Source organism: Rothia sp. QJM3NY_36 (genome assembly GCF_056173115.1).
The window spans coordinates 628,267-742,183 of the sequence record NZ_CM149658.1; the positions used below are offsets into that span (position 1 = coordinate 628,267).

Below are 113,917 nucleotides of genomic sequence, written 5' to 3' on the forward strand. Positions count from 1 at the left end.
CATCCTTCTGCCGGTTGAACCCCACCCGCTCGGCGGTCTGGTTCAGGTAGCGCAGCAGGATCCCGATCTCCTCGGGGTCCCGCGAGGCGCGGAAGCTCACGCCCTTCTTGTGGATGTTCCGGTGCAGGTTCCGGTTGGTCGCGTTCATGCCCTTCAGCAGCGCGTCCTCGTCCTGGGTCAGATCCACCATCCAGGTGTGGGACGGCTGGATCTGGCGGGGGGAGAAGCGCAGGCCGCGGGCTCGCAGGTCCGCCTCCGGGTCCGTGCCCTCGGCGAAGGAGCGGGGGTCGCTGGGCTCGACGCGCACAAACAGGCAGCGGTGGGCCCGGGCCAGCTCCTTCAGCTCGGTCAGGGCGCGGGCCAGCGCCTCGGGGGAGTCCGCCTCCGGGCCGTAGGGGCAGTACAGGTAGCGCCCCGCGCGCCCGCCCTCCACGGTGGCCAGGTAGGAGTATCCCTCCCCGGCCCCGCGCAGCACCTCGTGGCCGAGGTCGGACTGGAACCGGGCCCAGGCATCGGATTGCAGGAAATTCGTCATGGTCTCCACTGTAGGACGTGGCCGGCAGGGCACCGGCGGGGCGTGGTTGGGTGGGGTCGGGGCAGCTGGCGGACGGGTCGGGCTCAGGGCACCGAGCAGGTGCCGTTGGGGCCCAGCTCGGCGACGGTGCTCACCGCGGGGCCGTCCTGGGCCTGGACAGAGCCGGCGCCGGGCAGCAGGGACAGGGTGGCCAGCAGGGCGGCGGGGCGCACCGCGGAGACCACCCCGGCCGGGCCCGCGGCCTGGGCGTCGTCGGCGGCCGGGGTAGGGGTCTTCCCCTCCGCCGACCCCTCGATGACCTGGGCGACCCCGGCGCGGAAGGCGTCGTAGTCCGGGTAGGTGGGGAACATGTCATCCCAGTACGGCGGGCCGGCCCCATACTGGATCAGCTCGTGGTCCTTGGCCTTCAGCCCCAGGTCCGCGAACTCCCCGAGCTGGGCCTCCGGGATGTCCGTCTCCACGATCTGCTGGCCGGCGTCCGTGATCGAGCGGAACTTGGTCAGCACGTTCGCGGGATCCAGCTGCGCGAGCATCGCCGACTGCACGCAGCGCTGACGCGCCTCCCGCTCGAAGTCGCTGGCCCCCTCCCGGGAGCGGGCGTACCAGAGGGCGTGGAAGCCGTCCAGGTGCTGGCGGCCGGGCTCGATCCACCCGTCGATGGGGTTCTTCTCCCCGGTGGTCTCGTTCGTCCCGCCGCCGATCGGCACCCGGCCGCCGACGTCGAGCTCGATGCCGCCCAGCGCGTCCACCAGGTCCGCGAAGCCGTCCATGTCCACCAGAGCGTAGCCCTGGATCGAAAGACCCGTGATGCCCTCGGCGGCGTCCTTCATGGCCTCGGCCCCGGGATCCGCGGCGTCCGGGTAGAGGCCCGCGTGCTCCTGGGCGACCTGCGGGTACAGGGCGTTGAGGATGCACTCGTCCCCGCAGTCGAAGCCCTCGGGCCAGACCTGCCACAGCGGCGAGCCCTGCGCGAAGGGGGCGTTCTGCAGGTTGCGCGGCAGGGAGATGGTCACGGCCTGGCCGGTCTTCGCGTCGATGCTGAACACCGTCATGGAATCCGGGCGGCGCCCCACCCGGTCCGCCCCGGCGTCCCCGCCCATCAGCAGGATGTTGTACCGGCCGTCCGCGGCCTCGAAGCCGGAGCCGCCGGAGAACACATTGCCCAGGGCGCCGCGGCCCACTCCCACGAGATAGGCGGAGTAGCCGAGGGTGCCGGCGGTGACCAGCATCAGGCCCGCGCAGCCCAGGGCCACCATCGGCCGCATGCCCCGGGCCAGCAGAGCGGGCCGGATCAGGCGCAGCGCGTCGAGGAAGAGCAGGGCCCAGCCGAGAGCCAGCACCGCGAGCACGACGATCAGCACCAGGGACGTGAACCGGCCGGTGACCAGGGAGAACAGCCAGGACCGGTGCACCGCCAGCAGGATCAGGGCCGCGATGAGGCAGGCCCAGACGGTCAGGGTCACACCCAGGGCGCGCCGCCCCAGGCGGCGGTTGCCGATCAGCAGCTGGACGGAGCCGGGCAGGACGGCGGTGAGCAGCAGCAGCAGCCACGCCCGCTTGGTGCGGGTGAGAGCCCCGGACGCCTCCGGGTGGCGCAGAGGGTCCGTGCGGTGCGCCGGTCCCGGCCGGTGCCCCTCCGGGCGCGCGCCCGTGATCTCATCGGTCCCGCGGGGGCGTTCGGCTCCGGCGGCGGGGTCGCGGGGGTTCTCGGACGGGGTGGAGGGGGGCATCGGGGAGTACCTGCCGGTCGGGGAAGGGCGGGCGGTGGTCGGCGCCCGCCCCGGCGGATCGACGACGTCGCGGGGTCCGACCGAGGTGGGCGGGAACGGGGACCTACGGAGCGTAGGGGCCGGGCTGGGCGGGATCGTCGGCGTCGGGGGCCTGGGAGCGGGGTGCCGGGCGGTGGGCCTCGGTCTCCTCCTCCGGGCCGCGGCGGGACTCCAGCCGGCGGGTCAGGGCCGCGCCCTTGTCCTGGGCGGACTGGCGCAGATTCCGGGCGAACTCGCGCAGATCGCCGCGGATCTCCGCGGCGGCGGCCGGATCCTGGCCGGCCCCGAGGATGCGCGCGGCCAGCAGCCCGGCGTTGCGCGCCCCGTTGACCGAGACCGTGGCGACGGGCACCCCGGCCGGCATCTGCACGATGGACAGCAGGGAGTCCAGCCCCTCCAGCGTCTTCAGCTGCACGGGCACCCCGATGACGGGCAGGGCCGTGACCGAGGCGAGCATGCCGGGCAGGTGGGCGGCACCCCCGGCCCCGGCGATGATGACGCGCAGCCCGCGCTGCTCGGCCTCCTGGCCGTAGGCCAGCATGTCCTGGGGCATCCGGTGGGCGGAGACCACCCGGGCCTCGTAGGCGATGCCGAACTCCTCGAGGGCCTCGGCGGCGGCCTCCATGACCGGCCAGTCCGAGTCCGAACCCATGACGACGCCGACCAGCGGCGCGTTCTGCGAGGCGGGGGTGCTCATGATGTGCTCCTGGTGTGCTGTGGTGCTGGTGGGCTGGGGCTTATCGGCGGGCTGGGGCTCAGCGGTCGGTCGGGTCTGTCGCGGCCGGGTCGGCGGCGGGACCGTCCCGCAGGATCGCGGCCGCCTCCCGGGCCGCCCGGCGCACCTGCGCCAGCTCGGCGGCCGGGCCACTGAGGTTGACGTGCCCGACCTTCCGGCCCGGGCGCACCGCCTTGCCGTACAGGTGCACCTTGGCCTCGGGATGCGCGGCCATCGCCGCGGGGCACGCCCCGGCCAGGTCCTCGTTGGCCCCGCCGAGCACGTTCTTCATCACGGTGACCCCGGCCACCGGGGCGGTGGAGCCCAGCGGCAGATCCAGCACGGCGCGCAGGTGCTGCTCGAATTGGCTGGTCACCGCCCCGTCCTGGGTCCAGTGTCCGGAGTTGTGCGGGCGCATGGCCAGCTCGTTGACCAGCACCCCGCCCTCGCGCCCGGGCACCTCGAACAGCTCCGCGGCCATCACGCCGCTGACCCCGAGCTCCTCGGCCAGGCGCAGCGCGATCCGCTGGGCGGCCGCCGCGACCTGCGGGTCCAACCCCGGGGCGGGGGCGGTGACCTCGTCGCACACGGAGTCGGTCTGCACGGACTCGACGACGTCCCAGGCGCGCACCTCGCCGCTGGGGCGCCGGGCGACCAGGGCGGACAGCTCCCGGGTGAAGGGCACCTTCTCCTCGACCAGCAGCCCGCTCCAGCCCTTCTGCGGGATGGCCTCGAACCATGCGCGCACCGGGGCGGAGCCCACGGCGTCCTCGGCCACGAGCATCACGCCCTTGCCGTCGTATCCGCCGCGCGGGGTCTTCAGAACCACGGGCCAGCCGACCTCCCGCCCGAAGGCGAGCAGCTGATCGGCGTCGGCCACCGCCGCCCACCGGGGGTTGGGCAGGCCCAGGCGATCCACGGCCTCGCGCATGCGGATCTTGTCCTGGGCGTGCACCAGGGCCTGCGGGCCCGGCCGCACGGCGACCCCCTCCTCCTCGAGGACCCGCAGGTGCTCGGTGGGCACGTGCTCGTGGTCGAAGGTCACGACGTCCACCCGGCGGGCGAACTCCCGCAGGGTGGGCAGGTCGGTGTGGTCCCCGACGGGGGCGTGGGGGATGACGGCGGCGGCGCAGGATTCGGGGGATTCGGCCAGCACGCGCAGCTCGATGCCCAGCTCGGAGGCCTCCGGGGACATCATGCGGGCCAGCTGCCCTCCGCCGATCACGCCGATCACGGGTGCGGTCACAGGTAAGCTCACGCCTCCCAGGCTACCCGCTGGCCTGCCGCGCGCGAACCTCCCGAGTGGTGTGCGGGGTTGACCGATCTCACGGGGGCGGGGCGGCGTCGCGGCCCGGAGGCCCCGGGGCCTGCTTGTAGACTTTCAGCGCAGTCCGCACCCGCGACGCGGTACCCGCCCGGCCGCCGTGCGCACCGGGTCGGGCGCGAGGGACGAGGTGGTCCTCCCGCCCGCGTCCGCCGCGGACCCGCCCCGCCGACCCCGACCCTGTGGAGCCCCGCGTGTCAACCTTCTCCGAGAAAATCCACGGCCTGTGGGAGCTGTTCCTCAAAGAGGTCCTGAAGTTCGGGATCGTCGGCGGACTGGCCTTCATCGTCAACGCCTCCGTCACCTGGTTCCTGATGAGCACGTGGCTGGCGGACGGGCACTCCAAGGCCAAATTCGTCGCCGGCGTCGTCGCTACGATCTTCTCCTGGATCCTCAACCGCCTGTGGACGTTCCGGGACAAGCGCCAGGAGAACACCTGGCGGGAGGCCTGGCAGTTCGCGCTGGTCAACCTGATCGGGATCGGGGTGGAGACCGCCTGCGTGTTCGTCACCAACTACGGACTGGGGCTGACCTCCAAGACGGCCTCGTTCATCGGCGGCACGATCATCGGCACGGTGCTGGGCACGATCGTGCGCTACTTCGCCTACCGCTTCTGGGTCTACGGCGGGGTCACCCAGCGCGCGGACGAGCAGGAGTACACGCGCGAGGAGAAGGTCGCCCGCTTCGTCACCGAGGCCACCGACATCGTCACCGGGCGCCTGGATGTGGACGCGGTGCGCCGCGGGACCCGGGACCGCCGAGCCCTGGGCGGGGAGGACCCGGCTCAGCGCCCGGAGTGATCCGCGCCCTCCTGGGCCAGGGCGCGCTCGCGCTGCTGCTGCCCCAGCCGCGGGTCCAGCAGGACCAGCGTCCCGCCATCGGCCAGCAGCCCGGCCCAGTCGGCCAGCAGCCCGGGATCGGCCTCCCGGTCCGCCACGACCCCCAGGACGACGCCGCCTTGGCCGGCCTCCTGAGCCCGGTCCAGCCACGCCCCCAGGCTCAGCCCGGCCTCGCCCGGTTCCAGGGGAAGCTCCGGGTCCAGCGGATCGAAGGGGTCGTAGGAGTCCGCGAAGGAGCGCACCGCCGCGGCATAGTCCACGGCATCGGCATCCAGCGGGCTCGCCCCGTCGTAGGAGGCGGCCAGGGCGCCGCGCGCCAGCAGCAGCCGGGTCTGGGCGGTCCGTGCCTGGGCCCCCTCGGCCTCGAAGCCCACCCACACCTGCGCCGGAACGGCCTCGGCTTCCCGTGCGCCATCCGTGCGGGGCAGCTGGACCATCCCGGTGCGCACGGCCGCCAGTCCCATCGCGAGGCTGCGCCAGTGCGCGGGGGCGCGCAGGGCGATGGTCGAGCCCGGGGCGGCGTCGAGCTCCTCGACGAGCAGGTTGGCGGTCTTGGCCACCCAGTTCTCCAGGACCCGTCCGGACAGCTCGGTGCGCTCGCCGCCGGGGCCGTACCAGACGACGGCCGGGGTGGGGGAGGCGCCCAGGGTGGTGAACAGGGCTTCGACGTCGGCGAAGGTGCGGTGGGACATGCTCGCCATGGTAGCGGGCCGGACCGCGCGTCATCGGTTTGACGGGCACCGGATGACACGGCTGTAATTATCGTGAATCACGCCGAATTCGGCACCGGCCGGCACCTTCCGTCCGCGACCACCCCGCCCGGTCTTCCCGGGACGCGGCGGCGGCCGTGATCGGTGCAGGAAAGGACCAGCATGGGCCCTGCTCAGCCCTCTCACGAGACCACCCCGACCCTGCCCCGCTCCGTCTCTGAGGAGGGGGTGGACCTGTTCTCCTCGGACCCCGAGGTGCTGCGGCTGTGGCAGGCCGCCGCCGGAGCCTACGGCACCGACGAGGATGAGGGGGAGCTGGCCTGGCAGGCCGAGGCCCTGTGCGCCCAGACGGATCCGGAGGCGTTCTTCCCGGAGAAGGGCGGCTCCACCCGGGACGCCAAGCGCGTGTGCTCCGAATGCCCCGTGAGCACCGCCTGCCTGGACTACGCGCTGGCCAAGGACGAGCGCTTCGGTATCTGGGGCGGGATGTCCGAGCGGGAGCGGCGCCGGCTGCGCCGCCAGTCCCGCTGAGCCCCCTGTCCCCCGGCACGGGGAGCTCGCGGTCCGGTGGAGTAGCCTGTGGAGAATGGCAGAGAACAAGAGACTGTGCTCGCGCACCATGTGCCGGCGCGAGGCCGACTGGACCCTGACCTACGCGTACGCGGACTCCACGGCCGTCATCGGTCCGCTGGCGCCGCGGGTCGAGCCGCACGCCTACGATCTGTGCGCCTTCCACGCGGATCGGCTCACGGCCCCGCGCGGCTGGGAGGTCGTGCGGGTCGGCCAGGACGCCGCCGCGCCCGGTGACCCGGAGGCGGACACCGCCTCCGAGCCGTCACAGCCGTCCTCGGAAGCGCAGTCTCCCGAAGCCGGTGACGCGCGCACGCGCCTGCGCGGGCTGCCCACGCGCCGCTGACCGGGCCGCGGACGGGCCGGTCCTCTCCTCATCTCTCCTCGACGCTTCGACACCTCCCCCTTCCGTCCCGAAAGGAGACCCCTGGTCTTGACTCCCCGCTTCCCCTTCCGCGCCTCCCGTGATGACGCCTCCGCCGGGGACCCGGTGGGCCCCCTGACCCGCCGTCGGCTGGTGGGCGCCGGCGCCTTGGGGCTGTTCGGCGCCGTCGTACTGACCGCCTGCGGGCAGGACGGAGGCGAGGACTCGGCTTCCGGCGCCGCCTCCGCCTCGGCGACCCCCACCCCCACCTTCACCCCGAAGGTCACCGTGACCCCGCAGGATGGGGCCAGCGAGTACAACCCGACCGCCCCGGTCACCGTGGTCACCGATGCCGGGCGGGTCAAGGCGGTCGAGGTCACCGGCGGCAAGGCGGTGGAGGGCACGATCTCCGAGGATGGTCGGACCTGGACCGCCAAGGGTCCTCTGGAGTTCGCCAAGAACTACCGGGTGCAGTACACGATCGTCAACGATGACGACGTCGAGCACCGCGGCTCCGCCGGCTTCGCCACGACCTCCGCGGCCAACGAGGCGGATCTGAGCTTCGACTTCGAGGACGGCGGCACCTACGGCACCGGGCAGGTCATCCAGCTGAACTTCTCCGAGCCGGTGACCGACAAGGCCGCGGTGGAGAAGGCCGTGACCGTGACCGGGTCCGGGGACCAGGAGGGGAAGTTCCGCTGGTACAGCGACCAGATGGTCCGCTACCGCCCCAAGGACAAGTGGGCGCCGAACTCCCAGGTGAACGTCAGCATCAAGTTGCTCGGCACGGACATCGGCAACGGCATGATCATGAACCAGAACTACGAGCGCAGCTTCAAGACCGGGCCGAAGAACTACGCCTACGTGGACAACAACACCAAGACCATGAAGATCTACGAGTCGGACAAGCTCACCAAGGAGTTCCCCGTGACTCTGGGGGATCCGCAGTGGCCCTCGGTCACCGGGCAGCTGGTGGTCATGGAGAAGGCCAAGAGCTACTTCTTCGACTCCCGCACCCTGGGCCTGAAGCCGGGGGACTCCCACTGGTACGAGCCGTTCTACGCGAGCAACGCCTGCCGGCTGACCTCCTCCGGGGCCTTCGTGCACCAGGCCGAGCCCTCCGGGTACCCCTACGTGGGCAACACCAACATCTCCCACGGCTGCATCGGCCTGCTGCCCGACGGCGCCGAGTACTTCTTCAACACCTTCCGCGTGGGCGATGTGGTGGAGACCGTGAACACCGGCTACGGCGAGGCCGACCCGGACAACGGCTATGGGGACTGGAACATCCCCTTCGAGCACTACCAGGACGCCTCCTGGAAGGGGAACTGGTAGGAGACCCGCCAGGGCCCGCCCGTCTCCGGTGTGACGGCGGGGAGGGCGGGCCCCGAACAGGAACGCTTCCGTCGCACCCGAGGAGGCCGCCGAGTGAGCCCGCGCAGCAATCCCGAGGAACAGGGAGCTCCCTGGTCCTCCGCAACCCAGGAGTGGGACGCCCTGGCCCCGGCCGTCGACGCCGGGACCCGCGGCGGCTCCACCGCCGCGTCCGCGCCCCGGCAGGAGCCCGGACCTCGGCAGGAACCCGGGCCTCGGCGGGAATCTGCGGGCGGACGGGAGTCCACCACCCAACGGGAGCCCGCCGCCCGGCAGGAGCCTGCGGCTCGGCCGGTCCGCACCCGCCCCCGGGCCCTGCGCCTGCGTCAGGCCGTGATCGCGGTGGCCGTGCCGCTGGTGATCCTCATGGCCGCGATCCGGGCCGTGGCCACCCCGGCGTTCCTGTGGTTCGAGTACCACCGCCCCGGCTTCCCGGCGGATGCCTACGGCTTCTCCACCGAGGACCGCATGGTCTACGGCTCCCACGGCCTGGACTACATCCTCAACTTCGCCCCCGCTCGCTTCCTGGGGGACGTGATGCTGCCGGATGGCCGGCACGCCTTCACCGCCCCGGAGGTGGGGCACATGACGGACGTGAAGCACGTGATGCTGTGGTCCCTGCTGCTGGTGGGCTGCTGGCTGGTGCTGGCCGTGCTGTGCGCCCGACGCCTGGGCGACGGCGCCCCGGGGGCCCTGCGCCGCGCCCTGTTCGCCGGGGCCTGGCTGACGATCCTGCTGATCCTGGGGCTGCTGGGGCTGTCCCTGCTGGGGTGGGAGCGGTTCTTCACCGGCTTCCACGAGATCTTCTTCCCCGAGGGGAACTGGGCCTTCTACCCCTCGGACACCCTGATCCGGCTGTACCCGGATCAGTTCTGGGTGGACTCGGCCGTGCTCATCGCGCTGATCACCGTGCTGGCCGTCTCCGTGCTGCTGGTGGCCACCTGGCCCCTGGCCCACCGTCGGCAGCGGGACCTGGCCCGGGCCCACGCCCGCCAGGAGGCGAACCGCCAGGCAGGCACCCGCCGGCAGGCCGTCCGCGGCGGCTCGGACGGGACCACCCGGGACGACGCGGCGGGCGCTCAGCCCCGCTCGGATCGCGGCCGCGACACCAGCGCGGGAAGCACCAGCTCCAGGCACTGATCGATCCGCGCCACCGCCCGGCGGGCGGCCTCCCGGCCCCGGCGGTAAGGGTCCGCGATGCCGTCCTCGGGCAGCACGCGCACCCCGGGGGCGCGCAGCAGCGCCAGCGGATCCGCGGGGCTCGCAGGCTCCCCGGGCAGACCGGTCGTCGGGTCCCCGGCCCCGTGCGGCGGCAGCGTTCCGGCGTCGACCGGCGTCGCCGGTGACGAGCGCTGCGCTCCCAGCACGCGGGCGGCGGTGCCCAGCAGGAAGACGGAGCGCACCGCCCCCGGCCATTCCTCCAGGATCCAGCGTCGGTGCTCGGCCTCCATGACCAGCACCAGATCCGCCGCACGCAGCAGCCCGGCCCCCAGCTGCTGGGCGCGGTGCCCGGAGGCGTCCACCCCGCGCTCGGCCAGCTCGGTCCCGATCTCCGGGGCGATGCCCGCACCCACGAGGGCGCCGGTTCCGGCCGAGGCCGTCTCGATCCCGGCCCCCGCGGCCGACGCCGCGGCGAGGCGGCGGGCCGCCAGCAGCTGGGCGGCGGGGGAGCGGGCGACGTTGCCCTGGCAGACGAACAGCAACGCGAAGGGCGCGCTGCGAGCGTGCGCGGCGCGCCCGCTCCGCCGCGATCCGGCGGCGTCCTGGCCCGGGGCGGGGGCGGGACCGGGGGTGCTCGACGGGGTGCGCATCAGATCCAGCCCGTGAACCACATGTGCGCGTACCAGTCCTCGTAGGGGATGGACTGGCCGGTCCAGATGGGCCAGAAGTGGGCGCTGATCAGCAGGGCCGCGACCACGAACAGCCCGACCACCCCCAGGCCGTACCGGCGTCGGCGCACCGAGTCCCCGGGACGGCCCAGGGCCAGGCCCAGCACCGCGGTGAGTCCGAGGATCAGCCACGGCAGGAAGGACAGGGCGTAGAAGTAGAACATCGTGCGGTGGGGGTAGGCGAACCACGGCAGCCAGCCGACGGCCACCACCAGCAGGATGGCCCCGACACGCCAGTCTCGTCGCAGGATCCACCACAGGATCAACAGCACCAGGGCGGCCGCGCCCGTCCACCAGATCAGCGGGTTGCCGACGTTGAGGATCGCCTCGGAGCACTTCTGCGCCCCGCAGGCCGCGGCGTGCTCGGCCTCGTAGTAGTAGGAGGTGGGCCGCCCCAGGATCAGCCACTGCCAGGCGGGGGAGGCGTAGGTGTGCGGGGAATCCAGGCCGGTGTGGAAGGCGTAGGCGGAGCGGTGGTACTCCCAGAGGCTGCGCAGGCTCGCGGGCAGCCACCCGATGCCCTCGCCGGGGTGCTGCTCGGCCCAGTGCCGGTCGTACGCGCCGTCGGAGCGGAACCAGCCGATCCAGGTGGCCAGATACGTCACCAGGCCGATCCCGACGATCGAGACGAAGGCCGGACCGGCGTCCTTGAGCAGGGCGCCGGTGAACCAGCCGCGGATCCCGGCGGCCCGGCGGGCGCCGATGTCCCACAGGACCGTGAGGATCCCGAAGATCGCGATGAAGAACAGGGCGTTCCACTTGACCCCGAGGGCCGCGCCGCAGCACACCCCGGCCGCGATCCGCCACCACCGGATCCCCAGCCAGGGTCCGTAGCGCAACGCTGCGGCCGAGGGCGGGGCGCCCCCGGGCCCGGCCTGCGCGGCCAGCAGGACGGCCAGGCGGTGCCGAGCGGAGAAGCGGTCCGCGACGAGGCAGGCGAAGGCCAGCAGCAGCCAGAACATGAGGAAGATGTCCAGCAGGGCCAGGCGGGACTCCACCAGGTGCAGCCCATCGATGCCGATCAGCAGCCCGGCGATGCCGGTCAGCGTCAAGGAACGGAACATCATCCACGCCACCCACATCAGCACCGCCACGGACAGGGTGCCGAACAGCGCCGCGGAGAAGCGCCAGCCCAGGGGCGAGGAGTCCCCGAACAGCACGTAGCCCAGGGCGATCATCCACTTGCCCAGCGGCGGGTGCACCACGTAGGAGCCCTGATCCTCCGGGCTCACGGGATGCCCGGCGACGAAGCTCGCATCCGCCCCGTCCGGCCAGGACCGCTCGTAGCCGTAGTGCCACAGGGACCAGGCGTCCTTGGCGTAGTAGGTCTCGTCGAACACGACGGCGTTGGGGTGGGTGAGCCCCACGAAGCGCAGCGCGGCCGCCAGGACCAGCACGAGGGCGGGGAAGACCCAGCCCCAGCGGGGCAGCGGCACGGGCAGGGCCCGCAGGCGATCCAGCAGGGCGTCGCGGGTGAAGGCCCCGGTGGGGAAGCGCGGGCCTGGGGCCGCGGAGGGCACGGGGCGGGGGGAGTGGCTGCTCACCCGCCCCATGCTAGTTCAGCCCTGCCCGCCGTCGCCTGCGAACTGCGCCCGGTACAGCGCCCGGTAGGCCCCGTCCCGGTGGATCAGCTCGTCGTGGCTGCCCTGCTCCACGATGCTGCCGTGCTCCATGACCAGGATCGTGTCCGCATCGCGGATCGTGGACAGCCGGTGGGCGATGACGAAGGACGTGCGGGATGCCCGCAGCGCGGCCATCGCCTGCTGGACCAGCACCTCCGTGCGGGTGTCCACGGAGGAGGTGGCCTCGTCCAGGATCAGCACCGCCGGGTCCGCCAGGAAAGCCCGGGCGATCGTGATCAGCTGCCGCTCCCCGGCCGAGACCGAGCCGCCGTTCTGATCCACCACTGTGTCGTAGCCCTCCGGCAGGGAGCGCACGAAGCGGTCGACGTAGGTGGCCCGGGCCGCGGCCAGCACCTCCTCATCCGTGGCCTCCAGTCGGCCGTAGCGGATGTTCTCCCGGATGGTGCCGCGGAACAGCACCGCGTCCTGCAGCACCATGCCGGTGGCTCGGCGCAGCCGGTCCCGGGTCATCTCCCGGATGTCCTGCCCGTCCAGGGTGATCTCCCCGGCGTCGATCTCGTAGAAGCGCAGGATCAGGTTGACCAGGGTGGTCTTGCCCGCCCCGGTCGGCCCCACGATCGCGACCGTCTGACCCGGTTCGGCCACCAGGGACAGATCCCGGATCAGCGGGCGCTGGGCGGTGTAGGAGAAGTCCACGTGGGAGAACTCGATGCGCCCGCGGGCTCGCTGCCCTTCCCGGGCGGCGTCGGCGGCCACCGCGGCGGGGGAGTCCGGGGACTGCTCCGGCTCGTCCAGCAGGTCGTAGACCCGCTCCGCGCTGGCCACCCCGGACTGCAGCATGTTCGCCATGCCGGCGATCTGGCCCAGCGGCTGGGTGAACTCGCGAGAGTACTGGATGAACGCCGTCGCCCCGCCCAGGGACAGCTGGCCGCTGGCCACCTTCAGCCCGCCCAGGACCGCGATGCCCACGTAGCCCAGGTAGGAGACGAACTGCATGATCGGCATCATCGTCCCGGAGAGGAACTGGGCGCGGAAGCTGGCCTGGAACACGGCGTCGTTGCGCTCCCGGAAGGCTCGGCCCATGTCCTGCCCGCGGCCGTAGACGCGGATCAGCTCGTGGCCGGTGAAGGCCTCCTCGATGTGCCCGTTCAGCTCCCCGGTGGCCTTCCACTGCGCGGCGAACAGCTTCTGGGAGCGGCGCCCGACGAAGGCCACCACCACCCCGGAGATCGGCACCGCGATCAGCGCCACCAGGGCCAGCTGCCAGGACAGCACGAACATCATCACGGCCACGCCCAGCACCGTGAGGATCGCCTGCACCAGCTCCGCCAGCGCCTGCTGCAGGGCCTGCTGGATGTTGTCCAGGTCGTTGGTGGTGCGGGAGAGCAGGTCTCCGCGCTGGTGGGTGTCCGCGTAGCTCAGCGGCAGGGCGTGCAGCTTGGCCTCCACCCGGCGGCGCACGTCCCGCACCACGCGCATCACCAGGTCGTTGAGGATCCGCCCCTCCAGCCACAGGAACACCCCGGCCAGCACGTACATCCCCAGCACCAGCAGCAGGGTCGCGCCCAGGGCCGGGAAGTCGATGCCCTGCCCGGGGGTGAAGTCCACCGCGGTGAGCATGTCCGCCATCTGGTCCCGGCCCTGCTCCCGCAGCCCGGCGATCACCTGCTCGGCGTCGGCCCCTGCCGGGGACTGCAGGCCGACGACGCCGGCGTAGATCAGGTCCGTGGCATGTCCCAGCACCCGCGGGGCGAACACGGTCAGCAGCACCGAGGACACCAGCAGGGCCGTCATCAGGCTCAGGCGTCCGGGCCAGCGGGTCAGCTCGCGCAGAAGCCGGCCCGCGGTGGGCCAGAAGGCGCGGGCGGTGCGCGGGGCGGGGGGCATCTCGCTCATGCGGCCTCCTCGGCGGAGAGCTGGGACTGCACGATCTCCCGGTAGGTGGGGGAGGTCTCAAGCAGCTCGGTGTGGGTGCCGCGGGCCACGATGCGTCCGGCCTCCAGCACCAGGATCTGGTCCGCCTCGGTGATGGTCGAGACGCGCTGGGCCACCACGATCACGCTGGCGTCCCGGGTGCGCGGGGCCAGGGCCGCGCGCAGGCGCCGGTCCGTGGCCACATCCAGGGCGGAGAAGGAGTCGTCGAACAGGTACACCGCCGGGTCCGCGACCAGGGCCCGGGCGATGCTCAGCCGCTGGCGCTGCCCGCCGGAGACGTCCGTGCCGCCCTGCGCGATCGCCGAATCCAGCCCGGTGGCCGCCTCCGCGCCTGAGCCGGTGGAGCGCTCCCGCACGAAATCCGCGGCCTGCGCGGTCTCCAGGGCCTCCCACAGCCGCTGCTCGGAGGCCTGGGGGTCCCCGAAGCGCAGGGTCGAGGCCACCGTCCCGGAGAACAGGTACGGCTTCTGCGGGACCAGGCCCACCCGGGAGGTGATCTGCTGCGCCGGCAGCTCGCGCACGTCCACCCCGTCCAGCAGCACCTGGCCCTCGGTCGCGTCGTGCAGCCGCGGGATCAGGTGCAGCAGGGTGGTCTTGCCGGCCCCGGTGGCGCCGATGATCGCCGTCGTCGTGCCCGGCTGAGCGCGGAAGCTGATCCCCTCCAGCACGGGGGCCTCGGCCCCGGGGTAGGCGAAGGAGACGTCCCGGAACTCCACGACGCCGCGGCGCTGCTCCGGCACGCGGGTGGTCTCGGCGTCGCGCACCCGCGGCACGGTGTCCAGCACCTGCCCGATGCGCCGGGCGCAGATGATGGCCCGCGGGAACATCATCGCCATGAAGGAGGCCATCATCACGGCCATGAGGATCTGCATCAGGTACTGCAGGAACGCGGTCAGCGAACCGACCTCCACCTGCCCGGCCTCGGCCCGATGTCCGCCGAACCACAGCACCGCGGCCTCCGCGGCGTGCATCAGCACGATCAGGATCGGCCCCATGAGCACGAAGATCCGCCCGATGCGCACCGCGACGTCGGTCAGGGCGTCGTTGGCCGCGGCGAACCGGCGAGTCTCGTGCTCCTCCCGCACGAAGGCGCGGATGACCCGCAGGCCCATGATCTGCTCGCGCAGCACCGCGTTGACGTCGTCGGTGCGCTCCTGCATGACGGTGAACAGCGGGATCAGCTGCCGGATCAGCAGGGCCATGATGATGACCACCACCGGGGCGGAGGCCCACACCAGCCAGGACAGGCCCGCATCCTCGCGCACCGCCATGATGATGCCGCCCACCACCATCAGCGGGAGATTGACCATGAAGCTGAGCATCAGCAGGAACAGCATCTGGATCTGCTGGACGTCGTTGGTGCCGCGGGTGATCAGGGTGGGGGCGCCGAAGGAGGAGACCTCCTCAGCTCCGAAGCCGTCCACGGCCTCGTAGACCGCGGCGCGCAGGTCCCGGCCCAGGCCCATCGCGGTGCGCGCGGCGAAGTAGACGGCGGTGATCGCGGCGATGATCTGCGCGAAGGCCACCAGCAGCATCCACCCGCCGGTGCGCCAGATGTAGGCGGTGTCCCCGGTGGCGACGCCGCGGTCGATGATCTGGGCGTTGAGGCTGGGCAGGTACAGGGTGGCCAGCACCGCCACCAGCTGCAGCACGAGCACGGCCAGGATGACCCGCCAGTGCGGGGCGGCGTGGGTCCTCAGGAGGCGGAAGAGCACGGAGATCCTCACGGGAAGCGGAAGACGGGACGCGGGTATCCGGCCCGAGGTGGGGGCGGAGGCCGGCGCGATGCCAGAGGAGAAGACCGTCACGTACCCCGGGAGCCCGAAACCTGGAAGAATGCGGGGACGACCCCGCGGCGGTCCATCCACTCTAGCCGGTGCCGCCGCCCCGCCCGCACCGTCCGCTTCCCGTATCCGCGCGCCGCATGGCCCCGGGGTGCCGGACGGCGCCCGCACAGAAGGCCATGACGCACCCCGCCATGACTCATCGCTCCCAGACCCCCCGCCCCGCCGACTCCCCGCAGACCCGCCCCCAGACGCCGACGGTCGGAGCCCCGGCGACCCAGGCACAGACCCTCCAGCCCACCGGGCCCGAGGACCCCGAACGGCGGTCTCCCCGGTCCGCGGGTCGCCCGACGCCGGCTCGGCTGCTGCTGGATGTGGTGCGCGGCGGGCTGATCGGCGCCGTGGAGACCGTCCCCGGCGTCTCCGGGGGAACCGTGGCGCTGGTCGTCGGACTCTACGAGAGCCTCATCGGCTCCCTCGGGCACCTCGTCTCCGCCGCCCGCTGCGCGCTGCTCGGTCTGCTGTCCCGCGGGGCCGGCGCCGTCGAGCACCGCCGACAGGCGCGCGTTCACCTGCGTCAGGTGGCCTGGCCGATGCTGCTGGCCGTGGGCCTGGGGATGGCGCTGGCCGTCGTCGTGATGGCCGGGGTCATGGGCCGGCTGGTGGAGGACCACCCGGTGCTGACCTCCGCGGCGTTCTTCGGCATGGTCCTGGCCTGCACCGCGGTGCCCGCCGCCCGGGTGGGCCGCTGGCGGGCCCGAGACGTCCTGGCCGCGGCGGCCGGGGCCGTGGCCACCTGGGCCGTGGTGTCCCTGCCGCGCCAGGGCGAGGCCGATCCCGCCCCCTGGGTGATCGTGCTGGCCGCGGCCGTGGCGATCTGCGCCCTCGTGCTGCCCGGCCTGTCCGGGTCCTTCCTGCTGCTGACCTTCGGGATGTACCAGCCGACCCTGGCTGCGGTGAACCAGCGGGACCTGGGGTATCTGACGCTGTTCGCCCTCGGGGCCCTGCTGGGGCTGGCCACCGTGGTCAAGGGTCTGGAGTGGCTGCTGGCCCACCGGCATCGGGTCACGCTGGCCGTGCTGACCGGGGTCATGATCGGCGGGCTGCGCGGGCTGTGGCCCTGGCAGTCCGAGACCGGGGCGCTGCAGCCGGTCGGGGAGGCCGCCGGAGCCGCTCTGCTGGTGGGCGTGCTCGGGTTCCTCGTGGTCGCCGCCGCCGTCGTCCTGGAACGGCGCCTGGCCGCCACCCGCGCGGCCCGCGACGACGACGCCGCGACGCGCGGGGCCGCCGCGGATGGCTAGGCTGGGACGGTGACCCGTCCGCCCAGCACCCCCGCCCAGTCCCCGGAGACCCCGGATCCCACGGAACCGGTGAGCTCCCCGCACTCCGAGGGCCTGCTCATCCTGGCCGCCACGCCCATCGGCAACCTGGAGGACGCCTCCCCGCGCCTGCGGGCGCACCTGGAGAGCGCAGACGTGATCGCGGTGGAGGACACCCGGCGCCTGCGCACCCTCACCGCGGGGCTCGGGGTGAGCACCCGCGGGCGCATCGTGACCAACCACGACCACAACGAGGGCCAGCGCGCCGAGGAACTCCTCGAGGCCGTGCGCCGCGGATCCACCGTGCTGTTGATCTCCGATGCCGGGATGCCCACCGTCTCCGACCCCGGCTTCCGGGTGGTGGAGCGCGCCGCGGCGGAGGACCTGCCGGTGACCTGCCTGCCCGGACCCTCCGCGGTGCTGGCCGCGCTCGCGGTCTCCGGCCTGCCCACCGACCGCTTCGCCTTCGAGGGGTTCATCCCGCGGAAGGCCTCCGAGCGGCGCACCCGGTTGGCCGAGCTGGCCGGGGAGCGGCGCACCCTCGTCTTCTATGAGGCGCCGCACCGGCTGGCCGCGATGCTGGAGGCGCTGGCGGGAGCCTTCGGCCCCGAGCGCCGGGCCGTGGTGGCCCGGGAGCTGACCAAGGTCCACGAGGAGGTCCGGCGGGCGACGCTGGGCGAGCTGCTGGCCTGGGCCCAGGAGGGCCAGGTGCGCGGGGAGATCGCCGTCGTGGTGGCCGGGGCCCCGGAACCGGAGCCGGAGGAGGCCGCGGACCTCACCGGGGAGGTGGAGGCCCTGGTGGCCGAGGGCCTGCGGCTCAAGCAGGCTGCCGCCCAGGTGGCCGAGGCGCACCGGGTGGGCAAGAGGGAGCTGTACGAGGCCGTGCTGGCGCGGCGACGGGAGGACTGAGGAGCCGTGATGACGGACTGGACGACGCTCATGCCGGAGGCCGAGCGGCTCAGTGGCAGCCTGTGGGCCGGAGATGCCGCCCCGGAGGTGCTTCCCGGGGAGGTGCCCCCGGCCTACCGAGCGGAGAACTACGACGTCGCCGGGGAGCCCTCGGGAGAGGGCACCCGCCGCCGCGGCACCGAGGGAGACGGCGGGCGCAGGCGCAACCTGGAGTTCCCGCCGGCCCCCGAGCCGCTGCCCGTCCCCATCGTGGATGACCACACCCACATGGATCTGCTGGACGGGGACACCGCCGTCACCGCGAAGGACGCGCTGGACACGGGGGAGGCCGTGGGCATCGGGGGGATCGTGCAGGTCGGCTGCGACCTGCCCTCCTCCGCTTACGCCGTCGCCGCCGCCGAGGCCGATCCGAGAGTGCTGGCCGCGGTCGCGATCCACCCGAATGAGGCCCCGGGGCTGATCGCGGAGGGGACCTTCGAGGCGGCGATGGCGGCGCTGGACGAGATGGCGCAGCGCCCCCGCGTGCGCGCGATCGGGGAGACGGGGCTGGACTACTTCCGCACGGACGAGTCCGGGCGGGACGCGCAGCAGGAGAGCTTCCGCCGGCACATCCGCCTGGCCGAGGAGCACGGCTTAGCCCTGCAGATCCACGACCGGGACGCCCACGAGGACGTGGTGCGCATCCTCGAGGAGGAGGGGGCTCCGGAGCGGACCGTGTTCCACTGCTACTCCGGCGGTCCGGAGCTGGCGGCGATCTGCAATGAGCGCGGCTGGTACATGTCCTTCGCCGGGACCGTGACCTTCAAGAACTCCCATGCGGTGCAGGCCTCCCTGGACATGGCCCGCCCGGACCTGATCCTCGCCGAGACCGATGCGCCCTTCCTCACTCCGCACCCGTTCCGGGGGCGGCCCAACGCCTCCTACATGACCGTGTACACGGTGCGGTGGATGGCCGAACGGCTGGGGATGCACCTGGCGGAGCTGTGCACCCGGATCCGGGACAACGCCCAGGCCGTGTACGGCTCTTGGGAGTGAGAGCTTCGGGCCCACATCAGAAACGAGGCCGGACAGCAGCCTCCCGGAGGATGTCCGCGACGGCGGCCCACAGCTGTTGGAAGGTGAAGGAATCCAGAACCCGATGGCGTGCAGCTCGGCCGATGCGCCTGCGTTGAGCCTCGTCCCCTAGAGCACGTTCGATGACCTTGGCGACGCCGACGGGGTCACCCGCGGGCAGGGCCAGGTTGCTGTGTCCATCCTGGAGATACTCCTCCATAGCAGCGGTGGCGGTGGCCGCTACCGACGCTCCGCAGGCCATGGCCTCCAAGAGCACGCTCTGACCCGTCGGATATGCCAGAGCATGGGTGGGAACCACGACCAATCGGGCAGACCGCAGATTGTCTCGATGCTGCTCCATGGAGACCGGCCCATGAATCATCACATTCGGCGGCGGGTCCAACACACGGCCGGGTTGGGTGAAGATGTCGAAACGGGTATCCGGAAGTCGCCGAGCGGCGTCCAGCAGCGTCTCGTAGTCTCTGCCGCGGTCGATGCCCATGGCGACGACGTCGAAGTCTCTGGTCCCTTCTCCAGGGCAGTAGTAGTCCGGGTCGACGCCGAAGCGGACGGGATGGATTCGGTCCTCGGGCATCCCCGCGGCCGCGAAGATCGAGCGCTGGTTGCGGCTGAAGCAGATCGCGTCATCGATTCCACGCAGGGCGGTGCGGATCGCGCGGACCCGCTCGGGGGAGCCGTGGCGAAGCTCCTCCGCCCACCAGCAACTCACGGTTGTCAGAGGCACGCGGTGATAGGGAGGAATCCCGAGTCGTCTCAGTTTCCCTGGGAGGACGGCTTTGTCCTCCAAGAGCGCCAACACCCCTTCGGCTCCCAGAATCCTCGGTGCGGAGCGCACCGCGAGGTCCACGCGTGTGCCCGTCCGATGCTCGATCACATCACGCGCTTTGCAATGCCACGGGTGTTTGGCCGGAGGCACCGGTATCAGATCGATTCCGTGCTCCATCAGCAGGTCCACGCGGTATGGACCTGCGATCCGTCGGTCTGCAGCTACACGATTCTGCCGGCGTCGGACGCCTCCATGATCGAATAGTCCTACGATCTTCATGGGGTCAGTCTCTCACGCCGGTGGCATCCATGATCGGTTCTGCGCGTCCGCTCGGTAGAATCCCCCGGGTGAGCACCGCACCCCTCCTGGGCCCCGCCGAGATCCGCCAAATGGCCGCACGCGCAGGCATCCAGCCGACCAAGACGCTGGGCCAGAACTTCGTCATCGACGCCAACACCATCCGACGGATCGTCACCACAGCACGGGTGGACGCGGGAGAGGTCGTGCTGGAGGTCGGCCCGGGGCTCGGCTCGCTGACCCTGGGGCTGCTGGATGCCGCGGCGCGCGTGGTCGCCGTGGAGATCGACCCGCCGCTGGCCGCCCAGCTGCCGGAGACGGTGCGCCGCTTCCGCCCCGAGAGCGCGGATCGGCTCGACGTCGTGCTGCATGATGCCCTGACCGTCACCGAGCTGCCCGCACAACCCGATGCGCTGGTGGCCAATCTCCCGTACAACGTGGCCGTGCCGGTGCTGCTGCACCTGCTCGCCCAGTTCCCGAGCATCACCCACGGGCTGGTCATGGTCCAGGACGAGGTGGCCGACCGGCTGGCCGCCGCTCCCGGCTCCAAGGTCTACGGAGTGCCATCGGTCAAGGCCCGCTGGTTCGGGGAGGTTTCCAAGGCGGGGGTCATCGGCACCAATGTGTTCTGGCCGGCGCCCAAGATCCGCTCCGGCCTGGTGGCCTTCCGCCGCTACGAGCGGCCCCTGGCGGAGGACGTGACCCGCCGGGAGGTCTTCGCGGTGATCGACGCCGCCTTCGCCCAGCGTCGCAAGACCCTGCGCGCGGCCCTGGCCGGCTGGGCCGGTTCGGCGGGGCGGGCGGGGGAGATCCTGACCGCGGCCGGCATCGACCCGACCCTGCGGGGAGAGCGGCTGGGCATCGAGGGCTTCATCGGCATCGCCCGGGCGGGGCGCGCCGCGTCGGTCTGATGTGAAGCGGGCCGCATCGGGTCACTCCACGATCTCGGACAGCTCCACCCAGCGCTCCTCCAGCGCGTCGATCTCCTCCTGGGTGGCGGAGGCCTCCGCGCTGAGCTCGCCCAGGCCCTGGAAATCCGTCTGGTCGTGCTCGGCCATGCGCGCGTGCACCGCCTGCTTGGCCTCCTCCAGCTTCGCCAGCTTCCGCTCCACGGACTTCAGCTCCTTCTGCGCCTCCCGCACCTGCGCTCCCGAATACCGGGGCGTCTCGGTGTCCGGGGCGGCGTCGGAAGCGGGCGACGACGCCGCGCCCATCGGATTGGCCTGGTCCCGGCGGGAGGAGCCGGCGTCGTGGGCGGCCTCCAATCGCAGGTACTCGTCGATCCCGCCGGGCAGGTGGCGGAAGCGCCCGTCCAGCACCGCGTACTGCTGATCCGTGACCCGCTCCATGAGGTAGCGGTCGTGGGAGACCACCAGCAGGGTGCCCGGCCAGGTGTCCAGCAGGTCTTCCATGGCCGCGAGCATGTCGGTGTCCAGGTCGTTGGAGGGCTCATCCAGGATCAGCACGTTCGGCTCATCCAGCAGGATCATCAGCAGCTGCAGGCGCCGCTTCTGACCGCCGGAGAGGTCCTTGACCGGGGTGGACAGCTGCGCGTTGGTGAAGCCCAGACGCTCCAGCAGCTGCCCCGGGGTCATCTCCTTCCCGTCCGCCACGTAGCTGGTGCGCTTGCGTCCGATCACCTCGGAGACCCGGTCCTCGGCCACCTCCTCCAGCTCATCCAGCTGCTGGGTCAGGGTCGCGATGCGCACGGTCGTGCCGCGCTTGACCCTCCCCTCGGTGGGCTGCACGGCCCCGGTGACCAGGCCGAGGAGCGTGGACTTGCCCGCGCCGTTGACCCCGAGGATCCCGGTGCGCTCCCCGGGGGCGATCCGCCAGGTGACCTCGCGCAGCACCGGCCGGGTGCCGCCGTCGGGCAGGGGATAGGAGACCGAGGCGTCCTCGATGTCCACCACGTCCTTGCCCAGCCGGGATACGGCCATCTGCGCCAGACCCACCGTGTCCCGGACCGGGGGAACGTCCGCGATCAGCTCGTTGGCCGCCTCGATGCGGAACTTCGGCTTGGAGGTGCGCGCGGGGGCGCCACGGCGCAGCCACGCCAGCTCCTTGCGCATCAGGTTCTGCCGCTTGGCCTCGGCTGCGGCGGCCTGCCGGTCCCGCTCCACCCGCTGCAGCACGTAGGCGGCGTACCCGCCGTCGAAGGGCTCGACGACGCCGTCGTGCACCTCCCAGGTGCGGCTGGTGACCTCGTCCAGGAACCAGCGGTCGTGGGTGACCGTGAGCAGGCCGCCGGCGGTGCGGGACCAGCGGCGCTTCAGGTGCTCGGCCAGCCACGTGATCGCCCCGACGTCCAGGTGGTTGGTGGGCTCATCCAGCATCAGCACGTCCCAGTCCCCGGCCAGCAGCTTCGCCAGGGCCACGCGCCGCCGCTGCCCGCCGGACAGGGAGGCCACCGGTGCGGCCCAGTCCAGGTCCCCCACCAGACCGGAGACGACGTCGCGGATCTTCGGGTCCGAGGCCCACTCATGCTCCGCGGCGTCGCCGACGATCGCCCGGCCCACGGAGTCCTGCCCGTCCAGCACATCGGACTGATCCAGGTAGCCCACGGTGATCCCGGAGCGCTTGGTGACCCGCCCGGCATCCGGTTCCAGGCGCCCGCCCAGCAGGGACAGCAGCGTGGACTTGCCATCCCCGTTGCGCCCGACGATGCCGATGCGGTCGCCCTCGTTGACCCCCACGGTCACGCCCTCGAAGACCGTCCGCGTGGGGAAGCGGACGTGCAGGGACTCTCCACCCAGTAGATGTGCCACCCGCCCAGCGTACGTGCTGCCGGGCCGCAGCTGCCGCGAGGCGGGTCCGGGAGGCTCCTCGCCCCTTTGGTAGCATGGGCAACCGTCCGTCCCTGACGCTCCCAGACCGCCTCCGGGGCGCACTCCGCCTTGGTGTAATCGGCAACACAGCGGCCTTTGGAGCCGTTATTCTAGGTTCGAGTCCTAGAGGCGGAACGACCAGGACACGGTGCCGCGGCGCCGGCACAGCTACGTCGAGGAGCACTTCCGATTTGACCTCCGCACCCCAGTCCGAAGCCACCGGCGCACCGACCGCCGTCATCGTCCTCGCCGCCGGGGCGGGGACCCGCATGAAGTCGGCCCTGCCCAAGGTCATGCACCCCATCGGCGGCCGCTCCATGGTCGAGCACGCCGTGGCCACCGCCCGCGAGCTCGCCCCGCAGCACCTGGCGGTCGTCGTGCGCCACCAGCGCGAGCGCGTCGCCGAGCACGTCGCCGCCTTCGACGCCGAGGCCCTGCTCGTGGACCAGGACGAGATCCCGGGCACCGGGCGCGCCGTGGAGGTGGCCGTGGACGCCCTGGACGGGCTCGGTGCACCCCTGGAGGGCACCGTGGTGGTGACCTACGGGGACGTGCCCCTGCTGACCCCGGCCACCATCGGCGAGCTGACCCGCTTCCATCGCGAGGCGGGCAACGCCGTCACCGTGCTGACCACCCACCTGGCGGAGCCCGGCGGCTACGGGCGGATCATCCGCAACGAGGGCGGGGAGGTCACCGCGATCGTGGAGGCCAAGGACGCCACCGCGGAGCAGCTGGCCATCACCGAGGTCAACTCCGGGATCTACGCCTTCGACGCCGCCGTGCTGCGGGACTCCCTGCGCGAGGTCACCACCGAGAACGCCCAGGGGGAGAAGTACCTGACGGACGTGCTCTCGATCGCCCGCACCCACGGGCACCGCACCTCCGCGCTGAGCGTGGCCGACCGCTGGGAGGTGGAGGGCGCCAACGACCGCGTCCAGCTGTCCCGGCTGGGCCGGGTCCTCAACGACCGCATCACCGAGCGGCACATGCGCGCCGGGGTGAGCATCGTCGATCCGGCCACCACCTGGATCGATGCGACCGTGTCGATCGGCGAGGACGTCACGATCCTGCCCGGCACCCAGCTGCACGGGACCACGGTGATCCAGACCGGGGCCACCGTGGGCCCGGATACCACCCTGACCGATGTGCTGGTGGGGGAGGGCGCGGAGGTCGTGCGCACCCACGGCTCCGACGCCGAGATCGGCCCCGGGGCGAGCGTCGGGCCCTTCGCCTACCTGCGCCCGGGCACCTGGCTCGGGGAAGGCGGGAAGATCGGCACCTTCTGCGAGACCAAGAACGCCCAGATCGGGGCGGGCTCCAAGCTGCCGCACCTGTCCTACGCCGGAGACGTCACCATCGGCGAGCACTCGAACATCGGCGCGGCCAGCGTGTTCGTCAACTACGACGGGGTGAACAAGCACCGCTCCGTGATCGGCTCGCACGTGCGGATGGGCTCGGACAACATGTACGTGGCCCCCGTGACGGTGGGTGACGGGGCCTACTCCGGCGCCGGCACCGTGATCCGCCAGGACGTCCCCGCCGGGGCACTGGCCATCAACGACGCCCCCCAGCGCACCATCGAGGGCTGGGTGGAGAGGAAGCGACCCGGTACCGCGGCGGCCGATGCCGCCGCCCGGGCCCAGCGCGCAGCACACGCACAGCACGACGGCGAGGAAGGCTGATCCATGAGCAGCAAATTGACGAACCCGGGGGAGAAGAAGCTGGCGCTGGTCAGCGGCCGCGCCCACCCGGAGCTGGCCGAGCAGATCTCGAAGAACCTGGGATGCGATCTGCTGCCCGTGTCCGCCTACGACTTCGCCAACGGCGAGACGTACGTGCGCTACGAGGACTCCGTGCGCGGAGCGGACTGCTTCGTCCTGCAGTCCCACCCGGCGCCCATCAACGACTGGCTCATGGAGCAGATCATCATGATCGACGCGCTCAAGCGCGCCTCCGCCCGCCGGATCACCGTCATCGCGCCGTTCTACCCGTACGCCCGACAGGACAAGAAGCACAAGGGCCGCGAGCCCATCTCCGCCCGGCTCATCGCGGATCTGTACAAGACCGCCGGGGCGGATCGCATCATGAGCGTGGACCTGCACACCGCCCAGATCCAGGGGTTCTTCGACGGTCCGGTGGACCACCTCATGGCCATCCCGATCCTCGCGAACTACGTCCGCGACAAGGTCGGCACCGAGGGCGTCACGGTGGTCTCTCCGGATACCGGCCGGGTGCGGGTGGCCGAGCAGTGGGCCGAGCTGCTGGGTGGTGCCCCGCTGGGTTTCGTGCACAAGACCCGGGACATCTCCGTGCCCAACCAGGCCGTGGCCAAGACCGTGGTCGGGGACGTCAAGGGCCGCACCTGCGTGCTCATCGACGACATGATCGACACCGCCGGGACCATCTCCGGGGCGGTGTCCGTGCTGCGCGAGGCCGGGGCGAAGGACGTCATCATCGCCGCGACCCACCCCGTGTTCTCCGGGCCGGCCGTGGAGCGGCTGAAGGACTCCGGGGCCACCGAGGTCGTCGTGACCAACACCCTCCCGGTGCCGGAGGAGCGGCGCTTCGAGGGCCTCACGGTGCTGTCCATCGCCCCGCTGATCGCCCGCGCGATCAAGGAGGTCTTCGAGGACGGCTCCGTGACCAGCCTGTTCAACGGGGTCAGCTGAAGCCGCACGACGGCGGAGCGGCAGTCAGCGAGTTGAGGTGCGCCTCCCCCGTTGGGGAACGGACCCTCGGAGGGAAGTTAGCGTTGGAGATCCTGGTTGTCAGCCCGTGGGACCTCGAGGATCCGCGGGCCTGGTCGGGCGCCGTGGTCCCGATGCTGGAAGCCCTGCGACGGGAGGCTGAGGCCCGTGGGCACCGGCTCACCGCAACGAGCATCAGTGTCTCCCACCACCGGGTGGACCGGGTCCTGGCCAGAGCTTCAGGTGCCCTGCGCCGCGGCTATCTCCCCCAGCACTCGTGGGCGACCGCGGGCAGGTCCGGCCGCACAACCCGGAGCGAAGTCGAAAAGCGCCGCCCCGACGCTGTGGTCGGCATTGCGGCATCCGGGGTGCTCGCACGGGCTCGGCTGGATGTTCCCTGCGTCCAGATCACCGACGCGACGTTCCGGGCGATCCAGGGGCTGTATCCCCAGTTCACGGATCTCAGCGCGTTCGCACGGTGGCAGGGAGATGCCATCGAGCGGGCTGCGCTGCGCCGTTCTGACCAGATGGTCGTGGCCTCCGACTGGGCGCGACGTTCCCTGGTCGAGGACTACGGGGCGGAGCCGGAGCGGATCACCGTGGCGCCCTTCGGGCCAGCCGTGGGCAACCCCGACGGCATGCCCCGCAGAACCTCTGAGGATGGGGTGCTGCGTGTGCTCGCCGTGGCGACGGACTGGCACAGGAAAGGCGGGGACCGGGCCGTCGAGGTCGTCGGACGGCTCCGGGACTCCGGTGTGTCGGCGGTGCTCACCGTCCTCGGTGACACTCCCAGAACGCCGCTGCCCACGTGGGTGCGAGCTCCGGGGCGTGTGTCCCGGCCCCAGATGGCCGAGGAGTACGCGCGGCACGACGTCCTGCTGGAGCTGACTCGGGGGGCGGCTGGCGGAATCACGCTCGCTGATGCGGCGGGCTTCGGCCTGCCGTGCGTCGTGCAGAGCACCGGCGGCGTCGCGGATGTCGTGGTGGACGGCGTCACGGGGAGTCTGGTGGACGACGAGGATCAGGCGGTCAGGGCGCTGACCGAGCTGGTGGACCCAGAGCTGCGGGATCGACGGGGTGCGCAGGCCCGCGAAAGATTCGAGAGCGTCCTGTCCTGGGACTGCTGGGCGAGGAAGGTGCTTCCGGTGATCGAGCGGGCAGCGCTGATGCGATGATGAGGGCTTCGAGACGGCAGCGGGTCGTGATGATCACGCCTCTTGTGCCCGAGGAGAACCCGGAGCACGCCGGCGGCGTTCTCATCTCCCGCACGAGTCGGTGGCTTGCGGACAGGGCGGATGTCAGCGTCATCGTCCCCGACGGTCCTGCCGTGCGCCGGGCCCGCCCGGCGTCCTGGCTGCGTGACGTGGTGATCCTCGAGACCCCGGCCCAGCGGTCGGCTCTGCGCTCCCGGGTGTCCCGGTTTCTCGAGACCGGGCGAGCTTCCCGCTGGATGCACCATCGGCTGCGCGAGGATCCGGCGGCCACCCGGCTGCTGCACGAGGCGGACGTCGTCGATCTGCAGTGGCAGGAGCAGGCTGACCTGCTGCGCACGATCCGCCGGATCAACCCCTCGGCTCGCACGGTGGTGACCCTTCATGACGTGCTGAGCCAGCAGCTCTCCCGAGCCGCCCAGACCAGCCCGCGCACCGGCATCTCGCGACTTCTTCTGAATGTCTACAGCCGATGGGCGGTCGGGCGCGTCCGCCGCGATGAACGGCGTCTGGCCACCGGGTCCGGTGGGCCCGACGCCCTGGTGGTCCTGTCCGAGAAGGACGCGGCGCTGCTGCCGCGATCTCCCCGTGTGCGCACCCTGCCTCCGCCGGTTGATCTTCCCGCAGCGTCGACGCGATCGGTCGAGGAGTCGGCGCCGCCGACGATCCTGTTCGTCGCCTACCTGGCTCGCTGGTCCAACGAGCAGGGGCTGCGATGGTTCCTGCGCGAGGTGCTGCCCGGCATCCGGCAGCAGGTTCCCGATGTCCGGATGCGGATCGCTGGAGGAGGCATCCGCGACACCGTCCGGCGAGATGCCGACGGGACGGGGGCCGAGCTGCTCGGCTTCGTCCCGGACCTCGCCGAGGAATACGCTCGGGCCGACGTGGCCGTGGTCCCGCTTCTCCAGGGCGCCGGGGTCAAGTTCAAGACCCTCGATGCCCTGGCCTCTGAAGTCCCGGTGGTCACCACTCCCGTGGGAGCCGAAGGCATCGGGGACGACTCCTGGTTCGCGGGCGTGACCTCGGATCCGGAGGCCTTCGCCGATGCCGTGGTCTCCGTGCTCGGCGCTCCGGCGTCCTATCGAAGACGATCCGAGGCCGTTGCTGCTGAGCTTCGGCGTCGATTCGGCAGCGAAGCCGCCGAACGCGCACTCAGCACCATTCATCCGGACCTCTCCAGCCCGACAGGAAGCGCATCGTGAGCCATCCCGCAGACATCACCGTGGTCATCCCCGCCTTCAATGCCGCCGACAGCATCGGGGGGCAGCTGGAAGCGCTGTCGCAGCAGGTCGACTCGCCGGCATTCGACATCATCGTCGCGGACAACCTCTCCACGGATGGGACACGGGAAGCGGCGCTGGCTTGGTCCGATCGCGTCCCCGGGGACCTGCGGGTGGTCCGGGCTGACAAGACTCAAGGGCCCTCCCATGCCCGCAACGCGGGAATCGCGGTTGCGTCCGGATCGAAGATCCTGCTCTGCGACGCTGATGATCGCGTGAGTCGAAACTGGGTCGGTGTGGTGGCACGAGCCCTCGATGAGGCAGATCTGGTGGGCACCTGGGTGGAGACCGACACCGGCAGGAAGCTCGGCCCGGAATACCGGACGATGGGATACCTGCCCTATACGCATGGGTCCAGCAGGGGCATGAAGCGGACCGTCTGGGATGCCATCGGGGGTTTCGACGAATCGTTCCCGACCGGGCACGAGGAGGTCGACTTCGACTGGCGAGCGCAGGAAGCGGGATTCCAGCTCACGACGACGACGCTCGCCTCTTCCTGGTACGTGCAGCGGCGCACGATGCGTGCCGTGCGAAAGCAGCGTCGAGCCTACGCTCTGGGGTGGATGCTGCTTTGGGCTCGGTTCCGAGAGGGCAGGCCGCTGCCGCCGATATCCTTCGCAGGCTCCCTCCGCCGGTACCCCGAGGACCTGCTGAAGGCGGTGCTCACCCTTCGGCCGAACGTCGACCCAGCTGAGCGACGCGCGAGCTGGGAGCACCTCGGGTGGGCTGAGGGAATCCTCGAGGGGCACTGGCGCTATCGAATCGCCGGGCGGGTCCCTCCCCGTCAGCTGGACCATCCGGTCGCCGGCGCCACGTCCGGTGCAGGAGCGAACACATCTGTCAGTCCTGAGGAGAACCCTGTAACCGTGGTGATCCCCCACTACGGAACGCCCGATGACACTCGGTCGTTGATCAAGCAGCTCGCTGGGCAGCAGGGGATCGCCGACCTGCGGGTGATCGTCGTGGATGACTGTTCGCCCCGACCCTTCCTGGACCAGGACGCGGAGCTCTCCGAAGAAGAGAACCCCCACGGGCTGATCGTCAAGGTGGTGCGACGGGAGAGCAACGGCGGATTCGGCTCTGCCGTGAACACCGGATTGGCTGAGGCCACGACTCCCTGGGCACTCGTCCTCAACTCCGACCTGGATCTTGCTCAGGGCGTGGTCGCCCGCATCACTGAAAGAGTGCGTGGGGCTCGGCCCACCGTCTACTCGCCCCGCGTTCTGAATGAAGACGGCACCGCCCAATGGGTGGGTCGGCACTTTCCCACGGTCAGGCAACAGGTCGTGGAGTGGCTGACACCGCTGGCCAGGTACCGAGACCGTCGGGCCCTCCACGAGGCAGTCGGGCATGATACCCAGGCAGAGGCTCTCGGAGAACACCCCGTGGACTGGGTCATGGGGGCCGCGATGATTCTTCCGGTGGAGGCCGTGCGATCGGTCGGTGGATTCGACGAGAGATTCTTCATGAACGCCGAAGAGGTCGATCTGCAACGGCGTCTCCGGGAGATCGGAGTGCCTTCAGCGGTCCTCGGGGATATCACCGTCACCCACGCCAGCGGCGGCTCCTCCAACCCCGGGCTGCGTCGCCGGTGGCTGGTGGCCTCCCGCTTCCTGTACGCCCGCAAGTGGGGCGGGGAGCGTCGGCTGCGCGCCGCGCTGCGGGCCGCGACCCTGGTGAACCTCGGGCACCAGGTGCTGCGCCGGGCCGCCGGGCGCGACGTCGCCCCGCTGCGCACGTTCCGGGAGGAATGGGCCCTGACCGGCCTCAGCGAACGAGGGGCGAACCAGTGAGCGAGCCCCGCGGCCAGCGGCTGCTGATCATCAGCCCCGCCTTCCACGGGTACTGCCACTCCATCGCCCGCGGCTTCCGGGCCCTGGGCTACGAGACGGCGGTGCACCGCTACGACGCCTTCGACACCGTGGGGGCCAAGCTGCGCAACAAGCTGCGCTACGAGCTGCCCGAGCGCTTCGGCGCGGACTCCCGGGAGCGGGCCGAGGCGGACCTGACCCGGCGCGCCGTGGAGGTGCTGCGCGAGCACCGACCGGACCGGCTGCTGGTCATCAAGGCCGACGCCCTGGGGCAGGCGTTCTGGGAGGAGGTGCGCGCCCAGGGGGTCCCGCACCTGCTGTGGCTCTACGACGACCTCTCCCGCCACCGCTACGACTTCGACTTCCTGCGGCAGCTGCCGGGGGTCATCAGCTACGCCCGCTCCGAAGCGGACATGCTCGCCGAGGCGGGGGTGCCCGCGGCCTACGTGCCCAACGGCTTCGACCCCGAGCTGGCCCCGCCGCAGACCCGCACCCAGGAGGAGATCGTCTTCGTCGGCTCCCGCTACCCCAACCGGGTGCAGCTGCTGGAGCACCTGTCCGGGCACGGCGTGCCGGTGCGCGCCTACGGGCGCGGCTGGTCCCACCACCCGGTGGACCAGCTGCGCACCTGGGAATGGGCCCGCCCGGATCTGCCCTCCGAGCGGGACATCCCCCTGGCGCAGGCCTACGCGGTGCAGGCCCGCGCCGCCGCAGCCCTGAACGTGCACGGGCTGCAGGAGGGGCTGGCCATGCGCACCTTCGAAGTGCCCGGGATGAACGGCATCCAGCTGATCGACCGCCCCGACGTCGAGGAGTTCTACGACCCCGGCACGGAGGTGCTGATCTACCGCAGCCCCGAGCAGCTGCTGGAGCTGTCCCGCCGGGTCCTCGCCGATCGGCCCTGGTCCGAGCGCATCCGCGCCGCGGGGCGCGCTCGGACCCTCGCGCAGCACACCTTCGCCCACCGGGCCCGGGAGGTGCAGAAGCTGTGGGACTGACCCACCCCGCGGACCTGCGCGCCTGGCACCGCTGGCAGGCCCGGCGCAACCTGCCGCGCACCCTGAAGACCGCCGCGGCCCGCGGAGTCCGGCGGATCCGCCGCATCCCCGAGCCGCAGCCCCGATTCGCGCTGCACGTACGCGGCGAGGCGCCCGAGCTGCTCGTCGCCCTGGAGACCACCGGCCCCACCCAGCGGGCCGCCCTGCTGGAGCCCCTGACCCACCTGTCGGAACGCGACCTCGCCGTGCTCGCCCCCCACGAGGTCACCGAGCACCTGCCCGGCGGGCCCTGGCGCACCCGGGAGCTGACGGGGCAGCAGCTGGGGCAGGCCCCCGAGCTGCGCAGCGTGCGCCGGGTGCTCGGGGTCGGCTCCTACCTGCCGGTCGGCGCCGCGGCGGACGCCTGGCGCGAGCAGCGGGACCTGCCGTTCTGGGTGGTCCAGCACGGCCTGCTGGTGCCGATGGCACCCCCGCTGCCGCGGGCCGCGCACCTGCTGGCCTTCTCCGCCGCGGACGCCGCCTACTGGACCGCGGGCCGTCCGGACACCACGGCGGAGGTGGTGGGCTCCCAGCTGCTGTGGCGCGCCGGCGCCGCCCCGCGCGGTCCCGCAGAAGCCGTCGAGGCCGCCCCGGTGTTCCTGGGCCAGCTGCACGGGGCCGAGCTGCCCAGGATCGGGCTGATCCGCTCCTGCTACGCTTTCTGCAGGAGGCAGGGTGCGGTCTACCGCCCGCATCCCGGGGAACGGGACCTCCTCTCCCGGCTCGTGCACCGCTGGTGGCGCCGGCGCGGCATCGCCTTCGACGACGCCGGCCAGCCGCTGACGCGGCTGCGATCGCCCGTGGTCTCGGTGTTCTCCACCGGGGTCCTGGAGGCCGCGGCCCTCGGTCTGCCCGCCTGGGTGCACCACCGCCGACCGCCCGCCTGGCTGCGGGAGCTGTGGGGACGCTACGGCATGCGCCCCTGGGGCGGACCGCCCACCCCCGCGCCCGACCGGCCCGACGTCGAGCCCGCCCGCAGGATCGCCCAGATCCTCACCGAGGACCGGCACCCGTCGGCCCCGCACACCATCGCACAGCAGCAGGAAGAGGAACCGACACCATGAGCCAGGTCCTGGCCGTCATCCCGGTGCGCGGGGGATCCAAGGGGATCCCCCGCAAGAACCTCCGACCCATCGCCGGACGGCCCCTGGTCGCCTGGACCATCGCCCAGGCGCTGGCCGCCCGGAACGAACTCGCCCCGGAGACGGATCTGCGCGTGATCGTCTCCACGGACGATGAGGAGCTGGCCGAGATCTCCCGGCAGGCCGGCGCCGAGGTGCCCTTCCTGCGTCCGGCCGAGCTCGCGCAGGACACCACGGCCACCGAACCCGTCATCGAGCACGCCCTGGCCTGGGCGCGCGCGGACGGCTTCGCCCCGGATGCGGTGATGCTGCTGCAGGCCACCTCTCCGCTGCGCCTGCCGGGAACCATCGCCCGGGCAGTCCGGGAGTTCCTGGACTCGGATGCGGAGTCCATGGTCGGGGTGATCCCCGAGTCCCCGTTCATCTGGCGCCAGGGCGCACCCGGGGAGGAACCGAGCGCGGAGTACGAGGTCATGCACCGGCCCCGCCGTCAGGAGCTGACCGAGCAGACCCTGCGCTACCGGGAGAACGGCTCCCTCTACGTCACCGCACCGCACATCTACGACGAGCTGCACAACCGCCTGGGCGGGCGCATCCGCCTGTTCGTCCTGGACGAGGTGGAGGGCGTGGACATCGACACCCCCGTGGACTTCGCCACGGCCGAGGCACAGCTGCGGGAGACCTACCCGCAGGACGAGACGCAGAACCGAGGAACCCACCAGTGATCATCGAACGCACCATCTCCCCCTACGTCGTCTTCTCCGAGGACCCGGTGCTCACCGGGCTGCAGAAGATCTCCGCGAACAGGGCCCGCATCGTGTTCTGCGTGGATGCCCACGGCATCCTCCAGGGCGCCCTGACCGACGGTGACTTCCGCCGGTGGCTGCTGGCCAACCCGAGCGGGGACCTGTCCGTCTCCTGCCTGGAGGTCGCCAACCGGAACCCCCGCACCGCTCCGGAGGGGGCCGAGCCGGCGGAGCTGGCGGGGCTGTTCGGCGGCGGCATCGAGCATCTGCCGCTGGTGGATGAGCGGGGGCACCTGCTGGCCGTTGCCATGGACTCCGCGGAGACGCTGCAGATCGGACGGCACACGGTGGGCAAGGACCACCCCGCCTTCCTCATCGCGGAGATCGGCAACAACCACCAGGGGGACCCGGAGCTGGCCAAGCGCCTGGTGGACCTGGCCGCCGAGGCCGGGGCGGATGCGGTGAAGTTCCAGCTGCGGGACATGGACGCCCTGTACCGCCAGGCCGGCGGCACCTCCGCCGGGGAGGATCTCGGCGCCCAGTACACCCTGGACCTGCTGTCCAAGTTCTCCCTGACCGTGGAGCAGATGTACGACGTGTTCGACCACTGCAAGGAGGTGGACATCGACGTGCTGTGCACCCCGTGGGATGTCCCCTCCCTGGAGGCGCTGACCTCCTACGGCATTCCCGGTCTGAAGGTGGCCTCCGCGGATATGACCAACCACGACCTGCTGCGGGCGATGGGCCGCACCGGTCTGCCGATGCTGGTCTCCACGGGCATGTCCCGGGAGGAGGAGATCAAGGCGTCGGTGCAGGTGCTGCGCTCGGTGGGTGCCAGCTTCGCCCTGCTGCAGTGCCAGTCCGCCTACCCGGCCCCGTACAAGGACGTGAACCTCGCGTACATGTCCCGGCTGGAGGAGATCGGGCAGACCCTCGTGGGCTACTCCGGTCACGAGCGCGGGTACCACGTGCCGATCGCCGCGGTGGCCCGCGGGGCCAAGATCATCGAGAAGCACTTCACCATCGACAAGACCCTCGAGGGCAACGACCACACCGTCTCCCTGCTGCCCGAGGAGTTCGCGGCGATGGTGCGTCAGGTGCGCGACGTCGAGGAGGCCATCGGATCGGCCGGTCCCCGCGAGGTGACCACCGGCGAGCTGATGAACCGGGTGAACCTCGCCAAGTCCCTGGTGGCCACCCGGGCCCTGAAGGCCGGGGAGACCGTCACCGCCGAGGACGTGGCCGTGAAGTCCCCGGGCCGCGGCCTGCAGCCCAACTATGCGGATCAGCTGATCGGGCGGACCCTGCACCGCGACGTCGCCGAGGGGGACTTCTTCTTCGAGGGCGACCTGAAGGACGACGCCGTGCTGCGCCGGGACTTCTCCTTCGACCGGCCCTGGGGTCTGCCGGTGCGCTTCCACGACTACCGGGCCCTGATCGAGGAGGCGAAGCCGGACTTCCTGGAGTTCCACTTCTCCTACAAGGACCTGGAGATGGACATCGAGGAGGTCTTCGACGAGAAGCTGCCGATGTCCTTCACCACGCACCTGCCGGACCTCTTCGCGGGGGACTTCCTGGTGGACCTGGCCTCCGAGGACGAGGAGATCTGGGAGCGCTCCATCCGCGAGGTGCAGCGGACCATCGACATCACCCGGGACATGAAGAAGTACTTCACCCTGGAGGATGACCCGGTGATGGTGGTGACCATGGGCGGGTTCACCAAGAACGGGCACATCCCGCCGGAGCAGCGCAAGGCCAAGTACGCCCGCATCGGGCAGGCGCTGCAGCGACTGGACGCCGACGGCGTGCGCATCGCCGCGCAGACCCTGCCGCCGTACCCGTGGCTGATGGGCGGGCAGCAGTACCACAACCTCTTCCTGGATCCGCGGGACACCCGCGAGTTCGCGGACGAGTACGATGTGGACCTCTGCCTGGACATCTCCCACACGATGCTCGCGGCGAACTTCCTGAAGATGCCGCTGAGCGAGGCCGTCGAGCTGCTGGCTCCGCGCACCATCCACCTGCACCTGGTGGACGGCACCGGAGTGGACGGCGAGGGCGTGCAGGTGGGCGAGGGCGACGTCGACTGGGCCGCGCTGGGCGCCCAGCTGCGCCGGATCGTGCCGGATGCCTCCTTCATCCCCGAGATCTGGATGGGGCATGTGAACAACGGCGAAGGCTTCTTCGTCGCCCTGGACCGCCTGGAGCAGTGGTTGTGACTCCACCGCCGGAACACCGTTCCGGCAGCGAGCAGAACGCTCCGATCGCGCTGTGGTGCGTCCCCGTCCCCGAGATCGGGGGCGTGGCCCGCCACGTGCTCGACGCCGCGCGACAGGGCATCCCCGGATATCGCATCGTGGTGCTGTGCCCGGAGGGGGCGCTGGCCGAGGCCCTGCGCGGGCAGGGTTCCGCCGTGGTCACCGGGGCCTTCGGCACCGGCGCCGGGCTCGCGGCGTCGGTGCGGACCCTGCGCGCCACGGTGCGCGCCCTGCGCCCGGCGGTGGTGCACACGCACCTGGCCTTCGCCGACGTCGTCGCCGCGGCGGCTCTGGGACTCTCCCGGCTGCCGGGGCTGCGACGTCGGGGCCCGGTGCTGGCCACCACCGAGCACGGGATCGCCCCGGAGGACTCCGTCTACCAGTCCTCGACGCTGCGCGCCCGGGTGATGAACCTGGTGCACGGGATGCGGCTGCGGGTCACGGACGTGAAGCTCGCGGTCAGCGCCTCCACGGCCGAGGTCATGGCCGCCAAGTGGGGAGCTCGCGGGGTGCGCGTGGTGCGCAACGGGGTGGACGCCCCGACCCTGCGACGGCGCTTCGACGCCGCCCGGATGCCCGGTGCCCCGGGGGTCCTGCGGGTGCTCAGCCTGTCTCGGCTGGCCCCGGAGAAGAACCTCGACGTCCTGCTGGAGGCCTTCGCGCGGGTGCGCGAGCAGGTCCCGGAAGCCACTCTGGAGGTCGCGGGGGAGGGGCCGCTGCGCTCGCAGCTGGAGGACCGCGCCCGGACGCTGGGCGTGGCGGAGGCCGTGCGCTTCGTCGGCTTCGCGGATCCGATCGCGGCGATGGGCCGGGCCGATGTGCTGGCGCAGCTGTCGGCCTGGGAGAATCTGTCCTATGCGCTGCTGGATGCGGCGGCCGTGGGGCTGCCCGTGGTGGCCACGGACGTCGGCGGCAACGCCGAGGTCCTGCCCGTGGGGCGCCTGGTGGGCTCCCCGGAGCCGGAGACGATCGCGCGGAAGCTGATGACCGCGGAAGCCGGGCCCGGGCCTGCGACGGGCGGGTGGGACGCCGCGCAGATGTGCGCGGGCATCGCCGCGGCCTATGACGAGGTCCGGACCCCTGGGACTGGGAGGAGAGCACGATGAGCACGACGACGGTCCGGCCCGCCGGCTCCGGCTCCGTCTGGTACGAGCGCACCCGTGACCGGGTGCGCGATGAGGCGGGGCGGCTGCGCCTGGTGGAGTTCTTCCTGTTCCTGGTGATGGTGCTGCCCTTCCACGTGCCCGGGGTCGGCCTGGACACCCACCAGTTCATGCCCATCGTCGTCGTCCTCTACGGTCTGTGCCGTCGTCCGGCGGTGGCCCTGGGCGAGTACCGCTGGCTGGTGGTCCTGAACGCACTGATGCTGGTCTACGTGGGGCTGGTCTCCGCGCTGGCGGATCAGTCCGCGGATGCCGAGGACTGGAAGCGCCGGCTCTTCCGCATGACCGTGGTGACGGCGATGCTGTGGTTCATCGCCTCCGGGCGGATCCACATCCGCTCCGCGGTGATCGGCTATCTCACCGGGTTGGCGCTGAACATCCCGGCCTTCTACGCGGGGCTGGCCTCCAACGACTACGGCGGGTACCTCACCGGATTCATCGGGGACAAGAACCAGTCCGGTCTGGCCTACGCGATCTTCGGGCTGCTCGGCCTGATGCTGTTCCGCACCCTCCCGGCGCGGCTGCTGTGGCTGCTGGCGGCCGCGGTGCCGCTGTGGCTGACCGGCTCGCGCACCTCTCTGGCGGCCTTCGCGGCCGGGGCCCTGTGGATCCTGCTGGCGCCCCGGCTGTCCGTGTTCTGGAAGCTCGTGCTGGGGCTGGTGATCTACTGGGGAGTCAACCTGCTCAATGAGGACTTCTCGCAGGTCGGCGTGTTCTCCGATCGCGTGGGCAGCGATGCCCTGCGGGACCGGATCGATGACGCGTCGTGGGCGAAGGTCCAGACCACGGGCTTCTTCGGCCGCGGGCTCGGCGAAGCCGTGGTGCACCTCCTGGATTCCTCCGGCGGCACGGAGGAGAAGGCATGGTTCTTCCACAACTCCTACTGGTCCGCGTTCGTGGAGGGCGGCTGGCCCTGGCTGATCTTCATCGTCGCGGTGACCGTGCTCGTGGGCGTCCGGCCGTTCAGCTCGATCTCCGTGGCAGACCCCCTCGCGGGGCGGATCGCCCAGGGGGCGGCCGTCGCGCTGCTCGTGTGCGCGTGGCGCCTGGGGGAGGTCTTCTACACGAATGCGTGGGCGGTGGTGCTCGGCCTCGCGATCTTCGTCGCATTGTCGGCGCGAGGTGGTGCCTCGGAACCGGCCATGTCCACGACCAGCGCTGCACCGCGGATCGTCGCGAGGAGAGAGGCCCGATGACGCCCCTGGTGTCGGTGATCATCTGCGTCCGCAACGGGGCGGACACGCTCGGCCGTCAGCTGGCCGCCGTGGAGGCCCAGCGCAGCACGCACCCCTTCGAGCTCGTCATCGTGGACAACGGCTCCACCGACGGGACAGCCGAGCTCATCCGGCACTGGGCCGCAGAAGAGCACGACGCCGAGAGGTTCCCCGTGCAGATCGTGGACGGCGGGTCGGTCCCCGGCATTCCGGCCGCGCGCAATGCGGGGATCCGCCGCGCTCGCGGTCGCGTGCTGGCCTTCTGCGATGCGGATGACGCCATCCGGGATGGCTGGATCCAGGCGTTCGGGGACGCGCTGCGGGACCGGGAGGCCCTCGCCGGGGGGAGCATGCATCCGCATCATCCGGGGGACTCCGAGACCGGTGCGAGCGCCCTCGGTGTGGTGCAGACACCGTATCTTTCGCACGTCGGAGGGGCATGCATGGCCGTGACCCGCGCGGCCTGCGATGCTGTCGGGGGCTTCGACCAGACGCTTCCCACCTATGGCTTCGAGGATGTGGTCTTCTCCTGGCGGGTCCAGGAAGCGGGATTCCCCCTCCTGAGCGTTCCGGACGCCGCCGTGGACTTCACGGTATCGGGAAACTCCGCGAGCATCCGCAAGCGGTTCCGACTCGGTCAGGGCCGCGTGCTCATGGCCCGTCGTTTTCCGGCCTATGACGCGCGGCGCTACACGGTCGGCGGAACCCTGAAGGACGCCGTGGGGGTCTCCGTCGGGGTGCTCGGCGCCGCCCTGCGGACCCGCAGTGTGGACCGAACCGACGCGGGCCGGGTCGTGGCCGCATGGGGCCGCGTCTACGGCTGCATCGTCTACGGCCCTCTCGGCGGGCTGCTGAAGCGCCGCCTCGGCGCTCGGAGCGGAACCGGGTCATGACCCGTCTCTACCTGGCCACCAACAACGGGGACATCTCCGGCGGTGAGGTCATGCTCTTCGCCATCGCGCGCGCCGCGAGGGAGGAAGGCTGGGAGGTCTCCGTGATCGCCCCGCGCACCCCGGACGAGGTCTGCCGCCGCGCGGATGCCGAGGGATACGACGTCGTGCGCCTGGCCGCCGACTCCCGACCCGCCTACATGCTGCAGCTGGCCCGGTGGGCCGCCCGACACCGCGACGCGTGGATCTGGTGCAACGGCTTGGTGCCCTCCTTCGCGCTGATCGGGCACCGCCGCAGGATCACCCACCTGCACCAGGTGCCGACCGGGAGCAACCGGGTCTTCGCGGCCGCGCTGCGGATCGGCGGTTCCGTGAGCCTGATCCCCTCGTACTACGGCGCGGCCGCGGTCCGCGGGACCCGCGGATTTCCCAACTGGACTCCGGTGATCAGCATCACCGGCCGTCCTGCGCCTCCCAGCGAGCCCGTGCGCGTCGGCTTCCTCGGGCGGATCTCCCCCATGAAGGGGGTCGCAACGCTGGCTCAGGCCGTCCGGGAGCTCGCCGGGAACCCTTCCGCAGGAGGATCACTCGAGCTCTGGCTGGCCGGCGATCACGGGCACATCCCCGAGGATGAGGTGGCGGTCGTCGAACGGGCCATCGGTCGGGTCCCAGCGGAGCTGGTCGTGCGCTGCGGCCGCGTCGTGCCGGAGCGGTTCCTCGAGCAGGTGGATCTCCTGGTGGTCGCCTCCGAGTGTTCCGAGGTCTTCGGGCTGACCGCCGCCGAGGCGATGAGCGCCGGGGTGCCGCTGGTCGTCTCCGATGACGGCGCCCTCCCGGAGCTGCTCGGCCCGGAGCACCCGTGGATCGCCCGCGCGGGTAACGCCGAGGACCTGGCCGCCGTGCTGCGCTCGGCCCTGCGCACTCTGCGCGAGGACCCCGCCCGGGTCCGGCGCATCACCGACGCCGCCCACTCGAGGTGGCGGAGGCTGTACTCACCGGAAGCCGGCCGGGCACGAGTGGCCGAGGTGCTGGACCGCATCCGGCGCGGCCAGGACCCCGTTCCGCCCGCCCAGGAAGGACGCCCATGACCGAGCACGAGCCTACCGCCGACGTTGCCGTGCGCGCTTCCGTCATCATCCCGACCCGCGGCGGCCGCGACCGCCTGCACCACCCCCTGGATGCGCTCCAGCGGCAGAGCATCGACGACTTCGAGGTGATCGTCGTCGTGGACGGGGACGTGGACGACACCGCCGGCCTGCTGGAGACCTACCGCCGCGAGGGCATGACCCGGCTGCGCAGCATCGTCTTCCCGGAGAACCGGGGGCGCTCGGCCGCGCTGAACGCGGGGTTCGACGCCGCCCGCGGGGACATCCTCATCCGCTGCGATGACGACCTGGAACCGGGAGCCGAGTATGTGCAGCGCCATCTCGAGGCGCATCCGGACCCGGACGGCCTCTCCGGGGTCATCGGCCTGTACGACAACAGGTACCCGGAGACCCCGTATGCGCGGGTGTACGGGCGCCCGATGAACACCCGCTTCAGGCAGGACGCCGAGGCGACGCCGGCCGGGCGCCAATGGCGCTACTGGGCGGGCAACTGCTCGGTGACCCGACGTGCGCATGACCTGGCCGGCGGATACGACCGGGACTACCGGCGGTACGGCTGGGAGGACGTCGACATGGGCTGGCGGCTCGTGCAGGCCGGGGCGAGCGTGCGCATCGAGCCCGGGCTGCTGACCCCGCACCACGTCGCCGCCACCACCACCGCCTCCCGCGCCCGCCGGGCCCTGCACTCGGGGGCCGCGCGGGAGCTGTTCCTGGCCAAGCACGGGCAGGAGGCCCTTGGACCGCAGCGGCGCCCCGTGGGTCTCTGGGGTGCTGCCGTGCGCGGACTCGCCGCCGTGCTCACCGAAACCCGCCTGGAGAGGATCGCCGGGGGCGTAGACCGGATTCTGCCCCGCATTCCGGAAGGTCTGGGCCGTAAGCTGGTGGCGCTGTGCGTGGAAGCGGCAGGCCACGCCGGTGAACGCCACCCTGACAGAGCCCGACGAACCTTCTGAGAGACATGTTCGCCTCCCCCACGAACGCCCTCCGCCGTCTGATCCGCCCCCGCCCCGCATCCTCTCACCGCACTCCCCGCCACGAGATCGCGATCGCCCACGACTACCTCACCCAGCGCGGAGGAGCGGAGCGGGTGGTGCTGGCCCTGCACCGGATCTTCCCCGACGCCCCCATCCACACCACGCTGTACGACCCGGAGGGGACCTTCCCCGAGTTCCGGGACGCCCACATCATCACGTCCCCGCTGAATCGGATCGGCTTCCTGCGCCGGCACCACCGCATGGCCCTGCCCCTGCTGCCGCTGGCCTCCTCGCTGCTGCGGGTCCCCGCCCGGCTGAGCATCGTCTCCACGACCGGATGGGCCCACGGGTTCCGATTCGACGGGGACCGCCTGGTCTACTGCCACAGCCCCGCTCGGTGGATCTACCTCAGCGACCAGTACCTCGGGGACCGCGCGGGGAAGGGTCCCATGTCCTGGGTGCTCGCCGCGATGCTGCCCTTCCTGCGCCGCTGGGACCAGAAGGCCGCACACCGCCACGAGGGCGACTACCTCGCCAACTCCAGCGTGGTCCGCGATCGCATCCGCCGGGTCTACGGATTCGAAGCTCCGGTGCTCTTCCCGCCGCACAGCGTGGACGTGCAGGCCCCCGTCGAGCCCATCGACGAGGTCCCGTGGGACGGGACCGCGCGTGCCGACGGCGGGACCGGGGAGTTCTTCGTCATCGTCTCCCGCCTGCTGCCGTACAAGAACGTGCAGCACGCCGTGGAGGCCTTCCGGGACCTGCCGGAGCACAACCTCCTGGTCATCGGAGCGGGGCCGCTGTACCAGCCCCTGCGCACCCAGGCGCCGCCCAACGTGCGGGTGGCCCGCGGGCTCACCGACGCCCAGATGCGCTGGGCCTACTCCCGGGCCCGCGCGGTGCTCGCGGTCTCCTACGAGGACTTCGGGATCACCCCGCTGGAAGCCGGGGCCTACGGCAAGCCCGTGATCGCCCTGCGGGCCGGAGGATTCCTGGACACCCTGCGCGAGGGGGTGACCGGCGCGTTCATCGACGAGCCCACCGCCCCGGCCATCCGGGAGGCCGTGCAGGCCCTGGACCCGCGGGACTACGACGCCGAGCGGATCCGGGAGCACGCCCGCCCCTTCGGGCTCGAGCGCTTCGAGGAGCAGCTGCGGGAGCAGCTGCGCCGCCGGGGCATGCTCTCCGACTGAGGACCGCCCGGCCCGGGATCTCCGGACGTGCCGGGCGGGGTCAGTCCCGGCCCGGCATCTCGGGTTCCCCGAGCGGTTCCAGCAGACCCAGGTCCAGCAGCTGGCGGGCCAGCGCCTCGGCGTCGGCGGCCACCGTCTGGACCGGGGCGCCGTACTCGCGGGCCAGACGGCGCACCCCGGCGTCGAAGGGCTCGCCGTCCGCCCAGGACAGCCACAGCGCCCGCCCGGGCCCGGTGAGCGTCTGCGGACCGACCTCCGGGGGCCGGGCGACGTAGCACAGCTGCGCCTGCGCCCGGCTGTCCACCCAGGCGGTTCGGGGACTGACCCGGAAGGGCGGCAGGGGCACTTCCTCTGATGCGTGCTCGGTGCTCACCGGCGCCTCCCGATCCATCCCCGGGCGACAGCAGACACCCCGCGCACCCGGCGCGCGGCGGCGGCCCCGAGCTCCCGGAGGGCCCGCCGTCGACGCCGGGCGGCCTCCGCGCGCAGCTCCTGCTCCGAGGGCTCGTGGCCCAGGCGCATGGCCAGGTGATCCCGGTTCACGTGCACCATGGAGCGCAGCACGCGCAGTCGATCCCCGAGGGAGCGGGCCGCCCGGAAGCGCGCCTCCCACTCCTGCAGCCGGGACCCGCCCTGGGAGATCACCTTCCACAGGAGATAGTCCCGGTGCCCGCGGAAGCTCTCCAGCTCGCCCAGGGCGGTGGCCAGGGCCAGCGTGCACTCCAGCGCCTCAGCGCGCGAGCGCAGGATCGCGACGTCCTCGGCGCTGAGGATGCGCATCAGGTGGTGCACGTCGTGGCGCCCGCGCACGCCGTCGCGCCCGGCGTGGATCAGCAGCACCAGGATCTGGTCCAGCACCTGCGGCACCGCGCAGGGCAGGTGGGCGATGGGGACCCGCTCGTGGCTGGACCACAGCAGCTCGAAGGCCGCGGAGGGGTCCCGCAGGATCCCGGGGAAGTGCCGGTGGATGTCGGCCGGGCCCCACCAGGGATGGCGCAGGGTCATGGCGTGCTGGAAGGCCGAGCCGGAGTCGAAGTGGGCCACCACCTCCCAGCCCTGCTCGCGCAGCGCACCGAGGAAGCGCTGCAGGTGCTCCGGGCGCACCAGCACGTCCGCGTCCGTGCTGACCCGATCCACCCGGTACAGCCCCGGCATGCTCGCGTAGCCCTTGATGTGCAGCACATCGGCGCCGACGCCGTCGGCGGTGGCCTGCAGGGCGGCGTGGGCCAGGCGGATGCGATCGCCCAGTTCCAGTCCGTGCATCCCCTGCCTCCTTCCCGGTGGCTCCGCCGCTGCGTCGAAGTGCCCCGATGCCGCGAGGCGGCCCCGACCCCGGGGAAGGGGAGGGGCCGCCTCGAAGGATCAGCTGCTGTGAGAGGTGCGGGCCCGGCGCCCGCGTCCCTTCGCCCCGTGCTTGCCGCCGGCGGCGGGGGAGGACCCGGAGCCGGATCCCTCGCCGTCCTGGCCGTAGTAGGCCTGGTAGCCGCTGCGGTAGCCGCCGTAGCCGAAGCCGTAGTAGTGCGAGCCCAGACCCTTCTCCGGGGTCATATTCATCACGGTGCCCAGCAGGTGCCCGTTGACCCGGCCCAGCGCCTGCGCGGCGGCCTGCGCCTGATCCTTGCGGGTGCGCCCGCAGACGCTGACTAGGATGGCCCCGTCCACATTGGCCGAGAGCAGAGAGCCGTCCGTGACCGGCAGCAGCGGCGGGACGTCGATGATTACCAGGTACTCCTGGGACATCTCCTGGATCAGCCGCTGCATCTTGGACGAGCCCAGCAGCTCCGAGGGGTTCGGGGGGATGCGACCGGCCGGCAGCACGTACAGCTCGGTGTCCCCGATCCGCTGGATGGCCTCCTCCGGGCCGACCTGTCCGGAGAGCACCTGGGAGAGCCCGACGGCGTCGTCCAGGCCGAAGATCTTCGCCTGGGTGGGGCGGCGCAGGTCCGCGTCGATGAGGATCGTCGGCTGACCGGCCTTCGCGAAGGCGTGGGCCAGGGAGGCGGAGACCGTGGACTTGCCCTCGCCCGGGTTGGGGCTGGAGACGATGATCGAGCGCGGCGGGGCATCCACCGAGACGAAGCGCAGGTTGGTGCGCAGCTGGCGCAGCGCCTCCTCCGACTGGTGATCCGCGCGGTCGCTCAGGAAGGTGTTCTCATCCAAGGCCGAGGACTTCGGCAGGATGCCCAGGGTCCCCGCCTCGGTGGCGTTCTCCAGGTCATCGGTGGTGCGCACCCGCACGTCGGCGAACTTGCGCAGGAAGGCGATCAGGTAGGCCAGGACCAGGCCCACGGCGGCGCCGATCAGCAGGTAGTTGCGGTAGCTGGGGGAGACGGGTCCGTCCGGGGCCTGGGCATCATCCAGCGGGGTGACCTTCACCGCGGACTCCCGGCCCTCCAGGTCCGAGACGTAGTCCGCGGTGGCCTGCAGGGCGTTGTTGGCCAGCGTGGCCGCGTCCTGCGGGGAGGAGGCGGTGGCGGTGACCTTGATGAGGGTGGAGTTCGGCTCGACGGAGGCGCTCAGGTGCGAGGGGATCGCGGACTCGTCGATGCCCACGGAGTTGTTCTCGGCGATCTTCTTCGCGACCGGGCCGCTGGTGACCAGCGGCAGGTATGCGGAGGCCTTCGCCTGCGCCGCGGAGTCCCCGGAGAGGATGTCCCCGACGGCGGAGCCGCCGCCGGCGGTGACGTATCCGCTGGAGGTGGCAGAGTAGACCTTGGGCTGCAGGGCGGCGACGCCGAGGCCCAGCAGCGCCCCGGCTACGGTGAAGATGATGAGGTATTTCAGGTTCGCCCTGGTCAGGCGCAGGAAGTCGAGCAAAGTCATGGGGTCCCCTTGAGAAACGACACAGACGATCGGCGCGGTCGGCCCCCTCTGCTGGGTGAGGCCCTCAGGGCACGGCGAGGCCCTGACGGCTCGGGTGCCCGCCCGTCGCGATGCCTCGAGGGTACCATCCGGCCTCGGAGGGAACGGTGATCCGGCGCGGTGTAATCCACCCGGCCCGACGCACCAGCGCGACGACGCGGCGTCGGGTGCGCCGCGCGGCGATCTGGGTGCTGATCCCGGTGGTCCTGGTGGTGGGCGTCCTGCTGCTGTGGCCCGACGGCAGCCAGATCCGCCGGATCCTGCTGGATATCTGGCTGTGGCTGACCCCCACGCCCGCGCTGCGGCGCGCCATCAGCCCGGAGGACGTGGAGCAGACCCTGAACGCCCTGGTGTTCGTCCCCGTGTTCTGCGGGGCCCAGCTGCTCCTGCCGCGGATCCGCCCCGCCCTGTGGTGCCTGGCGGCCGTGGCGCTGGCCTGCTCGGTGGAGCTGACCCAGCTGCTGTTCCTGCCGGGCCGGAAGTTCGACCCGGTGGACGCCTGCTTCAACTCCCTCGGGGGGATCCTCGGGGTGGGCGCGGGGCTGGCGTTCTGGTCCCTGCTGGCCCGCCGGGAGGCGCGCCGCTCCCGCGGCCGCGGAAGCGGCGCAGAGACCGACGACGGGGACTCCGCGGGTTGATGGCTTCGGGGGCCTCACTCCTCCAGCAGGTTCAGCAGGTACCGGCCGTAGCCGCTCTTGACCAGTGGTTCGGCGCGGGCCCGCAGCCCGGCGTCGTCGATCAGCCCGGTGCGCCAGGCGATCTCCTCCGGGCAGCCGATGGACAGGCCCTGCCGGGCCTGCACGGTGCGGATGAAGCTCGTGGCATCCGCCAGAGAATCGAAGGTCCCCGTGTCCAGCCACGCCGTGCCGCGCGGCAGCACCTCCACCCGCAGCTTCCCCTGCTCCAGGTAGATCCGGTTCAGATCCGTGATCTCCAGCTCCCCCCGGGCCGAGGGGCGCAGGTTCCGGGCGTGCTCGATCACGTCGTTGTCGTAGAAGTACAGCCCCGGGATCGCGTAGTGGCTGCGCGGATGCTCCGGCTTCTCCTCGATGGACACGGCGCGGAAATCCTCATCGAACTCCACGACGCCGTAGGCGCTGGGATCCGAGACCCGGTACCCGAACACCGCCGCGCCGTCCACCTCCTGGTACTTGCGCAGCTGCGTGCCCAGGCCGGGGCCGTAGAAGATGTTGTCGCCCAGCACCAGCGCCACCGAGTCCTGCCCGATGTGCTCCTCCCCGAGCAGGAAGGCCTGCGCCAGCCCGTCCGGGGACTCCTGCACCGCGTAGGACAGCTCGACGCCGAAGGCCGAGCCGTCCCCGAGCAGGCGGCGGAACTGATCCGCGTCCTGCGGGGTGGTGATCACCAGGATGTCCCTGATCCCGGCCAGCATGAGCGTGGACAGCGGGTAGTAGATCATCGGCTTGTCGTAGACCGGGGTCAGCTGCTTGGAGATGCCCAGGGTGATCGGGTGCAGGCGGCTTCCCGTCCCCCCGGCGAGGATGATGCCCTTCATGGGAGTCATTGTGACACGGGCGCCCCGGAGCTCGGCTCACCTAGGATGGCCGGCATGGCGAGAATTCTGGTGACCGGCGGCGCCGGGTTCATCGGCTCCAACTTCGTCCACCACCTGGTGGAGCGCACGGAGCACGATGTCACGGTGCTGGACAAGATGACGTACGCGGCCAACGAGGACTCCCTGGCCGGGCTGCCCGAGGATCGGGTGCGCCTGGTGCGCGGGGACGTGGCCGATGCCGACGTCGTCGGAGACCTCGTGGCCGAGGCCGACGCCGTCGTGCACTACGCCGCGGAATCCCACAACGACAACTCCCTGGCGGATCCCGCGCCCTTCGTGCACACCAACCTGGTGGGCACCTTCACCCTGCTCGAGGCGGTGCGGCGCACCGGGACCCGCTACCACCACATCTCCACCGACGAGGTCTTCGGCGACCTCGCCCTGGATGACCCGGCCAAGTTCACCGAGACCACGCCGTACAACCCCTCCTCCCCGTACTCCTCGACCAAGGCCGGCTCGGACCTGCTGGTGCGCGCCTGGGTGCGCTCCTTCGGCATCGAGGCGACCCTGAGCAACTGCTCCAACAACTACGGGCCCTACCAGCACATCGAGAAGTTCATCCCCCGCCAGATCACCAACATCCTGGCCGGGATCCGCCCCAAGCTCTACGGCGACGGGCGCAACGTGCGGGACTGGATCCACGCCGAGGACCACTCCTCCGCGGTGCTGGCGATCCTGGAGCGCGGCCGCATCGGGCGCACCTACCTGATCGGCGCGGACGGGGAGCGGGACAACCTCACCGTGCTGCGCGCGATCCTGCGGCTGATGGGTCGGGCCGAGGATGACTTCGACCACGTGCGCGACCGCCCCGGGCACGACCTGCGCTACGCCATCGACGGCAGCGCGCTGCGCGAGGAGCTCGGCTGGCAGCCCCGCTTCCGCGACTTCGAGGCCGGCCTGGCCGAGACCATCGCCTGGTACGACGAGCACCGGGACTGGTGGGAGCCGCTCAAGCGGCAGGTGGAGGCCAAGTACGCGGAAGCGGGGCAGTGAGCATGGCCGAGCTGAGCATCACCACCACCCCCATCCCCGGGCTGCTCGTCGTGGACCTGCCCGTGCACGGAGACAACCGCGGCTGGTTCAAGGAGAACTGGCAGCGGGAGAAGATGACCGCCGCCGGGCTGCCGGACTTCGGGCCCGTGCAGAACAACATCTCCTTCAACGCCGCCCGGGGAACGACCCGCGGCATCCACGCCGAGCCGTGGGACAAGTACGTCTCCGTGGCCACCGGGGAGATCTTCGGGGCGTGGGTGGATCTGCGCGCCGGGGAGAGCTTCGGCCGGGTCTTCACCACCCGCCTGGATCCAGCCCGCGCGGTGTTCGTGCCACGCGGGGTGGGCAACGCCTTCCAGACCCTCGTCGATGACACGGCGTACGCCTACCTGGTCAATGACCACTGGTCCGCCGACGCCCAGGAGGAGTACGCCTTCCTCAACCTCGCCGATGAGACCGCCGGCATCGAGTGGCCCGTTCCCCTGGCCGAGGCGGAGCTGTCCGAGAAGGATCGGAACCACCCCCGGCTGGCCGAGGTGGAGCCCGTGGCCCCCGCCCCGCTGCTGATCACCGGGGCCACCGGGCAGCTGGGCCGGGAGCTGGTGCGCCAGTGCCGCGAGCGCGGCATCCCGCACCGGGCCGTCGGCCGCGAGGAGCTGGACCTGGCGCGCCCGGAGTCCTGGCGCACCTCCTTCCGCTGGCGCTCCTACCGCGCCATCGTCAACGCCGCCGCGCACACCGCGGTGGACGCGGCCCAAACCCCCGAGGGGCGCCGGGAGGCCTGGGCGGCCAACGCCACCGGGGTGGCCGCCCTGGCCGCGGTGGCCGTCGAGCACAGACTGCCGCTGGTGCACGTGTCCACCGACTACGTCTTCGACGGGGCCCGCCCCGTCGGGCAGGCCTACACCCCGGATGACGCCGTCGCCCCGCTGGGGGTCTACGGGCAGTCCAAGGCCGCGGGGGAGGCCGCGGTGGCCGCGGTGCCGCAGCACCACATCGTGCGGACCTCGTGGGTGATCGGGGAGGGGAGGAACTTCGTGCGCACCATGGCCTCCCTCGCCGAGCGCGGCGTGGACCCCGCGGTGGTGGGGGACCAGCACGGGCGACCCACCTTCACCGAGGACCTGGCCGCGGGGATCCTGCACCTGCAGGAGCAGAATGCCGCCCCGGGGATCTACCACCTGAGCAACGAGGGGCCGGACACCACGTGGGCCGAGCTGGCGGCGTCCGTCTACGAGCTCACCGGCCACGACCCGGCCCGGGTCTCGGCGACCACCACCGCCGAGTACTTCGTGGACAAGCCCGACGCCGCCCCGCGCCCGGCCAACTCCCTGCTGGATCTGACGAAGCTCGAGCAGACCGGCTTCCGCCCGCGGGATCACCGCGAGGCCCTGGCCGCGTACCTGGCGGGACGAGAGGTGGAATCCGCATGAGCAGTTTCAAGGACACCGCGATGCATGGCGCTCGCCAGGTCAAACACTGGGGATTTCTCGCGGAGAAGCACGGCAGAGCGCTCTCGAAGAGGACGAGGAATCGGGTCGCCGACGTCATCAATCCCGTCCGGTCCCACATCTCCCCGTATTCCTTCGATCCTTCCCTCTACCGGCGCAGCTTTCTGGTGCGGCCCGCTCCGCCGCAGAAGGAGCCCTCTCAGCTCCCGCGTCAGGTGTTCATGGTCTGGACTGGTGAGAATGACCTGACCCCCGCCCGCAGCCGCAACCTACAGGCGACACAGGAGATCGTCGGGGGGGCCCGTCCATCTCGTTCGCCCCGAGAACCCCGACGACTGGCTGCTCCCGGATCACCCGCGACATCCCGCCTACGACCAGCTGTCGCTGGTCCACCGGTCGGATTATCTGCGGGCCTATCTTCTGCACCATTACGGGGGTGGGTACTGCGACATCAAACGAGCGCTGCATGATTGGAACGGATCCTTCGACGCACTCGAAGAGCACCCGGACCGCTGGATCATCGGCTATCCCGACCAGCACGTGAATGACCCGGCCCGACTTCCCGGGCGCCTGGGCCATGACATTCGGAAGCACTACAGTCGTTTGGTGTCCAGTGGTGCTCTGATCACGCGCTCGCACACCGACTTCACCGCTGAATGGCTCCGGGAGATCGAGCGGCGTCTGGACTACTTCGCCGATCAGCTGGCCGAGTTCCCCGGCGGGATCCGGGGCGAGGTGGTAGGGTACCCGGTCTCCTGGACGGATGTCCTGGGCAAGATCTATCACCCGCTGCAGCTCAAGCACCTGCCGAGAATCCTCCAAGATGATCGGCTGGAGGTGGAGCTGACGGACTACCGCTGAACAGCATCGGCCGCTCTCCCCCGTCGGTCGTGACAAGCAGGCCTTAGACGCGTACTTGGCTGGCTGGCCCCTCCTCGCCGGTCCCGGCGGGTTCGGGAGCCGTCCGGTGTCTTGGGAGTGCTCGCAGTGCTCCCGAAACACCGGACGGCTCCTAAACCGTGGGGAGGGCCCGACGCGGGGATTGGTGCGGCGTGCGCGAGGGTCGACGCGGCGGGGTGCGGTGGCCGGGCCCTTGGGCCTCGGCATTGCCGCGCGGGTCCGCGGGCGGTAGGCTGTGGGTCTGCATGCCAAGGCGAGGGCGTCATCCGACGGTGACGCCGTGATCGACGAAGGCTGGTCGGCTCACGCACGAGCTGCGCTTCCCGCGCTGACGTGTGCGAGCGCGCCGGTCTCGCCCCGCCCGCCCGCACGGGTGGCCAACGGGGGACTTGGCGCACGCACTGAAGCAACGAACCGACCGGAAAGGTGGTCACCGACATGGCAGACCGCATCAAGATCTCCGCCGAAGCCCGCGACGACTTCGGCAAGGGCTACGCCCGCCGCCTGCGCAAGGCCGGCAAGATCCCCGCCGTCATCTACGGCCACGGGGCCGAGCCCGTCCACATCGCCCTGCCCGGGCACGAGACCATGCTCGCCGCCCGCAACCCCAACGCCGTGCTGTCCGTGGACGTGGACGGCACCAACCACCTGACCCTGATCAAGGACGTGCAGCGCCACGCGATCCGCCCGGAGATCTACCACGTGGACCTGCTGACCGTGCGCCGCGGCGAGCGCGTGGAGGTGGAGGTCCCCGTGGTCGTCGAGGGCGAGGTGGCCCCCGGCAACATCTCCACCCAGTCCGAGTCCGTGCTGCTGCTGGACGTGGACGCCCTGGACGTGCCCGAGGAGCTGCTGGTGGACGTCACCGACCGCCAGGACGGCGAGCACGTCACCGCCGCGGACGTGCTGCTGCCCGAGGACGTCACCCTGGTCTCCGACCCGGAGCTGATCGTCGTCAACGTCTCCGCCGAGGTCGAGCAGGACCTGGGCGAGGAGCCGGAGACCGAGGAGGAGGGCGAGGAGTCCGAGGATTCCGAGGCCTCGGAGGGCTCCGAGGAGGAGTAGCCCCCCTCGCGGGCGCCGCTTCCGGCGCCCGCACGCGAGGCCGGCCCGTCGCCCGGATCCGCGCACGCCCCGCTCGCGGGGCCGCGGAACGGCGGCGGGCCGTCGTCGTGCCGGCATCGGTCAGGCAGGAGCGCCGCCGCGCAGCGGGGCGCAGCCAGTGAGGAGTGCGAGAGCAGATGAGCCAGACGTGGCTGGTCATGGGCCTGGGCAACCCCGGGACGCAGTACGAGCGGACCCGGCACAACGTCGGGCAGATGGTCATCGGGAACCTCGCCGAGCGCATGGGCGGCACGCTCAAGCGCCACAAGGCCGGGGCGATGGTCATGGAGGGCCGCGCCGGCATCGGCGGGCCGCGGGTGGTGCTGGCCCGATCCACCGGGTACATGAACACCTCCGGCGGGCCGACGGCGGGGCTGGCCTCCTTCTACGGCATCGACCCGGAGCACGTGATCGCCGTGCACGACGAGATCGACATCCCCTTCGACGCGATCCGGCTCAAACGCGGCGGGGGAGAGGGCGGGCACAACGGCCTGCGCGACATCACCAAGGCGCTGGGGACCAAGGAGTACCTGCGCGTGCGCGTGGGGGTGGGGCGTCCGCCCGGGCGCATGGACGCCGCGGACTACGTGCTCAAGCCGTTCACCGCCGCGGAGGCCAAGCAGCTGCCGGTGCTCGTGGAGGATGCCGCGGATGCGGTGGTCTCCCTCATGGTCCACGGCCTCACGGACACCCAGCAGCAGTACCACTCCCGGGGCTGAAGCTCCCGCCGACCCGCCCCGTGCCCGGGTCCTGCGGGCGCGGGTCCGGTAAGATTCTTCCCCTGACCGTCCATCATCGCATCAGGGGGACATGCCCATGGATCAGGCCATCACGCGACGCCGCGCGCTCGGATACGGGGGAGCGGGGGTGGCCGCGGCCCTGCTGGGCTCCGCGGCCTGGGCCCCGCCGGCCGAGGCCGCCGGCACCTACCGCTCCGGGTGGGGCAACGCGGTCTTCGAGGACGACTTCTCCGGGTCCTCGCTGAGCTCATCCCGGTGGAACGTCCGGGACCGGACCTACCTCAGCCACGACTGGAGCACCATCTCCGCGGCGAACGTCGCGGTCGCGGCAGGTGCGCTCAAGCTCACCGCCAGGAAGCTGGCCTCCCCGGTCACCACCTCGGACGGACGACGCCGGGAGTGGTCCGGGGCCGAGGTGAACACGCTGGGGAAGTTCTCCCTGGAGCACGGGCGCTGGGAGGTCCGGGCCAAGATGCCGGCCGCCCCGAACCGCAGCGTGGGGCTGTGGGCCGCCGTGTGGCTGCGCCCGGATGACGGGTCCGTGCCGGGGGAGGTGGACATCGTCGAGACCTACGGCTCCAAATCCTCCCAGGCGAAGACGAAGTTCGACCCCACCAGCCGCGCGGAGACCACGGTGCACTTCAACCAGCGCCGCACCGGGTCCCTGCACGGGTGGAGCCCCAGCGGCACCGACATCTACAGCCGGTGGAACACCTGGGCCGTGGAGAAGACCCCCGCCGGGGTGCGCGGATTCTTCAACGGGGAGAAGATCCTCGACGTGCCCTCCGGCACCGCCGCGTACCGCGCCGCCTTCCCTGCCGGGAAGAAGCTGAACCTGCGGATCAGCTTCCAGGTGGGCAACTCCTACTGGGGACGGCCCACCGCCGCCACGGCCTCCGGGCAGTCCATGGAGCTGGATTACGTGCGGGTGTGGAAGCACCAGGGCTGAGGGCGGTCCGCGCTGCTCACGCGCGAAGCCCCCGGCGCGGGAGCTGGGCTCCTGCGCCGGGGGGCTTCGCGCTCGCTCGGGCGCCGCCGTCCGGGGCCGGGCGCCGCGGGACTCAGATCAGGACGGTGTGCATCGGAACGTCGGTGACCTCCGGCGGGTACCGGTAGTCCTCACCCACCTGCTCCTCCTGCTCCGCGGTGGGTTCGCCCGCCGTGGGGGAGGGGGTGGCCTGCTCGGTCCCCTCCGACTCCTGCTGGCTCCGGTGCTGCTGCTCGCTGCTGTCCATGCTCATCTCCTGGCTGTGCTGTCCGGTGTCTGCTGCTGTGCTCTCTGGCGCCTGCCGGCGCGGTGGTACGTTCTCAGACGTAGACGGGGCCGCGTTCGATGACTAAGGTCTCCCCGTCCACGGTCACCTCCCGTCGGCTGTACACCGGCGTGGTGCCCACGCAGCCGCTCACGGACGCCGTGAAGTAGGGCTGCTCGGTCGCGGACTTGTACTGGCCCTGGGCGTTGAAGGACCACCCGCCCGTGTAGGTGAGGGTGTAGGCGTAGTAGCCGGGACGGTTCGGATCCTGCTGCGCGGAGCTGATGGACCACTGGCTGGAGCCCAGGTTTCTCCAGCCGAGCCGGCCCAGGCTGGTGGGGAACCAGAGGGTCAGCTGGGCGTCCGCCACCTTCGTGGCCGACGTCGCCCCCTCCACCCACAGGCCGCGCTCGGGGTAGCTGCCCCTGCCGTCGATGGTCATGGTGGTGGTGCTGCTGCGGCAGCTGCGCTGGATCTGCACCGAGCCCTGCAGGCCCAGCTTCGGGCTGGCGGCCTGGGCCGGGACGGCGGTGGCCGCGGCGACCGCGGGCAGGGACCAGGCGGCCCCGCGGGCCAGCGTGCGGCGCGATATCGGATGGGCGGACTGCGGTGCGTCCACGGACATGGATCTCCCCCTGAATTCCTCGGTGTCCCCCACGCGAAGAAGCCTCCCGGTGCCGGTTTCCCCCGGAGCAGAGGGAGGCCCTCACGGTGGTCTTCGAAGATCTTATGTGGGGGTGGGAAAACCCGTCAACCGGGCCTGCCGCCGCGGCCTCAGTCCCTCTCGCCCTCGTGGTACCGGTCCCGCTCCTGGGCCGCTCGCGCCTGCTCGGCGTCCGGCTCCTGCCCGTCGAACGTGTCCACGGCCACGCCCTGGGCGCGCAGCTTCTTGTAGTGGGCGTTGCGCAGGGCCAGCAGCACCCCGCCGATGATGGCGGCCAGGAAGGACCCCGTGAGCACGCCCACCTTGGCGTGGTCGTCGTGGGCGCTGCCCAGACCGAAGCTCAGCTCCGCCACCAGCAGCGCCACCGTGAAGCCGATGCCGCCCAGCATGGCCAACCCGAGGACGTCCGGCCACTTCAGGTCCTCGTCCTTGGTGGCCGGGGTGAGGGTGGTGAGCAGCCAGGTGGAGGAGAAGATGCCCGCGGTCTTGCCCAGGACCAGGCCGAAGATCACGCCCAGCGCCACCGGGTCCGTGAACGCGGAGACGATGCCGTCCACCCCGCCCACGGCCACCCCCGAGGCGAAGAACGCGAAGACCGGGATGGCCACGCCGTTGGAGATCGGCTGGTAGCGGTGGGCCAGGCGCGGAGCCAGGCCGATGGGCGCCTCCCCGTGCTGGGGATCGGTCCGGTGCAGCACCGGCACCATGAAGCCCAGCAGCACCCCGGCGATGGTGGCGTGCACCCCCGCCGAGTACACCAGCAGCCAGGTGAGCACCCCGATGGGCAGCAGGATGACCCACGGGGCCCAGGGGGAGAAGGCGAAGAAGCGCGGGTACCGATGGGTGAGGAACCAGAACAGGGCCAGCGGCACGATGCTGGCCGCCAGGAAGCCGAACTGCACGCCCTCGGAGTAGACGAAGGCGATGATGACGATGGCGATCAGATCATCCACCACGGCCAGCGTCAGCAGGAAGGTGCGAGCCGCCGTCGGCAGGGCGGAGCCCACCACCGCCAGCACGGAGACCGCGAAGGCGATGTCCGTGGCCGTGGGCACGGCCCACCCGGCGAGGGTCTGCGCGTCGCCCCAGGCCAGGTTGATGCCCGCGTAGATCAGGGCCGGCACCAGCACGCCGCCGAAGGCCGCGGTGATGGGCACGATGGCCTTCTTGACGTCGTGCAGCTCACCGTCGACGAACTCGGACTTCAGCTCCAGGCCCGTCATGAAGAAGAAGATCGCCAGGAGACCGTCCGAAGCCCACTCCCCGATGGTGTGGTTCAGCGCCTCCACCCCGGGGATGCCCAGGTGGGTGTCCCGGGCACCGAAGTACAGGCCCTCCAGGGGGCTGTTGGCGAAGATCAGGCCGAGCAGCATCGCGGCCAGCAGCAGCAGGCCTCCGGTGTTCCCGGCGCGCAGCCGGTCCGCGATCCTCCCTGCGCTGTAGCCTTCCTCTTCCAGTGTGGTGACCATGGGTTCCCTCCGTGCGTGCTCCGCGGACGGCGCCTGCGGATGGTGCGGTGTGGTGGTGCGGAGACGACGACGGCGCCGCGCGGGTGGGCGTCGGCGCCGTCGTCGGTGCAGGTGATCGAGTCTACTTGTTGATCCAGTGCTCGGCCTCGCGGCTCTGCAGGGTCAGGGCCTTGGACATGTACGGCTCCGCGGCCTGGGCCAGCTTCTTGCCGACCAGCGGGATGTTGGCCTTGACCTCGCCCTCCAGGGCCACCTGGGTCTTCTCGCCCTCGGCGGTGAGCTTCTGGGTGAGGTTCGCCGAGACCGGCACGGCACCGGCGCTCACGGAGGTCTCCACGTCCCGGGAGCCGTCCGCGCCGGGGGCCTTGAACAGGTCCTTCTGGGTGAGGGTCACGCCGTTCTTGATGAACTTCTGGGCGAAGCCGGGGATCTTGTCCCCGCCCACGGAGCGCACCGTGGTGACGGTGAAGGCACCGGCGGTGTCCCCGTCCACGGAGAAGCTCTCGAACTGCACGCCGGCCTGCTGGCTGACGTGGCGGGCGAAGTCCTCGGAGGCGTAGGCCTGCACGACCTTGCCCACCGGGGCGTTGATGGAGGTGGTCTCGTGAATGCTCATGCCAGGCAGTCTACCCAAGCCCTCAGTACGCGCCGGCCCCGGCGAAGACCGCCTTCACGGTGCGGGCCAGGATCAGCAGGTCCCCGGTCACGGACCAGTTCTCCACGTAGTACAGATCCAGGCGCACGGACTCCTCCCAGGACAGGTCCGAGCGTCCGCCCACCTGCCACAGGCCGGTGATCCCGGGCTTGACCATGAGCCGCCGGTACATGTCCTGCTCGTAGGCGGCCACCTCCTCCGGCAGCGGGGGGCGCGGACCCACCAGGGACATCTCACCCACCAGGACGTTCCACAGCTGCGGCAGCTCGTCCAGGGAGAGCTTGCGCATCACCTTCCCCACCCGGGTGATCCGGGGGTCGTCGGCCATCTTGAACAGCACCTCGTTCCCGGCGCCCTCCCGCGCCAGCTGCTGGCGCAGCCGGTCCGCGTCCGGGACCATGGAGCGGAACTTGTGCATCCGGAAGGGGCGGCCCTCCCGGCCGATGCGCTCCTGGTGGAAGAACACCGGGCCGCCGGGGGAGTCCGCCTTGATCAGGAGTCCGAGCAGGAGGAACACGGGGGCCAGGACCAGCAGACCGAGGGCGCTGAGCACCACGTCCATCCCGCGTTTGACGGCCGCGGTGCCGCCGCCCATGCGCGGGGTGTGCACGTGGACCAGGGGGATCCCGTTCAGCGGCTGCATCTGCAGGCGCGGACCGGCGATGTCGGTCAGCGCCGGGGCCATGGCCAGTCCCACGTGCTCCTGGGCCAGCATCCACCCGAGCCGGCGCAGCTGCCGCGGGGTGAGCAGGTGCCCGGAGGAGATGGCGACGACGTCGGCCCCGCGCTCGCGGACCACGGCCATCACCGCCTCCGGCTCCGGATCCGTGCCCAGCAGCGGCAGGTCCGTGCCGGGCAGGAGGCCGCGCTCCGGCAGCTCGTGTCCGGCGGGGTAGGCCCCCACGGGCGTGTACCCGTAGTTGGAGGCCTCCACGAGGCGCCGGTCCAGGTGGCCGATCGAGGGCAGATCCCCGATGAGCAGGGTCTTGATCCGAGCCCGGCCGCGGCGTCGCCAGGCCACCAGGGCCACCCGGAACATCCAGCGGCTCAGCAGCAGCAGGGCGATGCCCAGGGGCGCGGCCAGGATGACGTAGCCGCGGGCGAGGTCCGTGCGGCTGATGTAGGCCAGCACGGCCAGGGCGGCGAACAGCCACAGGGAGATCCGCACGACCCGCCGGTACTCCTCGCTGCCGGCGCCGAGGATCTTGGCCTGCCGGGCCCCGCCCACGCCGAGGGCCGCCCACCAGACCAGCACGAGCAGCGCCGAGAACAGGGTGTAGGAGATCGTCTCCGCGCCGGCCCCGTCCAGCAGCCGGGTACGGGCCAGCCCGAAGCGCAGCAGCTGGGCCCCGGCCACGGCGGCGATCAGCACCAGCAGATCCGTCACGCTGAGCAGCCGCTCCGCCTTGCGATGCCAGGACATGCGGGCGGTGGTCAGTCCCGGCTGCTCCCCGAGCCCGCGGGGGGAGGCCGTCGGCAGGGTCTCAGGCATTGAATACCTGCGCCTCCCGGCTCAGCAGCTCCAGCGCGGTGCGCAGCTTGGTGCTGGAGGTGTGGCGGGTGTACGGGAAGTACACCACCTCCACGCCGACCTCCGCGAAGCGCCGCTCCAGGTCTCGGCCGCGGTCCGTGCCCTTCCAGTCATCGCCCTTGAAGAACACGTCGAAGTGCAGCTGCTCCCAGGTCTCCAGCTTGTCCTCGACGGTCTCCGGGTGCACCTGGTCCACGTAGCTGATGTGGCTGACGATCTCCATCCGCTCCTCCAGCGGGATGATCGGCGCCCGACCCTTGGTCAGCTCCAGCATCTCGTCGGAGACCACGCCGGCGATCAGGTGGTCGCAGCGCTGCTTGGCCTCCCGCAGGATGTTGAGGTGGCCGATGTGGAACAGGTCGAAGGCTCCGGCGGCGTATCCGATGGTCATGGGGACTCCTTCAGCGGTTCTCGGGAAGCGGGCGGACGGGGCGGGAGAGCAGCTGCATCAGCCGCCGGGGAAAGCGCCGGCGGGGCGGGCTCGGGGCCTCCAGCAGCGTGGTCAGCGAGTCCTCCAGCTTGCGGGCGGCCTGCTCCGGGTGGGGCAGGCGCGGGGCCGTGCGGAAGGCCTCGGGCTGGGCCAGGGCCCGGTCCAGGGCGTCGAACAGCTCCTCCCGGGAGGTGGCCATGACGGCCTCGCCCTGCTCGGCCATGATCCGGGTGAACTGGATCTGGTGGTCGTCCACCACCTCGCCCAGGTCCTGGCGCCGGGGCACGGCCACGGGCACGATGCCGGCCTCCCGCGCGTCGAGGATGGAGCCGGGGCCGCCCTGCACGAGCACGGCGGCGGCGCCGCGGTAGGTCTCCAGCAGCTGCTCGCGCGGCATCCGCTCCACCCCGGTGCAGCGCTGCGGCGCCTTCGTGAAGCCGTGCTGGATGTGGCACCGGGTGCCCGGCCGGGCGAGGGCGTAGTCCTCGCACCAGTCCAGGAGCCGGTCGAAGGGGTGGTGGTCGGTGCCGAGGGAGACGACGAGGTCGTACTCCCGCACGGCGGGATCGGTCACGGGTTCTGCGGCGGACATGGCAACCTCCTCGGACGGCGCGCTCACAGCACGGCGCCGATGTTGACGGACTCGGGGAACGCCTCCTGCTGCTGGTCCCACTGCACGACGAACAGGTCGCAGAACGGGTAGCACAGGCGGGCGCTGAGCGTGGGCATGGTGATGCGGTCGTAGGCCTCGATGAACACCGTCGGGATGCCCAGCAGGCGGGCGGCGATGAAGTAGGAGACGGAGACCGCGGCGCCGGTGGAGATCACGGCGTCGGGTCGCTCCCGGCGCAGGGAGCGCCAGGCCAGGCGCAGGTTGCGCACGGCGTTGGGCAGGTTCCGGGTGGTGGGGTGGTGCACCCAGTAGGCGGTCTCCCCGCTGAGGGCGGCTTCCACCTCGGGCAGGCGGAAGGTGGCCCACGCTCGGTCGTGGTGCTCCCACAGGGACCTGAGCGCCAGCAGCTGGGCGAGGTGGCCGCCGGCAGAGGCGACGAGCATGAGCTTCATGGTGGTTCTCCTTCGGAGGCGGTGAGGCGGCGGTTCAGCGGATCAGCGGAGCAGGATGACGGCGTCCACCTCCAGGTCCGCGCGGCGGCAGGCGGCGGCCAGGCGCCGCAGGGCGCGACGCCGGGTGGTGGGGCTCAGCGCCAGGATCAGGCGCTGGCTGCGGTCCAGCTCCTCGGCGGTGCGGGCGTCCACCCCCGTCAGGCTCAGGTGGTGCGTCTCGGCCCCGCTGGTCTCCTGGAGGGAATCGGCCACCAGCCACCCGATGGACTCGTCGGCGGGCAGGTTCAGCACGGTCGCGGAGCCCGGCTGCACGCCGGGGCGCAGGCCCCACCGGCGCCACAGCAGCGCGGTCTGCTCCGGCAGGTCCTGCGCGTCGGCTTCCAGGACCTCGGCGTCCAGGATCTGGGCGGCCCGGTCGGGGAAGGCGACCCGGGGATCGGTGCGGTCCCGCACCGCGGCGGCCACCACGCCCAGGAGGAAGCCGCCGATCAGCCCGGCCAGCAGGTAGTAGGCCAGGCCGGGGGAGGAGGAGTGCTCGTCCTGATCGGCCGGGGTGATCACGGCGCCGGCCTGGCGGGGGGCGGCCAGGGCCTGGGCCCGGGCCTCGCGCAGCCGGCGCACCTGCTGCTCGTCCGCCTCGGGGGAGAGTCCGCCGATCTGCTCGTCCAGGTGCCGCACGGCCTCGTCCACGGCCTGGTCCACGTCCTCGGCCCGCTGGTCGAGGTAGGCCTGGGCCAGGGCGTCGGCCATGTCCGCGGCCTGTCCGGCGTCCTCGGCGTGAGCCTCGAAGGTCAGCACGGAAGTGCCGGTGTCCGAGGAGACCGAGACGTGCGAGCGCAGCTGCTGGGTGCCGAAGCGCTTCTCCTGCTCGTGGGCGCGGCGGGCCACCTCCTCGGAGGCGGCGATCTTGCGCTCGGTGGCGATCTCCACCTTCTGGCCGGCCGACGGGGCGGCGGTGACCACGGAGCTCAGCGGATCCACCCGGACCTCCGTGGAGGCGGTGTAGCTGCGCGGGGTCAGCAGACCCAGGAGCAGGGCCAGGAGCAGGACCAGGCCCCAGACGAGGAGCAGGGTGGGCCACCGGCGCAGCACGCGGCGGGCCTGCTCGCCGGCGGTGGGAACGGCCTCGGCGAAGGCGGGAGCGGGATGGATGGTCATCGGTTCTCCAGGAGGTACGGGGACGGGAGGGTCGGTTCGGGGGTCGGGCATCGGCATTCGGCTCATCCGGTGCGTCGGCGGGCGGAGAGGAAGGCCTCCAGGCCGAGGGGGCGGCGCAGGATCCACAGCAGCGCCAGGTACGCCCCGCACACGGCGACGGCGTGCACGAGCAGCCCCACCAGGCCGGGGCCGAGCAGCAGGCGGACCAGCAGCCCGCCCAGGCCCACCACCCCCAGGGCGAGGCCGGCGGCGGGCAGCAGCTCGGCGGGCCGGGCGCGGATGCCGAGGCGCCGGTGCACCTGCTCGGCGGCCAGACCGCAGTCGATCAGCACGGCGGCGGCCCAGGCCGTAGCCGCCCCGCGCAGCCCCCACAGGGGGACCAGCGTCAGGTTCAGCGCCACGGCCGCGGCCAGCGAGGAGAGCTTGTTGTACAGCTGCCACCGGGAGCGCCCGGCCATCAGCAGCACGGACTGCACGCCGCCGGCGGACATCGCCAGCATCATGGCCGGGCAGATGATCACCAGAGCCTGGGCGCCCAGGGGGAAGCCGGCACCGAAGATCCCGAGGATCCCGGGGCCGAAGAGCATGAGCGTCAGGTAGAACGGCCAGGCGAGCATCACGAGGGCCCGCGTGGTGTCCACGAAGATCCGGCGGGCCCGCTCCAGGGCGTCGGAGGCCAGGGCGGCGCTGATGGCCGGTCCGGTGACCACGCGCGCGGTGTGCTCGACCATGACTCCCACGCGCACGCACCGGTTCACCGCCCCGTAGATCCCGGAGGCGGCCAGGCCCATCACCGCCCCGACCACGATCACGTCCACCCATTCGAGGACGGCCTCCACCAGGGCGGCCACCCCTCGGGCGGAGCTGAAGCTCCAGAAGGAGGCTCGGGTCTCCCGGTGCTCGGAGGCCGGGACCCCGGGCTGGTGGCGGGCGTCGTCCCGGCGCAGGATTCCCAGCACCGGGGGCAGGCCCACGGCCAGCACCACGAGCACGGGCACCGTCCAGGCCGCGGCCAGCAGCCCCATGGACCCGCCCAGCAGGACGGCCGCCCCCACGGCGCCCACGCGCAGGGTGGGCAGCAGTCCGTTCTGCAGGGCGGTGAAGCGCACCACCTGCTGGTCCCCGCGCAGGACGCCGAAGACCAGGGTCATGGCCGCGGCCAGCACGAGGAAGGGCGCGGCGATGCGCACCGCGGTGCGGGTGGCCTCCCCGGCGTCGGGGGCCAGCAGGCTCCACGCCACCCCGGCCAGACCGGTGAGCGCGGACAGCAGCAGGACGGGCCCGGCGGCGAAGCGCACGAGATCGCGCACCGGGGTGCCGCCGGGGCGAGCCGTCTGGGCGGAGACCGTGCGCACCAGGCCGGTGTCCGCGCCGAAGACGCTGAAGGAGGTGGCGATGGTGAACAGGGCCATGATGTTGAAGAAGCTGCCGGCCCCGCGCTCGCCGATCGCGTTGGAGACGATCAGCGAGGCGGCGAAGGCCGCGGCGGCCCCGTACAGGACGAACACCGAGGACAGGGCCCCGGAGCGGGCGAGGGAGGGACGGCGGGTGCTCACAGCGGATCACCGTCCAGACGGGCGCGGCCCAGCAGGGCAGTGAGGAGCAGCAGGGTGATCATCTGCATGGTGTCGAAGGAGTAGAAGACGAACATCAGGCAGCAGGAGACCAGCACGGCGTGCAGCCAGAGGCCGCTGGTGCCCACGGGCCGCGCCCAGCGCAGCACCGCGCCCAGCAGGAACCACAGGAACAGGGCCGCGGCGACGAACCCGTAGCAGAACAGGAGTGTCCAGAGGTAGCCCTGGGTGCCCAGGGAGACGCCGACGGAGGGCTCCATCTGGGTGGTGCCGTGGCCCAGGAGGGGAGATTCCAGGGAGCGCTCCCAGGTGGCCCGGTACAGGGCGCTGCGCCCGCCCGTGGAGTCGCTGTACTCCTGGCGGGCGAGCACGGAGCCCGCGGCGCCGGAGGCGAACAGGGCGATGCCGGCGGCCAGCAGCCCCAGCCCGCCCGCGGCCACCGCGGCCCACCGGCCGCGCAGTCCGGCCCGGATCCAGACGGTCAGCACGCACAGACCCAGCCCGAGGAACATGCCCCGGTTGCTGGAGGCCAGGGCCGGGATCACGGACAGCGCGCCGAGGCCCGCGTACCAGAGGACCACGCGCAGCCGCGCCCCGCGCAGCAGGCGGGCCACCACCACCGGGGTGAGCAGGGCGTAGGCCAGTCCCCAGCTGTTGGCGTAGACGAACGGTGCGGAGGGGCGGATGTAGGGGGCCGGAGCGCCCCACGGCTGCTGGGTCTCGGTCAGGCGGGGAGCGACGTAGTCGTGCACGAGGTCGTTGGACAGCAGCCCGCCGGGCATGATGGCGCCCATCGGGGTGCTCAGGCGCGCCTCGGGGAAGGCCAGGCCCAGGCAGCCCAGCAGCACGCAGGCCGCCCAGAGCCCGGACAGGGCACGCAGCACCGCATCCGGGCCGAGGGTCTCGCGGGCGTTGGCGTAGTACAGCGCGCAGATCCCGGCGTTGAGCACGACGGTGAAGCGCATGCCCCAGCCGATCAGGTCCGTGGCCGAGCCGAGCATCGCCGTCGAGCCCAGCATCCACAGCAGCAGCGCCCCCCAGGCCCACAGGCCGGGCAGCACCCGCAGGTGCCCGCGCAGCAGGAGCAGCGCGAGCATGAGCAGGCACAGGACCGTGGGGGCGAACTGGGACAGCCCCAGCGCCCACAGGACCGGGTAGCCCCAGATCAGACCCAGCAGCGGCCACGCCGGCAGGGCCCGCCCGCCGGCGGCAGGACGGGGGCGGGCAGCGGAGGCCTCGGCGGCGGGGCGCACGGCGGCGGATGCGGTCAAGGGGTCACAGCCCCTTCCCGGTCTTCTCCACCCACCGCACCAGGGTCTCCCCGGAGATGACGCCGGCGGCCACCACCAGGGCGGCCCAAGCGCGCAGCTGGCGGGGATCCCGGCGCAGGGCCGCCCGCGCCCAGGTGCGCGCCCGGCCGCGGTGTCCGGCGGCGGCGTGGCAGAACGCCACCTGCCCGGCGATGCGGGCCAGCCCGCGCGGGCTGGACTCGAACTCCGGGAACTTGCGCAGCAGGTACGTCAGACCGGCGGCCATGTTCTCCCAGCGGCGGGCGAAGAAGGAGGGACGATCCCACAGGACCCGCACCAGGGGAGCGGTGACGCTGAGGATGGGGCCGGTGCGGGCCGTGCGCAGCAGGAAGTCGTAGTCCTCCCCGTAGGAGGCGGGCAGCTCCTCGTCGAAGGGGCCGATGGCCCCGCCGGGCAGCAGGTCCTCCCGCCGGTAGATGGTGGAGGTGGAGTGCAGGGCCGCCACCCGGTCCCGCAGCAGGTCCTCGAACTCGGCGCGGGCGGGGGCGAGCATCCGATGGTCCCGTCCGTCGCTGCGCAGCAGCACCGAGCAGGACACGGCCGCGGCCTCCGGGTGCTCGCGCCACAGCCGCACCTGCGCGTCGAGCTTGCCGGGCAGCCACTCGTCGTCATCGTCGCAGAACCCGATCAGCTCCCCGGTGCCCAGCTGCGCCCCGGTGTTGCGTCCGCCGGCCAGCCCCTGGCGGTGCTGGTTGGCGACGGTGCGCAGGGTGCGCCCGGCGGGCACCGCCACGTCCTCGAGGGGGTCGATGGCGATGTGGTCGTAGGAGACGATCACCTCGACCTCCCCCGGGTAGTCCTGGGCGAGCAGGGAGCGCACGGCCCGGCGCAGCAGCTCCGGACGTCCGATGGTGGCGATCACCGCGGTGACGCGGGGCAGGGTGCTCATGAGGGATCTCCCGGGGTGTTCAGGGACTGGTACTTGCGGCGCATGGACACGGCCACGGTCAGGACGGTCGCGGCCAGCAGCAGGCCGTAGGCGATGACGAACACGGTGCCGAAGCCCCACAGGAGGAAGATCCAGCACAGCGTGCCCGCGTCCATGTGCAGGTTCAGGAAGGAGCGCAGCGTCCCGCCCGAGGAGGGCGCGGCGGTGCGGCGGGTGCGCCGCAGCTGCTCGGCGAGGATCTGACTCATGAAGTGGCCCACCGCCACCACGCAGAACAGCAGCGGCATCCAGGCCGAGCCCCAGCCGTGGCCGGGGAAGTGCTCGGGGTGGCGCAGGAACCCGACGGCCACCGTCAGGTGGATGGCGGGCACGCGCACGGAGTCCACGACGTGGTCCAGCCACTCCCCGCCGGGCGAGGAGGCCCCGGTGACCCGAGCCACCTGGCCGTCGGCGGAGTCCATCGCGTATCCCAGGGCGAACAGCAGGGCCGCGATCACGGCGGTGAGCACCGTGGGATCGGCCAGCAGCAGCACCGCGATGGCCCCGGCGGACAGCAGAGCGGAGACCGCGGTGACCCCGTTGGGGCCGATCCCCAGCGCCACGGCGCCGGCCGCGAAGACCCGGGCCGCCCGGCGGTTGACCCACCGGGTGTAGGCGGGCACGCCGTGCCCGGGCTTCTGGGCGCCGTTGAGGGCTCGGAGGGTCTCGGCGAAGCCGGGACGGTCGGTCTGGGAGCGGCTCATCGGGCGTCCTCCTGATCCTCGGCGGCACCCGCGGGCGCGAGGAGCGCGGCGGTCAGGCCGAAGCTGGAATCCGGGGTGGAGCGGTAGTTGGCGTGGACTTCGGCGCCCAGCACGATCTCCCCCTCCTCCGGCAGATCCTCGGCGGGGATGGTCACGGTGATCGGGCTCTTTCGGGCCGCGCCCGTGCGGGGAGCGGCGGTGGCATAGGAGCTCAGGGTGATCTTCCCGTCGGGCAGGTTCTCCCGGCGCACCTCCTTGCCGTTGACCGTGAGCAGCAGGCCGTCATCGGCCCAGGTCCGCAGCCGGAGATCCCCGTGGCCCTTCTCCAGCCGGACGGTCTTGCGGTAGTAGGTGGTCAGCGGCTTGGAGGCGGCGCGCTCCAGGGTGGTGCCCAGATCCTTCGAGCCCCAGCCCAGGGGAGCGGTGCCCCGGTGCCACCCGTCCTCCTGCGCGGGATCATCGGTGTTCCAGGAGGGATCCGAGGCGGTCTCGGCCTGGCGGTACTCCCACTCGTCGGACTCCTCGACCAGCGCGGTCTCCCGCGGCTGCTCGGTGGCGGAGGGGGTGGGCTCGGCCGTGGTCTGCTCCTCGGGGGAGGCGGAGGCGCTCGGCTCGGGCTCGGCGGAGGCCTGCTCGGAGGCCGAGGGGCTGGGCTGCTCCTCCGGGGAGGCGGAGGTCTGCTCCTCGGGGGTGGGCGTGGGCTCCGGGGTCTGCGGGGCCTGCTCCTCCTCCGGCTTCTGCCCGGCGGCGACGGGAACCAGGGTGGCCGAGTGGTTCTGGGCCGAGTCCATGGCTCGCACCGCGTACCGGGCGCCGTCTCGATGCGAGACCTCCAGGCGGTTCTCCCGGGTGGAGCCGATCACCCTGCCGTCGCGCAGGACCTGGTAGGTGACGTTCTTCTCGGCCACGGGGGCCCAGGTGACGGCGTCGCGCTCACCGGCGGTCACGGCCACGGACTGCGGCACGGCCGGCGGCTGCACATCCCGGGGGGCGAAGCGGACGAATCCGCCGCTCCACTGAGAGGAGCCGGACACGGACACGGAGCGATCCAGGCTGCCCCCGGCCCACAGGACCCCGCGGGAGTCGGTGAAGCTGGACCACACGCCCCAGCCGCCGGGGCCCTTCAGATCCGGGTTGAACTCGGGCAGGTAGCTCCCGGTCTGCTCATCCCAGGCGCCGATCAGGCTGATCTCATCGGCCACATCCCAGGCGGAGTCGTTCTGCGAGTGGTACTGGGCGCCCTGGTAGGTCCAATCCCCGCAGTGGCAGGAGCCGTACAGGGTGCGCCCGGAGGAGGACAGGGACTGGAAGTCCCCGCCGTCGCGGGTGATGTTGGAGCCGGTGCGCTGCAGGGTCCGGGAGTCGTAGCGGTGCAGCATGTGCTCGGTGCCGCCGACCCAGACCTGGCCCTCATCGGTGTCCTGGACGTCGAACTGGAAGCCCCACATGACCTGATCCGGGGAGGCCGGGGTGTAGCTGGGCTTGTAGTTCCACTCCCGGGGCTGCACGGCGTCCGAGGCGTTCACGGCGGCCAGGCGGAAGGCGGAGCTGTCCTTGGAGCGGCTGAAGTACCCGGCGGCGTAGACGCGCTCGCCGTCCGTGCTGGCGCCGATGCCGTTGACCGTGCCGTTGAAGTTGGGGTTCCAGTTCCGGTCCGGCTTCCGGTCGGCGATGCCGATGCGCACCGCGTTGCGCGCCCAGACGGCTGGGGTGTCCGGTCCGGTGGTGTGGGTGAACGCGCCGGCCAGGTACAGGGAGCCCTCGCGCACGTCCATCGCCTTGACCTGCACCACGCCGGTCTTGGTGCGGTTCTCCAGGCGCACGTCCGACCAGGCGGGATCCAGCGCTCCGGTGCGCGGGTCCAGCACGGCGAAGCCCGGACGGTCCTCGCCGTTCACGTGGGTGAACTCCCCGCCGATGGCGAGCTTGCCGTCCACGACGGCCATGGCCTTGACCTGCCCGTCCAGGCGGGGGCGGAACTCCTGCCGGGGAGCGGTGGTGTCCCGGTCCAGACCAGCCAGGTAGGACTGGTCGAAGCTCTCGCCGGCATCGGATCCGCGGTTGAGCTTGGCGAAGTTCCCGCCCACGAAGACGGTGCCGTCCACCTCGGCGAAGGCCTGGACCTGGGTGTTCATCTCCGTGCGGGTGCCGTTGGCGTAGCCGGTGGCGCCCCAGGAGGTCTTCTCCGCGCCGCTGTTGGGCAGCTCGCGGCGGTCCGAGGCCGTGTAGGAGCCGTTCTCGGCGGTCTGCAGACCGGCGAGGTCGCTGCTGCGCACCTTGGGGCGCAGGTACATCTGGGTGAAGGGCTGGGCCCAGCCGTTGGTCTCGGACCAGAGGTAGGAGGACGGGTTCTGCCCGACGCCGGAGGAGACGGATCCGGGGCGCACGCTACGGTCGTAGCCGAAGCCGGTCACGTAGCCCTGGTCCTTGGACTCCCGGAAGAGCACCCGGTTGTAGGCGCGGTTGCCGGGCTGGCCGAAGTACTCGGTGGTCTGATCCGCGGTGGGGCGCGAGGTGGAGTAGTCGGAGCCGTACGAGGAGCCGCTGCCGCAGAAGATCTGCCACCAGCTGCAGGAGCTGCCGGAGGAGGGGTTGTCGAAGGAGAAGGAGGTCAGGGGGGTCTGGGAGCGGAAGGTCCAGGTCCAGCGCGGGGAGTACTTGCGCTGCATCCGCACCTCCTGCCACTGGCTGCCGGAGGTGTCCAGGGCCCGCCGCAGGCGGATGCCGTCGGACAGCTCGGTGGGGGCCTGCCCGTTCAGCAGGGCGTCCACGGTGGTGGAGGGCAGCTGGGCGGTGGAGAAGGCGCCGGTGCCGTCCGGGGTGTCCGCGATGTCCTGGGCGGAGCCGGTGCCGGCGTAGGTCTCCTTCCAGTTCTCGCGGCCGCGCCCGATCATGACCCAGCCGCCGCCGTCGGTCTCCTGGTCGCAGTGGAACTGCTGCGGCTGCGGCAGCTGCGGGGTCCACAGCCAGTAGGTCCCGGACTTCGCGGAGGGGTCGTTCTGCTTGATTTCCCAGCAGGAGGCCGCGGCGGTCTCCTGGGAACGGCCATCCGCCTCGGACGGGGCGGCGGTGGCCGGGGCGGCGCCCAGGGGCAGGGCCACCAGCAGGGCGAGGGCTCCGGCGGCGCTCAGGCGCAGGCGGCGGCCCGGGGCCGAGGAGGACTCGGCCGGGTGGTTCCGGCGGCGGCCGGAGAGGAGTCGGGACATGGGGGCCTCGTTTCGGGTGAGGTGGTGTGTGATGGGTGTGCAACGTGGGGGCCGGGCCGGCGGGCCCGGGGCCCGAGCGCGGTGGCCGGGCTTCGGCTCAGCAGGCGGTGTCCGCTGGCAGGGCGTGTTCGGCGACCATCCAGGTGCCGTCCTGCTGGACGAGGGTGTAGAGATTCAGGACCCGCTCCGGTCCGGAGCCGGTGCCCAGCGTCTTGCCGGCCTGGTCCAGGACCTTCACGTCGCTGGAGTCCAGGCAGACGGCCAGCTGGCGGGCGGGGGCGCCGTCGTGCTCGAGGGTGCGCATCCGGGGCTGCCCGACCACGCGGGGCCGCCCCTCGATGCGCCAGCCGTTGGCCCGCGCCTCACTGAGCTCCGCGAGGGCCTCCTCCAGGGCGGACCCGCTGAGGTGCTGGGCCAGCTCCTGCGCGCCGGGCGCGGATTCCTCCGGGTCCGCTTCCCCAGCGTCCGCGGAGTCCTCGGTCTCCTGGGCCTGCTTCCCGGCGGCCTTCTCCTGGGCGGCCAGGGCGGCGTCCAGGGCCTGGGGTTCGGCGTCCTGCGGGGCGGGGGCGTCGGTGAAGCTGTCCTTGGGGGCCTCGGGATCGGCGATCGCGGTGGCCGGGGCCGAGGGCTGCGGGGAGGCCGAAGCCTGCGCGGACGGGTGGGAGGGATCCGCGGAGGCCGCGGCCGTCTCCGATGCCTCGGCGTCGCCGGCCTCGTGGTCCGCTCCGGTGCGGGCCAGCGCCCACCAGAGACCGAACCCGAGGACCAGGGCCAGGATCAGGACCCCGACCGCGATCCGGCGGGTGCGGGCGACGGGATGGTGGTGCTCCGTCATGGATTCCCCCTGAGAAGACGTGCGATGTGATGCGATGGCCGGCTCCCGGCCGGTCGTGCGGCAGGGAGGGGCGCCCGGTGCGCGAGCGGTGATGCCGGCGATGACCGGCGGGCTCCCGGCGGAGGCCCGAGTCCGGGTGCGGCGGCGGGCCCCGCCCGCCGCCGCGTCCGGAGGACGGCCTCAGGCGTCCCGGCGGTTCAGCCGACGCCGGCGGGCGAGGACCAGGAGGGCCCCGCCCAGGGCCAGGAGGCCGACGCCGAGGATACTCCAGCCGGTGACGGCGGCGCCGGTGGAGGCCAGCCGCTCACCGGACGACGCGGTGCTCGACGTCGGCTGCTCCGCGGTCGTGCCGGCCGCGGGCTGGGCCTGCTCGCCGAGGGTCGGGATGCGATCCCCGGGGCCGGCGGAGGTGGGCGCCGGGGCCGCGGCCGTGCTGGTGGAGGCCGAGGGCGTGCTCGAGCCCCCGGCCTCCGGGGTGACCGGAGCGGAGGGCACGGCGGAGGTGCTGGCCGAGGGCGAGGGCGTGCTCGCGCCGGAGGGCGTGGCCGCCTCCGACGGCGTGCTCGACGCGGAGGGCGTGGCACGGGGCGACGGAGTGGCGGAGGCGCTCGGGGACGGGGTGGCCGTCGCCGAGGGCGTGGGCTGCGGGCCGGTCGGGGTGGTGGCCGACGGGGAGGGGCTGGCGCTGGGTCCGGGCACGCTGTCCGGCGCCGTCAGCGCCAGGGTCGCGGTGTAGGCGCCGCTGGCCTCCCGGCTGCTCACCTCGTAGCGGTTCAGGGCCTCGGTGGCCCCGGGGGCGTGGGTGGCGCTGTAGGTGATGCGCAGCACCTGCCCTTCGGGAACGTCCGGCAGGCCCAGGACGAACCCGGAGTCCCGGCAGTCCACCGCGGAGGGCTGCACCGTGCTCCAGGCCTCCGGCAGCCGTCCCTGTGAGCTGGCGCCCTGCTGCACGGTGAGGCTGGAGCAGTCCAGCTGGGCGTCCAGCGGCGAGTCGCCCAGGCGCAGGTCGGTGAGCGGGCCGGGCAGGTCCACGGTGGACAGCACGCGGGCGCCGTCCTGGCGCATGTGCTTGCTCGGCGTGCTGGGCGCGAACTGCGCGGCCGGGGCCGCGGTGTCCTGATCCGCCTGAGCCGGACCGACGACGAGGCCGGCCAGCGCCAGCCCGGCGCACAGCGGCAGCGCCGCCCGGGCGCGTCCCCGCACGCGGGCGGACCCGCCCCGCGGGGCGGCGGTGAGATGTGGATGAGCCGACGCAGACGGCGTCGACGGGTGCTGAGCGATGATGCTCCTGCGCATTCTTCCCCCTAGATGATGCGACAGACGGCGCCCTGAGCTCCCCCGAGCTCGCGGGCACCGCAGTATTCAGTTGTTCCAGTGCCCATGATGCTACTCCAAACCGGCAGACGCCACCCCTGGGACGTGCATCCGATCACGGCTGCGCCCGCCCGGGCGCCGCCCGTCCCGCCGTTCGCCGGGCGAGCAATCCCGTTCCCGCGCCGCGGGACGGGGACTAGCCTGGTGAGGTTCCCCGTTTCCGCTCGCCCGCCCTCGTGAGGATTCCGACACCATGAGCCTGACCGGTCTGCGCACCGCGCTGTCCCAGGAGCCCACCTTCGCCAACGTGCTGCGCCAGGCCTCCGTGCCCGCCGCGCAGCGCTCCGCGGAGACGGTCATCGGCGCCGCCGAGGGGCTGCGCGCCCCGCTGGTCGCGCAGATCTCGGACGGCCTGGCCGCCGCGGACGCCGCCAGCGGGCGCGCGGACGGACACGCGCCCGTCGTGCTGGCCGTGACCGCCACGGACCGGGAGGCCGAGGACCTGGAAGCGGTCCTGGGCTCCTACCTGCCGGAGGAGGCCGTGACTCGCTTCCCTGCGTGGGAGACCCTGCCGCACGAGCGGCTCTCCCCGCGCTCGGACACCGTGGGCCAGCGCCTGGCCGTGCTGCGCCGGCTGGCCGAGGAGCGGGATGGCACGCGGGTGGTCATCGCCCCCATCCGCTCCGTGCTCCAGCCGATCGCCGCCTCCCTGGACGCGATGCGCCCGGTGCGCCTGGCCGTGGGGGAGGAGCGGGACTTCGAGCAGACCGTGCAGGCCCTGTCCGATGCCGCCTACTCCCGGGTGGATCTGGTGACCCGCCGCGGGGAGTTCGCGGTGCGCGGGGGCATCCTGGACGTGTTCTCCCCGGTGGAGGACCACCCGGTGCGCATCGAGTTCTTCGGGGATGAGGTCGAGCAGATGCGGTGGTTCGCCGTTGCGGATCAGCGCACCTTCACCCCCCAGCACGGGCGGGACCCGCAGGAGCTGATCGCCCCGCCGTGCCGGGAGATCCTCATCACCCCGGCCGTGATGTCCCGGGCCGCGAAGCTGAAGGACTCCCTGCCGGGCGAGGAGTCCATGCTCGAGCGGATCGCCGGCGGCATCTACGTGGAGGGCATGGAGTCCCTCGCGCCGCTGCTGGTGGACGCCATGACCACCCTCGTCGCCTCCCTGCCGGCCGGCTCCCTGGCGGTGCTGTGCGAGCCGGAGCGGATCCGCACCCGCGCCGCGGATCTGGTGGCCACCAATCAGGAGTTCCTGCTGGCCGCATGGGAGCAGGCCTCCGACGGGCAGGCCGCGCCCATCGACCTGCAGGAGACGGGCCTGGCCGCGGGCTCCTTCATGGACGTCGCCGAGGCCCGGGCCCAGGCCCTGGAGGCCGGGATCGGCTGGTGGGCCATCACGAGCCTGGGCGTGGACGAGGCCATCGAGGACGACGCCGACACCCTCACCATCGCGGTGCGCGCACCCCTGACCTTCGCCGGGGACGTGCAGGCCCTGCTCGACGTCGTCGCCCAGCACGTGCGCGAGCAGTGGCAGGTGGTCGCGGTGACCGAGGGCCCCGGACCGCTGAAGCGCCTGGCCGAGCTGTTCCGGGAGGCCGACCTGCCCGCCGCGATCCACGAGGACCTCACCGAACCTCCGGCTCCCGGGGTCATCGCCCTGACCACCGCCGCCCACGGCACCGGCTTCGTGCTCGAGGAGGCGAAGATCGCCTTCCTCACCGAGGCGGACGTGCTCGGGCGGGCCAGCCCGTACACCACCAGGGACATGCGCAAGCTGCCGGCCAAGCGCCGTCGCAACGCCGTGGACCCGCTGGCCCTGAAGGCCGGGGACTACGTGGTGCACGAGCAGCACGGCATCGGCCGCTTCGTCGAGCTGATCCAGCGGCCCATCGCCGGGGCCATGGTCAAGCCCGGTCAGCCCAAGCCGATGAAGGAGTACCTGGTCCTGGAGTACGCCGCGGCCAAGCGCGGGGCCCCGAAGGACCGATTGTTCGTGCCCACGGACCAGCTGGACCAGGTCACCAACTACGTCGGCGGGGACGCCCCGACCCTGTCCAAGATGGGCGGCTCGGACTGGGCCAAGACCAAGTCCCGGGCGCGCAGGGCCGTCAAGGAGATCGCCGCGGACCTGATCCGCCTGTACTCCGCGCGCATGGCCTCCCGCGGGCATGCCTTCGCCCCGGACACCCCCTGGCAGCGGGAGCTGGAGGACGCCTTCCCCTACATCGAGACCCCGGATCAGCTGACCACGATCAACGAGGTCAAGGCGGACATGGAGAAGGAGACGCCGATGGACCGGCTGATCTCCGGGGACGTCGGCTACGGCAAGACCGAGGTGTCCGTGCGCGCCGCGTTCAAGGCCGTGCAGGACGGCAAGCAGGTCGCAATCCTGGTGCCCACGACCCTGCTGGCCCAGCAGCACACCGAGACCTTCACCGAGCGGTTCTCCGGTTTCCCAGTGCGGGTGGCGACCTTGTCCCGGTTCCAGACGCCCAAGGAGTCCCAGGCCGTGGAGGCCGGGATCGCCGACGGCTCCGTGGACGTCGTCATCGGCACCCACCGGCTGCTCTCCCAGGCCGTGAAGTTCAAGGACCTGGGCCTGGTGATCATCGACGAGGAGCAGCGCTTCGGCGTCGAGCACAAGGAGAAGCTGAAGACCCTGCGCACCAACGTGGACGTGCTGGCGATGTCCGCGACCCCCATCCCGCGCACTCTGGAGATGTCCCTGACCGGGATCCGGGAGACCTCCACCCTGGCGACGCCGCCGGAGGAGCGCCACCCGGTGCTCACCTTCGTCGGGCCCAGCACGGACCAGCAGGTGGCCGCCGCGATCCGCCGGGAGCTGATGCGCGAGGGCCAGGTGTTCTTCGTGCACAACCGGGTCTCCTCGATCGACCGCACCGCCGCGGACCTGCAGCGACTGGTCCCGGAGGCGCGCATCGCCGTCGCCCACGGGCAGATGAGCGAGGCGCGGCTGGAGCAGATCATCGTGGACTTCTGGGAGAAGCGCTTCGACGTGCTGGTGTGCACCACCATCGTGGAGACCGGCCTGGACATCTCCAACGCCAACACGCTGATCGTGGATCGGGCCGACCACTACGGGCTGTCCCAGCTGCACCAGCTGCGCGGGCGCGTGGGACGCGGCCGGGAGCGGGCCTACGCCTACTTCCTCTACCCGCCGGAGAAGCCGCTGGGGGAGGTGGCCCTGGAGCGGCTGAAGGCCGTGGCCGCCCACAATGAGCTCGGCGCCGGGATGCAGCTGGCCATGAAGGACCTGGAGATCCGCGGGGCCGGGAATCTGCTCGGCGGGGAGCAGTCCGGGCACATCGCCGGGGTCGGCTTCGACCTCTACCTGCGTCTGGTGGGCGAGGCCGTGGCCGACTTCCGCGGGGAGAAGGAGGAGGCGGCCCCGGCGGAGATGAAGATCGAGCTGCCGGTGGACGCGCACCTGCCCCACGACTACGTGCCGGGGGAGCGGCTGCGCCTGGAGGCCTACCGCAACCTCGCCGCGGCCGCGACCGACGAGGCCGTGGACGAGGTGGCCGCGGAGCTGGCCGACCGCTACGGCGAGCTGCCGGAGCCGGCCCGGAACCTGCTGGCCATCGCCCGGCTGCGCATCCGCGCCCGGGCCGCGGGCCTGAGCGAGATCATGACCATGGGCTCCAAGATCCGCTTCCACCCGGTGGACCTGCCGGACTCCCGGCGGATGCGCCTGGAGAGGATGTATCCGGGGGCGCTCGTGAAGCCTGTGCCGGGCACCGAGATCCGGCAGATCCTGGTGCCCAAGCCCAAGACGGCGCCGGTGGGCGGGAAGGATCTGGTGGACGGGCAGATCCTGGCCTGGGTCCGGGAGTTCATCGACGCGATCCTCGCCTGAGCGCCCGGCGCGAGCTCGCCGCCCGCGCGTCCCGCCCGGACGGCGAGCTCGTCCGCCGCTCCTCCGGGTGCGCGAAGGCCCCCTGACCGGATCCGGTCAGGGGGCCTTCGCGCGGGTGCCGCACCCGGCCGTGCGCCGAGGCGACGGCGTCGGGCTGGGATCAGGCGGGATCCTGCATGGTGGCCCGCCCGCTCACGGCGTGCTTGCGGGTGCCGCTGTTGAGCAGCCACAGCGGGATCAGGAAGGTCACCGCGTAGGCGGCCAGACCGAGGACGAACACGGGTCCGGCCTTGGGATCCGAGATCCAGTAGGAGAACAGCACCAGGGAGCCGCACAGCAAGGCGAAGCACAGGATGAAGGTCAGGATGTTCGAGGCCAGGTGCCCCTGACCGGAGTAGGTGCGGACCCGGGTGGCGCCGTCGCGGCGCTGCCCCGTCTGCGCGGTGCGTCCGGTCTCGGCGTGGGTGGTGCTGGACATGGTGCCTTCCGTCCTTCTCGTGATGATGGGTCCCGCCGTCGGCATCGGATGGCGATGTGCGCGCGAGACCGGGGTGATGCGTCTGACCCCAGTATAGGGAGGCCCCGGGGCGGGGCGCAGGTCAGGACGCGGAGACCAGGGCCGGGCCCTTGGAGGCGCCGATGCGGTTCGCGCCCGCGCCGATCATGGCCAGGGCGTCCACGCGGGAGCGGATCCCGCCGGAGGCCTTGACCCCGATGTCGGGGCCGACCGCGGCGCGCATCAGGCGCACGTCCTCGACGGTGGCCCCGCCGGTGGAGAAGCCCGTGGAGGTCTTCACGAACTCCGCGCCGGCCGCCACGGCGGCCCGGCAGGCCAGGGTCTTCTGCTCGTCGGTGAGCAGGCAGGCCTCGATGATGACTTTGAGGATCGCCCCGCCCTCGGCCACGGCCTCGTGCACGGCGCGGATCTGCTCCGTCAGCGCGGTCTCGTCCCCGGCGATCGCCGTGGCGATGTCGATGACCATGTCGATCTCCTGGGCCCCCTCCGCGACGGCCTCGCGGGCCTCGAAGACCTTCGAGGCCGTGGTGCTGGCGCCCAGGGGGAAGCCGACGACGGCGCAGGTGCGGGGGGCGGCGTCGGCCAGCTGCGCGGCGACCAGCGGCACCCACACGGGGTTCACGCACACGGCCGCGAAGCCGTACTCGATGGCCTCCTGGCACACGCGGCGCACCTGCTCGGCGGAGGCATCCGGGGCGAGCAGGGTGTGGTCGATGATGGCGGCGAGTTCGGTGTCCATGGGGTCCTCGGTCTCTGTGCGGTGATGGATGCTCAACGGCCTGTGTTCCAGATCATATCCCGAGGGCTGCGGCGACATCCGCCCGCACCGCGGCCAGACGCTCGGCGGCCCGGGCGCGGGCGGCCGGGAGATCCCCGGAGACCGGCTCCACGGTCTCCAGGTAGCACTTGAGCTTGGGCTCGGTCCCGGAGGGCCGCACGATCACCCGTGAGCCGTCCCCGGTCAGCAGCCGCAGCGCGTCCGTGGGCGGCAGGCCGGCCAGCCCGTCCCGCAGGTCCTCCACGGCCACCACGGGGGAGCCTGCCAGCTGCCGCGGGGTCTGCGCCCGCAGGCGCAGCATCATCTCCCGGATCAGCTCCAGCTGGGCGACTCGCACGGAGAGCTGGTCCGTGGCGTGCACCCCGTGCTCGGTGTGCAGCCGATCCAGCACGTCCAGCAGGGTCCGACCCTGCCCCTTGAGCCGATCGGCGCAGTCGGCCAGCAGCAGGGCCGCGGAGATGCCGTCCTTGTCCCGGGCCAGCTGCGGGGCCACGCAGTAGCCCAGCGCCTCCTCGTAGCCGTACACCAGCCCGGGCACCCGGGAGATCCACTTGAAGCCGGTCAGTGTCTGCACGTGGCGCACCCCGCGCGCCGCGGCCATCGCCCCGAGCAGCCGGGAGGAGACGATCGAGGAGGCGAAGGCCGCGGACTGGGCCTGACCCGCCGGGATCCGCTCGAGCATGACCTGCCCGAGGATCGCCCCGATCTCATCCCCGCGCAGGATCCGCCAGTCCGGCGCGACGGGGCTGATGCGCCCCACCCCCTGCGCCCGGTCGGCCGGGATGGGGATCGCGAAAGCGGCCCGATCCGCGTCGGGGTCGTTGGCGATCACCAGGTCCGCCCCGCGGGTCTCGGCCAGCCGCAGGGCCAGATCCATCGCCCCGGGCTCCTCCGGATTGGGGAAGGCGACGGTGGGGAAGGCCGGGTCCGGCAGGGCCTGCTCCGGGACCACGCTCAGCTGGTCGAAGCCGCAGCGGGACAGGGCCATCGAGGCCACCTCCCCGCCGACCCCGTGCATCGGGGTCAGCACCACGGACAGGTCCCGGCGGGAGGGGGCGAAGCCCGGCAGCAGATCGCAGACCTGGTGCTCGTAGTCGCGCGCGATCCGCTCGGGCAGCACCGTCCAGCCCTCGTCGGCCCGGGGGATCCGATCGGCATCGGGGGCCGCCTCGATGCACCGGGCGATCTCGGCGTCATACGGCGGGACGATCTGGGCTCCGTCCCCGGCGGCGTCCACGGCGTGCCCGCCGAGGTAGACCTTGTACCCGTTGTCCTGCGCCGGGTTGTGCGAGGCGGTGACCATGACCCCGACGTCGGCCTTCAGCAGCCGCAGCGCCCAGGCCAGCACCGGGGTGGGCAGGGGCAGCGGCAGCAGGTACGCGTCGATCTCCGCGGCCGTGAAGATCGCGGCGGTGTCCCGGGCGAAGACCTGGGACTTGCGGCGGGCGTCGTAGCCGATGACCGCGCGCGGCGCACCCCAGCTCTCCTCTTCGGCCCGCCCGGTCAGGTACGCGGCCAGCCCGTGGGCGGCCTTCGCGACGACGACGCGGTTCATCCGCATCGGGCCGGCGCCCAGGGCCGCGCGCAGGCCCGCGGTGCCGAAGCCCAGGGTTCCGGAGAAGCGCTCGGTCAGCTCCCGGGCGGCTGCGGGATCGTCCTCGGCACGGGAGAGCAGGTCCAGTAGCTCCCGCTGGGTCTCCGGGTCCGGATCGGACTCCACCCAGCCTTCGACCTGCTCGGTCAGGGCGGCGAGATCGGACATGGCGGTGCTCTCCTCGATGGTGGCGGTGTGCGGGTGGCTCGTGCGGAGCCCGAATCAGGAGCTCAGGCCCGCCACGATCTGCGCGAGCAGGCGCGAGATGCGGGGGCCGGCGGCCCGGCCTTCGGCCAGGACCTCCTCGTGGGACAGGGGTGAGGCGGAGATCCCCGCGGCCAGGTTGGTGACCAGGGAGATCCCGAAGACCTCCATGCCGGCGGCGCGCGCGGCGATGGCCTCCAGGGCCGTGGACATCCCCACCAGATCCGCCCCCAGGGTGCGGGCCATGCGGATCTCCGCGGGGGTCTCGTAGTGCGGTCCGGGCAGCTGCAGGTACACGCCCTCGGCCAGGGACGGATCCGCTTCCCGGGCGATCTCCCGGATCCGCGGGGAGTACAGGTCGGTGAGGTCCACGAAGTGCGCCCCCACCAGCGGGGAGGCCGCGGTGAGGTTGAGGTGGTCGCGGATCAGCACGGGCTGGCCCGGGGCATAGTCGGGCTGCAGGCCGCCGCACCCGTTGGTCAGGATCATGGTCCGGGCCCCCGCGGCGGCCGCGGTGCGCACCCCGTGCACGACGGCGTGCACGCCCCGGCCCTCGTAGAAGTGGGTGCGGGCGCCGATCACCAGGGCGCGGCGCCCGTCCTCGGTGCGGATCGAGCGCAGGGTCCCGCTGTGCCCGGCGACCCCGGAGGCATGGAAGCCGGGGATCTGGTCCGCGGGGATCTCGTGGGTGGTCTCCCCGATCAGCTCGGCGGCCTCCCCCCACCCGGAGCCCAGGGTCAGGGCCACATCGTGGCGGGGCACCCCCGTGATCTCGGCCAGGCGTTCCGCGGCCTCGCGGGCGGCGCGGTTCGGCGGGAAATCGGGGTGCGAGGAGGGCAGCTGCGCGGCGTCGTCGTTCACCCCACCACGGTATCAGCCGGGCCCCGCGTCAGGCCCGCACTCCACGGCCGCGCGCGGCGTGCGCGGAGGTTTGGTGACAGGGCGTGGATGCGCGAGGATGAGGCGTGTGAGCCAGAACGAATCCTTCGCACCCCAGCGCCTGCTCGTCATCGGCGGCGGACCCGGCGGCTACGAGGCCGCCCTCGTCGCGGCGACCCTCGGGGCGGACGTCACCCTCATCGAGCGCCAGGGCCTGGGCGGCTCGGCCGTGCTGACCGACGTCGTGCCCTCCAAGACGCTGATCGCCTCCGCGGACACCATGAACCGCTTCTCCGAGGCTCCGGCCCTGGGCATCCGCACCCGCAAGGGCGATGAGCTCGTGGAGCTGGAGGTCAACATGGACAAGGTGAACCGGCGCCTGCTGCGCCTGGCCGCCGAGCAGTCCAAGGACATCCGCCGCTCCCTGGAGAAGGCCGGGGTCAAGGTCGTGGACGGCACCGGGAAGCTGCTGTCCGCGCACACCGTGCAGGTCACCGACGCGGACGGGCTCAGCTACGAGCTGGAGGCCGAGGCCGTGCTGCTGGCGGTCGGGGCCCACCCCCGGGAGATCCCCACCGCCGCCCCGGACGGGGAGCGGATCCTGAACTGGACCCAGCTGTACCGCCTGGAGACCATCCCCGAGCACCTCGTGGTGGTCGGCTCCGGGGTCACCGGCGCCGAGTTCGCCTCCGCCTACCGGGGCCTGGGCTCGCGGGTCACCCTGGTCTCTTCCCGGGACCGGGTGCTGCCGGGGGAGGATGAGGACGCCGCCCAGGTGCTGGAGGACGTCTTCGAGCGCCGCGGGCTGCAGGTCATGCCGCGCTCGCGCGCCGAGGCCGTGGAGCGCACCGAGGACGGGGTGGTGGTGACCCTGAACGACGGCCGCAAGGTCGCCGGGTCCCACTGCCTCATGGCCGTGGGCTCGATCCCCAACACCGCGGACCTGGGTCTGGAGGCCGCCGGGGTGCGCACCACCGAGTCCGGGCACATCGCCGTGGACGGCGTCTCGCGCACCACCGCTCCGAACGTCTACGCCGCCGGGGACTGCACCGGCGTGCTCCCGCTGGCCTCGGTGGCCGCGATGCAGGGGCGCATCGCGATCGCGCACCTGATGGGCGACTCCGTCTCCCCGCTGAAGTCCCACCGGGTGGCCTCCAACATCTTCACCTCCCCGGAGATCGCCACCGTGGGGGTCACCGAGGCGGAGATCCGCGCGGGCAAGTACCAGGCGGATGTGGTGATGCTGAAGCTGGGCACCAACCCCCGCGCCAAGATGATGGCCGTGGAGGACGGGTTCGTGAAGATCTTCGCCCGCAAGTACTCGGGCACCGTGATCGGCGGGGTCGTGGTGGGTCCGCGCGCCTCGGAGCTGATCTTCGCCGTGTCCCTCGCTGTGCACAACAAGATCCACGTGGACTCCTTCGCGGACACCTTCACCGTGTACCCCTCCCTGTCCGGGTCCCTGTCCGAGGCTGCCCGCCGCCTGCACGTGATGCCCGGCTGAGCCGGGGGATCCGCGCACACACGGGACGGGCGGGGCACCCGAAGGAGGTGCCCCGCCCGTCCCGTGCCTCGTCGGCGTCGGCTCTGAGTTGAGATCGGCTCAGACCAGGCCGACCGGCTCCTCGGCCAGCTCGGGCCGCTCCCGGCGGTCGGCGGGGGCCGCGCCCACGCTGTCCAGGTCCAGATCCCGGGTCTCGTGGGAGAGCAGCAGCGCCGCGATGGTCACGACGGCCGCTCCGGAGAGGTACCAGCCGACCGCGGCGACCCCGCCGTGGGCGTTCAGCCACACCGCCACGTACGGGGTGATCGCAGCTCCCAGGATCGAGGCGACGTTGTAGGAGATCCCGGAGCCGGTGTAGCGGACGTTGGTGGGGAACAGCTCCGGCAGGTACGCGGACATGGACCCGAAGGACAGGCCCATCAGCACCATGCCCACGGACAGGAACAGGATGATCCCGCCGATGTTCGCGGCCTCGCCGGTGCCGATGCGCTCGGGTGCCATGAACAGCCCGAAGCTCAGCCCGAACACCACCATCAGCACGTTGGTGATCAGCTGCTGCCGACGCCGCCCCATGCGGTCGGCCAGCCACCCGGAGATCGGGACGAACACCGCGAAGAACACGATCGCGGCCAGCTGGATCTTCAGGAACGTGTGGTAGCCGATCCCCAGCCCGCCCTGCGCCGGCTTGCCGATGCCGAAGGACAGGATCCAGGCGGTCATCAGGTAGAACAGCACGTAGCAGGACAGCATGATGAAGGTGCCCAGGATCATCGGGCGCCAGGCCACCCGGAACACCTCGGCCACCGGAGCCTTGACCTTCTCCCCGCGCTGGGCCGCCCGGCGGAACACCGGCGTCTCCTCCAGGCGCACCCGCACGTACAGGCCCACCAGGACCATGACGACGGAGAACAGGAAGGGCACCCGCCAGCCCCACACCATGAACGGGTGGCTCAGGTCCGCCCCGTCCCGGGCGGAGTTGAAGCCGAACCAGGTGGTCAAGCCCAGCACGAAGCCGTTGGCGAGGATGAAGCCGAACGGGGCGCCCAGCTGCGGCCACATCGCGGCCCGGGCCCGCTTGCCCGGCTCCGCGTACTCGCTGGCCAGCAGCGCCGCCCCGGACCACTCCCCGCCCAGGCCTAGGCCCTGGGCGAAGCGCAGGATGGTCAGCATCGCCGGGGCCCAGAAGGCGATCTGGTGGTAGGTGGGCAGCAGGCCGATGAGGAAGGTGGCCAGCCCCATGGTCAGCAGGGCCCCCACCAGGGTGGCCTTGCGTCCGATCCGGTCGCCGAAGTGCCCGAAGACCACCGAGCCGATGGGCCGGCCGAAGAAGGCCGCGGCGAAGGTCGCCATCGAGGCCAGCAGGCGGGTGGTGTCGTCGGCCCCGGTGAAGAACAGGGCGGGGAACACGGCCACGGCGGCGGTGGCGTAGACGTAGAAGTCGTAGAACTCGATCGTGGTGCCCACGAGCGAGGCGGTGATGATGCGGTGCTTGGGCACGCGCGCGACGGGATCGGTCTCGGCGGGGGAGGAGCCCGGGGACTCCTCGGCGACCAGGGTGGAGGACATGGCCTCTCCTTGCGGATCAACAGGTGCGATCGGGCCCCGTCGCCCACCGGGTGCGGCGGGTGACGGGGCCCATGGGAACGGGGTGTCATCAGCGTAGAGCGGTGCTCACAGGCTGGACAACGCGTTCCGCATCCTGAGACTGGATCCCGGCGGAGGGGCTACTTGATGGTCGCGATAACCCCGCCGGCGGAGACTGTGTCCCCCTGCTTGGCCTTCAGCCCGGTGATCTTCCCGGACTTGTGCGCGGTCAGCGGCTGCTCCATCTTCATGGCCTCCAGGACCACCACCAGATCGCCCTCGCTGACCTTCGCACCGTCCTTGACGGCGACCTTCACGATCGTGCCCTGCATGGGCGAGGTCAGGTCATCCCCGCTGGCCGCGGCGGCCGCGGACTGCCGGCTGCGGCGGGAGGAGCGGGATTTGGCCGGCTTGGCCGCCGGGGCGCCGGCCCCGGCCAGGTGCGGCACCAGGACCTCCAGGCGCTTGCCGCCGACCTCCACGACCACCCGCTCGCGCTCGTCCTGCTCCTCATCCACGGAGCCGGGCACCCCTCCGTAGGGGGCGATGGCGTTGTGGAACTCGGTCTCGATCCAGCGGGTGTGCACGGAGAACGGCTCGCCGTCGGCGGGGGCGAAGGCCGGGTCGGAGACCACCACCTCGTGGAAGGTCGCGGCCGTGGGCATCCCCTCGATGGTCAGCTCCGCCAGGGCCCGGCGGGAGCGCTCCAGGGCCTGCTCGCGGGTGGCCCCGGTGACGATGAGCTTGGCGAGCATGGAATCGAAGTTCCCGCCGATCACATCCCCCTGGACCACGCCGGAATCCCAGCGCACCCCGGGACCGGAGGGCACGGTGAGCACCTCCACGGTGCCGGGGGCCGGCATGAAGTTGCGTCCCGGGTCCTCCCCGTTGATGCGGAACTCGAACGAGTGTCCGCGCAGCACCGGGTCCCCGTAGCCCAGCTCCTCTCCGCGGGCCACCCGGAACTGCTCGCGGACCAGGTCCAGCCCGGAGACCTCCTCGGAGACCGGGTGCTCCACCTGCAGACGGGTGTTGACCTCCAGGAAGGAGATGACCCCGTCCTGCCCGACGAGGAACTCGCAGGTCCCGGCCCCCTGGTACTGGGCCTCGGCGAGGATCGCCTTGGAGGAGGTGTACAGGCTGCTCAGCTGCTCCTCGGACAGCCACGGGGCCGGAGCCTCCTCCACGAGCTTCTGGTTGCGCCGCTGCAGGGAGCAGTCCCGGGTGGAGACGACGACGACGTTGCCGTGGGCATCGGCCAGGCACTGGGTCTCCACGTGGCGGGGGGAGTCGAGGAAGCGCTCGATGAAGCACTCCCCGCGCCCGAAGGCCGCCGTGGCCTCGCGCACCGCGGAGTCGTAGAGCTCCGGGATCTCCTCCCGGGTGCGGGCGACCTTGATCCCGCGGCCCCCGCCGCCGAAGGCGGCCTTGATGGCGATGGGCAGCCCGTGCTCGTCGGCGAAGTCCAGGACCTCCTGGGCCCCGGAGACCGGGTCCTTGGTGCCGGGCACCAGCGGGGCGCCGACCTTCTCGGCGATGTGCCGGGCGGCCACCTTGTCCCCGAGCTCGGTGATGGCCTCCGGGGAGGGGCCGATCCAGGTCAGTCCGGCCTGCTGCACCGCGCGGGCGAAGTCGGCGTTCTCGGAGAGGAACCCGTAGCCGGGGTGCACGGCGTCGGCGCCCGAGCGGCGGGCGGCGTCGATGATCTTGTCGATGACGAGGTAGGAGTCCGCGGCGGTGGACCCGCCCAGGGAGAAGGCCTCATCCGCGAGCTTGACGTGCAGGGCGTCCCGGTCCGGCTCGGCGTAGACCGCGACGGTGGGCAGTCCCTCGTCCCGGGCCGCGCGGATCACGCGCACCGCGATCTCACCGCGGTTGGCGACGAGCACCTTGGTCACGGGACCGCTGGCGTAGCGGGTTGCGGGGGTCGCCTGCGGCGCGGACACGGTATCGGTCACGGGGAAACTCCTTATCATCCTCAGCGCGAGCTTAGTCTCTGGACTCAGCATTTGCCTAAGCGCCGGGGCCTCGCGCGGGCCGTGCTCCGCATTCGGCGGGCCGGCTCAGGCAGTCTGCTCGGGGGCGCGCCACAGCCGCTGGATGCCCACGCCGAGACGGCCCAGCAGCTCGCGCAGCCCGTGCACGCTGAGTCCCTGCACCGCGTGCGGGTCCCCCTCGACCCCGGTGATGAACGCGGCGCCGTACCCCTCCAGGGTGAAGGACCCGGCGACCCACAGCGGCTCGCCGGTGGCGGCGTAGGCGTCGATCTCCTCCGGGGTCATCGCGGCGAAGGACACGCGCGCGCTGACGCACAGCCCCGTGCCCTCGGCCGGGGCAGCGAGGTCGCGCCGGTCCACGAGCCAGTGGCCGGTGTGCAGGATGCCGGTGCGCCCGGACATGGCCCGCAGGCGCTCGCGTACCGCCTGCCCGGTGCCCGGCTTGCCGTAGGCTCGCCCGTCCAGTTCGAACACGGAATCGCAGCCGAGCACCAGGTGCCCGGCGGCCTCCGGCAGCCTGGCCACGGCCTGCGCTTTGGTGCGGGCCAGGATCTCGGCGGTCTCGGCGGGGGAGGGCTGCCGGCCGAGGGCCCGACGCCGTTCCTCCACGGCTGCCGGCTCATCCACCCCGGAGACCAGGACGGAGAACTCCAGCCCGGCCTGGCGCAGGATCTGCGCGCGGGAGGGGGACTGGGAGCCCAGGATCAGCAGGGGCCGATCGGGATCGACGGAGCCGGAGGGGTCGGCGGGCGCGGACGTGCGGGAGGAGGTGCTCACCCGCCCCAGCCTAGCGGCCGAGGGCAAGCGGGCACCTCCTCGATGCGGCGTCCCGGGCGGACGGGATCAGCCCAGGCGTGCGGGCTCGGCGTGGGGCCCGACGGCGTCGTCCTGCCCGGTCTGCTCGGCGTTCGCCCCGTGCTCCTGCGCCCACTGGGCGGCGGTGAGATCGGAGTCGAACCAGTCTGTCGAGCGCGGAGCGTTGTAGAGGTCCTCGTCCAGGATGCCTTCTCGGCGGGAGATGATCGCCGGGATCAGCGCCTGCCCGGTCACGTTCAGGGCGGTGCGGCCCATGTCGATGATCGGGTCGATGGCCAGCAGCAGCCCCACGCCGTCCAGGGGCAGGCCCAGGGTGGACAGGGTCAGGGTCAGCATGACCGTGGCTCCCGTGGTCCCGGCGGTGGCCGCCGAGCCCAGCACGGAGACCACCACGATCAGCAGGTAGTCCGTGATCCCCAGCGGCACGCCGTAGAACTGGGCGACGAAGATCGCCGCCAGCGCCGGGTAGACCGCCGCGCACCCGTCCATCTTGGTGGTGGCCCCGAAGGGCACGGCGAAGGAGGCGTAGGCCGGGGGCACGCCGAAGTTGCGCTCGGCCACCCGCTGGGTCACCGGCATCGTGCCCATCGAGGAGCGGGAGACGAAGCCGATCTGCGCGGCCGGCCACACCCCGGTGAAGAACTGGCGGATGGACAGCCCGTTGAGGCGGGCCAGCAGCGGGTAGACCACGAAGCCCACGATCGCCAGGCCCACGTACAGCAGCAGCACGAACTTCGCCAGGGAGCCCATCGTGGCCCACCCGTAGGTGGACACCGCCGTGCCGATCAGCCCCAGGGTGCCCAGCGGGGCCAGGCGGATGATCCACCACAGGATCTTCTGCACGATCGCCAGGGCCGAGCGCATGAAGTTCAGGAACGGCTCGGCCGGCTTGCCGATCTTCAGCGCGGCGATCCCCACCGCCCCGGACATCACCAGGATCTGCAGGATGTTGAAGCTCACCGAGGTGTGCAGCCCGTCGGCCGTCTCCCGGGTGCTCGCGGACAGCCCGAGCACGTTGGCCGGGACGATGCTGGTGACGAAGGCCAGCCAGGACCCCTGGGTGCCGGTGTAGGAGTCCGGGGTGGACAGGCCCGTGCCGACCCCCGGGCGGAAGACGACGCCGAGCACGATGCCGATGATCACGGCGATCAGGGCGGTCCCGGCGAACCACAGGAGGGTCTTCACCGCCAGGCGCGCCGCGTTCGCCACGGCGGAGAGGTTGGCGATCGAGGTGATCACTGCGGTGACCACCAGCGGCACGACGGCGGCCTTGAGCAGGCTGACGTAGCTGGAGCCGATGGTGTCCAGGGTGGTCATCAGCCAGTTCGGGGAGGTCTCGGGATCCCCGCCGAGGGCGAGGGCGGCGAAGCCCAGCAGGACGCCGATGAGCAGGCCCAGGAGGATCTGGACCCCGAAGTTCGTCATCCAGGAGGGCAGGCGGCGGCGCGCTGTGGGCGCGGTGGAGCGTTCGGACATGCGCTCCAGGCTAGGCGCGGATGCTTTCCCGGTAAACCAAATGCGTCGTCGTATTACGCTTCCGGATCCTGCAGCGCCCGACGCAGCGTGTCCAGGCCCACCGAGCCGATCAGCAGGGCCCGGGTGTGGAACTCGCGCAGGGACTCCCCGCGCTGAAGGGCCTCATCGCGCAGCTGCTCCCAGATGCGCTGGCCGATCTTGTAGCTGGGGGCCTGGCCCGGCCAGCCGAGATACCGGTGGAACTCGAACTCCCGCTGCCCCTTGGAGATGTCCAGGTTCTGCGCCAGGAACTCGTGCCCGGCCTCGGCCGTCCACGTCCCCGAGTGCCCGATCCGCTCGGCCCAGGCCTGCGGGATCTCGAAGCCGCAGTGCACGCCGATGTCGAAGACCACCCGCGCCGCGCGCATCCGCTGCCCGTCCAGCATGCCCATCCGGTCCCCGGGATCCTCAAGGTATCCCAGCTGCTCCATCAGCCGCTCGGCGTACAGGGCCCAGCCCTCGCCGTGCCCGGAGACCCACACCCCGTGCGCCCGGTAGTCGTTGACCGAGGAGGCCAGGGCCGCTCCCGTGGCGAACTGCAGGTGGTGGCCCGGAACCCCCTCGTGGTAGACGGTGGAGGTCTCCGCCCACGTGGTGAACTGCGTCTCCCCCTCGGGCACGGACCACCACATCCGGCCCGGCCGGGAGAAGTCCGCCGACGGCGGGGTGTAGTAGATCCCGCCGTCGTGGGTCGGGGCGATCATGCACTCGATGGTGCGCATCGGGCCTTCGATCGTGAAGTGCTCCCGGGCCAGGAACTCCACGGCCCGATCCGAGACCCTCTGCATCCACTCCCGCAGGGCGTCCGTGCCCTCCAGGCGCCGGGCCGGGTCCTCGTCCAGGGCCCGCTTGGCCTCCGCGATGCTCGCCCCGGGGCGGATCTGCTCGGCCACCTGCTCCTGCTCGGCGATGATCCGCTCCAGCTCTTCCACACCCCACCGGTAGGTCTCGGCCAGGTCCACCTCGGCACCGAGGAACTGCCGGGAGTGCAGCCGGTAGCGCTCGATGCCCACGGCGTCCTCCTCCGGAGCTTCCGGCAGCAGCACCTGTTCGAGGTGATCGGCCAGGCGACGGTACGCGCCGGCTGCCGCCCTCGCCGCGTCCTGCGCGGACCCGTCCAGCCCGGCGTCGGCGGCCACCGCCTGCTCGGCCAGCCCGTCGAAGAATCCGCCGGACTGCGCGTAGGCGCGGAACTGCTCCACCAGCAGACGCACCTGCCGTGCCGCGGCCACCCGGCCGGCCTCCCGGTGATGCTCCAGGGTCTCGATGAACCCGTCGATGGCCGCGGGCACGTTGGCCATCCGACCGACGATGTGCGACCAGTCCTGCGCGGTCTCCTGCGGCATCAGGTCGAAGATCTGGCGGATTCCGTGGGCCTCCGTGGCCAGCGGGTTCAGCTCCCACGCGCCCAGACCGGCCAGGTGGGCTTCGATCTGCAGGCCCAGGCGCTCGTTGAGCACGTCCAGGGTCACCCGGTCCACCGCGTCGCGCGGCTCCAGCGCGTTGACGGCCTCCAGGGTGCGCCGGGCCAGCTCGACGTCGGCTTCCTCCCCGGCGGGGGAGTAATCGGAGTACTCGGTCTCGTGCCCGGGCCGCCCCTCGATGGTCGCGGCATCCGGATGCAGGGCCAGGTATTCCTCGTAGTAGGCGTCCGCGGCCTCGTCGATGGCGGTGCGCTCTCGGTCCAGGCGCAGGGCCTCGGGCAGCTCGTCCGGCGTCACACCGGTCACAGTGTTCTCGGTCATGGCACCCACTGTAGCGCCGGGGTGCTCGCTGCCGGGACAGGGTCGCGGGTCGGCCTCCGGCTCGACACCGGGCCGTGCTCAGCGCGGCCGAGCCCGCTTCCAGGACCCGGGGCCGGGCCGCAGCCCGGCGCCCAGCCGCTGGCGCCGGGCCAGCAGCCGCCCCACCTCCGCCAGCGGGTTGGCGGCCGGCTTCGGGGCGGACCGCCGCTGCAGCAGCACCACCGTCAGCGCGGCCAGCTCCTCCTCGGTGGGGTTCCCGCGCACCACCGAGAACAGCGGCTCCTGGGCCCGGTCCTGCTCCTCATGCCGTCGCGCACTCACAGCGGGATGTTCCCGTGCTTCTTGGCCGGCATCGCCGCGCGCTTGTCGTGCAGGGCCCGCAGCCCCTTGATGATGTTCACCCGGGTCTCGGCCGGGGCGATCACCGCGTCCACGTACCCCAGCTGCGCGGCCTGGTACGGGTTCAGCAGCTCCTCCTCGTACCGCTGGATCAGCTCGTCCCGAGCGGCCTCGACGTCGCCGCCCTCCTCCTCGACCTTCTTCAGGTCCCGGCGGTACAGGATGTTCACCGCACCCTGGGCGCCCATCACGCCGATCTGCGCGGTGGGCCAGGCCAGGTTGATGTCCGCGCCCAGCTTCTTGGAGCCCATGACGATGTACGCCCCGCCGTAGGCCTTGCGGGTGATCACCGTGATCAGCGGGACGGTGGCCTCCGCGTAGGCGTAGATCAGCTTGGCCCCGCGCCGGATGATCCCGTTGAACTCCTGCTCGGTGCCCGGCAGGAACCCGGGCACATCCACGAAGGTCAGGATCGGGATGTTAAAGGCGTCGCAGTGGCGCACGAAGCGCGCGGCCTTCTCCGAGGCCGCGATGTCCAGGGTCCCGGCGAACTGCATCGGCTGGTTGGCGACCACCCCCACGGTGCGGCCCTCCACCCGCCCGTAGCCGGTGATCACGTTCGGGGCGTACAGCCCCTGGATCTCCAGGAAGTTCCCGTCATCCACCACGGTCTCCACCACGGTGCGCATGTCGTAGGGCTGATTGGCCGAATCCGGGACGAGGGCATCCAGCTCCTCATCCTCCGGGGTGATCTCCGGGTCCTGATCGTGCTCCAGGACCAGCCCGTCCATGAGGTTGTTCGACGGCAGGAACTCCAGCAGCTCCCGCAGGAAGTCGAAGGCGTCCTCCTCGTCCTCGGCCAGGTACTGGGAGGTGCCGGTCACCGCGTTGTGGGAGCGCGCCCCGCCCAGGGTCTCCATGTCCACCTCCTCGCCGGTGACCGTCTTGATGACGTCCGGGCCGGTGATGAACATGTGGGAGGTCTTATCCACCATGATCACGAAGTCCGTCAGCGCGGGGGAGTAGGCGGCCCCGCCCGCGCACGGGCCCATGATCACCGAGATCTGGGGGACGACGCCGGAGGCCCGCACGTTCATCCGGAAGATGTCCGCGAACATCGCCAGGGAGTCCACGCCCTCCTGGATGCGGGCCCCGCCGCCGTCGTTGATCCCGATGACGGGGCAGCCGTTGCGCAGCGCGAACTTCTGCACCTTGACGATCTTCTCCCCGTTGACCCGGGACAGGGAGCCGCCGAAGACCGTGAAATCCTGCGAGTACACGGCCACCAGGCGCCCGTCCACGGTGCCGTAGCCGGAGACCAGGCCGTCGCCCAGCGGCTTCTTCCTCTCCATCCCGAAGGCCGTGGAGTGGTGGGTGGCCAGGGCGTCGAACTCCACGAAGGAGCCCTCGTCCAGCAGCATCTCCAGGCGCTCGCGGGCCGTGGACTTGCCGCGGGAGTGCTGCCGGTCCACCGGCGCCTGCCCCGTGGGCAGCAGGGAGGCCTCGCGCCGTGCGTAGAAGTCGGCGATGCGCCCGGCGGTGGTGGACAGATCCGGTCCGTCCTGCTGCTTCGAGTCCTGCGGGGCGGGGGTTTCGGTCATGGGCACTTCCTCAGACGATGTGGATCGATGCGCGGACGGTGGGACGGCGCGCCGTGGTCGCGGGCGAAGGAGCGGATCAGCCTCAACTGGTCGGCGCCTCCGGTGCCCCCACTGTACCCAGCACCGGGTTCCAGCGGTGGATCCGGCGTTCGGTCACCACTCCTCCGGTGCGCATCGGATCCTCGTCCAGCAGCTGGGCCACCTCCTCCTCGGACTCCGCGCGCAGGATCAGCAGCGCCTGGTCGGAGCCGTCGGTGAACGGGCCGGAGACCAGTAGCTTCCCCTCATCCAGGAGTCCGGCGAGGAAGCGCCGGTGGGCCGGCCGGTGCGCGGCCTGCGCCTCGGCCGGGCCGTAGCTGTACAGGACGGCGAAGTGCTCGCTCACGGTGATGGGTCCTCTCGGGCGGGGATGGGTCGGGGCGGGCGCATCCAGCCGACGCCCGGCTCCGCCTCCTAAACTAGCTCACACCCCCGTCCGCGTCCGCGCCCGCCGCGGGCACACCACCCGGCCCTTGCCAAGGAGAGATCCCGTGTCCGAAGACTTCCCCGCCCCGCACGAGCCCGCCCAGGGCGGGGCACGGGCGCCGCTGCGTCGGCAGGTCCTGACCGGCGCGGACGACGTCGTGCCGGAGCTGGCGCGGCTGCTGCGCGCGGCCCCCGTGCAGGTGCTGGGGGAGGTGGACTCCACGAACGACGAGCTGGTGTGCCGACTGGCGGATCCGATCCGGCGTCCCGTGCACGGGAGCGTCCTGCTGGCCGAGCACCAGCGGGCCGGACGGGGACGGCGGGACCGGACCTGGACGGCTCCGGCGCGCAGCTCGGTGATGCTCTCGGCGCTGGTGCGCCCCGAACGCCCCGGGCGCCCGCGCACCCTGGAGCCGGACTCCCTGCACTGGCTGACCCTGCTCATGGCGCTGGCCGGGCAGCGAGCCATCCGCGCGACCACCGGCCTTCCGGCGCGGATCAAGTGGCCCAACGACCTGCTGCTGGACGGGGCCAAGACCGCGGGGATCCTCGCGCGGGTGGCCCCGGACCCGCAAGGGCGCCTGTGCGTGGTGGTCGGCATCGGGATCAACGTCGATCTGGAGAGGGACCAGCTGCCGGTGCCCACCGCGACCTCCCTGCGGGCCGAGCTGACCCGCACGGATCAGGCCCGCACGGGACATCGAGCCGAGCCCGTCGTGGATCGCACGATCCTGGCCGCCCATCTCATCGCCGGGTTCCGGGATCTGCTCGAGCGCTTCGAGGCCGTCGGCGGCGATCCGTCCCGGCCGCTGCCCGCCTCCGCGGTGGATCAGGACTCGCCTATGGGGCAGGACTCCGCGGGGGATCCGCGGCCCGGCCCGAGTCTGCTGGAGGCGATCCGCCCCCGCCTGGACACCCTGGGGCGCCGGGTGCGCGTGCAGCGCGACGGGCAGCCCGACCTCCGCGGCACGGCCGAGGACCTCACCGCCGACGGCGCCCTCCTGGTGCGCCGAGAGGACGGGGCGCTCGAGGAGGTCTCCGTGGGCGACGTCGTGCACCTGCGCCCGGACGCCGGATCCGCCGAAGGGCGGTGGGCATGAGGTACCGGGCCCCGCTGGAGCCGGGGGAGGAGGTCGTGACCTGCAATCGGGCCCACCCCACCCGGCTGCTGCGCCCCGCCCTGACCCTGCTCGGCGCGATCTTCCTGGCCAGTGTCCTGCAGGTGGTCGCCGGGGTGTATCCGGCATGGTCCCCGGTGGGCCCGATCCTGCTGGTCGCGGCCGTGATCTACGCCGTGGTCAGGATGTGCCGCTGGCTGGTCACGGGATACGCGCTGACCACCCGCCGCATCGTGATCTTCCGCTCCCTGCGGGCCCGACGGCCCCTGGCGCTGCCGTTGGAGCACGTGCTCGGCGTCGTCGGGCCGCGCGGGGTGCTCCACCGGGTGCTGGGCAGCGGCACGGTGCGCGTGGCGCTGCCCGGGCAGGCCTTCGACCTGACCCACCAGAAGGAGCCCGCCCGCTTCGCGCGCCTGTGCGAACAGCAGCGGGCCGAGTTCATCGGCCGACGCAGGAGGTCCGGGGTGTAGGCTTCTCATGCATGGCCTGTGACCTGGACAACCCGTCCGGTCGCAGTGACGGCACCGTCGCCGCCCCCTGCGCGGTCGGCAGCGGCGCGCCGCCCCGTCGGCCCCGACCGCGCGCAGAGGATCCGCCGCACCCCCGACCCCGAGACCAAGAAGGTGGAGCTCATCGTGCCCCAGGACGTTCCCGAGGACGCACCGGTCTACACCGGACCGCAGACCAGCCAGCTGAACCTCGCGAACCCGGCCCAGTCCAACCTCTACGGCTCCGTGGAGGCCAAGGCGGCCGTCGGGGCGCTGGAACGCGCCCTGCTGGGGCAGAACCGCAGCCTGCGCCGGGAGGAGGCGGCCGAGGCCGCGGACGTCTCCCTGCTCGGGGCGCGGAAGATGTGGCGCGCCCTGGGTCTGCCCAACCTCAAGGACGAGGACGTCTTCTTCACTCCCTTCGACGTCGAGGCGCTGCGCACCATGGCGGATCTGGTGGACAACGCGGACATCACCGAGTCCGGGGTCATGTCCATCGTCCGGTCGGTGGGGCAGATGACGGACCGGATGGTCGCCTGGCAGATCGAGGCGCTGGTGGAGGACATGGTCGCCCATCGCGGGGTCACCGACGCCGAGGCGCGGCGCCACCTGCTCACCATCCTGCCGCAGCTGATCGAGCAGCTGGATCAGCTGATCCACTACGGCTTCCGTCGCCAGCTCAACGCGGCGGTGATCCGTCTGGCGCTGAAGGCGGAGAAGCCCGGTGAGGCAGACGCGGACGAGGACGGGGACGACCGGTTCCGCCCGCTGCCGCTGGTGCGCGGGATCGGCTTCGCGGATCTCGTCTCCTACACCTCGCTGTCCCGGCGCATGGGCGAATCCACCCTGGCCAGCCTGGTCCAGCACTTCGAGCAGCGCTGCGCCGAGATCGTGGCGGTCGGCGGCGGCCGGATCATCAAGACGGTGGGTGATGAGATCCTGTTCCTCACCGAATCCCCGGAGGCCGGCGCCCGGATCTCCCTGGCACTGTCCCGGATGATCGACGAGGATCCGGCCCTGCCGGAGGCCCGCGTCGCTTTTGTCTGGGGCCGGATCCTGCCTAGGCTGGGGGACGTCTACGGTCCGACCGTGAACCTCGCTTCGCGCCTGGTGGCCCTGGCCGAACCCGGCGTCGTGCTGGTCGATGCCGACACCGCCGAGGTGCTGCGCGGAGACGAGCGGTTCGTCCTGCGTCCGCAGAGCGTGCGCAACGTGCGCGGATTCGGAGACGTCCAACCCGTGGTCCTGGACCCGGGCATCGGCCCCGAACTGGAGATTGACTTCGAATGACGACTGCCGCCGAGCTGGCCACCTGCATCGGTGCCACGACCCATCAGGGCTGCCACCGTCAGAACAACGAGGATTCGCTGATCACCCGCGGGAACCTCTGCGTCGTCGCGGACGGCATGGGCGGACACGAGGCCGGGGAGGTCGCCAGCTCGATCGCCGTGCAGACCCTGGCCGAGGCCCCGCTGTTCGGCACCGAGCACTTCGACGTGCCCGCCGAGGAGGATTCCGAGGAGAGCTCCCGGGGCCTGTTCCGGCGCCGCCGCAAGTCCACCTCCGCCCTGAACGCGAAGATCATGGAGGTCCTCGGCCGGGTCAAGGCCGTGATCGGCGAGGCCGACGAGAACATCAAGAAGGCCGAACGCATGCGCGCCGGCACCACGCTGACCGGGGCCTGGCTGACCCGCATCGGGGAGCAGCCCCTGTGGATCGTGTTCAACGTGGGGGACTCCCGCACCTACCGGCTGCGCCGGGACACGGACCAGCCCATCAGCCACGAGCCGCTGTCCGTCTCCCAGTCCCCGGTGGAGGGGATCAGCCTGGAGCAGATCACCGTGGACCACTCCGAGGTGCAGTACCTCGTGGACACCGGCCAGATCACCGCCCTGGAGGCGCTGATCCACCCGCGGCGCAACGTCATCACCCGGGCGCTGGGCACCGGGAACTACTGGGAGCCGGACTTCTGGGTCATCCCCGCCCAGGTGGGGGACCGGCTGATGATGTGCTCGGACGGGCTCTCCGGGGAGCTGTCCAACGGGTACATGGCCAAGGTCCTGGCCACCGTGGAGCACCCCAAGGACGCCGCGGACGTGCTGCAGGCCGCCGCGCTGCGCTCCGGGGGCCGGGACAACATCTCCGTGATCGTCGCCGACGCCGTGCCGGCGGGCTCCTGCACCGACCACGGCTGCGACGGGGACACCGACGGGGTGCACGAGACCGCCCCGGAGGAGGGGGTGCTGGACCTGGACTCCTTCAACCCGGGCCAGGATCCGGACGGCCCCCTGGCCCCGGAGGAGACCACGGTCGATCCCGAGCGCTGAGCGTCGGCCCCGGGCCCGCTCGCGTCCCCCGGTGGGCGGGGCCGGGGGCCATGGGGGACAATGGTCTGCCGTGAGCACCGAGAAGACCCGCGCCCAGCACGCCACCGCCGACGCCGACCGCGAGATCCCCGAGGAGCGGCTGAAGGACCGCTACGCCGAGCTGATCGAGCAGGTCCGCGCCGCGCGCACCGCCTACTACCTGGAGGACGCCCCGAGGATCTCCGACGCCTCCTACGATGCGCTGTACCGCGAGCTGGAGACGCTGGAGGCCGAGCATCCGGAGCTGGTCGCCAACGACTCCCCGACCCAGGAGGTCGGCGGGGAGGTCTCCGAGGCCTTCGCCCCGGTGCGGCACCTGGAGAGGATGTACTCCCTGGAGGACGTGTTCTCCGTCGAGGAGCTGCGCGCCTGGCTGGCCCGGGCCCGGGAGTCCATCGAGCGGCTGCGACCCGGGGCGCGCCCGGCCTGGCTCACCGAGCTGAAGATCGACGGACTGGCGGTGAACCTGCTGTACCGGGAGGGGCGCCTGGTGCGCGCCGCGACCCGCGGGGACGGGACCACGGGGGAGGACGTGACCCGCAACGTCGCGACCATCGCCTCCATCCCCCAGCGGCTCACCGGTGAGGACGTACCCGCGGAGATCGAGGTGCGCGGGGAGATCTTCATCGCCTCGGCCGATTTCCGGGAGCTGAACGAGGCCCTGGTCGCGGCCGGCAAGGCGCCCTTCGCCAACCCGCGCAACGCCGCGGCCGGGTCCCTGCGGCAGAAGGATCCGGAGGTCACCGCGCGGCGTCGGCTGTCCGTGTTCATCCACGGCATCGGGCACCGCACGGAGCTGTCCGCGGACTCCCAGTCGCAGGCCTACGAGCTGCTGGCCTCCTGGGGGCTGCCGGTGAGCCCCTATGCCCGGGTGCTGGAGACCGAGGAGCAGATCCTGGAGTTCATCGCCGACTACGGGCAGCACCGGCACGATCTGGTGCACGAGATCGACGGCATCGTCGTCAAGGTGGATGACTTCCGCACCCAGGCCCTGCTGGGGCACACCTCCCGGGTGCCGCGCTGGGCCGTGGCCTTCAAGTACCCGCCGGAGGAGGTCAACACCCGGCTGCTGGACATCGAGGTCAGCGTCGGGCGCACCGGACGGGCCACCCCGTACGGGCTGATGGAGCCGGTGAAGGTGGCAGGCTCCACCGTGTCCATGGCCACCCTGCACAACCAGGACGTGGTGAAGGCCAAGGGGGTGCTGATCGGGGACACCGTGGTGCTGCGCAAGGCCGGGGACGTGATCCCGGAGATCGTGGGGCCCGTGGCGGCCCTGCGCGACGGCACCGAACGGGAGTTCCGGATGCCCGAGACCTGCCCCTCCTGCGGGACGCGGCTGGCCCCGGCCAAGGAGGGGGATGTGGACCTGCGCTGCCCCAACCACCGCTCCTGCCCGGCCCAGCTGTGGCAGACCCTGGCCTACATCGGCTCCCGCTCGGTGCTGGACATCGACGCCCTGGGGGAGGAGACGGCCCAGGCGCTGACCCAGCCGGCCGAGCCCGCCGAACCGCCGCTGGTGTCCATGGCGGGGCTGTTCGAGCTGAGACCCGAGGATCTGGAGCCGGTGCAGACCTGGCGGGACACCTTCCTCACCGACGAGGCGGGCAAGCGGGTGCGCGGGGCCGACGGCCGGTTCCAGCGCACCGGCGAGCAGGAGCTGGTGCCCTACTTCTACGGGCGCATCCCGGTGGACGCCCCCGCGCGGGTCAAGGGGCTGCGGCGGGATCAGCCCCAGAAGCACACCGAAACCCTGTTCCAGGAGCTGGCCAAGGCCAAGACCCAGCCGCTGTGGCGGGTGCTGGTGGCCCTGTCCATCCGCCACGTGGGTCCCAACGCCGCACGGGCCCTGGCCACCCGCTTCGGCTCGATGGACGCGATCCGCGCGGCCGATCGCGAGGCCCTGGCCGAGACGGACGGGGTGGGCCCGGTGATCGCCGACGCCGTGATCGACTGGTTCGCCGAGGAGTGGCACCGGGAGATCGTGGACCGGTGGGCCGCGGCCGGGGTGCGGATGGAGGACGAGCGGGACGAGACCGTGCCGAGGGTGCTGGAGGGGGTCACGGTCGTGGTCACCGGCACCGTCGAGGGCTACACCCGGGACTCCGCGAAGGAGGCGATCATCCGGCGCGGCGGGAAGTCCACCGGCTCCGTGTCCAAGAAGACGGACTTCCTCGTGGCGGGGGAGAACGCCGGCTCCAAGCTGGAGAAGGCCGAGCAGCTGGGTGTGAAGATCCTGGATGCGGAGGGCTTCGCGGTGCTGCTGCGGGAGGGCCCGGCCCCCTTCGATGCCGCGTGATTCCGCGGGTTCCGGGGCCTTTCGGGGTTCGTGACCGGCCCGTGACCTGTGGCCCCCGCCATGGGCTGCGGTCTTGACCCCCTGCGCGGGGTCCGCTTAGGCTGGCACGCGTCCTGCCAAGGACACCCGCTGAGGTGCTTCCGACGGCGGGACGACGGAAGGTCAAGATTCCGTCACGATTTTTGGTTGCCAAGCCCAAAATCGTTATTGTATCGTTATCAAAGTTCATCGCCGCGAGGCGATCACGCTGGTCATCCTGCGCATGGTGCAGGGGCCGAATATGCTGGGTGCTGCCGTACACCGGAGTCGTCTACAGGGCAGACACCTCGAGAAGATCCCCACACACATCGATGGGTAGACGACGGCGCGGAGAAGTCCAGGGATGGACGGAGCGCAGGTGGCCCGAGGAGCATCGTGAAGACTACTTCCACCATCCGTCGTAACGTCCGCCGCGGCACCGCCGCCCTCGTCGTCGGCGGCGCCGCCGCCGCGACCCTGTCCATGCCGGCCCACGCTGCGACCGAGGCCCAGTGGGACGCCGTCGCCCAGTGCGAGTCCGGCGGGAACTGGAGCACCTCCACCGGCAACGGCTTCTCCGGCGGTCTGCAGTTCACCGCCTCCACCTGGGCCGCCAACGGCGGCACCGGTGACCCGGCGAACGCCTCCCGCGCCGAGCAGATCCGCGTGGCCGAGAACGTCCTGGCCACCCAGGGCAAGGGCGCCTGGCCCGTGTGCGGCGTCGGCCTGGGTGCCGCCGACACCAGCGGTTCCGCCGCTGGCGCCACCGAGCAGCAGGGCACCTCCGCTGCGCAGACCCAGACCCAGCAGGTCGAGGCCCCCAAGGCTGAGACCCAGGCCCCGGCCCAGGCCCAGCAGGTCGAGGCCCCCAAGGCTGAGACCCAGGCCCCGGCCCAGGCCCAGCAGGTCGAGGCCCCCAAGGCTGAGACCCAGGCCCCGGCCCAGACCGAGCAGGCTGCTCCGGCCCAGACCCAGTACACCGCCCCGGCGCAGACCGAGCAGGCCGCCCCGGCGCAGACCCAGTACACCGCGGCTGCCGGCACCTACACCGTGCAGGCCGGTGACACCCTGTCCGCGATCGCCGCGGCCCACGGCGTGTCCTGGGAGTCCCTGGCCGACGCCAACGCCTCCAGCGTCTCCAACCCCAACCTGATCTACCCGGGTCAGGTTCTGGAGATCCCGGCCGCGTGAAGCGCCTGATCCGCTCCGGCCCCCGCGGCTGAGCGGACGCCGAGTCCGACGCCCCGCCTCCCTCCCGCTCCGGCGGAAGGGGAGCGGGGCGTCGTCGCGTCCCCGGGTGCGCTCCGGCGGACCCGCCCGGGAGGTTAGCCCGCGGCGGCGCTACTAGACTGACCTGCGGGACGCCCGCGCCGGGCGCGGGGTCCCGCACCCACCGAACCCGAGCAGGAGAATCCATGTCTGCGATCACCCGCGAGCAGGTCGCCCACCTGGCCGAGCTGGCGCGCATCGACATGACCGACGAGGAGCTGGACGCGATGTCCCGCGAGCTCGAGGTCATCGTCGAATCCGTGCAGTCCGTGTCCGAGATCGCCCAGGAGGACGTCGCCCCGACCGCCCACCCCATCGCGCTGACCAACGTGCTGCGCGAGGACGTCGTCGGGCCCACCCTGACGCAGGAGGAGGCCCTGTCCGGCGCCCCCGACGCCGAGGACGGCCAGTTCAAGGTGCCCGCGATCCTGGGGGAGGAGTAGCCAGATGCCGATGAGCGCCGCAGACCTCACCACCCTCACCGCCGCCCAGGCCGCTGACCTGCTGGCCGCGGGCGAGATCACCTCCGAGCAGCTGGTGCGCGCCCACCTGGAGCGCATCGAGGCCACCGGCCGGGCCGACGGGCTGAACACCTTCCTGCACGTGGACGCCGAGGGCGCCCTGGCCACGGCCCGCGCCGTGGACGAAGATCGCGCCGCCGGGAAGCCGCTGCACCCGCTGGCCGGCGTCCCCGTGGCCGTGAAGGACAACATCGTCACCACCGGGCAGCCCACGACCGCGGCGTCGAAGATCCTCGACGGGTGGGTCAGCCCCTACGACGCGACCGTCGTCGAGCGGATCCGCCAGGCGCGGATGCCGATCCTGGGCAAGACCAACCTGGACGAGTTCGCGATGGGCTCCTCCACCGAGCACTCCGCCTTCGGCCCGACCCGCAACCCGTGGGCCCTGGACCGGATCCCCGGCGGCTCCGGTGGCGGCGCGGCCGCGGCGGTCGCCGCCCACCAGGCGCCCCTGGCCCTGGGCACGGACACCGGCGGATCCATCCGCCAGCCGGCCTCAGTGACCGGCTCCGTGGGGGTGCACCCCACCTACGGATCGGTCTCCCGCTACGGGGCGATCGCGATGGCCTCCTCCCTGGACCAGATCGGCCCGCACGCGCGCACCGTGCTGGATGCGGCCCTGCTGCACGAGCTGATCGCCGGACACGACCCCAAGGACTCCACCTCCCTGCCGGATGAGGTCGGGGACTTCGCCGCCCAGGCCCGCGCCGGGGCCGCCGAAGGCGGGATCCGGGGGATGCGCATCGGCGTCATCCGCCAGCTGCAGCAGGCCGAGGGCATCCAGCCCGGGGTCGCCGCCCGCGTGGCCGACGCCCTGGAGGCGCTGCGTGAGGCCGGGGCGGAGATCGTGGAGATCGACATGCCGCACTACCGCTACGCCCTGGGGGCGTACTACCTGCTGATGTCCTCGGAGGTCTCCTCCAACCTCGCCAAGTACGACGGCGTGCGCTGGGGCCTGCGCGTGGAGCCCGAGGAGGGCCCCGTGACCATCGAGCGGGTCATGGCCGCGACCCGGGCCGCCGGCTTCGGCCCGGAGGTCAAGCGCCGCATCATCCTGGGCACCTACGCCCTGTCCGCCGGGTACTACGACGCCTACTACGGCTCCGCCCAGAAAGCCCGCACCCGCATCATCGAGGACTTCACCGCGGCCTTCGAGCAGGCCGACGTGCTGCTGGCCCCGACCTCCCCGACCACGGCCTTCCGCTTCGGGGAGAAGACCGACGACCCGCTGTCCATGTACCTGTCCGACATCGCGACGATCCCGATCAACCTGGCCGGGGTCCCCGCGATCTCCGTCCCGGCGGGGCTGTCCGAGGACGACGGCCTGCCGGTGGGCGTGCAGTTCATCGCCCCGGTGCGCGAGGACGCCCGCATGTACCGTGCCGCGGCCGGCCTGGAGGCCGCCCTGGAGAAGGCCTGGGGGGCTCCGCTGCTGCAGCGCCGCCCGGCCGTGGAAGACCTGCTCGCCGCCTCGGGTGAGGCCGACGCCGAAGGAGTGTCCGAGTGATGACCGATGAGCTGATGGACTTCGATCAGGCCCTGGAGGCCTACGACCCGGTGCTCGGCTTCGAGGTGCACGTGGAGCTGAACACCGCCACCAAGATGTTCGACTGGGCGCCCAACGCCTTCGGCGACGTGCCCAACACCAACACCAGCCCGGTCTCCCTGGGCCTGCCCGGGGTGCTGCCCAGCGTGAACAAGCAGGCCGTGGAGTCCGCGATCAGGCTGGGTCTGGCCCTGGGCTGCGACATCGCCGAGGTCACCGAGTTCTCCCGGAAGAACTACTTCTACCCGGACACCCCGAAGAACTTCCAGACCTCCCAGTTTGACAAGCCGATCTGCGAGAACGGCGCGCTGGACGTGGAGCTGGAGGACGGCACGGTGTTCACCGTGCAGATCGAGCGCGCCCACATGGAGGACGACGCCGGCAAGCTCGGGCACCACGGCGGGGCCGGACGCATCCAGGGCGCCCAGTACTCCCTGGTGGACTACAACCGGGCCGGGGTGCCGCTGATCGAGATCGTGACCCGCCCGATCACCGGGGCCGGCAAGCGCGCCCCCGAGCTGGCGCGGGCCTACGTGGCCGCGATCCGGGAGATCGTCAAGAACCTGGGGATCTCGGATGCCCGCATGGAGCGCGGCAACGTCCGCTGCGACGCCAACGTGTCCCTGATGCCCAAGGGCGCCGAGACGTTCGGCACCCGCACGGAGACGAAGAACGTCAACTCCCTGCGCTCGGTGGAGCGGGCCGTGCGCTACGAGATCCAGCGTCACGCCGCGGTGCTGGCCGCCGGCGGGTCCATCCTGCAGGAGACCCGCATGTGGCACGAGGACACCCGCTCCACGACTTCGGGACGCCCGAAGTCCGACGCGGACGACTACCGCTACTTCCCGGAGCCGGATCTGGTGCCGATCGTGCCGGACCGGGCCTGGGTGGAGCGGCTGCGGGCGGAGCTGCCGGAGCCTCCCGCGCAGCGGCGCAAGCGGCTCAAGGAGCAGTGGGGCTACTCGGACGAGGAGTTCCGCGACGTCGTCAACGCCGGGGTGCTCGAGGAGATCGAGCAGACCGTGGCCGCCGGGGCCAGCCCGGCCGTGGCGCGCAAGTGGTGGATGGGCGAGATCGCCCGCCTGGCCAAGCAGCGCGAGGTGGAGCCCGGCGAGCTGGGGGCCACCCCCGCCACCGTGGTGGAGCTGAACGGGCTGATCGAGGACGGCAAGATCAACGACAAGATCGCCCGGAAGGTCCTCGAGCACGTCCTGGCCGGGGAGGGCACCCCGGCCGAGGTCGTGGAGGCCCGCGGCCTGGCCGTCGTCTCGGACGACTCCGCCCTGGGGGCGGCCGTGGATGAGGCGCTGGCGGCGATGCCGGAGGTCGCGGAGAAGATCCGCGGCGGCAAGGTCCAGGCGGCCGGTGCGGTGGTCGGGCAGGTCATGAAGGCCACCCGCGGCCAGGCCGACGCCGCCCGCGTGCGCGAGCTGATCCTGGAGAAGCTCGGCGTGCAGGGCTAGCCCCCGACACCGGGAGACCGCTTGAGGGGCCGGGCGAGGCAGGGCGGGACCCTGCGGCGCCCGGCCCCTCGCGCATCTGGGCTCAGCGGCGCAGCAGCCGCAGCCAGTGCTCCACCACGGCCTGCGGGTCGTGGGTGCGGGCCTGCTCCAGGGCCGCGGCGGACAGCTCCCGCCAGGCGGTCTCCTCCTGGCCCATGGCGTCGGCCAGGGTCCGGGTGAAGGCTCCGGGCGAGTCCTCGCTGAGGAAGCCCGCCGCCCGGGCGGTGGCCGCCACCGCCTCGGAGGACGGCGTGCACACCACGGGCACGCCGCGGGCCATGGCCTCGGCCAGGACCATCGGGGTGCCCTCGAAGGCCGAGGCCAGGGCGAGCAGCCCGGCGGCATCGTAGACCTCGGCCAGGTCTGCGGTGGGCACCTCCCCGCGGAATCGGATCCGCTGCCCGTGCTCCAGGCCCGCGGTCAGCCGCTCCAGTGCGGCCCGCTCCGGGCCGTCTCCGACGACCTCCAGCTCCCAGCCCGGGTGCCGGGAGGCCGCGGCGTCGAAGGCGCGCAGCACCCAGTCCACCCGCTTCTCCGGGGCCAGCCGCGCCACGCACACCACCCGGGTGGGGCGTCGGGTACGCGGGGTCTGGGCCACCGGGACGGCCACGGGATTGGGGATGGACCCCACCGGGCGCCCGTAGGCCGCGGCGAAGCGGCGGGCCTCCTGCTCGTTCAGCGCCAGGAACTCCTCGCACACCGCACCCGCTCGGCGCAGGATCGCATCCCCGCGCACCCGCCAGGCGGAGTCGAAGCGACTGTGAAACTGCATCACGCTCAGCGGGCGCCGGGAGCGCGGGCGCAGTCGGTGGGCTGCGCTCAGACCCGGCAGCAGCTCGGCCGCGGTGGTCTCATTCATCATCACCAGGGCATCGCGCGGGCCCAGCGAGGCCAGGAAGACCCGCCGTCGCAGTCCGGCCGCCAGCCGAACCCACCGGGAGGCGGACCCCGGCACCGCGAAGCAGCGCACCGGACCCGGGGTGGGCGCCGGGCCGCTCGGCGGCTCGTGAGAGAGGTACTCGACCCTCAGGCCGCTCTCGCGCAGCCGCGGGGCGAGCACCCGCAGGAGGGTCTCCACCCCGCCGAAGCGCCCGACGGCGTCCTCGGCGAACACCACCCGGCGGATCGGCGGCGGAGCCTTCCGCTCCGATCCCGGCACGCGGCTCACGCGCCGGACCCGCCCTGTTCCCGGAGCCTGTCTGCGGCCGCGTCGTCGTGGACGGGTTCGGCCTCGGCCAGACCCAGGCAGCCCAGCAGGAAGGCGTACTCCCAGGCGGTGTCCTCCCAGCGCTGGTACCGGCCGGAGCCGCCGCCGTGGCCGCCGTCCATCTCCGTGCGCAGCAGCACCGGCGCCCCGGAGGTGCTGGCCTCCCGCAGGGCCGGCACCCACTTGGCCGGCTCCACGTACAGCACACGGGTGTCGTTCAGGCTCGTGATCGCGGCGATCGGGGGATACGGCAGGGCGGCCACGTTCTCGTACGGCGCGTACCCCCGCATGTACCGGTACACCCGCTCGTCCTCGATGGGGTTGCCCCACTCCTCCCACTCCAGGGCGGACAGCGGCAGCTGCGGATCGGAGATCGAGGTGACCGGGTCCACGAAGGGCACCACCGCCAGGATCCCCGCGTACTTCCGGGGAGCCAGGTTGGCCACCGCCCCCATCAGCAGGCCCCCGGCGGACCCTCCCTCGGCCACGATCCGGGCGGCATCCGCCCACGGCTGGGCCGCCAGGTGGTCCGTCACGGCGATGAAGTCCGTGAACGTGTTCCGCTTCGCCAGCTTCTTCCCGTCCGTGTACCAGGCCCGACCCAGCTCGCCGCCGCCGCGCACGTGGGCGACGACGTAGATCACGCCGCGATCCAGCAGGGACAGCCGCGGGATGGAGAAGTACGGGTCCATGCTGGCCTCGTAGGAGCCGTACCCGTACTGCAGCACCGGGTGCTCCGCGTCGAGGTCCAGGTCCGCCCGGTGCATGACGGAGACGGGGATGCGGGTCCCGTCGGGGGCCTCTGCCCAGTCCCGGTACGCCGTGTAGTCCCGCGCGTCGAAGCCGCCGAGCACGGGCTGCTCCCGGCGCAGCAGCAGCCGCCGCCCCTGGGGCAGGTAGTCGTACACCCGCGAGGGGGTGGTCCAGGAGGTGACGGCCAGGCGCACCACGGGCGAGCGGACCGAGCAGTGCGACAGGCTCGCGGTGAACAGCTGCTCGTCGAAGGCCGGGAAGAACGGCTCGGGGACGACGCCGCCGCGCAGCGCCGCCGCGATCTCGCTCAGCGGCAGGAACCCGACCTGGCTGATGGTCTCCTGACGCAGCCCCACGACGGCGTGGCCCGCGCCCAGGGCCACCGCCTCCACCCGACGCCCGGGCTGCGGGGCCAGCAGCGCGGTCCAGGCCCGGCGCAGCCGCTCGATGCGGCCCGACGCCGCCCGGGCGGCCTCCCGGTCCAGGACCACCAGCTGGCCGTCCGGGGCGGCGTCGTCGAGCACCAGGAGCACCGCCGGGACGCCCTCCAGCTCCACCGGGTCCGCGCTGGCCAGCACCCGGGCCCCGCGGTCCAGGAGCAGCCAGGGGTCCGCCGGCTCGGCGGCGTCCAGCTCGGCCAGCTCCAGCAGGCGGATTTCGGTGGTCTCGGAGTGCCCGGATTCGAAGATCAGGTGGGTCTCATCGGAGCTCAGGCCGCAGCCCAGCCACATCGTCGGGTCCTGCTCGGCCAGCAGGCTCAGATCCGCCTCCACGGGGGTCCCGATCCGGTGGGCCCGGATCTCACACGGGCGCCAGGACTCATCCACGAGGGTGTAGATCAGCCAGCGTCCATCCGGGGTCAGGAAGCCCCCGGCGAAGACCTCCTCCAGCCGGTCTGCCAGCAGCTGCCCGGTGCGCAGATCCTTCACGTACTGGGTGTAGCGCTCATCCCCGGAGGCATCCACGGAGTAGGTCAGCAGGTTCCCGGTCCGGTCCCGGGAGAAGGAGCCCAGGGCGAAGAACGGTACGGACTCGGACAGCTCCTGCGCATCCAGCACGGTCTGCTCCCCGGGCAGGGTCTCACCGGGCCGGATGACCGGCGGCTCCCACGCCTCGGGATCCCGCTCGTCGCCGACGGCGGGCACCCGGCAGTACACGGGGTGATCGTGGCCCTCGGTGGTGCGGGCGAACCACCACCAGGCGCCGTCGCGCACGGGCACGGTCAGGTCCGTCTCCTGCACGCGCTCGCGGATCTCCCGGAACAGGCGGGTGCGCAGCCCGGCCAGCGGGGCGGTCACGGCCTCGGCGTAGGCATTCTCCGCCTCCAGCTGGGCGCGCACCCGCGGCTCCTCCTTGGCCCGCAGCCACTCGTAGGGGTCCTCGAAGGCGTCCCCGTGCAGGGTGCGCACGGTGGGTTCCTGCGGGGTGCTCGGGGGTTCGGCGTCGCCCCAGACGGGGGAGGGAGTCTGGCTCATCCCTCCACTGTAGGGGCAGGGGAGGGCCCGGCCCCACCGCCGCGGCGGCGCACCAGCGGGTACACCGCGGCCAGCAGGACGCACCAGATGACCCCCACGTACAGGGCCACCCGGGTGTCCTCGAAGAAGGCCAGCAGCACCACCACGCCCACCATGAACGCCAGGGCCAGCCAGGAGGCCAGCGGCCACAGCGGGGTGGGGAAGGCCGTGGCGGTCCCCTCGGCGCGCATCCGGCGTTTGAAGGCCAGGTGGGTCAGCAGGATCATCACCCACACCTGCACCGTGGCGAAGGTGGCCAGGGAGGCGACGATCAGGAACGCGTTCTCGAAGAAGTGGTTGACCAGCACCCCGACCACCAGCACCAGGATCATCGCCAGGACCGTGAACAGCGGGATCCCGCGGGAGGAGACCCGGGCGAAGGCCCGCGGCGCCTGACCGCGCTCGGCCAGGCCGAACAGCATCCGCCCCGCCCCGTAGATGTCCGCGTTGATGGCGGAGACCGCGGCGGTGAGGACCACGAAGTTCAGGATGTGCGCGGCCGCCGGGACGCCCAGGGCGGAGAAGATCTGCACGAACGGCGAGGAATCGCCGTCGATGGCCGACCACGGCGTCAGGGACATGATCACGCCCATGGTCAGCACGTAGAACAGCAGGATGCGCACCGGCACCGTGTTCACCGCCCGGGGGATGGACACCTCCGGGTGCTGGGCCTCACCGGCGGTGATCCCGATGGTCTCCACCCCGCCGAAGGCGAACATGACCACCGTGAAGCAGGCGAGGAACCCGGCCAGGCCGTTCGGGAAGAAGCCGCCCTGATCCCACAGATTGGCCACCGTGGAGGGCTGGACCGGATCCAGCTGCACGCCGAAGACCAGCAGGGCAGCACCCCCGACGATCATCGCGACGATCGCGGAGATCTTGATGATGCTGAACCAGAACTCCGCCTCCCCGAAGACCTTGACCTTCCCCAGGTTCACCGCCGCCAGCAGCAGCAGCACCGCGGTGATCCACACCCAGCTGGGGGTGCCCGGGAACCAGAACCGCATGTACAGGGCGACCGCCGTCACATCGGCCACCGCGACCAGCGCCATCTCGAAGGCGTAGGACCAGCCCGTGACGAACCCGGCCCACGGGCCCAGGTACAGGTGCGCGTACTCGGAGAACGCCCCCGCCACCGGATGGGCCAGGGCCATCTCGCCCATCGCCCGCATGACCATGAACACCGCGGCCCCGCCGATCACGTAGGCCAGCAGCACGGAGGGCCCGGCGAAGCCGATCGCGGAGGCCGAGCCGAGGAACAAGCCCGTGCCGATCGCAGAGCCGAGCGCGATGAAGCGGATGTGGCGCAGGGTCAGCCCCCGCTGCAGGGTGGTCGGATCCGCGGCGTCGGCGGGGGACGGCGAGGGGAGGCTGGTACCGGACATGGAGTTCCTCATCGGACGACGAAAGCGGTGCGTGGGCGCGCGGCGCACCGGAGGATGCGGACAGTCCGCCCCCGGCCCGTCCTCGCGCACCGTTCCACCCTAGAGGACGTCGCGGCGGCGTCACACGCGTCACGATCCGTCATCCGCGGACCCATTCGCCGCCGTCCTTGACCGGCGCCGGACGGGGGAGCAGGGTTGATGCCAGGTCACGAGAGCCAGCGACAAGCCCCAGCTAGCTGGCCGGCAACCCTCCCACCGCGGTGGGGTGCCCTGGGTGAGGACCTGGCCGCACCGCCGACCGGCGGACGCGGCAAGCGCGGGCGCACGAGTGCCCGGGAGGTCGCCGACAGACCTCCGCGCACGCCGAGAGGCTGCTCCCCGGTGAACCAGCGGGTTCCGGGTCGAGAGGCAGTGCGCGGGCTCCCACCGGTGATGTCCTCCCGTGTGCGACGTCGTCGCCCCTGACACAGAAGCGCAGGAGCAACCATGACCGAGAACACCACCCTCCCGACCCCCTCCGCCCCGCAGGGCTGGGGATTCGACACCCGCCAGATCCACGCCGGGCAGGAGCCCGACGCCGCGACCGGCGCCCGGGCGCTGCCCGTCTACCAGACCACCTCCTTCGTCTTCCCCGACGCCGAGACCGCGGCCAACCGCTTCGGCCTCAAGGAGCTGGGCCCCATCTACAGCCGCCTGACCAACCCCACCCAGGAGGTCGTGGAGAACCGCATCGCCTCCCTGGAGGGCGGGGTCGGGGCGCTGCTGGTCTCCTCCGGGCAGGCCGCGATCACCCTCGCGCTGCTCAACGTGGCCCAGGCCGGGGACCACATCGTGGCCAGCCCCAGCCTGTACGGCGGCACCTACAACCTGCTCAAGCACACCCTGGCCGCCTACGGCATCGAGACCACCTTCGTGGAGGACTTCTCCGACCCGGAGGCCTGGCGTGCGGCCGTGCGCCCCAACACCAAGGCCTTCTACGGGGAGACCGTCCCGAACCCGCGCAGCGACGTCCTGGACATCGAGGCGCTCGCGGCGGTGGCCCACGACTCCGGGGTGCCGCTGATCGTGGACAACACGGTGCCCACCCCGTACCTGATCCGGCCCATCGAGTGGGGTGCCGACGTCGTCGTGCACTCGGCGACCAAGTACCTCGGCGGGCACGGCAACTCCATCGGCGGGGCGATCGTGGATGCCGGCAGGTTCGACTACGGCCGGGACCCGGAGCGCTACCCGCAGTTCAACACCCCGGATCCCAGCTACCACGGGCTGGTCTTCGCGGAGGACCTCGGGGAGAAGGGCGTGTTCGGCGTGAACCTGTCCTACATCCTGCGGGCCCGGGTGACCCTGCTGCGGGACCTGGGCTGCTCGATCTCCCCGACCAACGCCTTCAACATCTCCGTGGGCATCGAGACGCTGTCCCTGCGGGTCCAGCGCCACGTGGACAACGCCCAGAAGGTGGCCGAATGGCTGCAGGCCCGTCCCGAGGTCACGAAGGTGCACTACGCCGGTCTGCCCTCCTCCCCGTGGTACGAGCTGGGACGCAAGTACGGCCCGCAGGGCGTGGGTGCTGTGGTCGGCTTCGAGATCGACGGCGGCTCCCCGGCGGCCCAGCGGTTCGTGGACTCCCTGGTGCTGCACTCCAACGTCGCGAACATCGGGGACGTGCGCTCGCTGGTGATCCACCCGGCCTCCACGACCCACTCCCAGCTGTCCGAAGATGAGCTGCGCGCGGCCGGGGTGGCCCCCGGGTTCGTGCGGCTGGCCGTGGGCATCGAGGACATCCGGGACATCCTCGCGGACCTGGAGCACGGCTTCGAGCGGATCGCCGAGGCCCGTGAGACGGGTGCCGTCGAGGGGGCCGCGCAGGACGCGCGGGCCCCGGAGCCGGCGGCGTGACCGCGGTGGCAGCACCCGTCGGGACCCGGGCCGAGGGTGTGGTGCGCACCCTCGGCCTTGGGCCCCTGGCCCTGGAGAGCGGGCAGGTGCTGCCCGCTGCGTCCCTGGCCTACGAGACGTGGGGCGAGCTCGCCCCGGACGCCTCGAACGCGGTGCTGGTGCTGCACGCCCTGACCGGGGACACCCACGCCGCCGCCGGGCGGGTGGGACCGGAGGCCCCCGAGCAGACCCGGCTGGCCGCGAGCCGGCCGGGCTGGTGGGAGGGCCTGATCGGGCCGGGGCGCGCCATCGACACGGACCGGTACTTCGTGGTGTGCCCCAATATGCTCGGCGGCTGCGACGGCTCCACGGGCCCGTGCTCGCCGGGCCCGGACGGGAGGATCTGGGGTTCCCGCTTCCCGCGGGCGAGCCTGCGCGACGCCGTCGCGGCCGAGGCCCTGCTCGCCGATGCCTTGGGCATCGACCGGTGGCACCTGGTGGTGGGCGGGTCCCTGGGCGGTTGCCGGGCCGCGGAGTGGGCGGTGAGCTTCCCGGAGCGGGTGCGGGCCTGCGCCGTCGTCGCGGCCGGTCCCGCGGCCACCGCCGAGCAGATCGCGTGGGGCCACGCCCAGGCTCTGGCCATTCGGCAGGATCCGGAGTTCCGCGACGGCGACTACCCCCTCGGGGCGGGTCCGGTGCGAGGCCTGGAGCTGGCCCGGCGCATCGCCCACATCACCTACCGCTCACCTGCCGAGCTGGACCGTCGCTTCGGGCGCCGCGGGCAGGAGGGCACGGAAGAGGACCGGGCGGTGCACGGGCGCGGGCGGTACCGGGTGGAGAGCTACCTGGACCACCAGGGCCGGCAATTGGCCCGCCGCTTCGACGCCAACGCGTACCTGGGGCTGACGGAGGCCCTGCTCGGGCATGACCTGGGACGGGGCCGGGGCGGGCTGCGGGCGGGCTTGGCCCGCACCACCTGCCGGTGGACCGTGGCCGCGGTGGATTCGGATCGGCTGTTCCACCCGGAGCAGTCCGAGCTGCTGGCGGCCAGCCTGCCCCGCCCGGTGCGGGTGCGCCGGATCGCCTCGACCCGCGGGCACGACGGCTTCCTCACGGAGACGCAGCAGCTGGGGAGGATCCTCACCGAGACCGTCTTGTGACCACCCCTCCTGCACCCCCTGCGCAGAACCGGAGATGCGTGACATTCCCGGAGCTGACGTCTCCCGTGATGCCGCGCATCTCCAGTTCTGCGGGTGCGGAGGGCGGATAGCATGGTGGGCATGAGCTTCGACCCCGTCGTGGAGTACTCCCGCCCCGAGGCCGAGCGCGCCGGCACCCACCTGGTGCTGATGCTGCACGGCTACGGCTCGAATGAGCGGGACCTGATGAGCATGGTCCCGTCCCTGCCCGGCGAGGGCTTCACCTACGCCGCGATGCGCGCCCCGCAGCCCTGTGGCCCCGGATTCCAGTGGTTCCCGCTGACGGGGACGCCCGGGGAGCGGATCGGCGTGGACGAGCAGGGGCTGCGCGAGGCGGCCGAGGGCCTGGTCGCCTGGATCGAGGAGCACCGGGAGCCCTACGCCGGGGTCATCCTGCTGGGCTTCTCCCAGGGCATGGCCGTGGCCTCCTCCGCGGTGCGCCACCGGCCCGGGATCGCCCGGGCCCTCGTCGGCCTGTCCGGCTTCGTCCCGTCCCTGCCGGAGGACTTCGCTCACGACGCCGCCCTGGCGCAGGTCCGCCCTCGGCTGCCCGTCTTCTACGGCCGGGATCAGCAGGACCCGGTGATCCCGGAGCCGATGGTCGCCGAGACCCTGGGCTGGCTGCGAGAGCACGCGGAGGTCACCAAGGTGCTCTACGCGGGGATGGGGCACAGCGTGTGCCCGCAGGAGATCGGGCACGTGGGGGAGTTCCTGCGCCACGTGGCACGGGAGGCTGAGGCATGAGCTGTCTCGCCGTGCCCAGTTGCGCGGGCCGAGCGACGCGAGATGAGCTGCGACATAGAGGACATAGAGAGGATCGCTTAGATGACTGCTGATGATCGGGGGAGGGACCTCGCCGACATCGAAGTCTCCGTCATCATCCCGGCCTACAACGCCCAGGCGGAGTTGCCCTGCCAGCTGGCCGCCCTGCGGGATCAGGACTCCGACCTTCCGTACGAGGTGATCGTGGCGGACAACGGCTCCACGGATGGGACCGCGGATGTGACTGAGACCTTCGCCGCCGCGGATCCGCGGTTCCGGTGGGTGGATGCCTCCCGGGGGCGCGGACCGGCCGTGGCCCGCAACGTCGGGGTGGAAGCGGCGCACGGTCGATTTCTGCTGTTCTGCGACGCCGACGATATCGTGACGCCGGCCTTCGTGCGCCTGATGAGTGACGTGCTGCGCAGCCACGAGTTCGCCTCCGGCGCGGGGTCCCTACGGGCCTTCGACGGAATGGAGGGGATCTGCCCGGCGTCGGCGGTGCTGCGTGAGGTGGAGCGCACCGAGCCTGCCGGGGTCGCCCTGCGCTTCGCAGGCCTGCCCATGGCGATGGGGTGCAGCTTCGGCGCCCGGGCGGAGACCTTCACCGCCGTAGGCGGATTCGACGAGTCGTTCACACGGGCGGGTGAGGATTACGAGCTGTGCCTGCGCCTGCATGAGGCACACGCCAGCATGGGCTACGCCGAGCAGCTGTGCATCCACAAACGGCCCCGTTCCAGCTCTTCGAAGCTGATGACCCAGCAGTATCGCTGGAGCGCGGACGGGCAACGGGTGATGGCCGCTCACCCGATCGCGCATCCCCATCGGCTCTCCATCCAGGCGCATGTGCGATCCGTCGGGACATCGGTGCTGGGCATGCTCTGCCTGGACGAGAGTCGATGGGGAACGGCGTCAGCAGCTGAGCTCCGCCCTGGGAAGCAGTCTCGGCAACTTCGTCGGCAGAATCCGCTACCGGAATCAGGACTGAGGGCTCAGGCCTCCTTCTCCAGCCGCACCGCCCGCCCGGAGAATTCGATGACGTCGCCGGGGTGCAGCTGGCGTCCCCGCTCGGTCACGGTCCGGCCGTTGACGCTGACGTAGCCCTCGGTGATCACGGTGCGGGCCTGTTGGCCGTCCTCCACCAGGTTGGCCAGCTTCATCGCCTGGCCGAGGCGGATCATGTCGTCGCGGATGCTCAGCGGCTCGGGATCGGTGCTCATCCCTCGGAGTCTACCGAGCCCGACGCCGCCCGGTAGTCTGGTGGGCAGACGCCCGACCGCGCCGGGCGGCGTCGTGCTGCCCGGCGCGTCCATGCTTTCCACGGAAGGACCCCATTCATGGCACCCAAGTCCACGCTGGACAACGTCATCGCGCTGGCCAAGCGCCGCGGATTCGTGTTCCAGGCCGGTGAGATCTACGGCGGCTCCCGCTCCGCCTGGGACTACGGCCCGCTGGGTGCGGAGCTGAAGGAGAACATCCGGCAGCTGTGGTGGCAGCACTTCGTCCGTTCCCGGGCGGACATGGTCGGCCTGGACTCCTCCATCATCCTGCCCAAGGCCGTGTGGGAGGCCTCCGGGCACGTGGAGACCTTCACCGACCCGCTGGTGGAGTGCCGCTCCTGCCACCACCGCGCCCGCCAGGACCACCTGATCGAGGCCTACGAGGAGAAGAAGGGCCACGCCCCCGAGAACGGGATGGCCGACATCGCCTGCCCCAACTGCGGGACCCGCGGCCAGTGGACCGAGCCGCAGCAGTTCTCCGGCCTGATGAAGACCTACCTGGGAGCCGTGGACAACGAGGAGGGCCTGCACTTCCTGCGCCCGGAGACCGCCCAGGGCATCTTCGTGAACTTCAACAACGTGCTCACCGCCTCCCGCAAGCGCCCGCCCTTCGGCATCGGGCAGATCGGCAAGGCCTTCCGCAACGAGATCACCCCCGGCAACTTCATCTTCCGCACCCGCGAGTTCGAGCAGATGGAGATCGAGTACTTCGTCCACCCCGACGACGCCCCGCAGCACTTCGACCGGTGGGTTGAGGACTGCTGGAACTGGTTCACGGATCTCGGCATCGACCCCGCCAACATGCGGAAGTTCGACGTGCCGGAGGAGGACCGGGCGCACTACTCCGCCGGGACCATCGACATCGAGTACCGCTTCGGCTTCCAGGGCGGCGAGTGGGGCGAGCTGATGGGCGTGGCCAACCGCACCGACTACGACCTCGGCGTGCACAACGCCCACTCCAACGCCCGCCTGGAGTACTTCGACCAGGGCAGCGGGCAGCGCTACGTCCCCTACGTCATCGAGCCCTCCTTCGGTCTGACCCGCTCCATGATGGCCTTCCTCGTGGACGCCTACACCGAGGACGAGGCGCCCAACACCAAGGGCGGGGTGGACGTGCGCACCGTGCTGAAGCTGGACCCGCGCCTGGCCCCGGTCAAGGCCGCGGTGCTGCCGCTGTCCAAGAAGCCGGAGCTGACCCCGGTCGCGGAGAAGCTCGCCGCGGATCTGCGCACCGCCTGGAACGTCGACTACGACACCTCCGGGGCGATCGGGCGCCGCTACCGCCGCCAGGATGAGATCGGCACCCCGTTCTGCATCACCGTGGACTTCGACACCCTCGAGGACCAGGCCGTGACCATCCGCGAGCGGGACACCATGGCCCAGGAGCGGGTCGGACTGGACCAGGTGAAGTCCTGGCTGGCCGGCCGGCTGATCAAGTAGCACCCACCACCGCGCACCGCGAGGAGCACCATGTCCGAGTACACCCTGCGCCCCTGGCGCGACGGCGACGACCTCGAGCTCATGCAGCTGTGGCCGGACGCGGAGAACGTGCAGGCCTCCGTGTTCCGCGCCAAGCTGGGCCCGGACGCGGACCAGCCGTGGCAGCGCAGCGTCGTCGTCGAGCACCAGGGGGTGCCCGTGGCGGCCGGCACCGTCTACGAGACCTCGCTGCACTCCCAGCGGCTGTGGTGCTACGTGGAGGTGGCCCCGGATCACCGGCGCGCCGGCCTGGCCGCGCGGATCCTGGAGCGGCTGCGCGAACACGCCGAGTCCGCCCCCAGCGGGGTCACCGCCCTGCGCACCAAGGTGGTCCCGGGCAGCCCCGGGGCGGCCTTCGCCCAGTGGGCCGGCCTCGGCTCGATCCAGCGCAGCCGGATGGTCCGCGTGGAGCCCGGAGCCCTGCCCCCGCAGCCGCTGCGCGAGGATGAGGCCGGGCGCCCCACCCAGGCCGTGGAGGACCTGGCCACCGGCTCGCTGGAGCTGACCCGCGCCCTGTGGGACTTCTACGTGCGGGTGCACCAGTGGGACCCGCCGGCCGAGCAGTCCCTGGGCCGGGTCAACCGGCTGTTCCTCTCGGATGAGGCCGAGGCCTTCGGCGCCGTCGTGCTGCGGGAGGACGTGCTCGAGGCCGAGCGGGAGGGTCGCAAGGCGCCGATCGCGGCCTTCGCGATCAGCTACCGCTCCTTGGACGCCGACGCCCCGGGGCGGGAGGTCTCCGATGACGAGGCCACCGAGGTGCTGCTGGGCTACGACCCGGATCGGACCGGGGTGGGGGAGGACCTCGTGCAGCTGATCGCGCTGCTGGTCAACCAGTACCCGATCGTCATCGAGGTGGACGACGCCATGACCACCCTCGTCGAGCTCGTCGACGCCCTGATCCAGCGCGGCTCCGCCTCCGTGGAGGAGGAGACCCTGGTGCTCGCGGACCGGTAGGTCCGGCACGATGGATGACCTGCGGGTCGAGCGCATCCTGCGCGCGGTGGAATGCGTGCCCCGCGGCCGGGCCGCCACCTACGGGCTGATCGGGAACGTCGTGGGGGAGGTGCCGCGGGTGGTCGGCTGGACGATGCACGCCTGGGGCTCGGAGCAGTGCTGGTGGCGCATCGTCAACGCCGCCGGCACGATCCCCGGCCACGCCGCCCGTGCCCTGCCGCACTGGCGGGAGGAGGGTCTGCTCGCCTCATCCGCTTCCGGGGTGCCGGGGGCCGACGTCGATCCGGGTGCGGCGCGGGTGGATCTTCCCCGGGTCCTGATGGAGCGGGAGTCGCTGGAGCGCGCCTGGGGGGAGGCCACCGCGGACCTGCCGAGCCTCGAGCAGATCCCCGGCGGCCCCCGCCGGTGAGGTAACGACCTACAGCATCGCCTGCGGCCAGGTGTAGGCCATGACCCCGCCGTCCACGGTGAGGGTCTGACCGGTGATGAAGGAGGCGTCCGAGGAGCCCAGGAATGCCACGGCCGCGCCGATCTCCGAGGGGTCGCCCAGGCGACGCAGCGGCGTCACCCGCGTCTGATCCTCGCGGAACTTCCGGCCCTCGGCCTCGTCCTCGGAGCCGGCCAGCTTGTCGATCAGCGGGGTCTCGATGGTCCCGGGGCACACGGCGTTGGCGCGGATGCCCTGCTCGCCGTAGTCCACGGCGGTGGCGCGGGTGAAGTTCACGACGCCGCCCTTGGCTGCGTTGTACCCGGAGCGGTCGAAGTCCGCGGCCAGCCCGGAGAAGGAGGCCATGTTCACGATCGCCGGGTCCTCGGCGTCGAACATCAGGGGCACCAGGTGCTTGGTCATCAGGAAGGTGCCCTTCAGATCCACCGCGATGATCCGATCGAACAGCTCGGTGGGGTACTCGTGCACCTTGCCGCCGCGCGAATCCACCCCGGCGTTGTTCACCAGCACGTGCACCGGCCCGTCCTCCCCGAGGGTCCGGGCCAGTTCCTGGACCGCGGCCTCATCTGCCACGTCCACCAGGTGCAGGCCCACCTGGGCCTGCGGGCTCTGTCCGTGCACGGCGGCCTGGGTGCCGGTGAGCCCCTCCCGGTCGATGTCCACCAGCTCCAGGCGGGCGCCCTCGGCGGCCAGGCGCTGGGCGATGGCCTGCCCCAGGCCGGTCGCGGCACCGGTGATCACGGCTCGACGGTTCTCATAGCGCTGCATGCGTCCTCCTTCGGCACCGGGGCAGGACGCGCCCCGGCTCGAGGTCCTCTGTGCGGGGCCCGGCGCGGCGCCGGGCTCATCCCTTCCACAGTAAGCACGGGGTCGCGGAGCGCCCCAGGGGCGGGCGCGGATTTCCTGCGGAGGGCGAAACACCCTGTGACACAATGACGGACGTGACCGCACCAGCTCCGACCCTCCAGACCACCCCCACGACGAGGCTCAGCCTGCCCCCGTTGCAGCTGGGCCAGCTCACCGTGGACGTGCCCGTGGTGCTGGCGCCCATGGCCGGGGTCACCAACCGGGCCTTCCGTCGGCTGTGCCGGGACTACGGCGGCGGACTGTACGTGACCGAGATGGTCACCGCCCGCGCCCTGGTGGAGCGACGCCCCGAGTCCCTGCGCATCATCGAGCACGACGACGACGAGGAGATCCGCTCCATCCAGATCTACGGAGTGGACGCCGTCAACGTCGGCAAGGCCGTGCGGATGGTCGCGGAGGAGGATCGGGCTGATCACATCGACCTGAACTTCGGCTGCCCCGTCCCCAAGGTCACGAAGAACGGCGGCGGCTCCGCCCTGCCGTGGAAGCGGGACCTCTTCGAGGCGATCGTGACCACTGCCGTGCGGGAGGCCTCCCGGGCGCAGATCCCGGTGACCGTGAAGATGCGCAAGGGCATCGACGAGGACCACCTGACCTTCCTGGACGCCGCTAAGACCGCCCGGGACGCCGGGGTCGCCGCGATCGCCCTGCACGGGCGCACCGCGGCCCAGCACTACTCCGGTCAGGCGGA

97 protein-coding genes, 1 tRNA gene, 1 pseudogene and 1 riboswitch (2 of these 100 running past the window's edge) are annotated in these 113,917 nt (G+C 72.0%); of the genes and pseudogenes, 51 read left to right on the forward strand and 48 right to left on the reverse strand.

Annotated features, from left to right (window positions below):
* The 4 genes from AC0VXQ_RS02710 to AC0VXQ_RS02725 form a co-directional block, all read right to left on the reverse strand.
* Positions 1-535: the 5' portion of a lipid II:glycine glycyltransferase FemX gene (locus AC0VXQ_RS02710; RefSeq protein ID WP_475529045.1), read on the reverse strand. The gene continues 488 nt to the left of window position 1, outside the view; the window shows 535 of its 1,023 coding nt (coding positions 1-535); its start codon is at positions 533-535; the stop codon falls past the left edge of the window.
* An 83-nt stretch (positions 536-618) separates the two neighbouring features.
* Entirely contained in the window at positions 619-2,265 is a 1,647-nt protein-coding gene (locus AC0VXQ_RS02715; RefSeq protein WP_224799926.1) for an LCP family protein, read from the reverse strand.
* A 103-nt stretch (positions 2,266-2,368) separates the two neighbouring features.
* The gene (gene purE / locus AC0VXQ_RS02720; RefSeq protein WP_055684319.1) at positions 2,369-3,001 is read right to left on the reverse strand and encodes a 5-(carboxyamino)imidazole ribonucleotide mutase; all 633 of its coding nucleotides are present in this window, start codon (positions 2,999-3,001) and stop codon (positions 2,369-2,371) included.
* A gap of 58 nt (positions 3,002-3,059) precedes the next feature.
* Complete coding sequence (locus AC0VXQ_RS02725) at positions 3,060-4,277, reverse strand: 5-(carboxyamino)imidazole ribonucleotide synthase (protein ID WP_058743689.1); 1,218 nt, start codon at positions 4,275-4,277, stop codon at positions 3,060-3,062.
* Between the two features lie 260 nt (positions 4,278-4,537).
* Between AC0VXQ_RS02725 and AC0VXQ_RS02730 the strand changes: the two genes are divergently transcribed.
* Entirely contained in the window at positions 4,538-5,143 is a 606-nt protein-coding gene (locus AC0VXQ_RS02730; RefSeq protein ID WP_224799927.1) for a GtrA family protein, read from the forward strand.
* Here AC0VXQ_RS02730 and AC0VXQ_RS02735 read toward each other — a convergent pair.
* Complete coding sequence (locus AC0VXQ_RS02735) at positions 5,128-5,874, reverse strand: TIGR03089 family protein (protein WP_475529051.1); 747 nt, start codon at positions 5,872-5,874, stop codon at positions 5,128-5,130. The two genes, AC0VXQ_RS02730 and AC0VXQ_RS02735, sit on opposite strands and share 16 nt — an antisense overlap.
* A gap of 282 nt (positions 5,875-6,156) precedes the next feature.
* Between AC0VXQ_RS02735 and AC0VXQ_RS02740 the strand changes: the two are divergent.
* From AC0VXQ_RS02740 to AC0VXQ_RS02755, 4 genes and pseudogenes are all read left to right on the forward strand, one after another.
* Positions 6,157-6,423, forward strand: a pseudogene (locus AC0VXQ_RS02740) (WhiB family transcriptional regulator); the annotation flags it as partial.
* Positions 6,424-6,478: 55 nt separating this feature from the next.
* Positions 6,479-6,808 carry a DUF3499 family protein gene (locus AC0VXQ_RS02745; RefSeq protein WP_055684323.1) on the forward strand — a complete coding sequence of 110 codons (330 nt, stop codon included), beginning with the start codon at positions 6,479-6,481 and terminating at the stop codon, positions 6,806-6,808.
* Positions 6,809-6,895: 87 nt separating this feature from the next.
* Positions 6,896-8,161: a L,D-transpeptidase gene (locus tag AC0VXQ_RS02750; RefSeq protein ID WP_475529054.1), complete on the forward strand. Its 1,266-nt coding sequence runs from the start codon at positions 6,896-6,898 to the stop codon at positions 8,159-8,161.
* 93 nt (positions 8,162-8,254) lie between these two features.
* The gene (locus tag AC0VXQ_RS02755) at positions 8,255-9,340 is read left to right on the forward strand and encodes a DUF1461 domain-containing protein (protein ID WP_064724919.1); all 1,086 of its coding nucleotides are present in this window, start codon (positions 8,255-8,257) and stop codon (positions 9,338-9,340) included.
* Here the strand turns inward: AC0VXQ_RS02755 and AC0VXQ_RS02760 are convergent.
* The 4 genes from AC0VXQ_RS02760 to AC0VXQ_RS02775 are packed head-to-tail and all read right to left on the reverse strand — an operon-like array spanning position 9,280 to position 15,322.
* The gene (locus AC0VXQ_RS02760; protein ID WP_133143343.1) at positions 9,280-10,011 is read right to left on the reverse strand and encodes an arsenate reductase/protein-tyrosine-phosphatase family protein; all 732 of its coding nucleotides are present in this window, start codon (positions 10,009-10,011) and stop codon (positions 9,280-9,282) included. The two genes, AC0VXQ_RS02755 and AC0VXQ_RS02760, sit on opposite strands and share 61 nt — an antisense overlap.
* Positions 10,011-11,642, reverse strand: coding sequence for a dolichyl-phosphate-mannose--protein mannosyltransferase (locus AC0VXQ_RS02765; protein WP_058731418.1), 1,632 nt, complete (start codon positions 11,640-11,642; stop codon positions 10,011-10,013). Before AC0VXQ_RS02765 ends, AC0VXQ_RS02760 begins: the two co-directional genes overlap by 1 nt.
* A gap of 6 nt (positions 11,643-11,648) precedes the next feature.
* Positions 11,649-13,568 (reverse strand): ABC transporter ATP-binding protein, encoded by a 1,920-nt coding sequence (locus AC0VXQ_RS02770; RefSeq protein ID WP_129357843.1) that lies wholly within the window; start codon positions 13,566-13,568, stop codon positions 11,649-11,651.
* Complete coding sequence (locus AC0VXQ_RS02775) at positions 13,565-15,322, reverse strand: ABC transporter ATP-binding protein (protein ID WP_129357844.1); 1,758 nt, start codon at positions 15,320-15,322, stop codon at positions 13,565-13,567. The genes AC0VXQ_RS02770 and AC0VXQ_RS02775 overlap by 4 nt, the downstream gene beginning before the upstream one ends.
* A gap of 248 nt (positions 15,323-15,570) precedes the next feature.
* Between AC0VXQ_RS02775 and AC0VXQ_RS02780 the strand changes: the two genes are divergently transcribed.
* Genes AC0VXQ_RS02780 through AC0VXQ_RS02790 form a run of 3 tightly spaced genes read left to right on the forward strand, consistent with a single transcriptional unit; the run spans position 15,571 to position 18,654 of the window.
* Positions 15,571-16,692 (forward strand): DUF368 domain-containing protein, encoded by a 1,122-nt coding sequence (locus AC0VXQ_RS02780; RefSeq protein WP_224799928.1) that lies wholly within the window; start codon positions 15,571-15,573, stop codon positions 16,690-16,692.
* Between the two features lie 9 nt (positions 16,693-16,701).
* Entirely contained in the window at positions 16,702-17,619 is a 918-nt protein-coding gene (gene rsmI, locus AC0VXQ_RS02785) for a 16S rRNA (cytidine(1402)-2'-O)-methyltransferase (RefSeq protein WP_404817470.1), read from the forward strand.
* A gap of 30 nt (positions 17,620-17,649) precedes the next feature.
* Entirely contained in the window at positions 17,650-18,654 is a 1,005-nt protein-coding gene (locus AC0VXQ_RS02790) for a TatD family hydrolase (protein ID WP_055684435.1), read from the forward strand.
* A 16-nt stretch (positions 18,655-18,670) separates the two neighbouring features.
* On the opposite strand, the gene AC0VXQ_RS02795 is transcribed toward AC0VXQ_RS02790, so the two are convergent.
* Entirely contained in the window at positions 18,671-19,648 is a 978-nt protein-coding gene (locus AC0VXQ_RS02795) for a glycosyltransferase family 4 protein (protein WP_165590096.1), read from the reverse strand.
* Positions 19,649-19,767: 119 nt separating this feature from the next.
* Here AC0VXQ_RS02795 and rsmA point away from each other — a divergent pair, with 119 nt between their 5' ends.
* On the forward strand, positions 19,768-20,667 hold the full coding sequence (rsmA, locus tag AC0VXQ_RS02800) for a 16S rRNA (adenine(1518)-N(6)/adenine(1519)-N(6))-dimethyltransferase RsmA (RefSeq protein WP_475529061.1): 900 nt from the start codon (positions 19,768-19,770) through the stop codon (positions 20,665-20,667).
* 21 nt (positions 20,668-20,688) lie between these two features.
* Here rsmA and AC0VXQ_RS02805 read toward each other — a convergent pair whose 3' ends face one another.
* The gene (locus AC0VXQ_RS02805; protein ID WP_475529063.1) at positions 20,689-22,524 is read right to left on the reverse strand and encodes an ABC-F family ATP-binding cassette domain-containing protein; all 1,836 of its coding nucleotides are present in this window, start codon (positions 22,522-22,524) and stop codon (positions 20,689-20,691) included.
* 123 nt (positions 22,525-22,647) lie between these two features.
* Between AC0VXQ_RS02805 and AC0VXQ_RS02810 the strand changes: the two genes are divergently transcribed.
* The 16 genes from AC0VXQ_RS02810 to AC0VXQ_RS02885 all read left to right on the forward strand — a co-directional run bounded on the left by AC0VXQ_RS02810 (position 22,648) and on the right by AC0VXQ_RS02885 (position 41,236).
* A tRNA-Gln gene (locus tag AC0VXQ_RS02810) sits at positions 22,648-22,719 on the forward strand.
* 56 nt (positions 22,720-22,775) lie between these two features.
* A complete protein-coding gene (glmU, locus tag AC0VXQ_RS02815) occupies positions 22,776-24,266 on the forward strand; it encodes a bifunctional UDP-N-acetylglucosamine diphosphorylase/glucosamine-1-phosphate N-acetyltransferase GlmU (protein WP_475529066.1) in 1,491 nt (496 codons plus the stop codon).
* A 3-nt stretch (positions 24,267-24,269) separates the two neighbouring features.
* Positions 24,270-25,253: a ribose-phosphate diphosphokinase gene (locus AC0VXQ_RS02820; RefSeq protein WP_055684333.1), complete on the forward strand. Its 984-nt coding sequence runs from the start codon at positions 24,270-24,272 to the stop codon at positions 25,251-25,253.
* Positions 25,254-25,336: 83 nt separating this feature from the next.
* Positions 25,337-26,446 (forward strand): glycosyltransferase family 4 protein, encoded by a 1,110-nt coding sequence (locus tag AC0VXQ_RS02825; RefSeq protein WP_196826247.1) that lies wholly within the window; start codon positions 25,337-25,339, stop codon positions 26,444-26,446.
* 44 nt (positions 26,447-26,490) lie between these two features.
* Positions 26,491-27,684 (forward strand): glycosyltransferase, encoded by a 1,194-nt coding sequence (locus tag AC0VXQ_RS02830; RefSeq protein ID WP_061225277.1) that lies wholly within the window; start codon positions 26,491-26,493, stop codon positions 27,682-27,684.
* Positions 27,681-29,555, forward strand: coding sequence for a glycosyltransferase family 2 protein (locus tag AC0VXQ_RS02835; protein ID WP_196826248.1), 1,875 nt, complete (start codon positions 27,681-27,683; stop codon positions 29,553-29,555). Before AC0VXQ_RS02830 ends, AC0VXQ_RS02835 begins: the two co-directional genes overlap by 4 nt.
* Positions 29,552-30,571, forward strand: coding sequence for a CgeB family protein (locus tag AC0VXQ_RS02840; protein ID WP_064724920.1), 1,020 nt, complete (start codon positions 29,552-29,554; stop codon positions 30,569-30,571). The genes AC0VXQ_RS02835 and AC0VXQ_RS02840 overlap by 4 nt, the downstream gene beginning before the upstream one ends.
* Positions 30,562-31,674 (forward strand): RNA-binding protein, encoded by a 1,113-nt coding sequence (locus tag AC0VXQ_RS02845; RefSeq protein ID WP_260008041.1) that lies wholly within the window; start codon positions 30,562-30,564, stop codon positions 31,672-31,674. The genes AC0VXQ_RS02840 and AC0VXQ_RS02845 overlap by 10 nt, the downstream gene beginning before the upstream one ends.
* Positions 31,671-32,417 carry an acylneuraminate cytidylyltransferase family protein gene (locus tag AC0VXQ_RS02850; protein WP_055684338.1) on the forward strand — a complete coding sequence of 249 codons (747 nt, stop codon included), beginning with the start codon at positions 31,671-31,673 and terminating at the stop codon, positions 32,415-32,417. The genes AC0VXQ_RS02845 and AC0VXQ_RS02850 overlap by 4 nt, the downstream gene beginning before the upstream one ends.
* A complete protein-coding gene (locus AC0VXQ_RS02855) occupies positions 32,414-34,657 on the forward strand; it encodes an N-acetylneuraminate synthase family protein (protein WP_129357847.1) in 2,244 nt (747 codons plus the stop codon). The genes AC0VXQ_RS02850 and AC0VXQ_RS02855 overlap by 4 nt, the downstream gene beginning before the upstream one ends.
* Before the next feature lie 83 nt (positions 34,658-34,740).
* Positions 34,741-35,802: a glycosyltransferase family 4 protein gene (locus AC0VXQ_RS02860; RefSeq protein WP_232238420.1), complete on the forward strand. Its 1,062-nt coding sequence runs from the start codon at positions 34,741-34,743 to the stop codon at positions 35,800-35,802.
* The gene (locus AC0VXQ_RS02865; protein ID WP_165869994.1) at positions 35,799-37,055 is read left to right on the forward strand and encodes a hypothetical protein; all 1,257 of its coding nucleotides are present in this window, start codon (positions 35,799-35,801) and stop codon (positions 37,053-37,055) included. The genes AC0VXQ_RS02860 and AC0VXQ_RS02865 overlap by 4 nt, the downstream gene beginning before the upstream one ends.
* Entirely contained in the window at positions 37,052-37,966 is a 915-nt protein-coding gene (locus tag AC0VXQ_RS02870) for a glycosyltransferase family 2 protein (protein ID WP_475529077.1), read from the forward strand. The genes AC0VXQ_RS02865 and AC0VXQ_RS02870 overlap by 4 nt, the downstream gene beginning before the upstream one ends.
* Positions 37,963-39,051, forward strand: coding sequence for a glycosyltransferase family 4 protein (locus AC0VXQ_RS02875; RefSeq protein WP_058730636.1), 1,089 nt, complete (start codon positions 37,963-37,965; stop codon positions 39,049-39,051). Before AC0VXQ_RS02870 ends, AC0VXQ_RS02875 begins: the two co-directional genes overlap by 4 nt.
* The gene (locus tag AC0VXQ_RS02880) at positions 39,048-40,022 is read left to right on the forward strand and encodes a glycosyltransferase family 2 protein (protein ID WP_196826251.1); all 975 of its coding nucleotides are present in this window, start codon (positions 39,048-39,050) and stop codon (positions 40,020-40,022) included. The genes AC0VXQ_RS02875 and AC0VXQ_RS02880 overlap by 4 nt, the downstream gene beginning before the upstream one ends.
* A gap of 5 nt (positions 40,023-40,027) precedes the next feature.
* A complete protein-coding gene (locus AC0VXQ_RS02885) occupies positions 40,028-41,236 on the forward strand; it encodes a glycosyltransferase (RefSeq protein WP_100464267.1) in 1,209 nt (402 codons plus the stop codon).
* A gap of 40 nt (positions 41,237-41,276) precedes the next feature.
* On the opposite strand, the gene AC0VXQ_RS02890 is transcribed toward AC0VXQ_RS02885, so the two are convergent.
* The 3 genes from AC0VXQ_RS02890 to AC0VXQ_RS02900 form a co-directional block, all read right to left on the reverse strand.
* Complete coding sequence (locus tag AC0VXQ_RS02890) at positions 41,277-41,609, reverse strand: PqqD family peptide modification chaperone (RefSeq protein ID WP_129357851.1); 333 nt, start codon at positions 41,607-41,609, stop codon at positions 41,277-41,279.
* The gene (locus tag AC0VXQ_RS02895; RefSeq protein ID WP_129357852.1) at positions 41,606-42,499 is read right to left on the reverse strand and encodes a nucleotidyltransferase family protein; all 894 of its coding nucleotides are present in this window, start codon (positions 42,497-42,499) and stop codon (positions 41,606-41,608) included. The genes AC0VXQ_RS02890 and AC0VXQ_RS02895 overlap by 4 nt, the downstream gene beginning before the upstream one ends.
* A 99-nt stretch (positions 42,500-42,598) precedes the next feature.
* Positions 42,599-44,059 (reverse strand): tyrosine-protein kinase domain-containing protein, encoded by a 1,461-nt coding sequence (locus AC0VXQ_RS02900; RefSeq protein WP_061225276.1) that lies wholly within the window; start codon positions 44,057-44,059, stop codon positions 42,599-42,601.
* A gap of 146 nt (positions 44,060-44,205) precedes the next feature.
* Between AC0VXQ_RS02900 and AC0VXQ_RS02905 the strand changes: the two genes are divergently transcribed.
* Positions 44,206-44,736, forward strand: coding sequence for a VanZ family protein (locus AC0VXQ_RS02905; protein WP_165869995.1), 531 nt, complete (start codon positions 44,206-44,208; stop codon positions 44,734-44,736).
* Positions 44,737-44,750: 14 nt separating this feature from the next.
* Here AC0VXQ_RS02905 and rfbA read toward each other — a convergent pair whose 3' ends face one another.
* Positions 44,751-45,614, reverse strand: coding sequence for a glucose-1-phosphate thymidylyltransferase RfbA (rfbA, locus tag AC0VXQ_RS02910; RefSeq protein WP_129357854.1), 864 nt, complete (start codon positions 45,612-45,614; stop codon positions 44,751-44,753).
* A gap of 54 nt (positions 45,615-45,668) precedes the next feature.
* Between rfbA and rfbB the strand changes: the two genes are divergently transcribed.
* From rfbB to AC0VXQ_RS02940, 6 genes are all read left to right on the forward strand, one after another.
* Entirely contained in the window at positions 45,669-46,667 is a 999-nt protein-coding gene (gene rfbB / locus AC0VXQ_RS02915) for a dTDP-glucose 4,6-dehydratase (RefSeq protein ID WP_058730631.1), read from the forward strand.
* A gap of 2 nt (positions 46,668-46,669) precedes the next feature.
* Positions 46,670-48,100 carry a dTDP-4-dehydrorhamnose reductase gene (gene rfbD / locus AC0VXQ_RS02920; RefSeq protein WP_129357897.1) on the forward strand — a complete coding sequence of 477 codons (1,431 nt, stop codon included), beginning with the start codon at positions 46,670-46,672 and terminating at the stop codon, positions 48,098-48,100.
* Between the two features lie 624 nt (positions 48,101-48,724).
* Positions 48,725-48,979, forward strand: a complete 255-nt coding sequence (locus AC0VXQ_RS02925; RefSeq protein WP_129357855.1) for a hypothetical protein — start codon at positions 48,725-48,727, stop codon at positions 48,977-48,979.
* Positions 48,980-49,456: 477 nt separating this feature from the next.
* Positions 49,457-50,083 (forward strand): 50S ribosomal protein L25/general stress protein Ctc, encoded by a 627-nt coding sequence (locus tag AC0VXQ_RS02930; protein WP_055684353.1) that lies wholly within the window; start codon positions 49,457-49,459, stop codon positions 50,081-50,083.
* 176 nt (positions 50,084-50,259) lie between these two features.
* Positions 50,260-50,841, forward strand: coding sequence for an aminoacyl-tRNA hydrolase (gene pth, locus AC0VXQ_RS02935; RefSeq protein WP_055684354.1), 582 nt, complete (start codon positions 50,260-50,262; stop codon positions 50,839-50,841).
* 91 nt (positions 50,842-50,932) lie between these two features.
* Positions 50,933-51,811: a glycoside hydrolase family 16 protein gene (locus AC0VXQ_RS02940; RefSeq protein WP_081046148.1), complete on the forward strand. Its 879-nt coding sequence runs from the start codon at positions 50,933-50,935 to the stop codon at positions 51,809-51,811.
* Between the two features lie 112 nt (positions 51,812-51,923).
* Here the strand turns inward: AC0VXQ_RS02940 and AC0VXQ_RS02945 are convergent, their stop codons facing one another.
* The 16 genes from AC0VXQ_RS02945 to AC0VXQ_RS03020 all read right to left on the reverse strand — a co-directional run bounded on the left by AC0VXQ_RS02945 (position 51,924) and on the right by AC0VXQ_RS03020 (position 68,847).
* Positions 51,924-52,097, reverse strand: a complete 174-nt coding sequence (locus tag AC0VXQ_RS02945; RefSeq protein WP_165590093.1) for a hypothetical protein — start codon at positions 52,095-52,097, stop codon at positions 51,924-51,926.
* 73 nt (positions 52,098-52,170) lie between these two features.
* Entirely contained in the window at positions 52,171-52,740 is a 570-nt protein-coding gene (locus tag AC0VXQ_RS02950; RefSeq protein ID WP_475529089.1) for a hypothetical protein, read from the reverse strand.
* A gap of 149 nt (positions 52,741-52,889) precedes the next feature.
* Entirely contained in the window at positions 52,890-54,248 is a 1,359-nt protein-coding gene (gene nhaA / locus AC0VXQ_RS02955; RefSeq protein ID WP_081046147.1) for a Na+/H+ antiporter NhaA, read from the reverse strand.
* 121 nt (positions 54,249-54,369) lie between these two features.
* Entirely contained in the window at positions 54,370-54,864 is a 495-nt protein-coding gene (locus AC0VXQ_RS02960; protein ID WP_058730626.1) for a DUF2505 domain-containing protein, read from the reverse strand.
* 22 nt (positions 54,865-54,886) lie between these two features.
* Complete coding sequence (locus tag AC0VXQ_RS02965) at positions 54,887-56,395, reverse strand: sugar transferase (protein WP_081046146.1); 1,509 nt, start codon at positions 56,393-56,395, stop codon at positions 54,887-54,889.
* The gene (locus tag AC0VXQ_RS02970) at positions 56,388-56,825 is read right to left on the reverse strand and encodes an FAD synthase family protein (protein ID WP_055684358.1); all 438 of its coding nucleotides are present in this window, start codon (positions 56,823-56,825) and stop codon (positions 56,388-56,390) included. Before AC0VXQ_RS02970 ends, AC0VXQ_RS02965 begins: the two co-directional genes overlap by 8 nt.
* Positions 56,826-56,835: 10 nt before the next feature.
* A complete protein-coding gene (locus tag AC0VXQ_RS02975) occupies positions 56,836-57,456 on the reverse strand; it encodes a hypothetical protein (protein WP_058743462.1) in 621 nt (206 codons plus the stop codon).
* Positions 57,457-57,479: 23 nt separating this feature from the next.
* On the reverse strand, positions 57,480-57,929 hold the full coding sequence (locus AC0VXQ_RS02980; protein WP_055684360.1) for a glycosyltransferase: 450 nt from the start codon (positions 57,927-57,929) through the stop codon (positions 57,480-57,482).
* 42 nt (positions 57,930-57,971) lie between these two features.
* Positions 57,972-59,087, reverse strand: a complete 1,116-nt coding sequence (locus AC0VXQ_RS02985; protein WP_058731477.1) for a YveK family protein — start codon at positions 59,085-59,087, stop codon at positions 57,972-57,974.
* Positions 59,088-59,149: 62 nt separating this feature from the next.
* Positions 59,150-60,643, reverse strand: coding sequence for a lipopolysaccharide biosynthesis protein (locus AC0VXQ_RS02990; RefSeq protein ID WP_055684362.1), 1,494 nt, complete (start codon positions 60,641-60,643; stop codon positions 59,150-59,152).
* Positions 60,640-61,932, reverse strand: a complete 1,293-nt coding sequence (locus AC0VXQ_RS02995; RefSeq protein ID WP_064724922.1) for an O-antigen ligase family protein — start codon at positions 61,930-61,932, stop codon at positions 60,640-60,642. Before AC0VXQ_RS02995 ends, AC0VXQ_RS02990 begins: the two co-directional genes overlap by 4 nt.
* Positions 61,933-61,936: 4 nt before the next feature.
* Complete coding sequence (locus tag AC0VXQ_RS03000) at positions 61,937-62,860, reverse strand: glycosyltransferase family 2 protein (protein WP_058731478.1); 924 nt, start codon at positions 62,858-62,860, stop codon at positions 61,937-61,939.
* Positions 62,857-63,603, reverse strand: coding sequence for a CDP-alcohol phosphatidyltransferase family protein (locus AC0VXQ_RS03005; protein WP_055684364.1), 747 nt, complete (start codon positions 63,601-63,603; stop codon positions 62,857-62,859). The genes AC0VXQ_RS03000 and AC0VXQ_RS03005 overlap by 4 nt, the downstream gene beginning before the upstream one ends.
* Positions 63,600-66,809 carry a fibrinogen-like YCDxxxxGGGW domain-containing protein gene (locus AC0VXQ_RS03010; protein WP_055684365.1) on the reverse strand — a complete coding sequence of 1,070 codons (3,210 nt, stop codon included), beginning with the start codon at positions 66,807-66,809 and terminating at the stop codon, positions 63,600-63,602. Before AC0VXQ_RS03010 ends, AC0VXQ_RS03005 begins: the two co-directional genes overlap by 4 nt.
* A gap of 97 nt (positions 66,810-66,906) precedes the next feature.
* Positions 66,907-67,644, reverse strand: coding sequence for a hypothetical protein (locus AC0VXQ_RS03015; RefSeq protein ID WP_055684366.1), 738 nt, complete (start codon positions 67,642-67,644; stop codon positions 66,907-66,909).
* Between the two features lie 180 nt (positions 67,645-67,824).
* Positions 67,825-68,847: an LPXTG cell wall anchor domain-containing protein gene (locus tag AC0VXQ_RS03020; RefSeq protein ID WP_475529098.1), complete on the reverse strand. Its 1,023-nt coding sequence runs from the start codon at positions 68,845-68,847 to the stop codon at positions 67,825-67,827.
* A 364-nt stretch (positions 68,848-69,211) separates the two neighbouring features.
* Between AC0VXQ_RS03020 and mfd the strand changes: the two genes are divergently transcribed.
* Entirely contained in the window at positions 69,212-72,841 is a 3,630-nt protein-coding gene (gene mfd / locus AC0VXQ_RS03025; RefSeq protein WP_196826228.1) for a transcription-repair coupling factor, read from the forward strand.
* 160 nt (positions 72,842-73,001) lie between these two features.
* Here mfd and AC0VXQ_RS03030 read toward each other — a convergent pair whose 3' ends face one another.
* The 4 genes from AC0VXQ_RS03030 to AC0VXQ_RS03045 form a co-directional block, all read right to left on the reverse strand.
* Positions 73,002-73,319: a hypothetical protein gene (locus AC0VXQ_RS03030; RefSeq protein ID WP_055684369.1), complete on the reverse strand. Its 318-nt coding sequence runs from the start codon at positions 73,317-73,319 to the stop codon at positions 73,002-73,004.
* Between the two features lie 121 nt (positions 73,320-73,440).
* Complete coding sequence (deoC, locus tag AC0VXQ_RS03035) at positions 73,441-74,097, reverse strand: deoxyribose-phosphate aldolase (protein WP_055684370.1); 657 nt, start codon at positions 74,095-74,097, stop codon at positions 73,441-73,443.
* Positions 74,098-74,149: 52 nt separating this feature from the next.
* A complete protein-coding gene (locus AC0VXQ_RS03040; protein ID WP_055684371.1) occupies positions 74,150-75,898 on the reverse strand; it encodes a phospho-sugar mutase in 1,749 nt (582 codons plus the stop codon).
* Positions 75,899-75,952: 54 nt separating this feature from the next.
* Entirely contained in the window at positions 75,953-76,795 is an 843-nt protein-coding gene (locus AC0VXQ_RS03045; protein WP_408015175.1) for a purine-nucleoside phosphorylase, read from the reverse strand.
* Positions 76,796-76,892: 97 nt separating this feature from the next.
* Between AC0VXQ_RS03045 and AC0VXQ_RS03050 the strand changes: the two genes are divergently transcribed.
* Positions 76,893-78,317, forward strand: a complete 1,425-nt coding sequence (locus AC0VXQ_RS03050; RefSeq protein WP_375542952.1) for an NAD(P)H-quinone dehydrogenase — start codon at positions 76,893-76,895, stop codon at positions 78,315-78,317.
* A gap of 99 nt (positions 78,318-78,416) precedes the next feature.
* Here the strand turns inward: AC0VXQ_RS03050 and AC0VXQ_RS03055 are convergent, their stop codons facing one another.
* The 8 genes from AC0VXQ_RS03055 to AC0VXQ_RS03090 form a co-directional block, all read right to left on the reverse strand.
* Positions 78,417-79,883, reverse strand: a complete 1,467-nt coding sequence (locus tag AC0VXQ_RS03055) for an MFS transporter (RefSeq protein ID WP_129357858.1) — start codon at positions 79,881-79,883, stop codon at positions 78,417-78,419.
* Between the two features lie 158 nt (positions 79,884-80,041).
* The gene (locus AC0VXQ_RS03060) at positions 80,042-81,859 is read right to left on the reverse strand and encodes an acetyl/propionyl/methylcrotonyl-CoA carboxylase subunit alpha (RefSeq protein ID WP_055684373.1); all 1,818 of its coding nucleotides are present in this window, start codon (positions 81,857-81,859) and stop codon (positions 80,042-80,044) included.
* Positions 81,860-81,964: 105 nt separating this feature from the next.
* Positions 81,965-82,675, reverse strand: a complete 711-nt coding sequence (locus tag AC0VXQ_RS03065) for a Maf family protein (protein WP_375542918.1) — start codon at positions 82,673-82,675, stop codon at positions 81,965-81,967.
* Between the two features lie 66 nt (positions 82,676-82,741).
* A complete protein-coding gene (locus AC0VXQ_RS03070; RefSeq protein ID WP_081275359.1) occupies positions 82,742-84,190 on the reverse strand; it encodes a dicarboxylate/amino acid:cation symporter in 1,449 nt (482 codons plus the stop codon).
* Positions 84,191-84,243: 53 nt separating this feature from the next.
* Positions 84,244-85,974 carry a DUF885 domain-containing protein gene (locus AC0VXQ_RS03075; RefSeq protein ID WP_081275360.1) on the reverse strand — a complete coding sequence of 577 codons (1,731 nt, stop codon included), beginning with the start codon at positions 85,972-85,974 and terminating at the stop codon, positions 84,244-84,246.
* Between the two features lie 78 nt (positions 85,975-86,052).
* Positions 86,053-86,295: an acyl-CoA carboxylase subunit epsilon gene (locus AC0VXQ_RS03080; protein ID WP_055684374.1), complete on the reverse strand. Its 243-nt coding sequence runs from the start codon at positions 86,293-86,295 to the stop codon at positions 86,053-86,055.
* A complete protein-coding gene (locus AC0VXQ_RS03085; RefSeq protein WP_055684375.1) occupies positions 86,292-87,914 on the reverse strand; it encodes an acyl-CoA carboxylase subunit beta in 1,623 nt (540 codons plus the stop codon). The genes AC0VXQ_RS03080 and AC0VXQ_RS03085 overlap by 4 nt, the downstream gene beginning before the upstream one ends.
* Before the next feature lie 82 nt (positions 87,915-87,996).
* On the reverse strand, positions 87,997-88,299 hold the full coding sequence (locus AC0VXQ_RS03090) for a YciI family protein (protein ID WP_055684376.1): 303 nt from the start codon (positions 88,297-88,299) through the stop codon (positions 87,997-87,999).
* Positions 88,300-88,444: 145 nt separating this feature from the next.
* Here AC0VXQ_RS03090 and AC0VXQ_RS03095 point away from each other — a divergent pair, with 145 nt between their 5' ends.
* From AC0VXQ_RS03095 to gatB, 9 genes are all read left to right on the forward strand, one after another.
* A complete protein-coding gene (locus AC0VXQ_RS03095; RefSeq protein ID WP_055684377.1) occupies positions 88,445-89,479 on the forward strand; it encodes a biotin--[acetyl-CoA-carboxylase] ligase in 1,035 nt (344 codons plus the stop codon).
* Positions 89,476-89,967: a PH domain-containing protein gene (locus AC0VXQ_RS03100; protein ID WP_055684378.1), complete on the forward strand. Its 492-nt coding sequence runs from the start codon at positions 89,476-89,478 to the stop codon at positions 89,965-89,967. The genes AC0VXQ_RS03095 and AC0VXQ_RS03100 overlap by 4 nt, the downstream gene beginning before the upstream one ends.
* 153 nt (positions 89,968-90,120) lie before the next feature.
* Positions 90,121-91,275 (forward strand): adenylate/guanylate cyclase domain-containing protein, encoded by a 1,155-nt coding sequence (locus AC0VXQ_RS03105; protein WP_238147349.1) that lies wholly within the window; start codon positions 90,121-90,123, stop codon positions 91,273-91,275.
* On the forward strand, positions 91,272-92,312 hold the full coding sequence (locus AC0VXQ_RS03110) for a PP2C family protein-serine/threonine phosphatase (protein ID WP_064724923.1): 1,041 nt from the start codon (positions 91,272-91,274) through the stop codon (positions 92,310-92,312). Before AC0VXQ_RS03105 ends, AC0VXQ_RS03110 begins: the two co-directional genes overlap by 4 nt.
* Positions 92,313-92,382: 70 nt before the next feature.
* The gene (gene ligA, locus AC0VXQ_RS03115) at positions 92,383-94,650 is read left to right on the forward strand and encodes an NAD-dependent DNA ligase LigA (protein WP_055684379.1); all 2,268 of its coding nucleotides are present in this window, start codon (positions 92,383-92,385) and stop codon (positions 94,648-94,650) included.
* Positions 94,651-95,064: 414 nt separating this feature from the next.
* Positions 95,065-95,859, forward strand: a complete 795-nt coding sequence (locus AC0VXQ_RS03120; RefSeq protein ID WP_475529118.1) for a transglycosylase family protein — start codon at positions 95,065-95,067, stop codon at positions 95,857-95,859.
* A gap of 224 nt (positions 95,860-96,083) precedes the next feature.
* Positions 96,084-96,380 (forward strand): Asp-tRNA(Asn)/Glu-tRNA(Gln) amidotransferase subunit GatC, encoded by a 297-nt coding sequence (gene gatC / locus AC0VXQ_RS03125; protein ID WP_055684381.1) that lies wholly within the window; start codon positions 96,084-96,086, stop codon positions 96,378-96,380.
* Positions 96,381-96,390: 10 nt separating this feature from the next.
* On the forward strand, positions 96,391-97,965 hold the full coding sequence (gene gatA / locus AC0VXQ_RS03130) for an Asp-tRNA(Asn)/Glu-tRNA(Gln) amidotransferase subunit GatA (protein WP_055684445.1): 1,575 nt from the start codon (positions 96,391-96,393) through the stop codon (positions 97,963-97,965).
* A complete protein-coding gene (gene gatB / locus AC0VXQ_RS03135) occupies positions 97,965-99,467 on the forward strand; it encodes an Asp-tRNA(Asn)/Glu-tRNA(Gln) amidotransferase subunit GatB (protein WP_055684382.1) in 1,503 nt (500 codons plus the stop codon). The genes gatA and gatB overlap by 1 nt, the downstream gene beginning before the upstream one ends.
* Positions 99,468-99,549: 82 nt before the next feature.
* Here the strand turns inward: gatB and AC0VXQ_RS03140 are convergent, their stop codons facing one another.
* Genes AC0VXQ_RS03140 through AC0VXQ_RS03150 form a run of 3 tightly spaced genes read right to left on the reverse strand, consistent with a single transcriptional unit; the run spans position 99,550 to position 104,365 of the window.
* A complete protein-coding gene (locus AC0VXQ_RS03140; protein ID WP_055684383.1) occupies positions 99,550-100,674 on the reverse strand; it encodes a glycosyltransferase family 4 protein in 1,125 nt (374 codons plus the stop codon).
* Positions 100,671-102,941 (reverse strand): S9 family peptidase, encoded by a 2,271-nt coding sequence (locus tag AC0VXQ_RS03145; protein WP_055684384.1) that lies wholly within the window; start codon positions 102,939-102,941, stop codon positions 100,671-100,673. Before AC0VXQ_RS03145 ends, AC0VXQ_RS03140 begins: the two co-directional genes overlap by 4 nt.
* Positions 102,938-104,365, reverse strand: a complete 1,428-nt coding sequence (locus AC0VXQ_RS03150) for an amino acid permease (RefSeq protein ID WP_055684385.1) — start codon at positions 104,363-104,365, stop codon at positions 102,938-102,940. The genes AC0VXQ_RS03145 and AC0VXQ_RS03150 overlap by 4 nt, the downstream gene beginning before the upstream one ends.
* A gap of 204 nt (positions 104,366-104,569) precedes the next feature.
* A riboswitch (SAM riboswitch) is annotated at positions 104,570-104,688 on the forward strand.
* Between the two features lie 163 nt (positions 104,689-104,851).
* Between AC0VXQ_RS03150 and AC0VXQ_RS03155 the strand changes: the two genes are divergently transcribed.
* From AC0VXQ_RS03155 to AC0VXQ_RS03170, 4 genes are all read left to right on the forward strand, one after another.
* Positions 104,852-106,261 carry a bifunctional o-acetylhomoserine/o-acetylserine sulfhydrylase gene (locus AC0VXQ_RS03155; RefSeq protein WP_055684386.1) on the forward strand — a complete coding sequence of 470 codons (1,410 nt, stop codon included), beginning with the start codon at positions 104,852-104,854 and terminating at the stop codon, positions 106,259-106,261.
* Positions 106,258-107,400, forward strand: a complete 1,143-nt coding sequence (gene metX / locus AC0VXQ_RS03160) for a homoserine O-acetyltransferase MetX (protein ID WP_055684387.1) — start codon at positions 106,258-106,260, stop codon at positions 107,398-107,400. The genes AC0VXQ_RS03155 and metX overlap by 4 nt, the downstream gene beginning before the upstream one ends.
* A gap of 120 nt (positions 107,401-107,520) precedes the next feature.
* Positions 107,521-108,183 carry an alpha/beta hydrolase gene (locus tag AC0VXQ_RS03165; protein ID WP_055684446.1) on the forward strand — a complete coding sequence of 221 codons (663 nt, stop codon included), beginning with the start codon at positions 107,521-107,523 and terminating at the stop codon, positions 108,181-108,183.
* An 81-nt stretch (positions 108,184-108,264) separates the two neighbouring features.
* A complete protein-coding gene (locus AC0VXQ_RS03170; protein ID WP_055684388.1) occupies positions 108,265-109,299 on the forward strand; it encodes a glycosyltransferase family 2 protein in 1,035 nt (344 codons plus the stop codon).
* On the opposite strand, the gene AC0VXQ_RS03175 is transcribed toward AC0VXQ_RS03170, so the two are convergent.
* Complete coding sequence (locus AC0VXQ_RS03175; RefSeq protein ID WP_081046277.1) at positions 109,191-109,418, reverse strand: RNA-binding S4 domain-containing protein; 228 nt, start codon at positions 109,416-109,418, stop codon at positions 109,191-109,193. The genes AC0VXQ_RS03170 and AC0VXQ_RS03175 overlap by 109 nt on opposite strands.
* A gap of 117 nt (positions 109,419-109,535) precedes the next feature.
* On the opposite strand from AC0VXQ_RS03175, the gene AC0VXQ_RS03180 reads away from it, so the two are divergent.
* Genes AC0VXQ_RS03180 through AC0VXQ_RS03190 form a run of 3 tightly spaced genes read left to right on the forward strand, consistent with a single transcriptional unit; the run spans position 109,536 to position 112,320 of the window.
* Positions 109,536-110,918 (forward strand): glycine--tRNA ligase, encoded by a 1,383-nt coding sequence (locus AC0VXQ_RS03180; protein ID WP_055684389.1) that lies wholly within the window; start codon positions 109,536-109,538, stop codon positions 110,916-110,918.
* A gap of 30 nt (positions 110,919-110,948) precedes the next feature.
* Positions 110,949-111,911 (forward strand): GNAT family N-acetyltransferase, encoded by a 963-nt coding sequence (locus tag AC0VXQ_RS03185; RefSeq protein ID WP_055684390.1) that lies wholly within the window; start codon positions 110,949-110,951, stop codon positions 111,909-111,911.
* A gap of 10 nt (positions 111,912-111,921) precedes the next feature.
* Positions 111,922-112,320, forward strand: coding sequence for an MGMT family protein (locus tag AC0VXQ_RS03190; protein WP_064724924.1), 399 nt, complete (start codon positions 111,922-111,924; stop codon positions 112,318-112,320).
* Positions 112,321-112,329: 9 nt separating this feature from the next.
* Here AC0VXQ_RS03190 and AC0VXQ_RS03195 read toward each other — a convergent pair whose 3' ends face one another.
* Complete coding sequence (locus AC0VXQ_RS03195) at positions 112,330-113,127, reverse strand: glucose 1-dehydrogenase (RefSeq protein WP_055684391.1); 798 nt, start codon at positions 113,125-113,127, stop codon at positions 112,330-112,332.
* Positions 113,128-113,291: 164 nt separating this feature from the next.
* On the opposite strand from AC0VXQ_RS03195, the gene dusB reads away from it, so the two are divergent.
* Positions 113,292-113,917: the 5' portion of a tRNA dihydrouridine synthase DusB gene (gene dusB / locus AC0VXQ_RS03200; protein WP_055684392.1), read on the forward strand. Its footprint extends 574 nt past the window's final position; 626 of the gene's 1,200 nt are visible here — the first part of the coding sequence; it begins with the start codon at positions 113,292-113,294; its stop codon lies beyond the right edge, outside the window.

What these genes read in the sequence shown, in the direction of transcription:
- AC0VXQ_RS02715 (WP_224799926.1), bottom strand. Translation starts at nt 2,265, where the DNA reads ATGCCCCCCTCCACCCCGTCCGAGAACCCCCGCGACCCCGCCGCCGGA.
- purE (WP_055684319.1), bottom strand. Translation starts at nt 3,001, where the DNA reads ATGAGCACCCCCGCCTCGCAGAACGCGCCGCTGGTCGGCGTCGTCATG.
- AC0VXQ_RS02735 (WP_475529051.1), bottom strand. Translation starts at nt 5,874, where the DNA reads ATGTCCCACCGCACCTTCGCCGACGTCGAAGCCCTGTTCACCACCCTG.
- AC0VXQ_RS02745 (WP_055684323.1), top strand. Translation starts at nt 6,479, where the DNA reads ATGGCAGAGAACAAGAGACTGTGCTCGCGCACCATGTGCCGGCGCGAG.
- AC0VXQ_RS02760 (WP_133143343.1), bottom strand. Translation starts at nt 10,011, where the DNA reads ATGCGCACCCCGTCGAGCACCCCCGGTCCCGCCCCCGCCCCGGGCCAG.
- AC0VXQ_RS02765 (WP_058731418.1), bottom strand. Translation starts at nt 11,642, where the DNA reads ATGGGGCGGGTGAGCAGCCACTCCCCCCGCCCCGTGCCCTCCGCGGCC.
- AC0VXQ_RS02770 (WP_129357843.1), bottom strand. Translation starts at nt 13,568, where the DNA reads ATGAGCGAGATGCCCCCCGCCCCGCGCACCGCCCGCGCCTTCTGGCCC.
- AC0VXQ_RS02780 (WP_224799928.1), top strand. Translation starts at nt 15,571, where the DNA reads ATGACGCACCCCGCCATGACTCATCGCTCCCAGACCCCCCGCCCCGCC.
- AC0VXQ_RS02790 (WP_055684435.1), top strand. Translation starts at nt 17,650, where the DNA reads ATGCCGGAGGCCGAGCGGCTCAGTGGCAGCCTGTGGGCCGGAGATGCC.
- rsmA (WP_475529061.1), top strand. Translation starts at nt 19,768, where the DNA reads ATGATCGGTTCTGCGCGTCCGCTCGGTAGAATCCCCCGGGTGAGCACC.
- AC0VXQ_RS02820 (WP_055684333.1), top strand. Translation starts at nt 24,270, where the DNA reads ATGAGCAGCAAATTGACGAACCCGGGGGAGAAGAAGCTGGCGCTGGTC.
- AC0VXQ_RS02850 (WP_055684338.1), top strand. Translation starts at nt 31,671, where the DNA reads ATGAGCCAGGTCCTGGCCGTCATCCCGGTGCGCGGGGGATCCAAGGGG.
- AC0VXQ_RS02865 (WP_165869994.1), top strand. Translation starts at nt 35,799, where the DNA reads ATGAGCACGACGACGGTCCGGCCCGCCGGCTCCGGCTCCGTCTGGTAC.
- AC0VXQ_RS02870 (WP_475529077.1), top strand. Translation starts at nt 37,052, where the DNA reads ATGACGCCCCTGGTGTCGGTGATCATCTGCGTCCGCAACGGGGCGGAC.
- AC0VXQ_RS02875 (WP_058730636.1), top strand. Translation starts at nt 37,963, where the DNA reads ATGACCCGTCTCTACCTGGCCACCAACAACGGGGACATCTCCGGCGGT.
- AC0VXQ_RS02880 (WP_196826251.1), top strand. Translation starts at nt 39,048, where the DNA reads ATGACCGAGCACGAGCCTACCGCCGACGTTGCCGTGCGCGCTTCCGTC.
- AC0VXQ_RS02885 (WP_100464267.1), top strand. Translation starts at nt 40,028, where the DNA reads ATGTTCGCCTCCCCCACGAACGCCCTCCGCCGTCTGATCCGCCCCCGC.
- AC0VXQ_RS02895 (WP_129357852.1), bottom strand. Translation starts at nt 42,499, where the DNA reads ATGCACGGACTGGAACTGGGCGATCGCATCCGCCTGGCCCACGCCGCC.
- AC0VXQ_RS02900 (WP_061225276.1), bottom strand. Translation starts at nt 44,059, where the DNA reads ATGACTTTGCTCGACTTCCTGCGCCTGACCAGGGCGAACCTGAAATAC.
- rfbA (WP_129357854.1), bottom strand. Translation starts at nt 45,614, where the DNA reads ATGAAGGGCATCATCCTCGCCGGGGGGACGGGAAGCCGCCTGCACCCG.
- rfbB (WP_058730631.1), top strand. Translation starts at nt 45,669, where the DNA reads ATGGCGAGAATTCTGGTGACCGGCGGCGCCGGGTTCATCGGCTCCAAC.
- rfbD (WP_129357897.1), top strand. Translation starts at nt 46,670, where the DNA reads ATGGCCGAGCTGAGCATCACCACCACCCCCATCCCCGGGCTGCTCGTC.
- AC0VXQ_RS02930 (WP_055684353.1), top strand. Translation starts at nt 49,457, where the DNA reads ATGGCAGACCGCATCAAGATCTCCGCCGAAGCCCGCGACGACTTCGGC.
- pth (WP_055684354.1), top strand. Translation starts at nt 50,260, where the DNA reads ATGAGCCAGACGTGGCTGGTCATGGGCCTGGGCAACCCCGGGACGCAG.
- AC0VXQ_RS02940 (WP_081046148.1), top strand. Translation starts at nt 50,933, where the DNA reads ATGCCCATGGATCAGGCCATCACGCGACGCCGCGCGCTCGGATACGGG.
- AC0VXQ_RS02945 (WP_165590093.1), bottom strand. Translation starts at nt 52,097, where the DNA reads ATGGACAGCAGCGAGCAGCAGCACCGGAGCCAGCAGGAGTCGGAGGGG.
- AC0VXQ_RS02950 (WP_475529089.1), bottom strand. Translation starts at nt 52,740, where the DNA reads ATGTCCGTGGACGCACCGCAGTCCGCCCATCCGATATCGCGCCGCACG.
- nhaA (WP_081046147.1), bottom strand. Translation starts at nt 54,248, where the DNA reads ATGGTCACCACACTGGAAGAGGAAGGCTACAGCGCAGGGAGGATCGCG.
- AC0VXQ_RS02960 (WP_058730626.1), bottom strand. Translation starts at nt 54,864, where the DNA reads ATGAGCATTCACGAGACCACCTCCATCAACGCCCCGGTGGGCAAGGTC.
- AC0VXQ_RS02965 (WP_081046146.1), bottom strand. Translation starts at nt 56,395, where the DNA reads ATGCCTGAGACCCTGCCGACGGCCTCCCCCCGCGGGCTCGGGGAGCAG.
- AC0VXQ_RS02970 (WP_055684358.1), bottom strand. Translation starts at nt 56,825, where the DNA reads ATGACCATCGGATACGCCGCCGGAGCCTTCGACCTGTTCCACATCGGC.
- AC0VXQ_RS02975 (WP_058743462.1), bottom strand. Translation starts at nt 57,456, where the DNA reads ATGTCCGCCGCAGAACCCGTGACCGATCCCGCCGTGCGGGAGTACGAC.
- AC0VXQ_RS02980 (WP_055684360.1), bottom strand. Translation starts at nt 57,929, where the DNA reads ATGAAGCTCATGCTCGTCGCCTCTGCCGGCGGCCACCTCGCCCAGCTG.
- AC0VXQ_RS02985 (WP_058731477.1), bottom strand. Translation starts at nt 59,087, where the DNA reads ATGACCATCCATCCCGCTCCCGCCTTCGCCGAGGCCGTTCCCACCGCC.
- AC0VXQ_RS03000 (WP_058731478.1), bottom strand. Translation starts at nt 62,860, where the DNA reads ATGAGCACCCTGCCCCGCGTCACCGCGGTGATCGCCACCATCGGACGT.
- AC0VXQ_RS03005 (WP_055684364.1), bottom strand. Translation starts at nt 63,603, where the DNA reads ATGAGCCGCTCCCAGACCGACCGTCCCGGCTTCGCCGAGACCCTCCGA.
- AC0VXQ_RS03010 (WP_055684365.1), bottom strand. Translation starts at nt 66,809, where the DNA reads ATGTCCCGACTCCTCTCCGGCCGCCGCCGGAACCACCCGGCCGAGTCC.
- AC0VXQ_RS03015 (WP_055684366.1), bottom strand. Translation starts at nt 67,644, where the DNA reads ATGACGGAGCACCACCATCCCGTCGCCCGCACCCGCCGGATCGCGGTC.
- mfd (WP_196826228.1), top strand. Translation starts at nt 69,212, where the DNA reads ATGAGCCTGACCGGTCTGCGCACCGCGCTGTCCCAGGAGCCCACCTTC.
- AC0VXQ_RS03030 (WP_055684369.1), bottom strand. Translation starts at nt 73,319, where the DNA reads ATGTCCAGCACCACCCACGCCGAGACCGGACGCACCGCGCAGACGGGG.
- deoC (WP_055684370.1), bottom strand. Translation starts at nt 74,097, where the DNA reads ATGGACACCGAACTCGCCGCCATCATCGACCACACCCTGCTCGCCCCG.
- AC0VXQ_RS03040 (WP_055684371.1), bottom strand. Translation starts at nt 75,898, where the DNA reads ATGTCCGATCTCGCCGCCCTGACCGAGCAGGTCGAAGGCTGGGTGGAG.
- AC0VXQ_RS03050 (WP_375542952.1), top strand. Translation starts at nt 76,893, where the DNA reads ATGAGGCGTGTGAGCCAGAACGAATCCTTCGCACCCCAGCGCCTGCTC.
- AC0VXQ_RS03055 (WP_129357858.1), bottom strand. Translation starts at nt 79,883, where the DNA reads ATGTCCTCCACCCTGGTCGCCGAGGAGTCCCCGGGCTCCTCCCCCGCC.
- AC0VXQ_RS03070 (WP_081275359.1), bottom strand. Translation starts at nt 84,190, where the DNA reads ATGTCCGAACGCTCCACCGCGCCCACAGCGCGCCGCCGCCTGCCCTCC.
- AC0VXQ_RS03075 (WP_081275360.1), bottom strand. Translation starts at nt 85,974, where the DNA reads ATGACCGAGAACACTGTGACCGGTGTGACGCCGGACGAGCTGCCCGAG.
- AC0VXQ_RS03085 (WP_055684375.1), bottom strand. Translation starts at nt 87,914, where the DNA reads ATGACCGAAACCCCCGCCCCGCAGGACTCGAAGCAGCAGGACGGACCG.
- AC0VXQ_RS03100 (WP_055684378.1), top strand. Translation starts at nt 89,476, where the DNA reads ATGAGGTACCGGGCCCCGCTGGAGCCGGGGGAGGAGGTCGTGACCTGC.
- AC0VXQ_RS03110 (WP_064724923.1), top strand. Translation starts at nt 91,272, where the DNA reads ATGACGACTGCCGCCGAGCTGGCCACCTGCATCGGTGCCACGACCCAT.
- gatC (WP_055684381.1), top strand. Translation starts at nt 96,084, where the DNA reads ATGTCTGCGATCACCCGCGAGCAGGTCGCCCACCTGGCCGAGCTGGCG.
- gatA (WP_055684445.1), top strand. Translation starts at nt 96,391, where the DNA reads ATGAGCGCCGCAGACCTCACCACCCTCACCGCCGCCCAGGCCGCTGAC.
- gatB (WP_055684382.1), top strand. Translation starts at nt 97,965, where the DNA reads ATGACCGATGAGCTGATGGACTTCGATCAGGCCCTGGAGGCCTACGAC.
- AC0VXQ_RS03145 (WP_055684384.1), bottom strand. Translation starts at nt 102,941, where the DNA reads ATGAGCCAGACTCCCTCCCCCGTCTGGGGCGACGCCGAACCCCCGAGC.
- AC0VXQ_RS03150 (WP_055684385.1), bottom strand. Translation starts at nt 104,365, where the DNA reads ATGTCCGGTACCAGCCTCCCCTCGCCGTCCCCCGCCGACGCCGCGGAT.
- AC0VXQ_RS03155 (WP_055684386.1), top strand. Translation starts at nt 104,852, where the DNA reads ATGACCGAGAACACCACCCTCCCGACCCCCTCCGCCCCGCAGGGCTGG.
- AC0VXQ_RS03165 (WP_055684446.1), top strand. Translation starts at nt 107,521, where the DNA reads ATGAGCTTCGACCCCGTCGTGGAGTACTCCCGCCCCGAGGCCGAGCGC.
- AC0VXQ_RS03170 (WP_055684388.1), top strand. Translation starts at nt 108,265, where the DNA reads ATGACTGCTGATGATCGGGGGAGGGACCTCGCCGACATCGAAGTCTCC.
- AC0VXQ_RS03175 (WP_081046277.1), bottom strand. Translation starts at nt 109,418, where the DNA reads ATGAGCACCGATCCCGAGCCGCTGAGCATCCGCGACGACATGATCCGC.
- AC0VXQ_RS03180 (WP_055684389.1), top strand. Translation starts at nt 109,536, where the DNA reads ATGGCACCCAAGTCCACGCTGGACAACGTCATCGCGCTGGCCAAGCGC.
- AC0VXQ_RS03185 (WP_055684390.1), top strand. Translation starts at nt 110,949, where the DNA reads ATGTCCGAGTACACCCTGCGCCCCTGGCGCGACGGCGACGACCTCGAG.
- AC0VXQ_RS03190 (WP_064724924.1), top strand. Translation starts at nt 111,922, where the DNA reads ATGGATGACCTGCGGGTCGAGCGCATCCTGCGCGCGGTGGAATGCGTG.
- AC0VXQ_RS03195 (WP_055684391.1), bottom strand. Translation starts at nt 113,127, where the DNA reads ATGCAGCGCTATGAGAACCGTCGAGCCGTGATCACCGGTGCCGCGACC.